Consider the following 115,343-nt stretch of genomic DNA (forward strand, 5'->3'; position numbering starts at 1 on the left):
TCTCTAGATCCAGAATTAACTTTAACAAAGACCGTTGCGATTACAAATGACGTAGCACCAACGGGGGCTAGTTTAGGAGATGAGCTCACGTATACGTTCAGTGTAGCGAACACGGGTAATGTAACGATCAGTAATATTACTATTGATGATGCACTTACAAGTACTACAGAGTTATCAATAACACCAAGTACCTTGTTACCAGGAGAGACAGGAACCGTAACCGTGACTTATACAATAGATCAGGATGATGTCAATGCAGGTGGTATAGAGAACAGTGCAAGTGCAACAGGAGATAGTCCAACGGGAACAGATGATGTAAATGACATTAGTGATAATGGTGATGAGACAGTGGATGGACCAGATCCGGATACAGATCCTACAAATGATCCAACTGTGATCACAATTCCAACAAACCCTGAACTAAGCATTATAAAAACCAGTAGTTTAGACACGGGCACAGATGGAGTTGCAAATGAAGGAGATATTATTACATACACTTACACAGTCACAAATACAGGTGATGTTACAGTATTTGATGTTAGTGTTAACGAGAGTGCAGCGAACTTTACTGGAACAGGTACTTTGCCTAACCCTATTTATGTAAGTGGAGGAAGTGATGAAGATGGAGAAGGTGATTTAGAAGACATGATTGTTGGTATTGGTACTATAGTATATACAGCAACATATGTACTTACGCAAGAGGATATAGATACTGGAATTGTAACCAATCAGGCTACTGTAGATGGCACAGACCCAAGCGGAAATCCAACAAGTGACGATAGTGATGACCCAATGGACACCACTAGTGATGATGATCCAACAGATACCGTAATTACCCAAGAACCTAGTATTAGTCTTATAAAGACAGTATTACCTTTAACGGATACTAATGGAGACGGAATTGCAGGGAGTATTGACGATATTATTACATACGTATTTATTGTAGAGAATACAGGAAACGTAACTTTAACCGATATACAAGTTCAAGATGCTTTACCAGGATTGATATTAACAGGTGGACCAATTGCTCAGCTGTTACCAGGTCAAATTGACAATAGCACATTCTCTGCAACATATCAAATTACGCAAGCTGATTTAGATATTGGTAGTGTGACTAATTCTGCTAATGTTAGTAGTGAAAGACTAGGAGGCAATCCAGGAGATCCGTCAGATGACATTACTGATACCAGTGATGATCCAAACGATAATAGTAATAATGATGACAATGGTGATGGTGAACCAGATGACCCAACAGTTGTTATTCTTAATTCAATATTTGATTTAGAGGTTGTTAAATCTGTTGATGAGTTGCGTCCAGTAGTTGGTGCAGAAGTAACGTTTACAATTGAAGTTGCCAATATTGGAAATGTTACAGCTACTAATGTGGTTATAGATGAACAAATTCCAAGTGGTTACGTGTTTGTTTCGGCAATCACAACAGCCGGAACGTATTCTGAGTTTGATGGCGAATGGACTATAGGACAGCTTAACCCAGACCAGGTTGAAATTCTTCAAATCACTGTTGAAGTATTAGGATTTGGTGATTATGTCAATACTGCATTTGTAGGGAATGCCGATGGTGGAATAGATGTGAATCCTGGCGATAATGAAGATTCTGCCGCAGTTGATCCAATATGTTTAACAATCTATAATGAATTCTCTCCAGATGGTGATGGTGTTAATGAGACTTTTGTCATAGACTGTCTAGAGCGATTCCCAGATAACAAACTGGAAGTTTATAATAGATGGGGAAATATTGTTTACAGCAAAAACGGATATCTAAATGATTGGAATGGTGTTTCTAATGGTAGGGCTGTTATAAATCAATCCGATGAACTCCCGGTAGGAACTTACTATTATGTTCTTGACTTGGGTGATGGTTCAGAACCTAGAGTTGGATGGTTATATATAAATAGAAGAAACTAATTAACACTGAATTATAAAACATATTAAAATGATACATATGTCATCAATAATAAAAAGATTAGTAGTTTTAGTATTTGTACTAATTAGTGCTAATAGTTTTGGACAGCAAGATCCACAGTATACTCATTATATGTACAATACTTTAAGTGTCAACCCTGCATATGCAGGTCAGAGAGAGACTTTGAGTGTTGTTGGTCTACACAGGTCACAATGGGTTGGTATTGATGGAGCTCCTCAAACCCAATCATTTAGTGTTCACTCTCCTTTGCGTAATGAACGCATAGGATTAGGTCTAAATATCGTGAGTGACGCTTTAGGACCGGTAAGAGAAACTTATCTAGATGCTAACTTTTCATATACTATTCCGCTAAATGCTAATGATTTAAAATTATCGTTTGGGATAAAAGGTGGTTTTCATAATTTACAATCAGATTGGTCATTAGGTGTTATTCGGCAAGTTGGTGACCCTACATTTGCAGATAATTTAAGTACATGGTCTCCAACTGTAGGGGCAGGTTTATATATGCACACCAGAAAATGGTATTTAGGGTTTGCTATACCTAACTTTTTAGAAACTGAACATTATGATGATGTTCAAGTTTCTGTCGGTGCAGAACGAATGCACTTTTATGCCATTGGTGGTTATGTGTTTAATCTTAGTGAAACTTTAGAATTAAAACCAGCCTTTTTAATAAAAGGCGTATCAGGTGCACCAATTATTGCAGATGTTTCAGCGAATTTTTGGTATAAAAAGAATTTGACCGCAGGTTTAGCATGGAGGTGGGATGACTCTGTTAGTGCATTGGTAGGATTTCAGGTCACTCCAGGTATGTTTATAGGCTATGGATATGATTTAACAAATACCGGACTGAATAATTATAATAGTGGAACACACGAAATAACTTTAAGATTTGAAATTAAACGATTAGGTAGAATTTTATCACCGCGTTTCTTCTAACAATAGGACTATGAGAACAATTTCGAGATATATATGTATTGCATTTGTAGGCATTTTTACCCTAACTGCATTTGCCCAAAATGGAAAAATACAAAGTGTTAAGGACGACTATAGAGACTTCGCTTACGTTAAAACGAGTGAAGTGCTTCTAGAAGTCGCCAATAAGGGATATAAGTCAGTTGATCTTTTTCAGAAGTTGGCTAATTCATATTATTTTAATAATGATATGGAAAATGCTTCTAAATGGTATGGTGAACTAATGGCTTTAGAAGAAGTCATTGATCCTGAGTACTATTTTAGATATGCCTTAGCACTTAAAGGGATAAAAAATTATGAAGAGTCTGATAAATGGATGAAAAAGTTTAATGAACTTAAACCTAGTGATCTAAGAGGTAAAGCATTTCTTTCTAAGGTAGATTATAAAGCTTCAATTGAAGATTTAAGCAGAGATGATATTGAAATCCACAATCTAGAGATTAATACCGAGCTATCAGACTTTGGAACGACAGAGTACGAAAACGGTATTGTTTTCGCTTCTGCTAGAGGAGGAGGACGAAAATATCGTTGGAACGAGCAGCCATACCTGGATTTATATGTTGTTGAAAAAACAGATAGTAGTTACACTAAATACGGTGAAGTTAAAGGTGTTGATGGCAAGGTGAACACAAAGTTCCATGAATCAAGTGCTGTTTTCTCACCAAATGGGAAGTATATGTTCTTTACTCGAAACAACTTCTTCAAAATGAAATATAAAGAAGACGATACAGGAATAAATAGATTACAGTTATACAGAGCCACTTTAAGTGAAGATGGGATTTGGGACGAAATTCACAAGATTCATTTTAACAGTCAAGACTATAGTGTTGCTCATCCAGCATTAAATGTGACAGGCACAAAGTTGTATTTTGCTTCGGATATGCCCGGTACATATGGTCAATCTGATATTTTCGTTGTCGATGTTAATGATGACGGTACTTTGGGAGAGCCAGAAAATTTAGGTGCTTCAATTAATACAGAAGGGCAAGAATCATTTCCATTTATGAATACCAATGGTGATCTGTATTACTCTTCAACAGGATTTCCCGGTTTAGGAGGCCTTGATGTATTTAAATCAGAGGCATTGGATCGTAAAATTGTTGGTGCCAACAGAAATTTCCCTATCGAAAATATTGGAGAACCTGTAAACAGTCCTGCAGATGATTTTGGATATTATGAGAATCTAGTTACAAAACGTGTGTATTTTAGCTCAAACAGAGAAGGAGGAAAAGGAAGTGATGATATTTATACATTTGAAATCACTGAATGTGAGCAGTTAATTACGGGTATTGTTTTAGATAAGGATACTAGTGAGCCAATAGCTAATGCCACGGTTATACTATTTGATGGTGAAGGAACAGAGTTGGAGCGCAAAACAGCTGGAGACGATGGTTCATTTGAGTTTGACGCTGGATGCAGAATGGAGTATTTAGTTCGAGGAGAAAAAGAAACTTATACTTCTGATGAAAAACGTTTTACAACACCAACTAAAAAACAGGACTTGCAGTTGCAGTTATTATTGGAGAAAGATGTACAAGAAATAGAGCCTTGTGACGATTTAGCCAAAGTATTGGATATTCCAATTATCTATTTTGATTTTGATAAATCCAATATTAGATACGATGCTGAAATAGAAATTCAAAAGGTACTGGCAGTTTTAACCAAGTACCCAACTATGAATATAGATATTCGTAGTCATACGGATTGTAGAGGGCCAGCTTCTTATAACGAGAAACTATCAGATCGAAGAGCACAATCAACTCGTAAGTATTTAATTGAGAAAGGAATTGCTCCCGAGCGTTTAACAGCAAAAGGATACGGAGAATCTAGATTGGTTAATGATTGCGGTTGTGAACCGTCTAATGATTCTAGCTGTTCTCAAGAGGAACACCAATTAAATAGACGTAGTGAGTTTATAATTACAAGTATTAATGGTCAATCGTGTGATGACAAAGAATAAACTCAAAATTTCATAGAATATAAAATAGCCGTTTAAATTTTAAACGGCTATTTTTTTTATGAATTCCTTTAGCTTTTTTACCACTTTAGTACTTAATTTTGCTTTATGACAGAAGAACAGGTCATCCTAGTGGATGAAAATGATAATCAGATAGGCTTGATGCCTAAAATGGAGGCACACAAAAAAGCGGTTTTGCATCGTGCGTTTTCAGTATTTGTATTTAATGAGAATAAAGAATTAATGCTTCAGCAACGTGCTATGCATAAATATCATTCTCCTGGTTTATGGACCAATACATGCTGTAGTCATCAACGTAATGGTGAAACCAATCTAGAAGCAGGTAGAAGAAGATTACAAGAAGAAATGGGATTTGTGACCAACTTGGAAGAATCAATTTCTTTTATATATAAAGCACCTTTTGACAACGGTCTTACGGAACATGAGTACGACCATATTATGATTGGCTATTACAATGATGCACCAAATATTAATAAAGATGAAGTTGCCGATTGGAAATGGATGCCACTAGAAGACGTGAAAGTAGATATTGCTCTACATCCAGAATGTTATACAGCTTGGTTCAAGATTATTTTTGAAAAATTCTATGAATTTATAAACATTAACGACGTATGAAAGTAACGGTAAACAGAAAAGCACATTTTAATGCAGCTCATCGATTATATAGAAAGGATTGGAGTTTTGAGAAGAACGATGCTATATTTGGTTTGTGCAATAACCCCAATTTTCATGGTCATAATTATGAATTGATAGCAAGTGTTACTGGCGATATTGATCCAGAAACAGGTTATGTAATTGACGTAAAGATTTTAAAGGATATTATTAAATCTGAAGTAGAGGATGCCTTTGATCATAAAAATCTAAACGTTGAAGTGCCAGAATTTCAAGATTTAAATCCAACTGCAGAAAATATTGCAGTTGTAATTTATAATAAGGTTAAAGCAAAGCTGGATTCTAAATTCCAATTGGAAATTACATTGTATGAAACACCTCGTAATTTCGTAACTTATTCTGGTGAGTAATTTTATGAAAGATACTTTACATCCATTAAAGTTTCAACCGATATTAAAAGACAAGATTTGGGGAGGTGAGAAGCTCAGTCAACAACTGAACAAAAAATCTAAGTCTAAACAATTGGGTGAAAGTTGGGAAATTAGTGCAGTCCCAAATGATATCTCTATTGTTTTGAATGGTGAATTAAAAGGATGGTCACTTCAAAAACTTTTGGATACATATACTTCAGGTTTGTTAGGAATGAAAAATTATCGACGTTTTGGTAATGAATTTCCATTACTCATAAAGTTTATAGATGCCAAAGAAGACTTAAGTATCCAATTACATCCGGATGATACTTTGGCAAAAGAGCGTCATAATTCTTTTGGTAAAACAGAAATGTGGTACGTCATGCAAGCTGATGATGACGCAAATCTCATTGTAGGTTTCAATCAGAAAATGGATGCAGAGACTTACCTTAAACATCTTGAAAACAAAACACTTTCGGAGATTTTAAATTTTGATAAAGTAGCAGAAGGCGATACATATTTTATTGAGGCAGGAAGAGTACATGCTATTGGTGCAGGTGTACTATTAGCTGAAATTCAACAGACCAGTGATATAACCTATCGTGTTTATGATTGGGACCGTGTGGATATTGATGGTAATGAGCGTGAATTACACAATGACATAGCCATTGATGCTTTTAATTTTAAAATGGAAGATGATTTTAGAGTTGTCTACGAAAAACAGAAGAATGCATCTAATGAAATAGTCAGTTGTCCATTTTTTACAACTAATTATTTAGAACTTGATTCAGACTTAAGGAAGACAAATACTCATGACTCATTTATAATTTATATGTGTATTGATGGGGCGATTGAAATATCAACAGATGCTACAACTGATAGTGTTTCAAAAGGGGAGACGATACTGATTCCTGCGTCTATTAAGGACTTTAAGTTAAAAACAACTGATGCAAAAGTTCTTGAAATCTATGTGTAAAACTTCAAATGAATTTTAACCTTTTAATGTAAGTATTTACTACATTTGTATATAAATCAGGATTAGCTATGGCGAATAAAAGAGACTTAAAAAAAGATATTAATTACGTTTTAGGAGATATTATTGAAGCAGTTTATGTTTGGGAAATGACCAATACTCAAAAACCCACTAAAGAGACCGAAGCTATTATAGATGATGCAATTTCAACGTTTGATGAATTGATTGCACGTGTAAATGATAGAAGTGTCGAAGATGCAAAAGCACATTTTAAATCTATAAATAGCGATTTAGAAAGTAAAGGTAGAGCTTTAATAGAGCGCATCAATAAATTGAAATAGTTTTCAATATCTAAGCATATAGAAAGACCAATCATAAAAATGATTGGTCTTTTTGTTTATCATATCGATAGCTTACACTTTATTATTCATCAGATTTTCTATTGTCAATTAGCGATTTAAGCTTCTTGCCATAAAAAGAGTCTTTAATATCTTTAGTTAATCCGTTATATACTGAGTCTATATAAATTGGGTTTGCCGCTGACATTTCATACAAAGCTAAATATGGTGCAATTATGTTATCCTTATGGTTTATTGCAAATTGAATGGTATAAGAATACTTGCGTTTTAACACGCTTTCTGTTAGTCTGTTTAACGAATCTACGGCAATACTATCATTCTCTTTAAAAGCCAAAAAGTTAGCTTCAATAATATCAAGGTTTTGATCATTGAATTTAGACATTACTTTAGTGTATTCATTTAATAAGTCCTGTTGTTTAGAGCCTTTGATTTCTGCATCAAAGTTGAACCTTTTCAACGAAGTATTAATCTCTGTAACACCTTTGTCTGCAAAGAATGGTATGTAATGTTCTTCGCCATCATTTTTAAAGAGCTTTAAATAAAGCAGAACAGGCTCTTCAATATTAGTCTGTAAAGTGAATCCGGGTTGCCCAGTAATTGTCATAGAATCTAAGTTAACAATTGACGAATCTATTTCTTTCTGAAGATAAACCACCCCCTTTTTTAAACCTTTGATACTCCCGTTGAGGGTGAAATTCGCTTCTTTCTCTTTTTCACAGGAAGCAAACATTACTATCAAAATTATTAGGACCAGAAGTTTATTGAATTTTATCATATGTAATTTGAATATAGGTGCGCAAATATCTTATTTTGAAATCAAAAATACTAGCCGCCTGCCGCTAATTGCATTAAAATTGTGCAACCTATGGCGGCAATAGTTCCAACTGCGTATCCAAAAACGGCAAGTAGGACACCTACTGTTGCTAATGATGGGTGAAAAGCAGATGCCACAATTGGTGCTGAAGCTGCTCCACCAACATTGGCTTGGCTTCCAACAGCTAAGAAGAAATAAGGTGCTTTAATAAGTTTAGCAACTAGAATCAGTAATAATGCATGGATAGTCATCCAGACTACGCCAATAGCGATCAGGCCTAAATTATCAAAAATAAGTGTTAAATCCATCTTCATACCTATAGTTGCTACAAGAATATATATAAATACACTACCAAATTTACTGGCGCCAGCACCTTCGTAATTTTTGGCTTTTGTAAAAGACAATATAATAGCAATAATTGTAGCAATACTTATCATCCAAAAGAATGTCGACCCTAAAAAAGTAAACACATTCCTCATAGTTTCGGATTGAATGTTGGCAACAGTGCTATCAAAGAATGGCGCTAAAAAACCAGCGCATAAATGAGCAATACTAACAGTGCCAAATGCAATGGCAACTATAATCATCAAATCAGTTAGTGACGGATTTCGTTTTACCTTTTCTGAGAATGATGTAACTTTTTCTTTTAAATCTTCTATAGAAGAAGTATCAGCTTTTAACCACTTATTAATTCGGTTACGTTTTCCTATTCCGAGTAAAATAATTGCCATCCAAATGTTGGCGACTACAATATCAACGAAAACCATACCGCCATAAAGTTTTTGATTATATCCATAAATCTCAAGCATTGCGGTTTGATTTGCTCCTCCACCAATCCAACTTCCAGCTAATGTAGAAAGTCCTCTCCACACAGCATCAGGACCAACGCCTCCGACGGTTTCAGGAGAAACTAAAGCAATTAATAATATGGCAATGGGTCCACCTATAACAATACCAATTGTTCCTGTAAAGAACATCACAAGGGCTTTCCAACCTAAGTTGAATACTGCTTTTAAATCAATACTTAATGTCATCAATACCAGTGCAGCTGGCAATAAATAACGACTTGCCATATAATATAAGTTGGTGCTATGTTCGGTCTTAACACCAGTTTCCGAAACAGTCGTCCAATCAGGAGCAATTAAGCCCGAAGTAGTTAGAACGGCGGGTAGCATATATGCCATAAATAATCCAGGCACTATTCTATAAAACTTTGCCCAAAAGCCAGTTTTTATTGATTCTGTAACAAAAACGAATCCCAATGCGAGCATTAGGAGACCAAAAACAATAGTGTCATTAGTAAAGATTGGTGTACTGTCCATAGTTAGGATTGTTTAGTTCTTGCAAAATACAAAAATTAAAAGCTAAAAAAAGCGATCATTTCTGATCACTTTTCATCTTTAGCTGCGTCTTTTGTTTTTGGTTGCCTTTTGTGTTCCTTTAGGTATTGCATTAACATCCATTCTATCTGGCCATTGGTACTACGAAATTCATCCGCAGCCCATTTTTCAACAGCTTTCAACATGTCTTCATTGATTCGTAATGCAAAGGCTTTTTTTTTAGGCATTGTAATCGATTTTTGTTTTATAAGTGGCTAAGACTTTTTCGGCGTCTTCTTTCTTCTGGGTGCCAATCAACAACTTCTTACCATTCTTAAGTTCTAATTGAATGCCAATAGTACCAGATACGTTTATGACTTTGCCTTTAGATGTATTCCAAAGTTTACCTCCTTTTAAGCCCCAACCACCATATTCACCTATTGCATCATAAGTTCGTACATATGCATTGTTAATCTCATTCCATTGAATCTGTCTACAGGACCAGTGAAATGGGAAAAATTTATATGAAATCCCATTCTCATCGATTCTCGTGTTAAGCTTGAATAGAAATATAAACCCAGAAGCAAATACTAATAAACCTATTATAGCCACTTGTTCTATGGCTGAAAAACTATTATGATCTTCAACGTATGCGCTAATAATAATGCCAATAGCAGCTAGAACACTGGTGGCAATCACTAGAATGAGCCATATTTGGTTAAAACGTTGTTCTTCTTTAAAAATTCGCATTATCTATTTTTATCACGTTCAAAAACCACACTGGTCCATCCTTGACCAATAAAATTAACAGTCCATCCTTCTCTTGCGTATTGATTTAATAAATCTTCAAAATTTTGAAACCGATTTCTAAATCCTAATTTTGGCTGTATGACTTTATATTCTTTCATTTCCTATCTTTCGTTTTGTCTTCTTTAAATACAACTAGTGCTAAAACAACACCTATGATGATTCCAATCATTGAACCATAAACGGTTCCCGTGGCGACATGGCCAGTTACTGCTCCAATGGTTGTGCCAATACTAGAACCTGAAGCTGTTCCTATAGCAATACTGTAAATCTGATACTTGTTCATTATTAATGACTTAAAGTTCCAGTGTTTACAACAGGTGATGCATCTTTATCACCGCAGAGTACTACCATAAGATTGCTTACCATAGCTGCTTTACGTTCTTCATCTAGATTTACAACCTGTTTCTTGTTAAGTTCTTCTATTGCCATTTCTACCATACTTACAGCACCTTCTACAATTTTATGTCGTGCGGCAACAATAGCGGTGGCTTGCTGGCGCTTAAGCATCGCATTAGCAATTTCTTGTGCATAAGCCAAGTAGCCGATTCGCGCTTCTAAAACTTCAATACCAGCAATAGATAGACGCTCATCAATCTCCTTTTCAAGGGCATTACTTACCTCGTTAACACTAGAGCGAAGTGTAATGTCTTCATCGACACCTTCGTCTGCAAAATTATCGTAAGGATACATGCTTGCCAGCTTTCTTACAGCTGCATCAGTTTGTACACGTACAAAGTTTTCGTAATTATCGACGTCAAAAGCCGCCTTGTAAGTGTTTTGAACACGCCAAACTAAGATGGTACTAATCATTACTGGGTTCCCCAACTTGTCGTTTACTTTTAGACGTTCGCTATCAAAGTTACTTGCTCTAAGTGAGATTTTCTTTTTGGTATAAAAAGGGTTCACCCAGTAAAAACCATTTTTCTTTACGGTACCAACATATTTTCCAAACAATAATAATACTCGAGAACCGTTAGGCTGCACCATTATAAAACCAAATGCCATTACAAGTGACAGGAATATGGTAATGCCTGGCCATGGTGTTTTCAAGGCAATTATTGTGGCAATACTTCCAAAAAACAATACAAAAAACATAAATAACATAAAGTAGCCATTTGCTGGTACGATGATTTTTTCTTCTTTCATGATCTAAAAATTTAATTGGTTATCATTTAATATAATATCAAAATGATATCATAAAGATATAACATATGCGTATTTAAATAGCAACATTTGTTACACTTTTGTGAAAAAAAGAGGAAAATAAAGTTTGGCACGCAGTTTGTTATATACTAAGTGTAATGGTTACAGCGAGAGTTACAATCGTAACAACACTACAAAATCGCAACATTACAATTTGGTTGGTTAGTTAGTAAAAAAGCATCTCGTGGTTGAGATGCTTTTTTAATTATTGAAAACCCTTAAATGCCTTATCGCGCCAGAATGAACTTAGTAATACTATTTATTAGTTCAGTGGAAATTGGTCGAAAGGACTCATTATAAGATTTTGAATTTTCTAAACTATCGCCTTCAATCTCAAAAAGGACATGATTCATGTTTTCTATGATATGAAGCGTTGCATTTTCATTGGCGTCCTTTAATAGTTGTGCTTCATTTTCTGATACCTGAAGATCTTTGGTTCCATTGAGAATTAGAATAGGGAGGTCTAGATCTCTTACAATTTCTGTTGGATTGTACTGCATCCAATTTATCATAAAAGGTTGTACATCAGAATTGAATACTGAAGCAAGACTGGCTGGATAGTCTGTAGTGGTTTCGCCTTGTTTTAGTTTATCAACTATTTTTTGTGCTTCCTCTCCAAGTTGAGGTGCCATATTAGTGACCTGCTCAACAATAACATCTCCTATGTTTTGTCCAGCACCAGCCAAGGATATAAACCCGTCTACTTTGTCCTTAGCGGCTAGCATACCAATCAAACTCCCTTGGCTGTGACCAATGATATAAATGGTAGAGTAGGTGTCCTTTTCTTTGAAATAGTTTACTACGTCTTTTGCATCTTTTACAAAATCATCGAACATAATGTTCTCGTCTACTTTGCCTTGCCTTATTTGCTTTACAATCCGTTTATCATATCTAAATGTGGCAATATCATTATTGGTGAGACTTTCGGCTAATTTTTTTAATGAATTATTTTTTAGGAAGTTTTGATTGCCATCTCTATTGGTTGGACCAGAACCTGCAATGATAATTGCTAAATTTGGTTTTTCAATAGTATTGGGTTGAAGCAATGTACCATCTATCCATTCTGAAATTGAGATGTCTTCTTCAGTATAGGCTTTATCTTGAGAAAAACTCAAAAAAGAAAAAGAAAGAAGAAGAATCAATAGGTAGTGTTTCATTTTTTAAAATTTAATATTCTATAAAGTTACTTGTTATTACAATTAATCTTCAATTCTTAAACAAGTTTTATACCATGCTTAGTATGGAAATAAATGATTCTTTCTTGTCTATAGAATTGTATTTCATCGGTGAAATGCACTATTTGGTCTTTAAATGTTAAAATTTAATGTATTTAATCGATTAATTATGTTTTTAGGCGACATAATTGAAAGCTAATTCTATATTTGAGGTGTACTAAAATTTAGTTTTTAGTTCAATGGATTAATTAATTAATATTTGCATTATGTTATGTTGACTTAGAGACCCTAAATCTACTTACATAGTAAAAAAGCAAATTAGAGAAACCGGGTTTGAGGGAACCCGGTTTTTTGTTTTTATACATTAATCAACGTTCTGAAAGTGAGATTTATTCTAGGCTTTATATCTTTTTTTGTTTTTGCGATTTGATGTACCCAATAGTGCTGCATTTCACCTTTCATAAGTAATAAACTTCCATGTTCTAGATGGAGCTTATGCCTTTGTTCTTTAATTGTTCTGTGTTTAAAATGAAAGGGTCTCTCTTCTCCAAAACTTACTGAAGCAATTACAGGATTTTTACCCAATTCATTTTCATTATCCGCATGCCATCCATTACTGTCATTGCCATCGCGATACAAATTAATTAAAAGGGTGTTGAAGTTATGTGCTGAAAAGTCTTCAACTTTAGCTTTAATTAGTTTAAGATTTGTCGTAAAAGGCTTAGGGTACATTGTAATATTGGAATAGCCATATGGTTGATTGGATTCTCCAAATAAAGCTGTCAGTCTTGGTTGTTTGTAGGTTTTTCCAAATACAGTAATATCATCATGTTGCCAATTGGTTTCGTTCTCTATGATTTTAAAATAATCATCCGATTCTCTTTTGTTAAAGAAATTTTGGATATAGATTATTTCGGCATTTGGTAATTTAAAATGTTGTTTCTCTTTAGAAAACAAGTCCATGGCATAATTTTTCTCTAAATTAGTGCATCGATATGAATTATAAAACTCTTACATACCTCGTTTGTGTTTTGATGTTTGTCTTTGGTTTTACAGAGCGACAAATATTGCCAGATGGTTTTGTTTATGTGAAATCCATTATTCCAGATTTGGATGTTGAGTTACGTTATTTTAGTGCTAATAATTTTGTTGGAGACACAATAGATGGCTATAGGACTAATGAATTGATTCTTACAAAAGCTGCTGCCCAGAAACTAAAGTTAATACAAGAGGAATTACAGCAACAAAATTTATGTTTAAGAGTTTATGATGGTTATAGGCCACAACGCGCTGTGAATCATTTTATACGCTGGGCGAGGGATTTAAATGATACCTTAAATAAATCACAGTTTTATCCAGATGTAGCCAAGCGAAATTTGTTTAAAGAGGAATATATTGCCTCTCGCTCTGGCCATAGTAGGGGAAGTACTATAGATTTGACCATAATTTGTGGCGAAACTGGTGAACCCTTGGATATGGGAAGTCCTTATGATTTTTTTGGACAACAGTCTTGGGTGAATTATGAAGCAATAGAGGAACATCAAAAGAAGAATAGACAATTACTACAAATTGTGATGCTAAAGCATAATTTCAGGAATTATCCAAAAGAATGGTGGCACTTTACACTGCGTTGGGAACCCTTTCCAAAGACTTATTTTGATTTTGAGGTAGAATAATCAGTCAACTATCAATTCAAACTGAGCATCATCCTTTGGGAAAATTAGACTTTGAAATTTTCCATCGTTGTCTTTTATGGCTCTAATTTCTAGATTAAATTTCCAAACACCTTTGCCGAAATATGATTTACTTATCTGTAGCTCTCTTGCGGGTGCACTTTTGAATTTAAGCTGAGGTTCAGTACCGGATCTATCAAGTCCTTTTAACCAAATGGGATTTCCAGTCCAGCCTTTGGTAATTCCCCATTTATCACTTTCAGGAACTTGAGGAGCCAATTCTGGTTTATTGGCTGGCCATTCGCCAACCTGAGCAGAAACATGTAAATTGATAGGCTCTGTTAGATTAGGACTTTCCAAAACCATATCCATGGTGCCATAACTATCTTCAGGTACATTATAAGTGAGCCATACGAAATGCTCATTTTGATATACTCGGAGAGTCACATCATCGGAAATTTTTAAAGATGTGGTGTTTAAGCTTTTATATTCGTTATCGAAGCCGTCAACGATGGGAGGTTCTGATACTGAGTTTGAATTGTTCTGTTCCTCACACGATACTAACGAAGTTATTACTAGTGCTAAAAATAAGATTGGTCTCATGTTTAAATTTAATTTATAAATCCCTGATTTATATTAAAATAAACTTAAATGATTAAGATAGGTACTTTGTGTAAGTAATCATTTCTTAGTTTTAGAAAGAGTTATTATTTGATAATTTTTAAGGAAACATCGACCTCCTGTACGCCATGATATTTTTTCCCGAAAGAAATATTAATATCATATTTAATGCCGTACAGATCTAATACTCTATCGACATCGTCTTTCTTTGCTTTTGCTAACCTTAGATCATTTTTGTAATTGTTCAATGGGCCGGTTGCTAGAGGTAAAACAAATAATAAACCCACTAAGGAAATAATAAAAGGTGCCGCAGCAATCACTCTAAATTTTAATAAATACTCTGCTAAAAAATAGCCAGCTAAAATCACTGCAACTCCTATAATTAGAAATGCTATAAAATTGGTGTAGACTATCCATTTTGTTTTAAGTACACGCTCGTATTCAACATTTGTAGTTTCAATTTTTGATTCCAGTTTATCGTCAAATTTTGCATTTATACATTTGTTGACAAACTCAGGTTTTCTTTGTGTAATACCACAAATAGTTCCAGTTTTAAAATCGACTATTTGATGATTACATAATTGACAGTGTTTTCTAATATCCATTCTTATCTTAGTTCAAATAAGCCCAAGCCCAATACATCAATCCAAATTGAAGCGGAATACGTAAAATCAATATCCATTTCGGTATGCCAGCTGAAGCTTTTTTACTAGATAGCATATAGATATGAATAGTAAATAAGAATACCGCAAGCATGACAATAATAAGATATATGGATATATTCTTTAAACCTGGAAAACATAAACCCATCCCTAGAAGTATTTCTGCAATACCACTAACATAAACCCAGAACTTGTGATTGGGTAAGTATCTAGGCATAACACGCATATAGACTTTAGGAATAATAAAGTGCATGATGCCAGCAACGATGTAGATAGCAGCCATGATGTAAAGTCCAATAGGTTCATTCATCCTTGTAGGTATTGTAAGTTATACCGATACCATAATTAAAAAGATCTCGTTTTAAGAGACTGGATTCAATACCGCTGCCCTTATCGAACTTTACCCAATTATTACCATTAATAAATACGCGTTTTATAAAAGTATTTTTAGTTTCTATTTCATTGGTAAAGGGTAACAACGGCCTAAAATTGGTTGGGATTTTTACAGTTGCCTTACCTCTTGTTTTAATTTCCTTATACTTTTTGTTTGGCAATAATTTTCCCGCTTTGTCAGTATAGCCCATTACTTGAAGCGATACAAAAAAACCGTCTTTTGGAATATAAATATTGTAATCTTCGACATTCAATGTATAAGCATCTCCATCTTTTTCTGTAGCTCTAAATACGGTAGTTTCGTAGGATAGTACTTTACCGGGAACCCCCTTATTATTGGAATAAAATTTTACCTTAAATAAAGTAGAGAACTTCTTTTTGTCACTATTGGATTTTTTGCGTTTGGACCAATCTTTAGATTCTAGTGCAATAGGGAAGCTAATAGAGGTTAACTTTTGATCTTTACTAGTTCGCTTGGGAAAGTAGACTGCTATTTCAGATTCTATGGTTGGTAACCAGCAATTGTAATAGTCATCATCTAAATAAGGCTTTAGGATTTCTTTCTTAAATTTTCTATTTAAGGTTGAGCCAATTAAAATTTCATCCAGTTCGGCCGCTTGTGGTTGCAAATACAGTTGCTTGGGAAGATTTTGGGTAGAAATATTCAAGTCCTTAAATCCTAATGCCGAAATAAAAAGGGAGTCAATATCTGGATATAATGCTTCGGTAAAAATGAATTGACCTGCATCATCTGCAAAAATACCATTCCCATTGCCAAATGATATGGTAGCATAACTTACGGGATATTTTGTAATACTATCGGTCACTGTAATTTGTGCCGAACAGAACTGGCTGGCTAATAGTATAATTAAAATGATTCTGGGCATAGTTAAACTTTAAGCTTAAATATACACTATTTATACCATAAAAAAACGCCTCATATAATGAGGCGTTTTGTTTTTTGATTGATTAGTTTAAAGCTTTATTCTTCTAGTGTTTTTTTAGTTTGTAAGAATCCTACATAGAGACCAACTCCAGCCATAAAGAATATGGCAGCCGCCATAGCACCTTCTTCTAGTTCAGTATATGTATCTAATAACGCAGCTATAAATGTTCCTAGTCCAATACCCATTAACAGGAAAGCCAAATTAATAACTACAACTTTCCAAGAAGAGCCTGAGCGCTTTCCGATATTAAATATACTAGCATCTGCACCTTTTTCTATTAAAGCTAAGCGTTCTTTATTTCTTGTGGAATAGTATAGATATACGATTCCGAAGATGACTGCAAAAAAACTAAGTGGTATTAAAATTTCCTCGTCCATAATGTTTGTTTTTTAATTGATTAATTTTATTTGTTTCATAACCTATGACGATAGGTTTTTGATTAAGGTTACAATTTTTTCAAAAAAAAATTATTTACCCGTTTGTGTAACCTTATTATATATAATGTCGTCTTAACAGCAACAATGACCACCAACGAAGAAAATATATTAATAGATGCTATTAATAATGGCGATACTAGAGCTTATGGGCAGCTAGTAGACCGTTATAAGGATTTGGTATATACTTTGGCATTGCGAATGTTAAAGCATAGAGAAGAAGCAGAAGAGGTGGCTCAGGACACTTTTATAAAAGTTTTTAAGTCGTTGGATAAGTTTAAAGGGGATTCTAAATTTTCAACTTGGATATACAGAGTGGCTTACAACACATGTTTAGACAACATTAAAAAGAATAAAAAACATTTGAATAACGTTGCTATTGATGAATTTACTTTTAATAAATTAGAAACTATTGATAATGCTTTGGACAATATTATTAAAGAAGAAAAAAGCGTTTTAATAAAGAAGTGTATTAATAAGCTACCAGAAGATAGTAGTGCATTACTAACTTTATTTTATTTTGAAGAGCTATCTTTAGATGAAATATCCAAGATTATCAATGTTGAAGTTAATACGGTAAAAGTTAAGCTCTTTAGGGCACGAAAAAAATTAGCTGTTATTTTAGAACAGTATTTGCAACCACAAAATAAACTCGATTATGGAAAAGGATGATAGAAGAATAGAGGATTTAGTCAATAAGCTAATGAAAGCTGATAGCTTAGAGAAAGCGCCAATAGACTTTACTGATACTGTAATGTCAAAAATTGAAGCTTTGTCAGAATCTAAAGCAATAGTTTATAAACCTTTAATATCTAAATATGTTTGGTGGTTGATAGCTTCAGGTTTTGTGGCATTGGTTGGTTATATTCTTTTTAAACAGCCTAACAATACAATAAGTTTATCTGAGCGTTATAATTTACCGGAAGTTTCTTTAAATCCGCTAGAAGGTCTCTCATTTGATTTTTCAAGCACTTTAATGTATGCGACAGTATTGTTTGCTATAATGGTAAGTATTCAGATTCCGCTTTTAAAGCAATATTTTAATAACCGGTTGTCGTTTTAATTTGGGAAGTACCAAAATGGAATTCTATCATGATAGTTATTAACTGTATCTTTCTCCCTATTAATGCGCTTTCTTAACACCTTGAGCAGATGTTTCCCTTCAGATAAATCTTTAAGATTTATATAGGTCTCAAATCCTTTCTGGCCTTTTAAGCTTTCCCCAAAGATAAAGTCGCTTTCGTAATCTGTAGAGTCAATTCGTATTGTAAAAACCTCATTAAGTGTTCTTATATATTCTTGGCGTAAACTATCTCGCTTAGACCAAGATATGTTTGATGTAACAACGATATCGGAGTCAAGACCTCTAATATCTTTTTCTGGTTTTAGGCCTTTGTTAAACGTAAAAATATAATCATCAAAATCTTCATAAATCACCATGAATATTTTGAGATGTTTATCCGTAATAACTTTTGAGTTAATAGCAACTTCTTCAATAAAGTCTTCTTCGTCTAAGACGTCTTCATAATTATTTCGATCTGCCATATAACTGTTAGAAGAAGAGCTACTGTTAAAATAGTTGGACGTCTTATAATTAAAGCTTGTTGCAACCAAAATAAGAATATAGACTGGAACCAAAGCGAAACTTACTCGTCTTCCAAACTTATTATCAAGAAAATTATAGACTAGCGGTCGGTATAAAAACGCCAAGGTGATTTTACTGTAAATCCAATAAAATGGGAAGTATATTTTACTTAACCATTTCTTTTTCTTTAGCCAACCAAGGGTAATAAAATCCATAAATGTAAGGAGCATACCAAATACAATAAAAATGATTAATGGTATACCAATGAAAGGGCCAAAGGATTTACTTATGTTATCATTATCAAGAAATAGTTTTACAACACCAACAATAGCAATAATTGTTAGTGTTAGCGCTAAAACATAGAAAATTAAAAGGAATGATATAGCAAAAATAATGCTACAATAATTTTCTAAACGCGCTATATAACGATCAAAGGAGCCAACATTTTTTTTTAAGTATTTGGTAAACTTTGCACTATATTTTAATTCGTCATAGTCTATATCGCCAGAAACATATCGTAAGCCAAGAGCACCAATCCATAAACCTCTTAGTACTACATGCAATAAAAGATTAAATATTAAGATGGCACATGACACAAAAGCTACCATAAGAATAATCCATAAGTAAATTTTCTCATCGTTTTGCGCAGCTCTAGCGGCAATATGTATGTGTGGAAACGCTGTAAATAAACCAAAAATGGCAAAACCAGAAATCAGTAGTTCCAACTGCCAACTTTCTTCTTGGAGCTTTTGCAATAGTTTCTTGAATGCAGGATTGTTGTAATCTTGACTCATAGCTAGGTTTATTTATTTACCCTAAATTTAGGCATATTCCATCAAATTCAACTTTTTTATTCAAAATTTGAAACCCTTTAGCTTTTTTTTCGTTTTTAAAACAAATAGACTGACCAAACATAAATGCAAAACCAAATAGATCGTTTAATACAAGCTTGCAGGAAAGGAAATCAAGTTGCCCAGATACAGGTTTATGATAAGTATGCTCAAGCTATGTTCACAATTGCTTGTAGGTACTTAAAAAATGAAGAAGAAGCAAAAGATATTATGCAAGAAGGATTTTTAAAAGCCTTTATAAATATTGAAAGTTATAGACCTGAGTCCACTTTTGGTGCATGGTTAAAGCGAATTATTATTAATCAGTGTTTAGATGTTTTAAAGAAGCGAAGGCTGGAGTTTAGTGATTTAGAAGTTGAAAGCTTAAATAGTATTGAAGATGATAACTGGCAATTTGAGAGTTCAATTTCTAAGCAAGAAATCTTAAATGCTATTGAGCAGCTTAATCAGAGACATAAGATAGTTGTACAGTTATACTTGATAGAAGGTTATGATCATCAAGAGATATCAGAAATACTAAATATACCTGTTAAAACCTCTAGAACACATTTAAGCAGAGGTAAAGCAAAATTAAGAGACTTATTAAAACCAAGATATAATGAAGAAAGATATTAGAGATTTATTTAAGGAGGAAGAGGAATTAAAAATACTTCCTAAGAAGCATAGAGCGGAGTTTTTAGATAAACTTCGAAAGAATTCTAAGAAAAAGTCTAATACATTTTTTAGGTTGGGTATTGTTGCGGTAGCGATCATAGCACTGACGGTTGGTTTTAATATTTTTTATAGCGAACCTGTAGAAGAAATTTCACCAATGATAGCTCAAATAGAAGCCGTAGAAGCAGAGTACTTAGCAGATATCGAAACAGAGTGGGAGAACTTTATAACTATTGCAGATGATGAAATTCTCATTTCAAGATTTAAGAGACGATTAGAGGAATTGGATAATGACTATCAAGATATTGCAGTACTTTTTAAGAACGACTCAAACAATATTGCTGTTGTTGAATCTTTAATTGAGAATCTGCAAACGAGATTACAACTATTAAAAGATATACAAGAACACATCAAAATTTTAAATCAAAATAACGAACAACATGAAAACACAATTTAAATGCTTAGTGCTGATGCTCATCATATCTGCACTAAATTATGCGCAAAGCCATCAAATTTTGAAAAAAAGCTTCGAAGTTGATAAAAACACTTCTGTAGTATTAAACTTTGAAAATATCTATGTAGCCATTGAAGAATCTACCGATGGTAAAATTCATTTTGACTATGCTATGGAATTTGAGGGTTATTCAAAAAAAGCTATTCAGGAAAAGCTCAAAGAAATTACAGCTGAGGTGTCAAATTTTGATAATGGGATTACGCTAATGGCGAAGAGTAAAAATCAGATAACATTTGCAAGATTTGAGCTAAAAACAGATCACGGACTGTATATAGAGGATGACCTTTTTAGTTTGAAAAAAGATTCCATTATCCGTAAGGCAAAAGATTCATTGTTGGCTGAGATAAGATATAATAATAGACTCGATTGGTCAAAAAGCCCTTTAAAGTACATAAACGGGAGATTTAAAAAAATGGACAAAGATGGAAATCTGTCAAATATCAGAAAAGGCAACGTAGATATTTTAAGAAGTAAATTTCTAATAAAAGTACCACCTTTTGTAAAACTGAATATAAATGCCGTAAATGCAGGTTTATATTTTAGAAATGATATGCAGAATGAATTGTCCGCATCAATAAAAAAAGGAACTTTAAAAACTAAGGGATTGTTAAATGCCTATAATGTTTTACGAGTTGATAATGCCAATTTTGAAGCCGAATCTATTTCTGGTGGCACTTATAACTTTAAAAATGTAAAGAATGGGAAAATAGGTAGTACACAAGAAGTAAATATTGATTCTGAATTTTCAAAAATTGAAATTGGTGAAATAAACAAAAGCACAACGATTACGGACTTTAATAGTGAATACTGGTTTTACAATTGGGCCCACTTTTTTGACCGATTTAATTTGTATTCAGAGTATACTAAAATTCATTTTTTCTATCCAGACAGGAATCATAGTCTTAAAGTTGTTGGAAATAACACTAAAAATTTATTTGGTAATGGTGAATCTGAAATCAATATGCAACCTACAAGAAAAGGCGAAAAATATACCATGATGACAAGAGAGCCACATCCAGGTGAAACTCTATCGGGTAGAATTTTCTTTGATATCATTCATGGTATCATATACTCACACAACGATTCAATCAAAACAATAAACAAAAATTAAGTTATGAAGAATTTACAATTTCTTGCCGTTGCATTAGCTTGCTTCGGAGGATTAACGACGCAAAATAATTATAAATACACCAACGAAACTGAAGGTTTGAAAATGGAAACAGATTATTCCTCAGACGATCAAGAAATACGGATATCCTAAGCTTTGAAGGTATTGATTATATGAAACTTAATTTTGAAGGAAAAGACTTAAAAGGAAAAGCATATAAGCTAACAGTTAAAGAAATATGGGATGGTAAAATTACATCTGAATCTGTAGTTTTTGATAGTAAAAACTTAGGCATCAAAGAGTTTGAAACCTTATCAGAGCCAGAAATGAAGTTTAGATTAATTTCAAAATATACAAGTGATAATAAACTTAAGATGACATTTAAGTTCTCTCGTTTCAGTATCTCCAAAGAATATGATGCTACTGAATCTAATGAATATAGTTTACGAAATATAGCTCACGAAAGTGGATTAGAACTCAAATACGATGAAGAATTCTATTTATTTGCTTATATCTTGCCTTATGAAAGAGAAGATGGCTCAAAATCATGGTGTGAAGTAGGAACGGCTGGAGATGATGTTGAAAAATGGGGAGAAAAATTCGGTATTAAGCATTACTTACTCTTTGAGATGAAGTTTGAATAAGAAGAGAGAAATTAAATATAAAGCGCTAGTATTAGTACCAGCGCTTTTTCTTTTTCTTAGAGGCTACACTTTTGCGTCCTTTTTTATACTTACTGCCTTTCTTTTTATGCACTATTGGCTTTGCTTTTGGGTCTAAAGGATAAGGATGTTCTGTTTCAATTGGGATTTGAACATTGATATATTGCTCTATGGTTTTTACATAGCTTTTTTCGTCCGCAGAACACATGGCATAAGCTCTACCAATATTACCAGCACGACCAGTTCTACCTATTCTATGTACATAAGTTTCGGCTTGGTTGGGCATATCAAAATTAAAGACATTATCGAGTTCATTAATATCAATACCACGAGCTGCGACGTCTGTTGCAATTAATATTTTTACATAACCGTTTTTAAACTTATTTAAAGCGGTTTGTCTTTCGCTTTGCGCTTTATCACCATGAATACTATCTACTTTATAACCATTATTAGTTAAGGTTTGTTCGAGTTTGTTTACACCGAATTTTGTGCGTCTAAAAATTAGAACGTTACCTTTTATGGTATTACGCAATAAGTGCAAGCACAACTCAATTTTATTGCGCTTTGGCACATAATACAATACCTGACTTACATCTTTAGCAACAGATTTTGTTGGTGTCACATCAATACGCTCAGGATCTTTTAGAATGGTATGAGCTAATTGCTCAATTTTGTAAGGAATGGTTGCTGAAAATAATAAAGTTTGTTTGTTTTCTGGACAAAGACGTTCTATCTTTTTTATGTCATCTATAAAGCCCATGGCTAACATTAAGTCAGCTTCATCTAAAACTAAAGTTTCTATATAGTCTAAGTTGATGTAATCTTGTTTGTGCAAATCGAGTAGACGACCAGGAGTTGCTACTAAAATATCAATACCTTTGTTTAGCGCATCAATTTGCGGTTCTATAGATGTGCCACCAAAAACCACTAAAGATCTTAAGTTTGAAAATTGCGCATAGGTTTTAAAATTCTGTTGAATTTGTACTGCCAATTCTCGCGTAGGGCTAATAATGAGCGCTCTAATTTTTTTACCACGTTTTGGTGCATCTTGTTTATCAAACAACTGTTGTAAAATAGGTAAGGCAAAGGCTGCGGTTTTTCCAGTCCCTGTCTGCGCGGAAACAATAACATCTTTGTGATCTAAAATTGGAGGAATAGCTTTCTGCTGAACCAAGGTAGGTTCGGAATAACCTGAACTTTCTATGGCTTTTAATAAAGGTTTTATAAGCTTTAAGTCTTTAAATGACATCTATTCAGTTTATTTAAATGATTCTGTCAATCCACATTCTATGCGGAATCTAATTTGGTAATCTAGTTTTGTAGATTTCTGTCTAATCAGGATTGACAATAATGATGCAAAGGTAGAACAAATGTTTAATGTGCATTCAATTGCACATATTTGTTTCTAATCCCAAATCCTTACACAACTTTTGCCGTCTTGGCTTCGCCTGTTCTGGTTTATGCTTTAAAAATTTTATTGGAATGTCAGATCCGATTTCAATAGCCTCAAAACAAGCTTTATTTGTCACATAAAAACTACCGAAATATTCTTCTTGGTACGTGTATTTATAATCGATGATGTAGAACAATAATTCAATATTATCGACCCTGTTATCTATACGCTCTTCATAAGATTGATCTTCAACATGTTTTCCTATAACACTAGCTGTAGTGTAGCTTCCATATTTTTTAACAATGGCTTTTTCATAATAAAAGCTTAGGCTAGAGGGCATGGTATAACCTAAAAAGAAAGTCATAAATAAAATAACAAAACCTCCAGCAACAAGTAAGGGAATATTGTTGTTGTTTTTTATGCCTAAATAGATTAGAAAACATCCAATACCTAAAAAAGCTAATCCCATTGTGAGTAGAAAGCCGTGCTTCTTAATAGCAACAATGCCAAAGTTAATTCTGTCTGATAATGTTAGTTTCAAAATAGAATTAGAATCTTTTATGTATCCAGTCGGTTTGTTCTTGTTGGCTCAAAAATGTCCAAGCAATAAATCGACTCACTTTTTGTCCTTGCCCCATTTCAATAGTTTTAATGTCAGTAGCTTTTACTTTCTGTAAAATCTTATAGGTCGGTTTTAATGTGGCTTCTTTTGATATTAAGCTTGTAAACCAGAAGCATTGTTTGCCAAAGTTTCGACTGTCATAAATCATGTCTTTTATAAAGCGAGCTTCACCACCTTTTGTCCACAACTCATTATTCTGTCCACCAAAATTTAATAGCGCTTTGCTTGGTCGTTTTCCTTTTAAATTTTTAAGCTTTCTCAAACTTGCTTTTTGGGCCTCTTCTAGTGATGCATGAAAAGGTGGATTGCAAATGGTGAAATCTACTTTTTCTTCAGGTTTTATAATGCCTTTGAAGAAGGCATTGGATTGTTCTTGACGTCTAATTTCAACATTGGATTTTAAGTTGGAATTTCCCTGCTCTATAGCCTTTGCAGATACAATTGCAGTTTCATTGGTATCACTGCCAATAAATGACCAACCGTACTCATAATTACCAATGATAGGGTAAATGCAACTCGCACCAACACCAACATCTAGACCTTTGATATGTTTTCCCTTTGGGATTTCAGAGCCATTACCTTTTAACAAATCAGCTATATTATGAATGTAATCTGCACGACCAGGAATTGGAGGGCATAAATAATGCTTAGGAATTTCCCAGAACTCCACACCATAATGATGCTTTAGAAGGGCTTTATTTAAGGCTAATACAGCATCTGGATTAAAGAAATCTACAGAATCATCACCATATTTGTTTGGTGCGACAAAAGCCGCTAATTCTGGAGAACTCTTTTTAAGTACTTCAAAATTGTAACGTTCTCTATGTTGGCTTCTTGGATGAAGTTGTGATTTTACTTTGGGATGTTCTTTTTTCTTTTGCAAAACTCATGTATTTCTGATTGCAAATGTAGTGTAAACTTCTAGGCTTTATCTTTCTTGCCAATGATATATAGATAATCTCCAAGGTCATTTTCATACGATTTCATGATGTCATTGATTTTTCCATTATCAATGTCGTCTCTTAATTGTCGCAAACCTGTTTCAACTTCTTCAAGATTAGCTAATGCGCTAAACGATGAAATACCATGTCTTATACTTTCATTAAAGTATAATTCTGGATTTTGTTTACCGCAATACAAAAATTGATCTTGTAAATCTGGCTTGATGTTATAAATTTCTGTTGATGAGATTTTGAATCCGGCTGAAACCATAGCTTGTTCTACGACTTCCAAAGAAGGCATCTGTACCATAGAATCTTCAAGCATTTTAGGGAAGTAATGATTTAGCCAATAACCTTTCATTTGGCGAGGTGTAGAGGTGAAGATCACTATTTTTCCATTGGGTTTAAGGATATAAGCCAATTCCGAAAATGCTCTCGATAAATTGGCCCAATGATGAATGGTTAGAGTACCAATAATGCCATCAACGCTGTGCTGAGCTAAATCGGTTTTTTCTGCAGTACCAATTTGCCATTCTATATTTTGGTTTTGAGAACATGCTTTTTGTAGCATCTCTATGGAAGGGTCAATACCAATAAACGTAAACCCTTTTTTCTGAAATTCATTGGTGTAATTACCTGTGCCACATCCAATATCCAAATAATTCCCATTTTTATTTGGATTTAAATGCTTTAGCAGTTGCTCTGTTAAATAGGGGTCAGCTTTCCGCGTTTGGTTGTAATTGATTCCTATTTTGTTGTATTTGGTTGACATTATCTAGATTTTATTCGATAGCCACAATCAAGTCATCTTGTTTTACCATGCTTCCTTCATCTAAGGTAATAGATTTTATTTTACCGGCTTTATGAGCCGTTACAGTAGTTTCCATTTTCATGGCTTCAATAACAAATAAAGGATCATTCTCTTTTATGGTTTGTCCTTTTTTTACCAAAACCTTGTAAAGTGAGCCTTGAAGTGGTGCGCCAATTTGGTTGTTGTCATCGGTATTAATCTTTACGTTTTCTTGCTTTTTTATATTGAGCGATTTATCCAAAACTTCAACATATCTGTTTTCACCATTGACCTTGAAGAATACGATTCGCTTTCCTTCATCATTTGGAATACCAACAGATAACAGTTTTACAATGACCGTTTTTCCAGGCTCTAATGTGATTAAGGTTTCCTCACGTAGTTTCATACCATAGAAGAAATTCTTTGTAGGTATCAAAGCTACATTTCCGTAATTCTTATAATTCTCGTGTGCAGCATCAAATACCTTTGGATATAAGGTGTAGGACAAGAAATCTTCCATTTCTATTGCTCTGGTGAATCCTTGTTGGTATTTCTTTTTGAAGGCTTTATATTCCTTATCAAAATCGATAGGCTTTAAGTGTGCATTTGGTCTATCCGTATATGGTTTTTTATCTTTTAGTATGATTTTTTGAAGTTGCTTTGGGAAACCACCTGACGGTTGACCTAAATCTCCTTTAAAGAAATTAATAACCGATTCTGGAAATGATATGTCTTCACCTCGTTGCATGACATCTTCTGGGGTCAAATTATTGGTTACCATAAAAATGGCCATATCTCCAACAACTTTAGAACTTGGTGTCACTTTTATCAAATTACCAAACATTGTGTTGACTTTAGCATACATTTTCTTTACCTCGTCAAAACGATCACCTAAACCTAAAGCTTCAGCTTGAGGTCTAAGGTTTGAATATTGTCCACCTGGAATTTCATGATGAAACACTTCTGCAGTACCAGCTTTTAAACCAGATTCAAATGGATAGTACATTTCTCGAGTATCTTCCCAGAAGTTTGAAAACTGATTGAGTTTTTCAATATTGAAATCATGGGCACGACCATGATGTTTCATCATTTCCACAGCCGCGTTGAAGTTTGGTTGCGAAGTTAAACCTGATAATCCACCTAAAGCTACATCAACAACATCAACTCCTGCTTCTATAGCTTTTAAGTATGTGGCAGTTTGTAGTGATGAGGTGTCATGCGTATGTAGATGAATAGGTAGGTTAGTCGTATCCTTTAAAGCAGCAACCAATTCGGTTGCAGCATAAGGTTTTAGCAATCCTGCCATATCTTTTATGGCTATCATATGTGCACCTGCATTTTCTAAATCCTTAGCGAGTTGGGTGTAATATTTTAGGTTGTACTTGGTTTGAGAGGTATCCAAAATGTCACCTGTGTAGCTCAACGCTGCTTCAGCAATTCCTCCAGTCTTATTGCGTACATAATTAATACTTGGTTCCATGGCTTTTACCCAATTAAGGGAATCAAAAATTCTAAAGATATCTACTCCATTTTCCCAAGATTTTTCTACGAACTTCTCTATCAAATTATCAGGATATGCTTTATAACCGACACCATTTGATCCGCGCAATAGCATTTGTAACAAAATATTTGGTACCGCTTTTCTCAATTCTCTTAAACGCGTCCAAGGACTTTCATGCAAAAATCGCAAGCATACATCAAAAGTAGCGCCTCCCCAAACTTCCATGCTAAAAGTGTTTGGATGATTTTTAGCAAAACTTTCGGCTACTTTTAGCATATCGAACGTGCGCATACGTGTAGCTAACAATGATTGATGTGCATCTCGCATTGTGGTATCTGTATAGTGGATCTTCTTTTCGGATTTGAGCCATTGGCAGAACTTCTCCGGACCAAGTTCTGTCAACAGGTCCTTTGTGCCTTTAGGATGACTTTCCTTAGCATTAAACTTTGGTACTTTTGCTTCCCTAAATACTTTGTTATTATCAATGAATTTTGCATCAGAGTTTCCATTTACAATTACCTCTGCAAGAAAGTTTAAAGCTTTTGATGTACGGTCTTGAGGTAGCGCTATATCAAATAATTCTGGTGTGTTTTGTATGAAATTAACATTGACTTTGCCATCTCTAAATGTTTCATGCTTAATGACATTCTGTAAAAAATGAATATTGGTCTTTACACCTCTAATTCTAAATTCTCTTAATGCTCTGGACATTTTTCTAATGGCACCATCGAGTGTCCTGCCATGTGCAGATACCTTAACCAGCATGGAATCGAAAAATGGACTAACGTTATACCCTTGATAAATGCTACCAGCATCTAAGCGAATGCCCATTCCTGATGCACTACGATAAGTTGTAATTGTACCATAATCTGGAGTGAAATTGTTTTCGGGATCTTCTGTAGTTAATCGACTTTGTAAGGCAAACCCATAAGTTGCTAAACTTTCTTGATCATAAATCTTGATTTGCTTGTCTGATAATTTATAGCCACCAGCAATGAAAATTTGAGTCTTTACCAGGTCAATTCCTGTTACCATTTCAGTAACGGTGTGTTCTACCTGAATTCTAGGATTCACTTCAATAAAATAAATGTTGTCCTCTTGGTCTACTAAAAATTCAACTGTTCCAATATTATTATAGTTAACTTCTGAAGTGATATCAACTGCATATTTGTAAAGTGCATCTTTAACCTGTTGTGAAACATTGTAGGATGGTGCTACTTCTACTACCTTTTGATGGCGGCGCTGTACAGAACAATCACGCTCAAATAAATGTCGAATATTGCCATGTCGATCTGCTACAATTTGGACCTCAAGATGTTTTGGGTTTTCGACATACTTTTCAAGAAACATGGTGTCATCTCCAAAAGCATTTAAGGCTTCATTGCGCGCCGAATTAAAATTAGCTTCTAGATCTTCCATGGTTCTAATAACTCTCATTCCACGACCACCACCACCAGAAGCCGCTTTTAGCATAACGGGATATCCAATTCTGTTGGCCTCGGAAATGGCAACTTCAACAGAAGAAAGGTGTTCTTTATTACTTTCTATAATTGGAACATTACATGAAACGGCAATTTTCTTAGCAGTGATTTTGTCACCAAGTGCGTCCATGACTTCTGGATCTGGACCAATAAAAATGATATCATTCTCGGCACAACGTCTAGCAAATTCTGAGTTTTCAGATAGAAAGCCATAACCTGGATGTATGGCATCAACATTTTTTGATTTGGCCAATGATACAATTTCATCAATATCCAAATAAGGTCTTAAAGGTTCGTTATTCTCACCTATTTGATAGGATTCATCTGCTTTATAACGGTGTTGAGAGTATCGATCCTCGTAGGTATAAATTGCAACTGTTGCTATGTTAATTTCAGAACAAGCTCTTAAAACACGTATGGCAATTTCACTTCGGTTGGCGACTAAGACTTTTTTAATTTTCATGTGTTTATTTTTATTGTTTTTCCAATAGTCACATGCGTTTCGCTATTTACAATTCTTTTGAATTATAAATTTTGAACGAGCATGTTTCATAATGGATTGGTCAGCATTATTTTATGAGATATGGGTTTTCGTTGACATAGTTTCTAGTGATAAAATCCAGGGCATAACTCAATAGTTGTCCCATGCTTTTAGACTTTTTGAAATTGACATCTTTGGTTAGCTTAAACAAGGCTACTCTTAACTCATTTATTTTATCCGGTGTGGAAATGGTATCGGTTTTCATGCATTTAACGAGATCATCTAACCGTTCGCGCTCACTGGTGGCACGTTTTGCTAAAAGAGATCGTTCTTCTTTTTCGTACTGATCAATAGATTCCTGAGCCAGCACATTTAATGTCATTTCCACGAGAGCATTATTTTCTTTTAAAAACTGAGGTTTATAGACTTTTGGATTGCCCTCATAACATTGTTGATCAAAATCAATAGCGCGAATTCGATATTGCACACGATCAAAATCTTGCGTGATTACAATGACATAATTGTAAGAACGCATATCCGCCAATAACCTGACAAAACACCGTTCGTTAAACTTCACGAACTCTTTGGCTAAGGCACGTTTATCCTGTTCTGGTAGAGTGTTTAGATTATTGCATATAAATGTATCTCCAGGAATTCCGGAAATATGTTCTTCAATAAGTGTGTCTTTATGCACTAAGAAGTTGATGTGGTTTGGAGACAATAGGTGCTCTAACTCTAGGCCATAAATACGTGAAGCATCCGCTTTTTTTACGTATAAAAAAATGTAATTATCGTTAAGAATGTTTCTAACCTTTACACGAAAAGGTTTTGTATTGCCAAAGGTGCAAAAATCAATACTGTCTATATTGAGATAAGGAATAATATTATCGCTACCATCAGAATGTAAAATGGAATACATTTGTTTTAAACTATGTTCTATTTCGTCACGCTCGTACTCCGCATAGTAACAGCTAATCCACAAGGTATCATTACCATTATCGTCAAAAATTTCTATAGCGCCTTGGAAGCGTAATAAGTCGTCATAAAAGATTGGAATTTTAATATTTCTACCTTGCTCACTTAGGTAATTTGAAAGACAATCACTAATAGGATATGCAGGCTTTTTTTTAGATATCAGCTTTTCACTCATTACAACTTTCGATTTGGTTCGAGGTAGTTTTGGATAAAAATAAACAAACTAACTACAACGTTTTCGTGAAAATTACATAATTTATTAATGTGCTGCTTTCTAGGTGTTTAGATAATAGATGTATGGTAAATAATCCCTATGACTTGAAATTTAATTCAAAAAATATCGACGTGATAACTTAAGTGACTCATTTAGTGCTATTTGATGAAAAACTTCAAGCGTTTTTTTAACCGCTCTGGAATATGGTCGCTTTTAATCAGCATATTAAGATGGTTCAGGTTTTTGTCCTCTGCATAAAGAAGTTTAAATAATTCAAAAATAGATATGGTGTCTTTTTCTTTTTGCACAAGTTCTAAAATATCACCAACCTTTACCTCACCTTTTTCTATGATTCTAACATAAGTGCCAGGATAGCCATGATCTATAAATTGTTGTAACACAGCTTGAGAACCAAATTTATGTGAAAACTTAAAGCAAGGCTCTCTTGGAATTGTTATTTGTACAATGGCATTACCGAGTTTATAGGTATCACCAACGTAAAGTTGTTTTTCATCCAAATTTTCTACAGTGAGGTTTTCTCCGAGCATGCCATAAGTCCAATTTAAGTTTGGATAGAGATACTTCCAATAGGGATAATGATTGGCTGAAAATAGATAACATGCTTTAAAGGCACCTCCATGCACACGCCTATCTGAAACTTCATCACCTCGCACATTATCCTTACCTAAGTGAATAGGAACATCTGTTGGCTTTTTATAGATACCGGTTATAACTTCTTTGCCTTCCCATAAAAATGTTGTTGGTTGTCCTATATTGGTAGAAATGACTTTCAAAAGCGTATTATCATTATTGAGATAAAGGTATAAAAAAAAGCGCAAGTCTATAAACTTGCGCTTCTCAGCTATTAATCCTTAGGGATAACTTAATTAGTTTGTTAGGATGGTCAAAAGTATAACTATAGTTATACTAAAAAATTGATGTATGTTAATAAATTTAATTATTGGAAAGTTCTTTTCTTATTCTACTTAAACTTTCGGTAGTAATACCTAAATAAGATGCAATATGGTAGTTTTTGACGTTTTTTTCAATGTTTGGATAGGTCTGGATAAAGTCGACGTAACGTTCTTTTGCGGTTTGCGATAGGTAAGCTAGTATTCTTTGCTGAAATGCCGCAAAGGCGCGTTCATATTTTGTCTTAAAAAAGCTGTCAATTTTAGAAATGGAATTGCAAAGACGATCTTTATCTTTTTTTGATAATTTGTAAATAACGGAGTCTTGAATGGCTTCAACAGTCATAAGCGCCTTTTCCTGTGACGAATACGATGTAAAATCAGAAATCCACCAATCTTTAATTCCAAAATGAATGGTATAATCCTTGCCTTGGCCATCTAAATGGAACGCTCTTAAACAACCACTTAATATATAATATTGGGCACCATCAATATCACCTTGTTTGAGCAAAATATCACCTTTTTTCAAGGTGATTTTATGGAATACAGACGCAATAATTTCTATCTCATCCTTGGTGAAAATAAGATCTTTAAATAGGTCCTTGATTTTAGACTTATCCGAACGCACTTGTACATGATTAATAGCATCTGTAAGTTACGCAAAACCTTTTAAACGAGTGTCTTAAATCGATGTGGTAAATTAAAAGAAGTTTATCGGCAGAATTGTATAAGAAAAAACCACTTCGCTTTGAAGTGGTTTAAAATTTTATAAACAATAAGTCTATTCTATTTTTTTAGCCATGGTTTCTGCCCCACCTTGATATAATGTAAAGCTCTCTACTTGATCAGCTGCATTTTTATTGACCTTACTACATTTATTCGTCTTTTTGATTAAAAATATTACAAAGCTCTCCTGCAACCGTACTTACTTCTCTTCCTGCTCTAGATGTATTGGATATTACCGCCACAACAGTTTTTCGACTAGGAATAATAAACAACTGTGTAGAGGTCCCTGTTTGCGCGCCATTGTGTCCGTAGATGCCACCTTCATTGGGACGCTTTCCATAAAGGTAAAACCCAAATCCATAGCTATTGTTTACTTTTTCTAAACTATGATGTGTAGTCATAAGTTTTATAGTCGCTTCACTTACTAAAGTATTATCGAGCAATGCGTTTCCAAACTTCACGAGGTCACTAACCGTAGAGTAGAAGCCACCAGCAGGAATCCGATTACTCAGATTGTTTGCTTCAATGTTTTTAAGTCTGTCTTTACGATCTCTTGAATATAGTGATGCCGTTTGCTGTCTTTTGATTTGTGGTTTTTCAATGCCAGTATTTGTCATGTTTGCTTTATCCCAAATGTGTTTTTGCATGTAAGCTTCAAAAGACAAGCCAGAAACTTTTTCTATTAATATGCCCAGAATAACATAGCCATAGCTTGTGTAATAGAATTCAGTACCAGGTTCAAAACGAAGTTTACGATTTTTAAAAACATCGTAAGCATCAAGTAATGTCTCGTAATTCACTTTGTTTTCAATCTCTTTTAGGTTTTTATATGCACCTATTCCAGATGTATGCGATAGCAGGTGTTTGGTAGTAATTTTCGTCTTTCCTTTTTGAACGAATTCAGGTATATAAGTATCAATGGGTAGATTTATGTCAACCAGGCCCTGTTCTACCAATTGCATTACGGCGATAGCTGTCATGGATTTGGCGATTGACGCTGTTCTTACCTCTGTATTTATTGTAAATTCACTCTTTTTTTCTTTATCCGCAAAACCCGAAGCTGATGCCCATTGGATTTCTCCGTTTACGGCATAACTTGCTGATACACCTACAACTTTCTTTTCTTTGATTAAATTTTCAATTAAAGCTTTGGAGGCTTCGGCTTTAGTTTGGGCAACTGCATTTAATGTAAAGCACATTAATAGGATTGCTGTTAAGATCGATTTTTTCATGATGAATATTTTATGTTTTATGGAATTCAAAATTACTTTCAAATTTCATAAAACACGCTGTTTTTAATGCCTTTGGGACAAACTATTTAGTTTTAGGGACGATTAAATGAGTTCCATTATTGCGGATTTGTAATTTTTTGAAACAGGGATTTCCATACCAGTCAATTTTATACTTTTTGAGTCATTCCACGCTTTAAAATGGGCCGGATTAATTAAATGAGAGCGATGTACTTTTAATAAATCGGGAAGGTCATGTTGAATAGCCTTTAACGTATTTCTAAGTAGTTTTTTATGTAGCTCTCCTCTGATAAGATAACTAACTTCTACATAATTATCTGCACTAGATACACAGATAAGATCGTCTGGTAGGATTTTTAAAACATCTAATTTATTATCGCCTTTTAAGGTTATAACGTTCTTCTTTTTGATGGGTGTTTTTTTATTTAAAAACCACCTGCAAAAAATTATAATTGGCAGTATTATAAGTGCAATTGGAAGATAGACATAGAGTCCAAATGTTTGGAAGTTGTAATCTCCATTAACGAGATCAGTTTTATAATATACAAATGAAACAACGATTTGAACAAAATTGAAAGCTATTATAAAAAGTAACTCTAAAGGGATTATCCATTTTTTTAGATATTGAAATACCCAATTTTGAAGAGGAATTAGAAGCATGTAGGCAACAAAGCTAATAACACCATAAATTGGCAGAATTACAAAACGTGCATTAAAATCTAGATCGGCAGCATCAAATGGTGCAATAACAACCAAGAAAACTACTAACCACAAGCTAATTACAAGTGCTACAATGGTATGATGTTTAAAAGAGGTGTTAAGCGGTAGCCTTTGCATTAATGATTGAAGTTTAAAAATCTAATATAATTGAAATTGTCAATAAACTAAAAAAATAAAAAACCACTTAGAATTTCTAAGTGGTTTGATAGTTCAATTTATTGACCTAAAGAGTTTAATTCAAAGACTAGGGTTTATTAATTTCAAAACTGTATGAGACCACTATATCATTTTTTATTTTTAAATGTACATCATAGAGTCCTCTGCGTTTAAATCTGTGCCTAAACGAGATTAATCCGTTTTTGTTTTTTAGATCATAAATTTTAAAAGATCTATGCACGTTGCCAACAACTTGAATTAATGAAATGTCTTTATTGGAAATAGTATCTAATGATTTAAATTTAAAGTACACCTCCTGGTTTTTGGATATAATAGTGTTGAGACGCTCTGGACTAATTGGTATGACCTTATGCTTGAATGTTTCACCATAAACAATTGGTTCTGGAATAAATTTACTTTCTTTTAAACTATCATTTAAGAACCATTTTTTTTGCATGGGATAATGATTTTTGGCAAAAAGAACGGGGTCTGTTAAAAAATAACCATCATTATAATCTTTTACAAAAAGACTACTGTTAATCATATATCCACTAGACCATGTAGCATCACATAAATACCATTTGTTATTCAGTTTTACTGCATTCCAAGAGTGGTTGTAAGATTCTAAAGCTTCCACATTTGTTTTAAAAGATCTTGCATAGCCATCGATGATTTGACAATCTATATTAGCCATGTAACACATTTCTTTAATGAGGTATGCATAACCTGTACACATTGTTTTTTTATGATTGAGTAATTTTTTAAAAGCTATTTTTTTAAACTCATTATTCCATTTGATATAACCAAGACTATTATTTTTAAATTTATCACGCTTTCTACTTACTAAATTATGTTGATAAGAATCTCCACGGATATTGCGACTAACCCAAGTATAGATTGCTCTAAATTTTTCCACATCTGTAGATAGTTTATTAGTTAACTTAAATGTAAGTAAAGCTAAATTATCTAAATCTTTGCCTTCATTGAGTGCAACAACATTGTCAGCTTTGGTGAAATCAATATGATTGAAATCTGAGATTTGAGCAGTTATTGACCACGAAAAGAAGCTTAGTAAAAACAGTAATAAATATCTCACGAGTATTATAAATTTAATTTTTCTTTGATTTAAAAATTTCTTTAACAGCAACTTCACCTACAATGACGCAAGATGTCATTTCCATATCAATCTTTAATTCAATATTAGAAGCAGATTTTTTATTTTCAATTATGACTTTTTGAGATTCCATACCCAAGTAGCTAATAATTAAAACATCTCCCTTTTTAAGCTTTTTCGGAAACTCGAAATAACCATCAAAATTTGTTTGAGTTCCATAGGTAGTACCTTGTAAAATTATATTTACGCCAGGCAATGGTATTCCATCTTCTTGAGCGACTACCATTCCTTTTACAGTTATAAGCTCTTTATTTTTTAATTCCTCGACACTACAATCATCTTCTAGTTTTCTTGTTGATTTGTCTAGTTCTTGAGCTTCAGCGTTTGTTATAGAAAAGTATGATAATATTGCTAATCCAATTCCTGTAAAAAAACTTAAGTATTTATTCTTTTTGGATGTTTTGTAAGGTGTTTGTAATTGCTGGGTATTAAAACGGCCACATGTATTTTTTGGGGAATTGGTTTCAAAATGTGCAATAATATCTTCACTTTTCATTTGGGTGAAATCAATGACTTCTTTTCTGCAAGAATCACAAAAGCCACCTTTTTCGGTCGGTTGAAATTGACTATAGTTTTCTGAGCAAGGTTTTTTAATGTCTAAATTGAACTGTGTATTCATAACGTATGTTTTTAATGTTAGTTTACATCAAACCTACATATATTGAATACTAGTAAAAATAGAAACTGAGTGAACTATTCTTTTTGATGAGTAAAATAGAACTTTAGGTTAGTAATAAAAAACCACTTAGAATTTCTAAGTGGTTTTCCATATATGTGAGATACTGAAACAACACTTCGACAAGCTCAGTGTAACAGTTCAGCATGACAAAATCTATTTTATCATATCATAACTACGTTTAATGAAATTAGTAAGTTCTTCTCCTTTAAGTAAACCTTGAGATAAACGTGCTAAATCTAAACTTTGATTGATTAAACGCTCTTGCTTTTTCTTGGTTTTGGTGTTTAGAATTTCGTTGACCAAGTCGTGATTGGTATTCACTACCAAATTGTACATCTCTGGCATATTACCCATTCCAAACATTCCGCCTCCACCACCAGTCTGTTGCATCTCTTTCATTCGACGCATAAACTCCGGCTGTGTAATCATAAAAGGAGAAGCACTGCTATCCATAGCTTCTAATTGCACCATAAATTTTTCAGATGGTACAACTTCTTTTAACAATTCGTCCAACGTGGTTTTTTCCTCATCTGATAATTTAGAAATTGCAGTATCGTCTTTCTTGATGAGGTTATCGATATGATCTGCATCTACACGAGCAAAAGAAATATTCTCTTTAGTCGTTTCGAGCTTTTGCATTAAATGACTAACAATAGGAGAGTCTAATAACAAGACTTCATAATCTTTGTCCTTAGCAGCTTCAATATAACTATGTTGCTCATCCTTATTAGAGGCATAAAGAATCACCATTTTATCATCCTTATCCGTTTGCTTTGCCTTAATTGCATTAGTCAATTCTTCAAATGTGAAGTACTTACCATCTACTGTTGGGTATAAGGCAAATGCATCTGCTTTTTCGAAGAACTTCTCTTCAGACAGCATGCCGTATTCAATAACGATTTTAATATCGTCCCATTTCTTTTCAAAATCTTCACGATTACTATTAAATAAAGACTTCAACTTATCAGCGACTTTACGCGTGATGTAAGACGAAATCTTCTTTACGTTTCCATCGGCTTGTAAGTAAGAACGCGATACGTTCAATGGAATGTCTGGAGAATCAATAACGCCTCGCAACATGGTTAAGAATTCTGGTACAATACCTTCAACATTGTCAGTAACAAATACTTGATTTTGGTACAATTGAATCTTATCCTTTTGAATGTTAAGATCATTCGTCATTTTAGGGAAATATAAAATCCCTGTTAAGTTGAAAGGATAATCAACATTCAAGTGAATATTGAAAAGCGGCTCTTCAAACTGCATTGGATACAATTCTCTGTAGAATGTCTTGTAATCCTCATCTTCTAAATCTGCAGGTTGTTTTGTCCAAGCCGGATTTGGATTGTTGATGATATCATCAACTGTAATTTGTTTATGCGGCTCAGTTGTTTCTTTACCGTCTTTATCTTTTGTAGTTTTTGGTGTGAAGTCAGGATCGTTTATGTCCTTGGTTCCAAATTTAATAGGAATAGGCATAAACTTGTTATACTTCATCAATAGTTCGCGGATTCTTGACTCTTCTAAAAATTCTGTAGAATCTTCGGCAATGTGAAGAATGATTTCGGTACCTCTTTCGTTTTTATCCGCTTCTTCTAAAGTAAATTCTGGTGAGCCATCACATGTCCAATGTGCAGCAGGTTCATCTTTAAATGATTTAGTGATGATTTCAACTTTATCGGCTACCATAAAGGCAGAGTAGAAGCCCAAACCAAAATGTCCTATGATTCCAGCGTCCTTGCCAGCATCCTTATACTTATCCAAAAATTCCTCAGCACCTGAAAAAGCCACTTGGTTAATATATTTTTCTACTTCATCTGCTGTCATACCGAGACCTTGATCAATGATATGAAGCTTCTTACCATCCTTATCGATTTTTACTTCGATTTTTGGATTGCCATAGTCTACCTTGGCTTCACCGATACTGGTTAAGTGCTTTAGCTTTAATGTTGCATCAGTAGCGTTACTGATAAGCTCACGTAAAAAGATTTCGTGATCCGAGTATAAGAACTTTTTAATTAACGGAAAGATATTCTCTACCGATACATTAATACTTCCTTTTGTCATTTTATGTCGTTTTTGTCATTCCTGCTCAAGCAGGAATCTAATTAATTAAGTTGTTTTTACTTGAAAGATTAGTATTCAAATAAAATACCAAGACCATATTTGTGACAAGATGACATAAAAAAGACAGTCCGAAAACTTATTTCTTGATGTCATTCTGAACTTGGTTCAGAATCTCAATCATCGCATCGTAATTATAGATGAGACACTGAAACAAGTTCAGTGTGACAAAGCTAAGTTTTCAGACCGCCTTTTGACTAAGGTAAGAGACAAACTAATTTTTTATAGTCTCTTCCTTTTCGATTTTTTGTTCTTCTTTCTTTTTGTTTTTCACATGCTTATCTAACCATTGGTCTTGTTCCCAAAGCATGTGCATGATAGATTCTTTGGCTCTATAGCCGTGACTTTCTTTTGGCAACATCACCAATCTTACAGGAGCACCCAGTCCTTTTAAGGCATTAAAATAGCGCTCACTTTGTAATGGATAGGTACCTGAGTTATTATCAGCCACACCATGAATTAATAACAAAGGTGTTTTCATCTTGTCAGCATGCATAAATGGTGACATGGTGTAATAGGTTTCTGGAGAATCCCAGTAACTACGTTCCTCACTTTGGAAACCAAAAGGTGTCAAGGTTCTATTGTAGGCACCACTCCTTGCAATTCCAGCAGCAAAAAGATTAGAATGTGATAATAAATTTGCTGTCATAAATGCACCATAACTATGACCTCCAACGGCAACTTTATCTCTGTCTATATAGCCTAAATTATCAACGGCATCAATGGCAGCTTTTGCATTGCCTACCAATTGTGATCTAAAGGTGTCATTTGGTTCTTCTTCACCTTCACCAACAATAGGGAATGCCGCATCATCTAAAACGACATAGCCTTTAGTGACCCAGTAGATAGGTGAACCCCAATAAGGATATACAAATTCGTTAGGATTTGCAGTACTTTGTGATGCACTTGCTTTGTCCTTATATTCACGAGGGTAAGCCCAAAGAATCATCGGATACTTTTCACCTTCTTTATAATCTAGAGGTAAGTAAAGCGTGCCTTCTAAGTCTAGACCGTCATCACGTTTGTAACTAACAACACGCTTGTCAACCTCCTCAAGACTTTTAAAAGGATTTTCAAAAGAAGTAATTGGTGTTAGCGCATCTTTCTTAATATTTCTTATATAGTAATTCGGATATTCCTTTTGAGACTCAATACGCACAAGAATTTCGCCTTTTTTCATATCAATAGCATAGTTAAGACTTTCGAGCTTATCTGTGTATTCAGATTGGTAGAGTCGTTTTGTCTTTCCGGATTTAATATTGTATTCATCAATAAAAGGGAACTGACCTTCTTTAGAATAACCGTCTCCCATGAGGTAGAGTTTGTCGCCATTCATATTCAGGGTATAGCGACCAAATTCATTTTTAGAACTTACGAAATTACCAGGGTCGCTGTAGACGTCTTGATAGTTTCTGTCTGAAATGATCTTTGATTTTCCATTAGACGGATTAAACAAATACGTTTTTAGATTTCTAGTGTTCCACCAATAATCATAGGCAATAGCATTATTGTCATTTCCCCATTGAATTCCAGAAAAACGCTGCTTTGTTCTTAAAATTTCTTTCGCTTTGCCACTGAATGGCGCGTTGAGTTCGTAGACAACATCTCTGTAGTCCACTTCGACGGCAGGATCACCTTTATCCAAAGCTTCAGCCCAAACTAGAGTAGCTGGTCTGTCACCTCGCCATTGCATATTACGTTTGCCCATTCGTGTGGACATAAATCCTTTTGGTCTTACTTCATCTAGCGGAACTTCGTTTACGGTTTTAACCTTGTTTCCACCAGCATCATACATAATGCTTTCGCTTGGGAATCTTGTAAATGTAACGATATAAGAAAAAGGTCTTTTAATTTTGGTTACCATCACAAACTTGCCATCAGGTGAAAAACTAATACCACGATACATAGCTGCTGGTAAGAAATCCTGAACATTACCGTCTATAGACACTTTTTTGAGTTCAGAACGTGCCAATTGTTCAAAGTTGAATTCATCATTAGGCGTCTTTAATAAATCTTGATAGGTTCTGTTCTGCGCTTTGGCACCATCACTTACGGACACTGTAGGTCCTGTAGGTACTGCAACGGCTGTATCAATTAGATTCTTTCGGTCGTTAGGTAGCATCTTTACCAAAAGATGCTGGTTGTCCTTAAACCAATTGATGGTACTCCTCATATTGGCATTGACATTGGCATCTGTAAGCCTTTTTACTGAAGCATTAGCAATATTTAGCACCCAAACTTCTACACCTTTGGCTGTAGTATTTAGACAGGCAATCATGGTTTCGTCCGGAGACCAACTAAAACCAGAAAGTCTAGCATTTTCTGGCAAACCTGAAACCTGTTTTGCTTCCTTGTCTTTAATCTTTTTAACCTTGATGTTGGTATAATAATTAGTTCTGCTTCCAATATTAGTTACAGGATTAATTCGCAAACCAGCTAATCTTAATTCAGTTTCAGATAATTCTTGTATCGATTTGTACTGGTTGCGATACAGTAATACCATATGTTCTCCTTTGCTGTCAATTTGAACGGCTGGAGCTAATTCAACGTCGGCAAGTTCTAGAATTTCGTCCGATGGTTTCTGATAGGTTAGACTTTGTTGTGCATAGCTACTTACAAAAAATAAAAATGCGCAGAGTTTGATTAATGATTTCATATTTTTCTGATAATTGATTAGTGGCTTGAAGATACTTAAAAAAGAGATGGTAAAATGTGATAGTGTTGTTAAAATTATAAGAACTAGAATAAGCGTGGTTATTTGTTATGCACGCATAACGAAATGGTATTGAATTCATTTCAAATGGGTTAAATTTGTTGTTATAACTTTATTACAAAACGCATGTACAATTCGAGAATAACTGGCTTAGGAAAATATGTTCCAGAGAATGTAGTGACCAATAATGATTTAAAGGAGTGGATGGACACGAGTGATGAGTGGATACAAGAGCGCACAGGTATAAAAGAACGTCGTTGGATAGATCCAAAAACTAGTGATGATAATACATCGTTGATGGGAGCCAAGGCTGCTAAAATTGCAATAGAACGTGCAGGTCTAACTAAAGATGATATTGATTTTATTGTATTTGCCACCTTAAGTCCGGATATGTATTTTCCAGGAGGAGGCGTGCGCGTACAAGAGATTTTAGAAATGGATACCATTGGTGCGCTTGATGTGCGCAATCAATGTTCTGGATTTATATATGGCTTATCTGTTGCGGACCAGTTCATAAAAACAGGAATGTATAAGAATGTTCTAGTTATTGGCAGTGAAAATCATTCTGGTGGTTTAGAGCGTTCTACTCGAGGGCGAGGCGTTACGGTTATTTTTGGTGATGGTGCAGGCGCAGCCGTACTGAGTAGGGAAGAGGATAACTCTAAAGGTATTTTATCGACGCATTTACATTCTGAAGGCAAGCATGCCAAGGAATTAGCATTAGAAGGACCGAGCACAGGGCGTTGGGTAGATGCCATTATGGAAGAAAACGATCCAGATGATGTCTCTTACTATCCTTATATGAACGGTCAGTTTGTGTTTAAACATGCCGTGGTGCGTTTTAGTGAAGCCATTATTGAAGGTTTAACGCAAAATAAGCTTCAAAAAGAGGATATAGATATGTTGATTCCGCACCAAGCGAACTTAAGAATCTCCCAATTTATCCAGAAGAAATTTGGTCTGTCTAATGACCAAGTGTATAATAACATTATGCGTTACGGAAATACCACTGCAGCATCCATACCCATTGCCTTAACTGAGGCTTGGGAAGAGGGGAAAATAAAAGAAGGGGATAATGTGGTCTTAGCCGCTTTTGGTAGTGGTTTTACTTGGGGAAGTGCTATTATAAAGTGGTAGATTAACTTTTCTCAATTTGGTGCTACTTATCGATTATAAACGCTTTTAGTAGTTGCGTACAAAGTTTCGGATATTATACGTCAGGTATTTTATATATCACTATTAGGTATTTTGTATATCTCTAAATTTAAATATAGTTATTTTGATATACAAAATACATTATGATGCTTTTTGAATAATGGTATTTAAGATAAGGGTTTCGGGATATTTACTATCTTCGAAAAAGATCTAAAAACTTAGATATATTTACGAGTTGTAGCACATTTGAGAAAATCCAATGAAACATAAATTGAATGAATATTGTCCTTGTTGCGGATACGACACATTTGACCCTAAAGACAGATTGAATTATTGCATTTGTCCAATTTGTTTTTGGGAAGATGACCCTATTGGATTTGAAGATGAAAATTTTGTAGGAGGTGCAAATAGAGTTTCATTAATACAAGCACGGCAAAATTATATCAAGTTTGGAGCTTGTGAAGAATCGATGATTTCTAATACACGAAAAGTAAATAATAGTGATACTCTAAATCCCGAATGGAATAATTTATGAAACCTGAACTGAAATATATTGAATTAAAAACTGGATTTGGAGACAATGGTCCTGCTTGGATTGGAATGGCTGAATTTTCAAAATCTGGCAGAACTGTATATTTCAATGGAAAAGCTTTTAAAAATTCAAATGCTCGTGGAATATCTGGAAACTATTATGACATAGAAAACGGAGACGAATATTGGATTTCTGGAATTAAGAAAAACGGAACAGACAGACATTGGGCTGGTAGCGGAAAAATAATGATTGACAGAAATGTTGTTGACCTTTATTTAAGTCTTGTCGACTTCAATGTTTTGGACAAAAACCGATTTGAATTAGTTAAGATTAAACCAACGGACAAACAAAAGTTTGCGGAATTGGAAAATGAAAAAATAAATTAAAACGTGCTACAACAATGGCTATAATTCAGCGTGGCTGAAGAACTAATATGAACACTAAAACAACAAATACGGCGGATTTCAACTGCGGAATAATTCTGCCGAATCATTCCACGCCGAAATCATAGCCGAGACCGTTAGTGGCAATGCTTCGCACGAGAAAACCGTTTCGCTTATAGCGAAACTTCTTTTTGCTCTATTGCCACTAACGGCCAGACAGCACGACGGCTATTCGCTGGCAATAGCATATGGCCATTTCCTTTTACAATAATGAAAAGTAATCCCCACTAGGCACTGCCACTAACATCGGGTAAAGCGAATAACGTCTAAAGGCTTCTATTGCTTATATTTGTTACACAAACATCGCAACTCGCCTTACCCGTCTGGCCGTTGTACACAATATGAAAAAAATACTTTTACTTCATTTAAAAATTGTCGGAATATTAAGTGTTTTGAATTTTTCAAGTTGTGTTATGACAACCGAACCCGAAACTTTTTTAATTCCATCAGATTTTAGAGGGCGAGTAAATATAATTTATGACCAAAAATGCGGAGAGGAAGCTGAATTTGAAAATGATAGGAGAATTTACCGAATTCCAAACGACGGAATATTATTAACCAAATTTGAAAAGCCTGCTGGACTTATTGACCATAAATATTTCCTCGTAGATAGTAGCGGAACTCGTACGGAGTTGACAAAAATGGATGTTAGGGATTATAACGAAGATTATACAATTACGAAAAACCCGAATGAACCACCAAGAGACTCTCTCGGAATTTTTAAATGGGGAAGTTTAGGAAACGCAACCGGAATGAATGACAACGGTAGTTATTCTTTTCAAGAATTTTTAGTAACCGACTACAACGAATTAGGAAATAATAGCGGAAGGAAATACATGAATTTCACACAATTGATTTCTGAAAAACGGACTGATTGTGAATAAAAAATACTGTGTATAACAATGCGTATAGTTCATTGCTTCTGAATCGCTAACCGGGAGATCCCGATACAATTTGTATCTTTCCTTCATTAGAAAGATTTGCGATCTCAGCTTCGCACTTTTGCCCACTCGGAATTTTCGCCGTGCACGGCTCATCCAACCGCAAAAGCGCTTCGCTGCTAGTCGCAACAAACCATACACAAACACGTTAGGCACAATTAGAAAAATGATCAGATTAATAATATTAACTTTTTTGATTTTAACAAGTTGTATTTCAAACGGACAAAACAACTTTGAGGGAATTATAAAGTTCTCAACCGAAATCACCACAACTGAATTAGCACCAGACGGATTTCAAAAGCAATTGAATGATAAATATGGTGACAGTTTGTTAATGTATTACTCGAAAAATGGGAACTTTCGCAGGGTACATCTAAATAGTGCTGATTTTGGAACAGACTCTCAATTTTATATGAACAATAATGGGAAACTCATCTTCACGCATAAAAACAGCACCCAAGTTGATACTTTAGATGTAACACAAAATTCAATAAGGTTACTACGAAAAAATAAAGTTGAAAGTCAAAATATAATAGATTTAGAATGTGATTGTTATGAGTATAAAGCTACAAGCGATGATATCCAAAACATAACTTTGAACTATTGTTTTAGTCCTAAAACTGCGAAACTAAATCCCGAATTTTATTCAAAACATAACGACTTTTTTCTGAATGATTATTACAGCCTTGCCCAAAGACCATATCTCAAATTTTCAATCAAAACGGAGTTTTTTAAAATAACCTATTTGGCGACTGAATTGACTGAAAGAGAAATCGATAAAAACGTATTTGAAGTAAAATAACGGTGCCTAACAATGGCTATAATTCATTGTGGTATTATACCACACCAAAATAAAAGTATAAATCAAACGGCTGGATTTCGGCGGAATAATCCTGCGGATGATTCCACAACGAAATCATAGCCGAGACCTTTGTGTGTAATTTGAGCAATGAGACAAACAATAACCAAATCTGACAAAAATTTAAAAATTCTGAACAAGCTAATTGCGAATGGATTTTATACAGGTTATATAGGACCCGAAAAGTTTGAATTAATGCCAAAGCGTTTTCCGAATAATCATAGGTTAATCGGAATTATAAATGAGAATGGAAATTATGACGTGAAATTTGATTTTAAGTCACCAATGAATATTGCTGGAAAAATATTAATTGGACTTGGAATTTTGACCATAATAGTTTCTCTAATAAATGGAATTTGGATTTTACCGATAGCGTTGACTATTTTAGGACTGATAGTTTTTGCGGATTTTAAACTAAAGAAGAGAAAAGAAATAAATCGTTTGACTGATAAAATCTTGGAATTTCATAAATCGGAATATGAATAAAAAACTACTCACAACAATGTGTAATCTCGAATACGGCGGATTCTACTTCGTCCGAATCCACTCGGAATTGCTAACGCATGTGCCAAACCGAAAATTAACGCATATTACTCCGTAACTGACGGTTATACGTGACCGTTATCTTCAATTAGATGAATAAAAAATGGGAAACATATAATCCTCAATGGATTGTTGATATTGCAAAGGAGCAAATTCCTGATAAACCAGAAATTATTGCAGCTCTATCAAAGTGCATCAAAGCTAAAATAGAAAGTAGAGCTTACATATATTTTGTAAATGGAGATAATCCAAATGAACCTAATTCTGAATGGCAATTTGAGGAAAATATAATGCTTGAGGATAAGAAAAATGGAACAATAGTTCTTGATGTACTTAAAGAAAATAAAATCGGTGGAGTAGAATTTTTAAAATACTTGAAATGAGTAAGTATTTCAAAAGAAAATGGGATGAAACTAGAGGTGACGAGTTTGACTCTTGGGGAACATCAACTTGGTACTTTGAAGTAGACCCTGACGGATATCCTATAAGACAAATTGAATTGTATGAAAATGGGAACAGATTAAAATATCATTCCGAAAAAACTTTTGATGATTATGGAGGTCTTGGTGACCAAGTTATAGATATGGATGAATTTCTAAGCTTTGAAATAGAAAAATCGGAATTTGATAATGAATGGAATAAGTCAAATCCTAAAAAGGAACATCAAGAGATTTTGGATTTAATTTCTGATTATTTATCAAATCATTACGATCAAAGGTTCGGACAAGCAATATTCAATCTAAGGATTAATGAATTTGTGAACAAAACTGACCCCGCAAAAGAGGATTACAAAATAAGAGACATTCACGGTGACACTGACAACAAAATTCTTGAAAGAATAAAAAGTCAACTTGAATGGTTTGAAAAACAGAAAAAAAGAAGATAACAAAATGTATATTGCATTGCTACTCTTCGAGATAGCAACGACAACATACATGGGACGTTGTAGTGCATTTGACCAAACAATGAAAATAATCGAAAAAAATAGAGATTTTAATCAACCATTAATATGGAATGGTGATTTGAATGATGACTGTACAGCTAAATGGTCAGGTCTAATGTTACGTGCAGAATGGATGGATGAAGATTATTGGTGGTGGTGCGTTTATGATATGCTTGACAACGAAAATCAAATTGACAGTTCTAATGAATATGACGAACGAATTATTGGTGGAAAGAACGCAAGAGAGAAAGCTGAAGAAATTGCCCGAAATTACCTAAAAGATGAGTTGGTAGCTGAACTGAAAAAATCTGGAGAAAACGCTGATATTGATAAATTGATTGTAGATTTAAAGCTTATTGGAATCTCGCCAATGCATTCTATTCTGACTTTAGTAAAAGATTTCGGATTAGAGCATCAGGAAGCGAAAAACAAGGTCTTTGATTCCCCAATTTGGAAAGGATTAAGAGAACAATCAGAAATGTTGACTCAAGCCTTTATGGATGTCGCAGCAGAAGAAGCTGACGAAGTTGAGTATTACGAAGATGGACACGTAAGTTCTGTCACTATTGACTTAACAAAAGATGACGTTAAAAAGGAAAAACCAACTTTTTGGAAAAGAATAAAATCGAAATTTAAATAATAAAAACGCACTACAACAACGACTATAAGTAATTGCTTGTTCTCGTCCACTTCTGAAAATCCTCTCGGATTTTCTACTTAGTTTGTATTTGCTAATTTAGTTGCTCAAACATGCAGCTAAACATACACAAAACCGTTGTACAACATTTAAATTAAATGGAATTCGAAATAAAAAGAATAATCACTATCGAATTTTCTGATGATAAATTAAAAGTTGATTTGAATAATCTTGGGGAATATATTTCCAAAAGACTTTCGGAAAGAGATTATGGATCTTCTGTGGTTAAATATTTCTGGGGTTTTGAGCTATTTAAATTCGATGGTGGATTTGCTCAATTTTTTAGAAATGAAATTGAGAGCTGGAAACATTCAGTTAAATGGTTTGTAACGAATTCGAATCTTGACTGGAATGAAGTTCATAAAATGAATGAATTGCAGACTCTTAAATTAATTAAAAACGAGATTTTATCATCAATTAAGCGGATTGAAAAAATGAAAAGGAAGCCCAAAGATTTTGATTATAAAAATCTAATTCTGGACCTGGAAAAAATTCTAACAGAATATATTGAAAATAACATTGTACAACAACATGCATAATTCATTGCTAGTTCTAGCCTAGCTTTCGACAAGCGCAGGCCACCGCTTACGAAAATCCTCAGGGACTTTAAATCTGTGATTTATTTGCTAAATTAGGTGCTTAAACACACAACGAAATCATACACAAACCGTTAGCAATAATTTGGTGCAACCTTTTAGAGGTTTATGCATCTTATTAGTAAAGGATTATTATAATGAGAAAAATAATAGGTTTATCGATTTTGTTTTTTGGACTTTTCTCTTGTGGTTCAGATGAAACAAACGAAATTCTCAATGCAGAATTAATTGGAGAATGGAAATTAACGGAAGCCTATATAAGTGCTGGAGGTCCGCAATACTGGGTTGATGTGGAAAATGGTGAGGAATTCATGTTTTTTGAAAATGGATTGTTCAACTCCAACAGATTCTCGGAGTGTACTACCGGAACTTTTTCAACAGAACAAAACGAACTGTTGCTGAGATATAATTGCAATGGCTTTGAATCCGGATCGGAAAATGAGGACGGCTATATTACTTACGACTTGAATTTTGAATTTGACTATTTTATTATAACACCATCAAGTGGTCCTATTTGTATTGAAGGATGTAGTTATAAATATCGAAAGAAATAAGAACTGTTGCCTACAGCCCGTATAATTAATTGCTAACTCTAGCTTAGTTTCAAATACTTTATCTGCGATTTAATTGTTAAATTAGTTGCTTAACCGAGCAACTAAACATGCACAAACACGTTAGCCGATCAATTTAAATTCAAATAGAAATGAAAGTTACAGCCGAAAAAAATGAAAAGGTTGCCAATATGATATTTGCAACCATCTATCCGCTTTACCTGAATAGATTGGAGAAAAATGGTAGAACAAAAGAAGAACTCAACCAGGTAATTAAATGGTTTACAGGTTTTGATGAAGCCACCTTAAACGCGCTAATTGATGAAAAAGTGACCTTTGGAACATTTTTTCAAAAAGCAAAGATTCATCCTAATGCTCACCTCATTAGAGGAGTCGTTTGTGGTTATCGAATTGAAGAAATAGAGGATGAATTTGAATTGTATAAACAATGTAGACAAATGGAAAAGCTCATTGACGAATTGGCAAAAGGTCGTAAAATGGAGAAGATTTTAAGAAAAGATGGGTAATAAAACTAGTACAAATAAGATGTTTCAATTGTAGCAGTATAATCGAACCATTTCAGTTAAACAAATGCTTAAACAAAACGTAATGAAGCTTTTCAGTATTATAATTGTCGTTGTTGGATTATCCATGTGCTCCGTGTCAGCCCAAGAGGGTTGTTTAAATCAAACGAATCTTAAAGCATTAGATGCCTCATGGGAAAAGGCGCAATTAGAATTAGACCTTGATTTTATAGAGTCCCTACTGGCAGAAGATTTTGTTTGGGTCCATAACCATGCCAATACAATTGATGATAAAACAGCTGTTTTAGAAAGAATCAAAAGATACATAAACAGTAATAATAAAAGTACTAAATCGCGAACGTCTAGAGATGTAAAAGTTATTATTTCAGGAACGACGGCTATTGTTAGAGGATTTACAATAATAGATAGAGGTCCGAGGCCAATTACATATCATTTTATGAGAACCTATATCGAAGACAATGGAAAGTGTTGCCTCATAGCTAATCATACCATGGCAGTTCCAGAAAAAGAAAAAGACTAAATGCAAAGTCGTAATGTACAGAACCAATTGTTCATTGCAATTTCTAGATCATTTAAAAAATAAATTTGTGTTTATAGCTTAGGCTGTTCTCATAACATGACTGAAGTAAAAACCAAAAAAGCCCAAACAAAACGAATTGCCCAGGCTTTTTCAGCTATTAACCAACTTAACTAACACTATTATAAAAATTAATTTATAATAACCATTACTTAAAACTTATCTCACTATAATAGACGTAATAGTTTCGATTTTATTTCAAGCATTTCTAAGTTTAACGTGTATTTAACAAAAACCCGAAACGAGCGTTTCGGGTTTTCTTATTTAATAGCTAAACATTAACACTAACCATCAACTATTTATGTAAACTATTAAATATTACTCTATATCATAAAGACTCGTAATTGTAACTATTGTGACAGTTTAAAGTCATAAAGTTTTTATAAAAATCCACCTCCAGATTTTTCATCATTATCTCTGCGCTTACGAGATTTTGCTCGGTATTTGCCTCCTCCAAAACGGTAAGATAGTCCAGCAAAGATGGTTTTGAATTCTGGCATGAATTCTACTTCTTGTCTAAACGGTCTTTCGCTTAAAATATTAATTTCCTGTGTGTCAAAAACGTTATTGAAGTTTAAGCTGAAGGTTGCTCTATTATCTTCTAAGAAATTGTAACGCATGCCTAAGTTAACAAAGTACATAGGCTCCATCTCAAAGTTAAGGCCTGTGTCTTTTCCTCTATACATGGCAAATGCAGAGAATGATAATTTTTTGCTCGCTTTAAAATTGTTGAAGATTCTAAAATTGTAAATCAAGTTGTCAACTTCAACATTGTTTAGTTCGATGTCGCTTTCTGTAGGATTGATAATAGTCGGATCTAAGCTTTCTGCAAAACCACGTTGTGTCCGTCCATACATATCAAAACTGGCATTAAAACTCCACCATTTTGTAGGTCGGTAACTTCCTGAAACTTCAAATCCATATGCTGAGGTATTATCAAAATTGTCAATTCTTAGAATTACTCGCCCAGAGCCAAGTGTAGAACGATCTACAAAAACACCTTGATTGATTTCATCTTCAATCAATCTGTAAAACACACCAGCAGTAATGCTCCCTTTTTCTAAATTTCGCGTATAATTAACTTCTGCAGAATTTGTAAACTGTGGTTCTAACTCTGAGTTACCAAACTGCGAAATCAAAGGCGTATTAAACTCCGGAATTGGATTTACCTGTCCAACACCTGGTCTATCAATACGTCTACTGAAGCTAAACTGGTAAGAGTTCTTTTCTGAAGCTTCATAGGTGATAAATGCAGATGGATATACTTGTGTGTAATCGTTTTCAAAAGGAAATTCTGTAACAGCATTAGTGGTTAAATCTGTATCTAGAGCCAAGGCATCTACATTCACCGTTTCTGCTCTAAGCCCAAATTGATAAGACCATTTATCCTTTTTCATGCTGTAACTCGCATAAACCGAGTAAATATTTCTTTCATAGTTAAAATTGGTTGCAGTAGGAATATAGTTCCCAGATTCGTTTAATACACGACCATCAGAATTATAGTTTATTGTGTTTTCAAATAAACGCGCCTGAGCACCTAACTCTAATTTAGAGGTTTCAGATAAAGGATTAACGTAGTCAAGATTAATCTCTGTTCTTTTTCTGTCGATATCCGTAAATTCATCAAAATCTGGTCGGCTTCCAACACCGCTGAAATCATTATTCGTAAAAATATCATTATCAAAAATATTGTGGTCGGCTTCAATTTCTATGTTATGCCCCTCTTTATCAAATTCTAATTTATAGTTGACGTTATATTGTTGACTGTTGTTTTCATTATTATTATCAAATAACTGTAATTGGTTGCTACCTGGTGAATTTCCAAAAATCAATTCCGTTTCACCTAAGGCACCACCATCAAAAATGTTCTGATTGGTAAATACAGAAAATGTGTTTTTATCATTAATATAAAAGTCCACACCCAACTTAAATAAGTGTGAGTTTCGAATGTCTGTTATATCGAATAACTGCGTTAAGTCCGATTCGGTTTGCACGAGTTCACCAATATTGGCATTACGTGCTATATTATTTCCATAGCTTCCATAAAAGTTGAGTTTGCCATTTCTATAATTCATATCCAAAGAACTATTGAATTTAGGTTCAATTTGATAACCAAGTCCAAAATTAAGGTTACCATTAAAACCGATATTCACGTTTTTATGGAGTATAATATTAATGATACCACTCATACCATCAGGATTGTACTTTGCTGAAGGGTTTGTAATTAATTCGATTTGCTTAATTGAAGTCGAAGGAATTTGTCTCAGCAATTGAGCGGCAGGAATGTTTGAAAGCTTTCCATCCACCATGACCTGAACATTTTGGTTACCTCTTAAGGCAATATCACCCGTTTGTTGGTCTACATTTACAGATGGAATATTATTCATAATGTCAGAGGCTGTAGGACCAGAGGTTGTTAAATCTTTACCTACATTTATGACTTTTCGATCTATTTTTTGTTGAATAGTTGAGGTTTCAGCCACTACGGTGACTTCATCCAAACTTTCTGAATCTTCCTCGAGTAAAAGGTCGCCCAGATTAACGTCATAGTTACCTTTTCCAATAGTTTCTTGTTTTGAAATCGTCTTATAACCAATATATGTAATCTCTACTTTAATTGAGCCTTCGGGAATCTTTTTGACTTCAAAAGTACCATCACTATTGGTAATGCCACCAGTTATGATTTTGTCTGCAGCATCCTTTACAATAACATTAACATAAGGTAAAGGCTCGTTGAGCTGAGCATCTAAGACACGTCCTGAAACGGATCCGTTTTTAATTTCTGAATTTGAATTGGGTTGTGCGCTTAAAATGATTGATGAGATCATGATAAGCATTGCAAAGAAATGCTTCATTTTTGATTGATTTTTTGATTGATTTGATAGTTTCTTAACCTGTAGACGACTACTTTTACATTATGTTACCCTATTTAACATTAGTTAACATCATTTTAACATATGAGCAAAAAAACATTGGTGCTTGGTGCATCGCTTAAGGCAGAGCGTTATTCTAATATTGCAATAAACAGACTCCGTAAATATAACCATGGGGTAAAGGCCTTTGGATTAAAACCTGGAGAAGTAAACGATGTAGAAATCGATACCGAGTTGATGCCTTATGAAGATATTGATACCGTAACCTTATATTTAAATCCTAAGCGACAAGAACCATATTACGATTATATCATTGGATTACATCCAAAACGAGTGATATTTAATCCGGGTACAGAAAATCCTGAATTCTATAATCTACTCAAACAGCATAATATTGAATTTGAAGTCGCTTGTACTTTAGTTTTATTAGGAACTGGTCAGTATTAATACCATCTTCGATTTTTTAGGCGTCCTAGTTGTTTTATGATGCTTGTGAAAATCCTTCACTACTTGCAGTACTAGACTTGGTTGATATCAATAACAAGCCTATAAAGGTAATAAAGCCGTTAAGAATTAAAATCTCCCAATGAAATTGATATGTCCCAATTACAGATTCAGGTAAAAGGGTAATGGCATAACTAATAGCAATAGAAAGTAAGGCAATAATCCATGCGTATTTGTCTTTAATGTTACGTTTGGTTAAAATTCCGAAAGTAAATAGACCTAGTAGTGGTCCATAAGTAAAGGTGGCAAACTTAAATAAATTGCTAACTACATTTCCATCTAGGTAGTTGAAGATTATTACAACAATTACAAGCACCACAGAAACACCGACATGTACCTTTTTTCGTAGTGGTTTTTGTTCTTCTTTAGGTCGTTTTTCAATATTTAAAAAATCTACAGAAAAGGACGTTGTTAAGGATGTTAGCGCGCTATCTGCGCTAGAATATGCTGCCGCAATTAAGCCAATAATAAAAATAACGGCTAGTGGTTTTCCAAGCCCTTGGTTCATTGCGATCTCTGGAAATAATAAATCTGTACGTACACGACCATCAACCTTCGGAATTTCAACTCCAAATTGTTCAGCATAAATAAAAAGCAAAGCGCCTAATGATAAAAATGCAAAGTTTACGATGACTAAAAGCACAGACATACTTATCATATTTTTTTGTGCGTCCTTATCGGTTTTACAGGTTAGGTTCTTTTGCATCATATCTTGGTCGAGACCGGTCATGGCAATTGTAATGAAAATTCCTCCAAGAAAATATTTCCAGAAATATTGTTTAGAGTTAATGTCATCAAAAAAGAAAATTTGACCTTTTTCAGCAAAAGCATCGGAATTTAAAAACTCAACATAGGACCAGTCCAATTTTTGATTTATCAGATAAATGGCTAATCCAACTGCGGTTAGCATAGCCAAGGTCTGTAATGTGTCGGTCCAAATAATGGTTTTTATTCCACCTTTAAAAGTATATATCCATATCAATAAAATAGAAATAACTACGGTGGCCCAAAACGGTATTCCCATTTGTTCAAAAACAATGTATTGCATAGCCAGCGCTACCAAAAACAGCCTAAATGATGCACCAGTAACTCGTGATAATAAAAAGAAAAAAGCACCAGTTTTGTAACTCACAATGCCAAAGCGCTGTTCTAAATATTGATAAATCGAAGTAATATTAAGTTTGTAGTAAAGTGGTAATAATACAAAAGCGATAACAAAATACCCGACAAAAAAACCAAGTACGCCTTGCATATAGGCAAATTCTTCACCACCAATCAATCCAGGCACGGAAATAAATGTTACACCAGAAAGTGAAGCGCCAATCATACCAAAGGCAACCAAGTACCAAGGTGCAGATTTATTGGCCTTAAAAAAAGCGGCATTGGTGTCTTCTTTACCTGTGAAATATGAGATGAGTACTAGGACTCCAAAGTAACCTGCAATTAAAATTAATATAGATGTAGGACTCATATTGGCACATTTTAAAAGAATTAGTTTCGAAAAATAGTACATTTGAAAAAAAAGAGCTATTTAAATTACATTTTTATGAAAAAGAATATCCTACTATTCATCTTTTCCATGTTTACGTTTTGTGCATTAGCCCAAGATCATAAACGACTGATTGCTGAGGGCACTTACACTGTTGAATATATTGTAGAGATCGCTGAGCGGCATTTCGATTCTGTTGGTCGAGGACGCGGAACAGGTTATAAACCTTTTAAGCGTTGGCAATATTTTGCAGAGCGTGCCATGGATGAGACTGGAAAATTAAAAACACCAGAATTTTACTATAATGAATTGGAAAATTATAGTGCGAGAATAAATGATGAGGGTTTAGTAGCCAGAACTACGGTGGGCACCTGGGAAGAAATGGGACCAACGTATTGGAATGCCTCTTCTGGTTGGAATCCAGGAGTGGGTCGTATAACTGCTTTAGCTGTAGATGACAATGACCTTAATCATATCATTGTAGGGAGTCATACAGGTGGTGTGTGGAAGAGTATTAATGGAGGTGCTTCTTGGTCGGTTATGACTGATAATCTGGCAAATATTGATGTCTATGCTTTAGCTATAGACCCAGTAAATAATTCGACTTATTATTGGGGCTCAAGAGGTGGTTCTATATTTAAGTCAATAGATAGCGGAGCAACTTGGACATTGCATAGTACGTTACCGAGCGGAAGAATAAATAGAATTCTAATTGATCCAACAAATACTTCAAAAATGTATGCCAGTTCAGAAGGTCAAGGACTATATAAGTCTTTAGATGGTGGAGCCACATGGAATTCAATATATATTATCCCAACAGGTAATGGTTATGATTTTGAATTTAAGCCAGGTGATATGAATGTTGTATATGCTTCAGGAGAAGACTTCTATGTGTCGACAGATGCAGGCAATACCTTTACGAGAATAGATGGTACGGGGGAAAATGAATTTGGTTCTGGTCCAAAGATGATAGGTGTGTCTCCTGATGATCCTAATGTGGTTTATGTATTAGAAGCGTCTAGTGGAGTTTTTGGTGCACTTTATGTTTCAACGGACAGTGGCAATACTTTTACAAAAAGAACTCACACGCAAAATTTCTTTGGATATGCTACTAACGGGAATGATGCTTTAGGTCAGGCGCCACGAGATATGGACATTACTGTGAATCCTAATGATGTTAATGATGTGCATATAGCAGGTATTAATACGTGGCGGTCTATTAATGGAGGTTTAAGTTTTAATATTACATCGCAATGGGTACCTGGAGATGCTGCTAACCTTGGTATAGGCTATTGCCATGCCGATGTAGATATCATGCATTTCGCAGGTTCAGGAGCCAATATTAAACTTTTTGTGGGTACAGATGGTGGTATCTTCAAGGCGGATGATCCAACAGTGGTGAATTCTAGTTATTATACGGACCTAACTCCTGGTCTAGGTATTAGACAATTTTATAGGATTGGCATCAGTCAAACCGATCCTGTTGTTGTTACTGGCGGTTCACAAGATAATGGAACCTCTACCTTAAGGGAAGATGGCAATTGGACTGATTGGCTCGGCGCTGATGGCATGGAGGGTTTTGTGGATAAAAATGATCCCTCGGTAATGTATGGAACAACTCAATTTGGATCTTTATATAGAACGCAATACAGTCTTTTTGGAAGTAACTTATCTAACTTGGTACAACCAGATGGAAAGGGAGGTCAAAATAGTTGGAATTGGGTAGTGCCTTTTGAACAAGATCCAATCGTTCAAAACACAATTTATGTAGCTTTTGATCAAGTTTACAAATCGACTGATTCAGGAAATTCTTGGACATCTATATCTCAAAATTTTGCAGCGGATATAGACCACTTTAAAGTAGCGCCTTCGAACAATCAAACAATGTATTTGGCCATCAATGATGCTTTTTGGTTTACTAAAAATGGCGGTGCTTCATGGACATTATCATCTTTAAATTCAAATGGTAGTTGGATCAATGAAATAGCAATTCACCCATCAGACGCAAATAAAGTAGCTGTTGCTGTTAATGGCAGTCAAAAGGTTTATCTAAGCACGGATGGTGGTGTCTCTTGGAATTCGATACGATGGGATTTGCCTAATTTCTCTGCCCAAGCTTTGGCATGGCATGATAATGGAGAGGATGGATTGTATGTTGGTATGAACTATGGTGTATATTATACCGATAATGATTTAGGTAATACTTGGGTGCCTTTTAACAACGGTTTGCCAAATGTAAGAATTAATGAATTGGAAATAAATACGGCAGACAATAGGATATATGCAGCTACTTTTGGTAGAGGCTTATGGAGATCTGAAGTATACAATGAAAATTTGAGTGTTAACAATTTTGAATTTAATGATTTCTCAATGTATCCAAACCCTGCAGCAAATGAAGTCAATCTAAAATGGAATACTATTGAAGATGTTAGCGTACGAATGTACGACGCACAGGGTAAAATTATCTTTTATGGAAAGAATATCAATTTATTTAATGGCTATAGAGTAGATGTATCTTCATTCGATACTGGCATTTATTTTGTAAAACTAAACAGCAGTAAAGGTGAAATCACTAAAAAACTCATTTTAAAATAAATATTGACAAATCTATTGGATAGCCCAATTGTAAATGATTTACAGTTGGGCTTCTTTATGTTCAAAATTCAGTAACTTCGCAGCTATGGAATTTTCATCGAAGCTTCTGGAAAACGCAGTAAACGAAATGGCGCAATTACCAGGTATAGGTAAGCGTACTGCTTTGAGATTGGTACTGCATTTATTGCGACAGCCAGAGCATCAAACGTTTCAATTATCTGAAGCATTATCTAAAGTTAGAGCAGAAATCAACTTTTGTAAATCTTGTCATAATATTAGCGACAAGGTGTTATGCGAAATTTGTTCAAACACCAATCGTAATGAAGAATTAATTTGTGTGGTTGAGGATATAAGAGATGTCATGGCCATTGAAAATACCAGTTCTTTTAGAGGCTTATACCATGTATTAGGTGGCAAAATATCTCCTATGGACGGTATTGGCCCGCAAGATTTGAATATTAACTCTTTGGTCGAAAAAGTTAAAACGGGAAAAGTCAAGGAACTTATTTTTGCCATGAGTCCAACCATGGAGGGCGATACCACCAACTTTTACATCTTTAGGCAAATACAAGACCATAATGTGGCTATGTCGACTATAGCAAGAGGTGTTGCTGCCGGAAACGAATTGGAATATACCGACGAGATTACATTGGGTCGCAGTATTATTGATCGTGTACCTTTTGAAGCTTCATTAAAATCTTAAGCTTATTTTGAAGCTATCCATAGTCATACTGAATTACAATGTGCGTTACTTTTTAGAGCTTTGCTTAAAAAGTGTTGAAGCTGCTATTAAAGACATTGATGCTGAAATCATAGTTGTGGATAATAACTCGCCAGATGATAGTTGTACTATGGTAAAGCACCTGTTCCCAAATGTCGTTTTAGTTAAGAATAAAGTGAACTCTGGCTTTTCAAAAGGAAATAACATGGGAGTTGCTAAGGCCAAAGGCGAGTACTTATGCATTCTCAATCCAGATACTGTAGTTGCAGAAGATACATTCAGAAGAGTTTTGAGCTTTGCAGAGTCCAAATTAGATTTAGGTGCTGTTGGCTGCCAGCTTATTGATGGTCGTGGTAAGTTTCTCCCAGAAAGTAAACGGGAAATACCAACAGCAAGAATTGCTTTTCAGAAGTTAAAGGGTAAAACGGATAATTATTACAATAATACCTTGGGTATTGATGATATAGGAAAGACAGATATTTTAGTTGGAGCTTTCATGCTTTTAAAAAAGACAGTTTATGATCAAGTTCATGGTTTCGATGAGGATTACTTTATGTACGGAGAGGATGTGGATTTATCCTATAAAATCCTAAAAGCAGGCTATTCCAACTATTATTATGGAGAGACTACAATCATTCACTATAAAGGTGAAAGTACCATAAAAGATAAGGTATATGCCAAGCGCTTTTATGGTGCTATGGAAATTTTTTACAGAAAGCATTTTAAAAAAAATGTTCTAACCTCGCTATTTGTAAAGTTAGGCGTAAAATTAGCTGCTTTAAGAGGGGGGAATACTGTAAATGAAGAACTTAATTTTAATGAAACAATAGTAGTATCAGATAGTATACCAAATTCACTAGAGGCGCACTTAAAACCACCAATCACTTTAGTTTCAGATTTAAAAGATATAACCCAGAACGTACAGGTTATCTTGGATTTAAATTACCTTAGTTATAGGTCAATAATAGATTTTATGAAGCATAATAACGCTTCCACGCAGAATTCATATCGAATATTGCTAAAAAATAGTAATTTTATCCTTGGAAGCGACAGCAGCGTCAATAGAGGAGAGATACTTCTTTATTGAATATTTACTTGAATAAAAATCAATAAATCAAGCTAATTTTTATTAATTTTGCACTGAATTAGCGAATTAAGACCTTCAAATTATAGATATGGCAAAGTTTGAACTTAAGTTACCTAAAATGGGTGAAAGTGTTGCAGAAGCAACTATAACATCGTGGCTTAAAGATGTGGGAGACACTATCGAGGCTGACGAAGCCGTTTTAGAAATTGCGACAGATAAGGTAGATAGTGAAGTGCCAAGTGAGGTAGATGGTGTCTTGGTAGAGAAGCTATTTGAGGTTGATGATATTGTACAAGTGGGTCAAACCATTGCTGTCATAGAAATAGAGGGCGAAGAAGCCAGTACAGAAGCTCCTGCACCTAAGGAAGAACCAGTCGTTGCCCAAGAAGCACCTAAGCAAGTCGCTGAAGTCGCTCAAACAGTGGTTGCTGCGAAAGAAAGTGTCGCGCCGATTGTGTCATCTGGAGAACGTTTTTATTCACCTCTAGTGAGGAATATTGCTAAGCAAGAGGGTGTTTCACAATCAGAACTCGATAGCATTCCTGGTACAGGGAAAGATGGTCGCGTGACCAAAAACGATATTAAAAGCTATTTGCAATCCCGTAGTTCTGCTCCAGCAGAAAGTGCTCCAAAAGCTGAACCTGTGCAAGTAGAAAAGCCTGTTGCACCAACTTTAGAAACTGAATCTAGTTCAAATGCACAGCAAGTAGAAGCAAAGGTAGAGAAACCAAAGACTCAAGAAAGACCGAGTCCTGAGCCAATTATGGCTTCAGGTGATGATGAGATCATTGAAATGACCAGAATGGGTAAGCTTATTGCCAAGCATATGGTTGATTCCGTTCAAACCTCTGCACATGTACAATCCTTTATAGAAGCAGATGTTACCAATATTTGGGATTGGAGAAATAAGCATAAAGAAAGCTTTAAAAATAGAGAGGGAGAAAACCTGACATTTACGCCAATATTCTTGGAAGCTGTTGTAAAAGCTTTGAGGGAATTTCCTATGATGAATATTTCCGTGCAAGGTGATAGCATTGTAAAAAAGAAACATATCAATTTAGGCATGGCGGCTGCCTTACCCGATGGTAATCTTATTGTCCCGGTCATAAAGGATGCAGACCAGCTTAACTTATTTGGACTAGCTAAAAAGGTGAATGATCTAGCGAATAGAGCACGTTTGGGACAACTAAAACCAGACGAAATACAAGATGGGACCTATACTGTAACCAATGTGGGAACTTTTGGAAGTATTATGGGAACTCCTATTATCAATCAACCACAAGTAGGTATACTAGCTCTTGGCGCTATCAGAAAAGTGCCTGCTGTTATAGAATCACCTCAAGGGGACTTTATTGGTATACGCTATAAGATGTTCTTATCACATTCTTATGACCATCGCGTAGTTAACGGTGCTTTAGGTGGGCAATTTGTAAAAGCTGTAAAGGATTATTTGGAAGCTTGGGACTTAAATCGAGAGATTTAGTTTAAATAAGTCTCGTAATATTATAAAGCACAATCCTACTGATTGTGCTTTTTTAGTCTTTAGCGAATCCGTCCCACCGTCTCATGTATTCAATAAATATAGCACTTAATCCCTCTGATTTTAAATGTTCAACAGATACTGGATTAGGGATTGGGGCAAAATCAATGTCATCAATTACTCGTTTGGGAAAATCATGATGTAAGATGCCTGAACGTCCAATAGTTACGAAATCAACACCAGCATCAAGAACATTTTTTACATCTTGTCCAGTTCTGATATTGCCAGCGACCGTTAATTTAACTTCCTTAAAGTCAAGTCGAAGTACATGCTCTAAGAGACTCATGTTACTGTTGGGATATTCTTCGTGTGTTTTAAAGCAATCCCAAAGCGAGAAGTCTAAAAAGTCTATGCATCCATCATCTATGAGTTTTTGACTTATTTCTTTAATCTCTGACAGTTTCATTCCAAAGCGTTCAGGCGATAGTCGAATTCCTAAAAGGAAATCTTTGCCACAGGTTTCTCTAATACCTTTGATAATTTCAAAAATTATTCTAGATCTGTTTTCAAGAGAACCACCATATGCGTCATTTCGTTGGTTGATTTTGGAACTTAAGAACTGGGTAAGAATATAGCCGTGCGCACCATGAACTTCAACACCATCGTAACCACATTTTTGTGCTCTTACAGCAGCAAAAATGAAGTCATCTCGTAGTTGGTGAACCTCTTCTAAAGATAAAGCTCTGGCATTATGTTTTTCACTTTTTGATGGGCAAACAGCCTTTTCTTTTATCACTTCAAATGGTGAACGCATACCAGCGTGGTGTAATTGAATAACGGCAAGACTTCCATAAGACTTAATTGCAGAAACTAGTTTGTTGTGACCATCTATTAAGTTGTCAGAACATATACCTAGCTGTCCGGGAAAACCTTTTCCAATAGCTTGAACATGAGAAGCGCAAGTCATTACCAATCCAAATCCACCTTTGGCTCGCATTGTTAACCAATTAAACTCTTCATCTGAGAGTTGGCCATTCTCATGACTTTGTTGATTGGTTAATGGTGCTAACATAAATCTATTGGGCATATGTGCGCCGCAACTAAATTTTAGTGGGGAATTGATTGGTCTATGCATTTTATCTAATTAGAAGTAATAAGTGTTGTGCAAATTAATATCAATTAAATGCTAAATGAAATGTTAGACAAGAAATTATTGTCTTTCTAACTTCATATAAAAAAATGGAAACCATTTTTCCCCATCAAAAGAATATTCTCCTTTTTCTTCCCATACGCCTTCTGTTGTGAAGTCTTCCCTAAAGCGTATGGTGCCTCCACGCTCATCCTTAAATGACCACTCTAATTGTTTTTCTCCAATTAATCTTAATTCATTCTCCATTTTATCTCCAGTTGATGAAAATGAGAGCATGGTTATGGCATCGAGGTCTTCGTTAAATGAAATAATGCCAAAGGCATCATGGATTACTTTTTTAGTTTCAGGGTTTATAGAGTCTTTCGCATGACCCAGTCCATCAATAACAAGAATTCTATCAGCATTCTTGGATTTGATAATTTCTGATTGGGAGAATTCTTTTTTCTCCCTATTAATAAAAATCCATCCATTACCTTTCCAGGAACCTTTCATGAAATTAAGTTGGGCAACTGATTTTAATGTGTCTCTAAATGTTTCATTATTTTGGGAATGCCCCAAAAACGTTAACGTTATTAGCAAAGAGAGTAAAATATTTTTCATAATTAAAATTTTAACCAATTTAATTCAATAGTGGATATCAATATTGTAAAATTGCGTCAACATATCAGATTTTGATTTCCATGGATCTCAGGTAGCTTTCAAAGTCGGTGTGCGTTCTATTCATTCTCTTTTTGAAATCATTAATAAAATGAGATTGATCAAAATAGTTATGCTTAAGGATTGTGTCCAATTTGTTTTCAGAAGTTTTTAAGAAATCTTCCCAAATTTTTCGCTGCCTAATATTACTCTGGTATTGCCTCATGGTTAGACCAACAACTTGTTTGAATTTTTTTTGAATTACTCGTATTGAATACGGAAGTTCTTCAGTAATCATGGCAACAGATTTCCCTTTTGAAAGCTCTAGACAAATATATTTTATCAAGCTGTTTTGAAGAATTTCGATTTGATTGAACAATTCAAACAATCTCGTTTCAATCACTTTTAGAGTATCTGAGTTTTTTAAATTAGTGTATACTAAATCATTGAAATGATTTTCAATTTCAGTTGGAGCGGCACAAGTTGTGTTTAATAATTGCATTTTCTTTAGGGTTGGCATTTCAAAGTATATCCATGGGTGTAATCTTATACCCAGGAATATCGATCCCTTAAAAACAGCTTGTTGAAACTTTTGGGAGTGAGGCCCAAGAATTCTTACACCTTTGTACTGAGGTTTGTTGATTAGTACAATGGATATACTGCTATCAGGAATAGTTTCGTGGAGAATTGGTTCTTGCCACTCTTCATTAACTTCTATTTCAAACATCCAAAAATTAAGAATGAAATTCTGTAAGTTTAGGGAAGGGATATACTCAAAATATTTCATCTATTAATTATTGCTGATATGCTTAAATATAAGTTTTTGTTTTCTAAACTTATAAAAGTAGATTAATCTAAATCTACCTACCTTTGCACAAATCAATAACGCATGCAACTCAACCTTAATAAGCCTATCTGTTTTTTTGATCTTGAAACTACTGGCATCAATATATCCAAAGACAGAATTGTAGAAATTTCAATCCTTAAAGTTCATCCCAATGGAAAGGAGGATACTTATACCAAAAAAGTAAACCCAACAATTCCTATTCCACCAGAAGTGACAAAAGTTCATGGCATCTCAGATGCTGATGTAGCAGATGCCCCAACGTTTAAGGAAATTTCTAAAGAAGTACATAATTTAATAAAGGATTCTGATTTGGGAGGCTTTAATTCTAACCGTTTTGATATTCCATTACTGGCAGAAGAAATGTTGCGCTCCGAGATTGATTTTGATATGAAAAATACACAATCAATTGATGTCCAGACTATCTTTCATAAAATGGAACAACGTACCTTAAGTGCAGCGTACAAATTCTATTGCGACAAAAACTTAGACGATGCGCATAGTGCAGAAGCAGATACTAAGGCTACTTATGAAGTTTTAAAAGCGCAACTAGAACGATATGAAGACTTGGAAAACGACACCAAGTTTTTAGCCGAATTTAGTTCTCGTAAAAAATTTGCTGACTTTGCTGGTTTTCTAATTTTCAACAAAGAAGGTGAAGAGTGTTTCTCTTTTGGTAAGCATAAAGGCAAACGTGTAGTTGATATCATGGAACAAGAACCAGGTTATTTTGGTTGGTTGCTTAATGCAGACTTTCCTTTGTACACTAAAAAAGTGTTAACTGCGATAAAGTTACGCCAGTTTAATAATAAATTGGACTAAAATTCCTCCAAAGCAGGAATCTCATTATTCGCAAGATGAAATTCATTTTTTTATTAATTCCTTTTTTCGTCCTTTCGCAAGAGCATAAAGCAAGTGGGCTTGTTTTAGATAAAGACACTAAAGCACCAGTTCCTTATGTCAATATTTCAATTTTAAAATCACAAATGGGGACTTCGAGTGATGAAGATGGTAGTTATTCATTAATCATAAAAAGAGAAGATTTAGAGAAAAAAGTCAAGTTATCATCATTAGGCTATAAGGATACAACATTTGTCGTTTCAGATTTCTTAAAATTCGATAAAATCGAATTAAGTTCGCTTTCAGAGGAACTTGAGGAAGTAATGATTAAAGAAAATTTTAAAGAGAAATTTTTAGTAATTAACAACGTAAAGAAAAAGTATATTGTTGGCGGAATAGGCGGATTGAATTACGCTCCTTACATTTTCGCTTTACATTTCCCGTTTAAGAAAGATTATTCAGAAATCGATGTCATAGATAAGGCTAAAGTCCATTTAAATAAAGTTCATTTTTTGGGAGGAAATCGATCGATGCCATCAAAATTTAGATTCAGGTTGTTTTCTGTTGGTAAGGATAGTTTGCCAGGCGCTGATTTAATTAAAGAAGATATCATAATAACTACTGTAAAAAATCAACGTGAGGTTGAAATTGATTTGTCAGAATATAATCTAACATTTTCAGAAGAAGGTGTTTATGTAGCTATCGAATGGCTCTATATTCCTTTTAATGCTTATGAATATACCTATACTAAAAGAAAAAGTAATAAAAAATATACTGAAATAAGATACGCACCAAGGATATCTTGGCTTAAGCAAAAAGACAAAAAATACCGTTTGGCTCTTTTTACATCAGGACAATGGCTAAATTTTAAAATGCCTTATATCAAAGAAGATGAGTATATAATCCCAGCTATATCCTTAACTTTGTCAAATTAAAAAACGATTGTCATTCCGCACTTGATGAGAAATCCATTTTAGAATTAGAAGTTTAATTAATAAGATTCCTGCCTAGGCAGGTAATGCATATGAAACTCATTTGTATAGGACGTAACTACACCGAACATATTAAGGAATTGGAAAATGAAAGGCCTACAGATCCTGTAGTATTTTTAAAACCAGATACCTCGATCCTATTAAAAAAACAACCATTCTTTATTCCAGACTTTTCAGACGATATCCATCATGAGGTAGAAGTTTTAGTAAAAATCAAAAAAGTAGGGAAGTATATCGATAAAAAGTTTGCTCATAAATACTATGATGACATCGGTTTGGGAATAGACTTTACGGCTCGTGATCTCCAGGCCCAATTAAAAGCAAAAAGATTACCATGGGAAAAGGCAAAGGCCTTTGATGGCGCAGCGGTCATTGGGAAATGGTTACCTAAATCAAAGTTTCAGGATATAAACAATATAAATTTTCATCTAGAAAAGAATAACGAGATAGTTCAGTCAGGAAATACAACCTTAATGTTGTGGAAAGTTGATGAAATTATAGAATATGTGTCAAAATATTTTACTTTAAAAATTGGAGATATTATCTTTACAGGAACTCCAGCCGGAGTTGGCAAGGTTGTTGCAAATGACCAACTAAAAGGATATCTTGAAAACGAGGAAATGTTTTCAATTAAAATTAAATAAATGGCAGAATATTATAAATTAGATCTTGTAAGAGAAATGGCTGACAATGACGAAGATTTCGTAATGGCTTTGGCAGCAGCATTTATCGAAGAAGTTCCGGAGGACGCAGAGCGTTTAAGAACAGCTGTTCCCGCAGGCGATTTTAAAGAGACGTATCAAGCAGCCCATAAGATGAAACCGACTATCGAATTGTTTGCATTGGATGTTTATGATGAATTAATTGAAGTACAAGATTGGGGAAAATTCGAACAATCTGATAAAAGCGTAGAAGTCCAACTTCAAAAAGTATTGACTGCCGTAGAGAACGCTACTAGTGAGATTCGTTCAGATTTTGGTTTATAATTTTATTCAATTGCTAGTACTTCTTTAGACATATGCATGGTTACAAGCATATGAGGCATGTCTACAGTCTCAGCAATTTTTAAATCACCAGCTAAGGAGCACAAGGCATAGGCTTCTTCTTCACCTAAATTGTGCTCATCCATTAAGTAACTTATCATATAAAGCGTAGCTTTTTTTGCAGCACTATCTAGAGAGGTTCCAAAACCTGTCGTAGCATAATAATCCTTAGTTTCATACTGAGGTTCTTTTATTGACTTATTTTTTATGAGTTCAATTTCGTAAACCACTCTTAGAGGAACCTCGATAGCGGTTCCACAAACTTCACCTAGTCCTTGAACAGCGTGACCATCTCCTATAGAGAACAAACCACCTTCAACAAATACTGGGAAATAAATAGAGGTTCCTTTAGACATATGTGGATCGTCCATATTCCCTCCATTGGCTCTTGGTGGAATGGTAGATAGAAGCTCTGAAGTTGCTGGTGCAACTCCCATGACACCAGGGAAAGGATTCAATTTTAATGTTATGGAGTCATTGAATTTAACTTGTGTTTTATCATCCTTTAAATCATAGATTCTTAAGTATTCTCCCCTAATGGAGTCCGCAACAAAACTAAATCCTGGGTAGATCCCATTCCAGCCCCAATCTCCAACCTCAATTTCATGGAGCGTTACTTTTAAGACATCACCAGGTTGCGCACCTTCCACAAAAACAGGTCCTGTTAAGGGATGTATAGGTTCAAAATCAAGACTGCTTAAATCTTTGACAGTAGAATTTAAATCAAACTGTTCATCACTTGCATCTTCTGTAAACGCTTCAATAATTGCTCCAGATTTAACCGTGAGTATAGGCGGAATAGAGCTACTGAATTTATTATGTGTCTGATCTTTAGTCAGCGTAAATTCTGGCTTTATAGTTCTGGACTTTGCGTCGTCCTCAACGGTCAAAATATCCTTTTTTTCTTCACATTGATACAATAAACCACAGCAAATGGAATAACAGAAGAGTGTTTTTAAAATGTTTTTATGAGTCATGATTGGTCAAAATTTTCAATAAAGTTTCTTTAAAATTAATAAATTAACTTTTCAATAGCCTTAACTTTGTTCTAATCATTTTATAAATCGACTTTTGACAGCAGAAATTATAACGATTGGCGATGAAATTCTTATAGGCCAAATCGTAGACACCAACTCAGCATTTTTAGGAAAAGTACTCAATAAGATAGGTGTATCCATCTATCAAATCACCTCTGTGCAGGATGATAAAGCGCACATTCTTAAATCTCTACAAGAGGCTGAAGACAATGCAGATATTATTATTATAACTGGCGGTTTAGGACCAACCAAGGACGACATTACCAAGCATACCATTTGTGAATACTTCAACGATACCCTGGTTGAAGACAAAGCGGTTTTAGCTCATGTTGAACATTTATTTTCAAAATACATTAGCACGCCTATTTCAGATTTAAACCGTCAACAATCCCTCGTGCCAAGTAAGGCTAAGGTTTTGATGAATCAATATGGTACTGCTCCGGGTATGTGGTTAGAGAAAAGCGGAAAAGTATTTGTATCACTTCCAGGTGTTCCTTATGAGATGAAAGCGTTGATTACGAATAAGGTAATTCCTTTATTGAGGGAAAAATATCACTTCCCATTCATTAGGCATAAAACGCTTTTAACTTACGGTTTGGGAGAAAGTGCTATTGCCAATAGGATTGAGGATTGGCAAGATGCATTACCAGACTTTATTAAATTGGCGTATTTACCAAATTTAGGTAAGGTGCGGTTGCGTTTGTCGGGTAAGTCTGTGGATAAGACTTTATTGGAATCAGAGATTGACAAACAAATAGCACTACTCCTTCCACAAATCGAAGATATATTTGTAGGTTTTGAAGACGATGGATCTATTGAGGCCATATTAGGAAAACAATTAGGCTCACTAGGAAAAACAATAGCTATTGCAGAAAGTTGTACTGGAGGGCAAATAGCAAAAGCGATTACAACCAATGCTGGTGCTTCAAAGTATTTTAAAGGTAGCGTCGTGAGTTATGCTACGAAATCGAAGATTAATATTTTAGGAGTTTCTGAGGATGCTATTGATTCACATTCGGTTGTAAGTAAAGAAGTCGCTGAGTCTATGGCCATAAATGTTAGAAAATTGTTTAATTCGGATTATGGGTTAAGTACTACAGGGAATGCTGGGCCATCAAAGGGTGATTCGGATGCTGAGGTGGGAACCGTATGGATTGCTATTGCTACTGAGAACGAAGTGTATTCAGAAGTTTTTAATTTTGGTAATCATCGTGATAAAGTCATTATGAAAGCCACAAATAAAGCTTTTGAAATGCTTCAGAAAGAAATTTTGAAAAAGTAGGATTTAAGTTTTGCCAAACTTTAATTATTTCTTAAATTTGCACCCTGTTTTAAAATATCCATCTTTGGGATGAAGTACAAACAGAAAAATTAATAGACCTAAAGAAAGAATACAATGTCAAGAGTTTGTGAACTTACTGGGAAAAAAGCAATGGTTGGAAACAATGTTTCACACGCCATGAATAAAACTAAACGCAAGTTTAATGCTAACTTGGTTAAAAAACGTTTTTTCATTCCTGAAGAAGATAAGTGGGTAACATTAAAAGTTTCTACATCTGCATTAAAGACTATCAATAAAATTGGTATTAGTGCAATGTTAAAGGAAGCTAGAGCAAAAGGATTTTACAAATAATAGCTTAGGCTAAAGTCAATTTACAATGGCAAAAAAAGGAAATAGAATACAAGTTATCTTAGAGTGCACAGAGCACAAAGCTTCTGGACAACCAGGAACTTCAAGATATATTACTACAAAGAACAAGAAGAATACGCCAGATAGAATGGAGATTAAAAAGTTTAATCCAATCCTTAAGCGTATGACAGTACATAAAGAGATAAAATAATAAATCATGGCAAAGAAATCAGTAGCGTCTTTACAGACAGGATCAAAGCGTTTGACAAAAGCTATTAAAATGGTGAAATCACCAAAAACTGGAGCCTACATGTTTGTAGAGTCAGTTATGGCGCCAGAATTTGTCAATGACTTTTTAAACAAAAAATAAGCTACATTTATATGTAGATTTATGAAACTGCTTTCATTTGAAAGCAGTTTTTTTATGGCTATATTTGGATGCTAACATGACAACTTAGCAGCTAACCAATTGGGCAAGGTTCTTGTACTTAGCCAACCAAATAAGTAATATGAGTTTTTTTAAAAAAATATTCTCTTCTGAAAAGAAAGAGACCTTAGATAAAGGTTTAGAGAAATCTAAATCTTCATTTTTCAATAAATTAAATAAAGCTGTTGCAGGAAAGTCTAAGGTAGATGACGACGTTTTAGATAATCTTGAAGAAGTTTTAGTGACTAGCGATGTTGGCGTTAATACAACACTTAAAGTTATAGAACGCATTGAAGAGCGTGTTGCTAAAGATAAATACCTTGGTACTTCTGAACTCAATCAAATTCTTAGGGAAGAAATAGCAGGCTTATTATCGGAAACAAATTCTGGGGAAGATACCGATTATACAATTCCAGAGTTGCCAGCTCAAGATAATGGTAAAAAAACGCCTTATGTCCTAATGGTCGTTGGTGTTAATGGAGTTGGAAAAACTACAACTATTGGTAAGCTGGCTTATCAGTTTAAAAAGAAAGGTCTCAACGTTGTTTTAGGCGCTGCAGACACCTTTAGGGCAGCTGCAATAGATCAACTGCAAGTTTGGGCAGATCGTGTAGATGTACCAATGATAAAACAAGAAATGGGCTCTGATCCGGCTTCTGTCGCTTTTGATGCCTTGCAATCTGGTGTTAATCAAGACGCTGATGTTATTATTATAGATACTGCTGGTCGCTTACATAATAAGGTGAACTTAATGAACGAGTTGTCCAAAGTAAAACGTGTCATGCAAAAGGTCGTCGGTGACGCACCACATGATGTATTGTTAGTGCTTGATGGTTCTACTGGACAGAATGCCTTTGAACAAGCCAAACAGTTCACGGCAGCGACTGAAGTAACATCTTTAGCGGTAACCAAATTAGACGGAACAGCAAAAGGTGGCGTCGTCATAGGTATTTCCGATCAATTTCAAATTCCAGTAAAATATATTGGTGTAGGTGAGGGTATTGAAGATTTACAAGTTTTTAATAAGTATGAGTTTGTGGATTCTTTTTTTAAATAATCACAGAGAAACAGCTTTGTAATAATTCTTAGACCCCACAGATTTTGAAACCTCTGATGTCTTCTTTTTGTAACTGGTTTCGTATTTTTATAGAAAATACTAACCATGCGATATATTATCTTTCTATTTACTTTCCTTTTTGTTTTTTCATGCAAAAACACTACAACTTCAGATTCTAAGACGTCCAAAGAAACATCCGAAACTGATATTGACAACGCAGAAGCTGATAATGATTCTGACTTAAGTGCCATCTCAACAAAGGATTTTAGGGAGTTCAAGGTATTGGATTCGAAAAATTTAACCAATTCAGAGATTTGGTCTGAAATTAACCCACAACTCGAAGACTTCACAGAAGCAGAGTATGAGCGCTTAAAGCCTTTGATTTTGGAACAGGATATTCCAGCACTTCAAAAGTATATCGCAGATGGAACATTCAATTATCAAGAGTTAACGAAGTTCTATTTGTATCGCATTAGGAAGTTTGATCGTGAAAATCCACTATCCTTAAACTCAGTTATTGCCATCAACCCAGATGTAATAAAGGAAGCTCAGAAGCTTGATACTGACGATAATTCAAATGCGATCCATCCAATTTTTGGCATGCCAATTTTACTTAAAGATAATATCAATGCTTCAGGAATGGTAACAACTGCTGGTGCGGTAGCTTTAAAAGATAATATGGTAGATGATGCTTTTATCGTAAAGCAGTTAAAATCTAAAGGTGCTTTGATTTTGGGTAAAGCCAACCTGAGTGAATGGGCGTATTTCTTTTGCGGTGATTGCCCAAGTGGCTATTCCGCAGTTGGTGGTCAGACTTTAAACCCTTATGGACGACGTATTATTGACACAGGTGGCTCTAGTTCTGGAAGTGGTGTAGCAGCTTCGGCTAATTTTGCTGCAGCAACTATCGGAAGTGAAACCGCAGGTTCTATTTTATCGCCCGCAAGTCAGAATTCGGTGGTTGGACTAAAACCCACTATAGGTTTAGTGAGTCGCAGTGGTATTGTTCCAATTTCTTCGACCTTGGATACCGCAGGACCAATAACAAGAACGGTGATGGATAACGCCATTGTTATGGACGCTATTTTTGGTGAAGACCAATCCGATGAAAAATCGTTTATGATTATGTGGGAATCTGGCTTTTATACGAAAGACTTAAAGAGTACTAGCCTTAAAGGCAAACGTTTTGGAGCGCCAAAACGCTTTTTGGAAGACACATTGTATGCTAATGCGCTGAGTGTTTTAAAGCAACAAGGTGCTGAAATTGTAGAAATTGAAGAGGAAAAATTAGAATTACCTAATTTTATTAGACTGTTGAATTTAGATATGAAAAAAGATTTACCGGCGTATATGGACAACTATGCAAATAAGGATATTTCATTAAGAACAGTCTCAGACGTTATAGATTTTAACTTAAAAGACTCACTTAAAGTCATGCCTTATGGACAAAAGTTATTTCAAGGTATTGCAGACGATACTGGAGATGCCAATTATCTAGAGCGTGTAAAGGACACCTTAAGCACAAATGGAAAGCAGTATTTTGATGTACCAATGAAAGCTCATAATTTAGATGGCTTTTTATCTATTAACAATAGACACGCTGCGTTTGCTGCAGTCGCAGAATATCCAGCTCTAACGGTCCCTATGGGTTATACAGGAGAGGGTGTCCCAAAAGGTCTGACCTTTATTGGAAGACGACTCCAAGAAAAGCAATTGTTAGAATGGGCCTATGTTTACGAACAAGCCTCAAAGGCCAGAGTAGCTCCAAAAGATTATAATTAGTCGATTAAGGCATTAATACGCAACCACAATTGGTCATCAAAATCAGATAATGCAAAATTGTCATCATCTGCGGCATTACCCATGCGTATAACAACCAATTTTTTACTAGGTATTATATAGATTTTCTGATCATTTCGACCTAATGCACAATACATATCAATAGGAGCATTAGGAACTAAAGAACCGTTAAATTGAATCTGTGTTTGAGGTAGTCTATAACTCGACTTTCCGTTTAACCACCACATGTAGCCATATGATTCATTTAAATTTTGCGATGTATTAGTAGCGTCGTTTAAATAATCAGAAGGTAATAATTGTTCACTTTCCCATTTTCCATCGGCATAAATTAATAGCCCGAATCTAGCCATACTCCGTGTGGTACTCCAGTAAACATTAAAATCATTATTCTGAATCCACGAACCTGTCATTCCGATTCTATTTTTTAATTTAACATTAAAATAATTGGACCACGATTGATTACTTGCTGCAGAAACAACATCCTGAAGTTTTGCATAAACGTTATGATATGCCCAACGGTCACCAGCGTCCGCAATATATTGAAGGTTAGATGGTGAAATATTATCACCTAAACTGTCATCTAAACCAGAATTCATAGATAGTAAATTCTTGCAGGTGATTAAATCTTCTTTTTCTAGTGGAGCACTAGTCCAACCTGTACCTATATGATCTGATACTTTGTCATTTATATTTAGCAACCTTTCTTCTTGGGCAATTCCTGTAACAGCAGTAGTTAATGTTTTACCAGCACTTGCCCAATACCAAGGCGACGTATTGGTGTGTCCATCAAAATATTCCTCTACGACAATTTTCCCCTCGTGTAAAATGATAAAACTTTTGCTATTTTTTAGCTCTAAAAAATCTAATAATGATTGTAATTGGTCTTGATTCCAGTTTAATTCCGTAACTGTTTTAGTTTCCCATATATCAGAATTTATCGGTGGGAAATACAGGGATTCTTCAGGATTAGGCTCAATCGCATCATCGTTAGATGAACATGAAAAAGTAATAAGAGAGCTCAAGATTAAGTAGGTTAATCGTATGGTTTTCATGATAAAAGTTTTATTTAAGACCCTTAAATATAATAAAGGTTTAATTTACGTTGTATCTTTGCAAACTTATTTATAAAACATGAGAACTAAGACACTTAAAAAGAATCGCATTAATGTTGTCACACTTGGTTGCAGTAAAAATATTTACGACAGCGAAGTATTGATGGGGCAGTTAAAAGCTAGTGGTAAGGATGTGGTTCATGAGCAAGAAGGCAATGTAGTGGTTATTAATACCTGTGGATTTATAAATAATGCGAAAGAAGAAAGTGTGAATACGATTCTTGAGTATATGCAAAAAAAGGAAGATGGTGAGGTGGATAAAGTTTTTGTAACAGGATGTTTAAGTGAACGCTATAAACCGGATTTACAAAAAGAAATTCCAAATGTCGATCAATATTTTGGGACTACAGAACTGCCAAGCCTTTTAAAAGCACTTGGTGCGGATTATAAGCACGAATTAATAGGCGAGCGTTTAACAACGACTCCAAAGAATTACGCCTATTTAAAAATAGCAGAAGGTTGTGACAGACCATGTAGTTTCTGTGCTATTCCTTTAATGCGAGGAAAGCATAAGAGCACACCAATTGAAGAGATTGTTATAGAAGCAGAGAAGTTAGCTGCTAATGGTGTTAAGGAACTGATCCTAATTGCTCAGGATTTAACCTATTATGGACTAGATCTTTACAAAAAACGTAACCTTGCTGAATTACTAGAACATCTAGTAAAGGTTGATGGTATTGAATGGATTCGATTACATTATGCTTTTCCGACAGGATTTCCAATGGAGGTCTTAGATGTTATGAATCGAGAACCAAAGATTTGTAATTATTTAGATATTCCTTTACAGCATATTTCTGATTCTATTTTGAAGAGTATGCGTCGTGGAACAACTAAAGAGAAGACTACAAAATTACTTAAAGCGTTTAGAGCTAAGGTTCCAGAAATGACTATTAGAACCACATTGATTGTTGGTTATCCTGGTGAGACCGAAGAAGATTTCGAAACCCTTAGGGATTGGGTAAAGGAAATGCGTTTTGAGCGCTTAGGTTGCTTTACCTATTCGCATGAAGAAAATACGCATGCTTACAATCTTGAAGATGATGTGCCCGAGGATGTTAAAATCCAACGTGCTAATGAGATTATGGAAATCCAATCTCAAATTTCATGGGAGTTGAACCATGCAAAAATAGGGCAGGAGTTTAAAGTAGTCATTGATCGCAAAGAGGGTAATTATTTTGTGGGTCGTACAGAATATGATTCTCCAGATGTCGATAACGAAGTGTTGATCGATGCTACTAAGACTTATTTGAAAACAGGCGAGTTTGCTACGATAAAAGTTATTGAAGCTGAAGACTTTGACTTATATGGTGAGGTCATTAGCTAAAATCAAATTAAGTCTTATTTAATTAAAGATCTTTCAACTTACCATCTCGAATACGAATATGGATTGAAACTCTACGAATATTGATTCTGGTTTATCAGTTTGTAGATTTTTATACTTTATTTCTCATCTTTATATCTTTTAGCGGCAATTAATTATGTAATTGTTGTTTATAAATAGTATGATTATGCGAATGAACTTTTTAAAATCACTTTTACTTCTTTCTATTTTAATTTTTAGCTCAGTAGTTATTGCTCAGAATAAGGTTATTGATAGTCTTAAGTTTGAGTTGCAAATTCATACTGAAAAAGATACTATTCGTATGCAGATTCTTAATGATTTAGCGTACTATAACTATTTAAATCATACGGAAGAAGCATTAGATTATGCCGAGAGGGCTGCTAGTTTAGCAGATGAAATAAATTCGATCAAGGGCAAGGGGCAAAGTCATTATATGAAAGGCATTTCTTATGTGCAACTTGATAACTATAATGCCGCCATAGACAACTTTAATGCCGCGATTGAAATTTTCATCTCTTTAGATTATTTGAAAGGTTTGGCAGGATGTAATAATGCTTTGGGCGTACTTTATCATTACCAAGGTGATTTACCAAAAGCCATTGGATATTTCCAAAAAGCAATGACTCTTGAAAAGAGATTGAAAATAAAGGAAAACATTCCTAATTACCTCCACAATATCGCAAGTTTATATGCGGATTTAGGGAACTATGAAGATGCCTTTATCAATTTTGAAAAAGCACTGTCTATTTTTAGAGAAAATAATAATCGATCAGGTATGCTTAATTGCTGGAATGCTATGGCCCTAGCTTATGTGGATCAAGGTAATTATCCTGTTGCTTTGACATATCACAATAAGTCTTTAGAAGCCGCAGAAAAAACAAAAGATTCTTCTAGTATTTTTATATCCTTTCATAATATCGGTAACCTTTATAAACAAAAGGGCAACTATGATAAGGCATTAGATTTGTACAATAGGGCATTGAGCATGAAACAGTCTCAAGAGAGTTTAAGGAATGTAATGGCTATTAAAAATAGTATGGGAGGGCTTTACCTTGAAAAAAAAGACTATAATAAGGCTACCATACTTATTAAAGAATCTCTAGCACTTAGTAGAGAAATCAATGATCAAGGTCTTGAGGCTATTTGTCTAATTAACCTAGGCCACATTTATGTTGAAAATAAAAACTACCCTAAAGCCTTAAATTATTACAAAGAAGCTAATGAGATTACCATTATTAGTCAAAAAAGACATGATCTGATTCATTCACATTTGGGCTTAGCAGATGTTTATTTACAAACAAATAATCAAGAGTTGGCTTTAAGTAATGCAAATATAGCGGTTGAACTTGCAAATAAACATCAATATTTAGTGCATGAAAAAAATGCTTATGATTTACTTTCGAAAATCTATAAAAAAACTAGTAATTATGAAAAAGCCCTTCAAAGTCATGAACACTTTAAAAGACTAGATGACAGTATTTTCAACAAAGAAAACATAGAAAAAATTACCCAATTAGAGTATGAGTATAAGTACAAGCAAGCCTTAGACTCAGCGAAAATTAAAGAATTAAAACTTACCAAAACGGTACAGACTACGTCGCAAGATCTTGAGAAATCGCAACGAAATTATTTATTAGCGGTTATTGGTGTGCTTTTGCTTTCAATTCTGCTGGGTGCTATAGTTTTTTATCAAAAACTTAAAAACGCTAAATCAAAAACACAGAACGCCATTATGGAGCAAAAGCTATTACGCTCACAAATGACACCGCATTTTATCTTTAATTCGCTGTCCGTATTACAAGGTATGATCTTAAACAAGGAAGAAAAGAAGTCGGTGCATTACCTTTCCAAATTTTCCAAATTATTGCGCATTACTTTAGAAAACTCGAGAGATAAAACAGTATTATTATCGCAGGAACTAACTGCAGTTCAAGATTACTTAGCCCTTCAGAATTTAGAGAATGATGCTTATAAATGTACTATACTTGTAGAGGATTCAATAGATATTCCATCTTTTGAAATTCCTCCAATGCTTATTCAGCCGTTTGTGGAAAATGCTATTGAGCATGCATTTGTAAATCAAATAGACGATCGAAAAATTGACATTCGTTTAATGTATATAGATAAGAAGTTGATTTGTACAATTGCAGATAATGGAATAGGAATTAACTCTAAAAGAGCAACTAATAATAAAAGTAAAAATTCTCTAGCAACGACAATTACTTCAGAACGCTTAAAGGTACTATCCAAAGATTATAATATGGAAGGATCGGTAACTATCGAAGATAGAGCAAAACATGATAAAAAAGGAACATTGGTGACTTTGGTTATTCCTCATAAAATAAATGCTGTATAATGAAGACATTACTGGTTGAAGACAAATCCTATATTAGAAAAGGCCTACTTAATTTATTAAGTTCAATAGCAAGCGATATCGAAGTCATTGGAGAATGTGCCTCCGTTAAAGAAGCTATAGTAGTCACAAACGCCTGCAAACCAGATTTAATTTTTCTGGACATTAATCTTACTGATGGCAATGCTTTTGATTTTTTAGAACAAACAGAAAACTTAGATTTTAAAATTATTTTTATTACGGCTTATGAAGAGTACGCACTTAAAGCATTAAAAATAGGAGCAGTAGATTATATTCTAAAACCAGTAGATATAAAGGACCTAGAGCTTGCTTTAGAAAAGGTTAAAAATTTGCCTATTGCCAAACAAAAACAACAAATACAAACTGCAAAATCCGTTTGGAACGATGACGAATCCAAGTTAATTTTATCGCTCCATGATACTTTTCAGGTCATAGATTTAAATGAACTGATGTACTGCGAATCAGACAAAGGTTATACGTCTTTTTATTGCGGTGATGGTAAAAAACACGTCGTTTCAAAAACCTTAAAAACTTTTGAAGATCAACTCAGTACGGCTAATTTTACACGGCCACATCAATCGTTTATGGTGAACTTATCATTTATAGATAAATACGACAAGTCCGGAATTATTCATTTAAAAAACGGCAAAAAAATACCGGTCTCTTCAAGAAAAAAAGAGCAATTTGTAAAAGCTTTTTTAACTATAAACACAGATTAAATACAAAAATATCAGCTGAAACTCATTTTTGTTACAGATATTTCTTAAAACATCACGATTATTTATTTGTACCTACAAGAAATAGATTCTCTATTTTTTTATCTACTCTACTCATATACATTTATCCTATTAAGAGATAAATACTATGAAAAATTCATCTTCAAACTTAACCAGAGTAGGATTACTATTTGTATTGCTAGTGTTTTTTAAACTAGTGTCTTGTAGCAGTGGAACGCACAGTCAGCCGGCAACCTCAGAAGGCTTCAAAGCTATAGAAAACGAGCTAAAAAAAAAGTTTGGTGACAACGCCTATTATACGGACTTAACCATTACCTATAATAAATCAATTGGTAATATTATTGGAGTAACCGTTACAGAAGATCCCGAATCTTTAAAAATGGGGCAATGGAATTTAACCCAAGATACCTGGACCCAAAATTCAGATATCACCATAGAAGTGCCTAAAGGCACCAAAGCAACCGATTATATGTTTCAGTTAGGCGAAACCATTAGTTTATCTCAATTAGGTGGATTAGTTGAACAATCAGTTCAAAAACTTAAGGACGATAAAGATCTTAAAAATCCAACCTTGAGCATTGCGTCTTTGAATTTTCCGGATAATGGAGATATTTCTAGAGCCGAATATATTATCAATCTCAAGCCAGATAATGGAGGCACCACATTCCGTTTTTACTATACACTAAATGGGGATCTTATTAAAATGGATTATTAAAATCAATTATAACAAATTTACTTTAACCTTAAAATCAAACAAAATGAAAAACTTTACATGTTTTCGCGAACACTTTAATAACAGATGTTACGTGGTTAAAAAACAACTACTTATTTTATTTACCTTATTAATGGCTTCAATAGGCTATTCGCAAACGTTTACAGAAAATTTTATAACATATCAGGTTATCTCTAGTGCAAATAATACGGTAAGAACACAAGATTATAATCAAGCCGGTGGTACAGTTGTTAACATTCCTGCTTCTGTTACAGATACAGCTTCAGGCAATACATATACAGTTACAGAAATAGGTATCGATTCTTTTTTCAATAAACAATTAACCAGTGTAACAATTCCGAATAGTGTTCAATTTATAATTAATTTTGCCTTTGGTACTAATCAACTAACAACGATAACAATACCAGATAGTGTAGTAAGTATTGGTGGTAATGCTTTTGTAAACAATCAATTAAATAGCATAACACTTTCTAATGGTCTTACTGCTATTGGGCTCGCCGCTTTTGCAACAAATCAATTGACAAACGTTACAATTCCTGATAGTGTTAATTCTATAGCTGCTCAAGCCTTTAATAATAATCCATTAAATAGTGTTATTTCTTTAGCTACAGTACCACCTGTAATAACTAGTGGATCGGGTGATAGCTTTGGAAATCACAGTGTGATTGATTTAACTGTACCTGCAGGAACAATAGGTGATTATGCAGCTTCAACTTGGACAGGTTTTAACTCCGTTACTGAAGCAAGTGCATTAGCAGTTGGAGATACTTTTATCATAGATTATATAACTTATGAAATTATATCTCTGGTACCTGATATGGTTGAAGTTATAGATTATGATATTATAAATGGTGGTACTTCGGTTGTTATTCCGGCCACAGTTATGCATAATTCAAATACATATGATGTTACTGAGATAGGGGACAATGCTTTTAACAATAAAGGTATCGACAGTGTGAGTATTCCTGGCAGCATTACAAATATTGGGATTTCTGCGTTTGAATTAAATAACTTAACAGACGTTATTGTTCCTGACAGTGTTACAGTTCTAGGAACTACTGCTTTCGCAACTAATTCTATAGTAAATCTTAATATTGGCGAGAATGTTTCAATTATAGGTATTGGTGCTTTTGTAGATAATAGTTTAGCAAATGTAACTCTTCCGAGTAGTGTAACGGAAATTGGTTTACTAGGTTTTGGAAACAACCCGTTAACAAGTGTTACATCCTTGGCAGCTACACCACCTACAATAACAACAGGAACTAACGATACGTTTGCTTTTGACCGCAGTGGGATTGACTTGTACATAGCGCCAGGCGCAACAGCTGTATACGCTGCTTCACAATGGATAGGATTTAACTCAGTGACCGAAGAATTGATAGTCGGAGATACTTATACTACAGATTTCATAACTTATCAAATAACGTCGACAGCAAATAATACTGCTATGGTTACCGATTACGATGAGGTTAATGGCGGGATCGTATTGGACATTCCATCTACTATCAACAATGGTCTTATTACCTACAGTGTAACTTCAATCGGCAATACTTCTTTAATTAATAAAGGGTTAACAGGTGTGATATTTCCTGATAGTCTTATTAGTATCGGCCAACAATCACTTAGCAATAATAATTTAATCAGTATTGATATTCCAGATGGTGTTATTACTATTGCTCAAGGTGCATTTACTGGTAATCAATTAACAAATATTGTTTTTCCAAATAGTATCACAGATGTTGGTGATAGCGCATTTCAAAGTAATAATATTGTAAGCGTTGTATTTTCTAGTAATATGACTAGTATTGGAAATAATGTATTTACTACAAATAATTTAAGCACCCTCACAATTCCAGATAATATTACAAGTGTTGGTATTGGAGCATTCCAAGGAAATCAATTAACGTCTGTTGACTTTGGTAACACTTTAGAAATTATAGATATAGGCGCATTTGCCGATAATCAACTAACATCGATTGTCTTACCAAGTACAGTTACAACAATAGAAAATGTAGCCTTTAGAAATAATCAATTAACAACACTTACTTTTCCAGATAGTGTGACAACTATAGGCCTTCTTGCATTTGAAAATAACCCAATGACAGATGTCTATTCAGAAAGTACAACACCTCCAACAATTAGTACTGGTGGTACTACCGACTCTTTTGCTAATGATCGTTCTAATATTCATTTACATATACCTCCTGGTACTATGGATGTTTACGTTACAAATCCAGGAGCTTTATGGACTGGTTTTAATCCGGTCACTGAAGATGCATCTTTGAGTACTTCTGATTTTGAACTTGTAAATGATATAAAAGTAATTACAACATCAAGTGAAATAAAAGTTATCACATCTAATACTGTAAGATTAGAAAATTATACCATTTATAGTATTTCTGGCGCCAAAATAAAAGAAGGTACCGAAAGTACTATTGGCATAGACGCAATATCCAATGGTATTTATATTATAGAGCTCAACTTTGATAAAGGAACTCTTGTTAAAAAGGTTGTGCTTTATTAGTCACTATCATTAAAAATATAAAGAAACTAAAAAAAAAAAGCTCCAAGTTTTGAATACTTGGAGCTTTTTTTAGCAACTTAAATATTCAGACCCAAATAGGGTCGAATCTTATAGTTCGATTACTTTTCTAAATTCAAGATTATTTATTCCATCCGTATTTATTGTAAAGCCTTTGATATTACTTGATGCATCCCGAAAGAACTCTAATGCGTTAAAGAATAGGGACCTACTCGTGAATATGTCTTTTTTAACAGGCCTAAATGTGATGTCAGTGTGATTCAAATTACTAGCAATTAACTTACCATCTTCAATACGAAAAGAAAATAGTAATGCATATGTTTCATTGTAGTAAACCCCAGTGTAAGCTTGTAAATCTTTCTCCGAGGGACGCACTGGTTCGTAGCGTTCCATGATGTCAGGTTGACTTTCATTATAAATGAAGAAAAGTGTCATGCCATTACCATCTTCTTTAAAATCGAAAAGTCGTGTATCTTCAATTTCGGCATACTGCTGGAAGGTACTATCAGATAATGGAACTAAAGTTTGATATCTGTCTCTAGGACTAAACAACCATTTAGACCTTAATGTATCGTTCTTTATAAATATTTCAGAAGCATATCCTTTCTTGTACCAATAATGGCCTTCAAATGACTTTAGCTTTTTAGCACTTAATTTCTTTATGTTTTTAGTACTAAAGTCTATGTTAGCAGGTAAAGTATAAGTATCCTCAACGTATGGGTTTAATAGCCACTGCGCTGTCATGCCATTATACTGATTATTATTTCCTAATACAAAAGCAACTATATCTTGATTGAGGTATCTAAAAACATTAGTGCCATAGGCACCTTGAAATCCATAATTCCAAAATATAGGTAGACCCCGTTCGGGATGTGTAAACTCACGCCCAATTGCCATATCTCCCCAATAGTAATTGAACTTTTCTCCACTATCTAATCTAACAGGTGTATCTAATTGCTGTATTAATTGACCAATAATCCCATTTGGCTTGAAATAATTTAAATACCAAGCGGCGAGATCTTCTGCCGAGCAATAGGCATTAATGGCTCCAACAACATTGCTAAGAACTTCGAGTGTTTTGTAATCCTTACCTTCTTCTTTTTGATAAGGCTGAGCTAAGTTAGTGAGTATGGCATTACTGTCATCTCGTATTAGAGAATTTTTCATTCCAAGTGGTTCGAAAATGTGAGATTTAACAAAGTCTGAAAAAGGTTCGCCAGAACTTTTAGATACTATCTCAGCCATTAATACAGATTCCGTAACAGATTCATGAAATGAAAATTGAGTACCTGGTTTAAATGAAAGTGCTTTTTGAGAAGCAATTAATTTTATTGCCTTTGCTTGTGTATCAATAGTCATATATCCATCAATCATATAACTCATTCTATTGATGTCATGAAGTCCGCTTGAATGATTAAGCAAATGTTTTATGGTTATGACATGCTTGTATTTAGGCAGTTCGGGTATATACTTGCGTATGTCTTCATTCATAGAGATTTTTCCTTGGGCTTCTAAAAGCAGGATGGCCAAAGATGTAAACTGCTTAGATAATTCTCCGAGTTGAAACTTGGTTTGTGGCGTAATTAGCGCGCTAGTTTGCGTATTGGCAGAGCCAAATCCTTTAAGATAGATAACTTCACCATTTTTAATTAATCCAGCTGCTACACCTGGTTGATTATGATTAAATGATGCAGTAAATATACTATCTAATTGTTTTTCTATTGACTGATTTTGAGCAAAGGCAATAGACGACAATAGTATATACAGTACGTATAAATTTTTCATAAAGCACTACTTTTGTTTGACGCTATTCCAGATGTCTAAATGCATTTTCCATTTACTGTCTACCTTTTTCCAGACAATGACATATTTTCCTTTCCAAGAAGACATACGTCCATCTTTATGTTTGGTTTTGCCTTCATAGTAGCCATAGTCATAAGCTGTGTCTTCTACTATGGTAATTTCAGTTTGAGTGATTTTGTGATACGATGTACTAATCCCTTCTGGTAACGTCCAATAGTTTATAATGTCCTCACCTTCTAAAATCTGTGTGTTATTAGGAAAGATTTTAGCGTCTTTTGTATATGATGACGCTATTTTTTCATAATCTGAAGCCATAACATATTCAGAAAAACTCTTAGTATTTTTTAATATTGTTTGAATATCTTTTTGGTTACCATTTAAAGTCTGTGCCTGTGAATAGTTGAAGCCTAGTAGTGCTATTAAAACGAATATTAATGTTCTCATTGTTTAAATAGTTTTTTGATTAACGATGTCTTTGATTTCATCTGCCATATCCATTACATTAAAAAACTTTTGGTTCTTTAAGATGATGATATATAATTGTTCTTCAGGATAATATCTAATTACCGACTCATAATTTCCCTGTTCGCCGTGATGATGGTGCACCTCTAATTGATCATCGTCCCATTCTAAAACGCCCAAAGGCGATTGAGAGCCTTCTCGTTCTGAAAGGAGTTTTACAGATTTTTTAGATAGCAGTTGATAGCTATGCAGGTGATAGAGATATTGGTAAAGGTCCTGTGCAGAAAATAGCATCAAAAACTTAAGGCCATCCATTCTAAAAGCATCAAGGTTGTTATCTTGGTCAAAAGGGTGAGCTGGTAACACTTCATTTTTCCAAGGCACAGCTTTTCCAAAATAACTATTGGTCATCTTTGCAGGTTTGAATATATTCTGAGTCACATAATCTTCAAAAGATTGACCAGAAACCTTTTCTACAATATGGATCAGCAAGATGGGATTGTAGTTTGAATAGAGATAGTCTGTACCAGGTTTAAAAGAAAGCGCTTTTACTTTCTTTAAATCATTCAGCAACAATTCATGAGTAACCGTAATTTTGTTTTCTCCATAGCGTTCCCATGCAACCCTTGGTAGACCACTAGTGTACTTAAATAATTGTTGTATAGTTATTGATGATGCCCAGGATGGTAAATCTTCCAGATACATACTTATCTTGTCTTCAAGCTTCAACTTTCCGCGTTCGTAGAGTTGCATTGTAGCCATTCCAGGAAATTCTTTAGAAATAGAGCCAATAGCAAAACGATGAGACGCTGTTAAAGGTTCTTTTGTTTCGGGATGAGCAACCCCAAAAGAGTTTTCATATAAAACCTCATCGTTTTTTACAACGAGTATATTACCATTGAGTTCTCCATTAAAATACTGCTCTTCTACATACTCATGGATACTGTTGTATTGACAGCTTATATTTAAAAATGCTGCACAAAACATTGCCATAAAAATGATTAACATTTTATGTTTCATTATAATTATTATTCAGGATAGTTTTTAAAAGTGAATGATTTATGGATAATTTTCCATTTATCTTTAATTTTCAAAAGCATTAAATAATCTGTGTAGATGCGTTTTCTTGCAGGCATTAGTATTTCAATTTTTGCTACGGCAGCATTACCTTCATAATCGATGGAAAGTACTTTACCAATACGATTACTTTTTTGACCTTGCTTTACATTATCAACATATTTTTTGCCAGACCATACTTGTAATGAATCTTCTCTTATAAAATACAGATTGAAGTCCTCATCAAAGGCTTCTCGTAAACGATCTGGTTCACCATTTGCAGTGCCTTCGATATAATCGTAAAGTACTTTGTTAATAGCTTCAATTTCTGATTGTGAATAAGAAAATAATACGCTTAGGAATAGTAAAATTAATGTGATTTTTTTTTTCATTTTGATTGATTTTGAGTGTTTAAATTATGTTTTTTAAGTCCTTATTTGGTTTTTACTAAGCTTTCATTTGCAAGACTTTGCTTTTGAAACCATATGTCTGCGACTCCAGCAGTAGACAGTTTAAATCCTTTAATTGAACCGTTTGTATTTCTTTGAAACTCCAAAGATGAAAAGTGTCTTTGATCTCCCGTAAATACATTTGTTATCCTTGGACTTAATTGCACAGATCCTATTCTAGGATGTTTAAGTATGAGATTGCCTTTGTCAATAGAAAATGAATAAGACGTATTTAAAGCTGTAGCATAATAGTTTCCAGTAAATGAACTTAAATCCCTACTCCAGTTGGCATTGGTATTATATGAAATCAACTGAAAAGTATCATCTCCAACATTTACGGACATAGTTTTGGGAATTGCCTTAGAATCAAAGCTTACGATTACTTCTGCTCCAGTGACCATTTTAAAGGTGTTATTCGTCAATGGTACTAAAGCACTTTCATTTTGAGGGCCTCTAGAGTATCGTAGTGTGTCATTGACGATCTGAATTTTTCTGGAATTATGGTTGTCTATGTCCCAATAGTCGCCTTCAAAAGCTGTAAGTTCTTTTTTTGATAACTTTTTAGAAGCAATTTTTGTAATCCGTTCAGATCTTGTATCTAAAAAATCTTCAATATATAAGGCACTAGCTCCTGTACCTGCATAACCGTTATAAGCGCCATCATTCCCCATAATTATGATCGCAAGATCATAATCTGGATAACGAATTAATTTACTAGCGTAGCCACTGGCAACTTCGACATGATAGAGTTTTTTTGCTCCTCTAAAATTCCAAAAGCGATGCCCACCTGTATACAAAGCCGTATTGGTTTGGTCTACTTCTTTATTATTGACTATAGACAAACTATCAAACTTTTCGACCATTTGTTTAGTACCAATTTTTGGATCACTAAGTTCTTTTGCCCATAAGCACATATCTCCTACGGTAGTATATAGATCTGATGTGATGGTTTGTGATGGGCTCAGCATAGAACTCACAAAATTATCATTATGTGCAAAATAGCCTTGAGCCTTGTTAGGGATTACTGTTCCATTGGTGTCAAATACAGAATTCACCATTCCTAGTGGTTCAAAAATTTCTTTAGACACAAAATCTCTATATGCTATTTTAGAAATTATGGTAATAAGATCTTCTAAAATCATGAATCCAGCATCTGAATGACTTTGAATGCTTACACTTTTTGGTAAGGTGTTTGCTTGATTTAAAATCATCGCATACGCCTGTTCTTTTGTAAATACATCATCTGATCTCCATCCGGCGAGCGCTTTCGAGACTTCGATGTTATTTAAACCACTTGTATGATGTATTAGCTGCTGGATGCTTATGGCATGAGGCATAGATGCTAGTGCAGGCACATATTTACGGATATCGTCATCAAGAGAAACTTGACCTCGTTGTTCTAAAAGTAAAAGTGCATAAACCGTAAACTCTTTAGCTATATCTCCTATATGAAATCTGGTTTGAGGATTTATGGGTACTTGGTGTTCCAAATTGGCCAGACCGTAACCTTTATTATGTACTATTTTGCCATTATTTAGAATACCTACAGCGATTCCTGGTTTATCGGGAGTATCCCATTGCGAAAAAACGGCATCGATCTGTGCTTCTGTAATTTGTCTTTTTTGAATCCCTTGCGAAAAAGAGATCGACATTATAAAAGATAAAAGTACTACAAGTGAATTTTTCATGTATTTATAATTGGTTTAAAGTCTCTATGATTTTTTTAGCTACCGAAGCGGCTGCTGTTGGGTCTTGTCCTGTAATTAGTCTTCCATCTACTCTGAAGTAATTGTCCCATCCGTCTTTAGAATAACTGAAGTTGCCGCCACGTTCTTTAATGGTCTCTTCAATTGAGAAAGGAAACGTTTTGTAATAGTGAGCCTCTTTATTTTCGAATATATCTGGAAATCCATTAACCTGTTTGTCTTGATACAAGTACTTACCGTCTTTGGTTTTTAAGTTTATGATACCAGCCGTACCATGACAAACAGCCGATACAATGCCTTTATTATTATATATAGACATTGTAATGTCTTGAATGTTTTCATTTTCAGGAACTCCGAACATAGCGGCACCACCTCCTACATAATACACGGCTTTGTAGTTTGAAGCATCCACAGCTTCAGGTTTTAAGGTGTTTTTAAGTTTACTCATAAAGTCAAAATCGTATAAATACGTCTTTTGAATACTATCTGAGGTAGATAAATAGCCTATTGGTATAGCTCCACCTTTAGGACTCACAAAGTCTACTTCATAATGCTCTTTGGATAATACGTCATAAGCAAAAACAATTTCTCCGAAGTGGTTGGCGGCGTTCATATCTGTATCACCATAGAAGTGTTGATTCGAAACAACAAAGAGGATTTTGCTATTGATTTTAGCTCCTTCTTTCTCTGAATTGGAACAACTATTAAGTAAAATGATTGATAGGAAAAGAGATAAAATACGCATTACTGATTATTATTTTCAGCAATATGAATATTTTGTAAGAAAAAGCAATTTTGAGTTATAAATTAGAAGTTCGGATTTATAAAATAGAACGCTCTAACTCTGATTTCTAAATTGACTTGGAGTGGTACCAGCTAACTTTTTAAAGGTTGTAAAAAATGTAGACTTAGAATTAAAACCACACTCATAACCTATAGCTTCAAGCGTTAAATTACTATTATTTTGAAGCATATTTTTTGCAGCCTCAATGCGGTATTCATTAATAAAAGAAGCAAAATTTAAGCCTAAATTATCATTCAATAATTGAGAAAATTGATGTGTGGTTAACCCTATTTTTTTAGCAACATCAGACGATTTTATATTGGCATTTTTATAGAGTTGCTCATTTTGCATAATAGAGTTTAGTTTCCCTCTTAATTGAGAAGCTTTTTCAATGGCTATTTTTTTATTACCGTACTTTTTTGTGGCGTTGAATAAAATAGATTTATTCTTTTTATTGTAAAAAACAAATAATAAAAGGATATATAAAAGGAAAGAAAACGTGAGCGCACCTGAAATATAATTTACAAAACTCGTAAAGTAATAGGATACCACTAGTAATATATTACCAATTAAAATACTGAACAACCAGATGTCTATACTTGTAGTTTTTTCTTCCCTAATAAACAGGTTTTTGATTCTATATCTTATCAAATAGCATGACGCTAGAATATAAATAAACCATTGTATATATATCGTCTTAATAATATATGGTCGCCATAACGAAATATGCTCTTTAAAAGGATATAGAAATCCAACAATTAAGGCAAGAGGAACTAAGGCCGCTAAGTGATACTTCCAACTATTAAATGCTTTGTCTGAAGGATTGGTAATTGACTTAACATAAAAATATAAGAATGGACCAACAAAAAAACAAGCTGTTAGACCAAACTGTAGATAATGAAAAGACAATTCGGGATTAAAATGAAAGAATACCGATTTTCCTATTCTGATGCTCAACATAGCAAGAAAAATTCCTAGAAATATATTTGAAATATGTTTTGGCTTAGCAAAAAGGAGAAAGTAAAGACTCAGTACAAGTCCGTTAAATGCACCTAAGGCACTAAAAAAGAATAGGAGTTCTCTACTTACTTCCAAGAAAGACTGTTTTTTAATTGATTGTTGTTCAAATTTAAAAAATAGTTTTTCAAATAAATGATAAAGATATCTTAACTTATAAAATCATCAATAAGAAAGTGTATTCTCAAAAAGCAGGCTTTCGCCTGCTTCTAATTAAGTCACTAAATAATCTAATAACATGAATTAGCACCGTTGCTTTAGGGTAGTGCTAAGTCCTTGATATAAAAATACAGCATTAATATTTAGAGATTTATGTTTTTGTGTCAAAAACTTATGCATCAAAAGAAAAGACAACTTTAGAATCTAAAAGCGATTAATTCGCTTTTTCATAAGCTTCTTTCATCCAAGTTATCAATTCATCATCTATATCATCTATTGAAGTGATTTGAACGCGATGGGAGCACATGGTACCAAATGGACCAGAATTTTCAAGTCTTTCCGTGATTGGTTTATGAGGTAATTTTAATCCCAAATCAATACGTGTTTTTGTAGCAGGTTTTATAAGAACGAACTGACGCTTTCTAATAACACTTACACTAGTCTTTTTAGGTGTGATCGTAACATCGCTTCCAAAATCTTTTACAATTGGCAGTAGCTTTTTATAAATAGGGAATAAACTTTCCTTGCCTTTATATTGATTAGTGACTAGATCCTCATCAGAATTGTTGTCTTCTTTGGACAATGTCACAATAGTATTGGCAAAGCCATGAGTGACTCCATGTTCGTTTTTTAGAAAGTTGACACTCTCAGAATGTTTGGCAAAGGCTTTTGCTTTTAGGATGTGCTTCCATTCCTCTAAAGACTTACCAGTTTTTTCTGGCATATTATTGATCATGGTTTGTAATGCGTCATTCATGGTTTAATATTTTACTGAGGGTTTACCTGATTCTAAATATGAAATTAAATTGAGATAGGACTGTTCATTCCCTTCAATAAAAAATTTCATTAAAGACATATACTTTTTATTGTTTTTGTAACCAATACCATAGGAGGTGACTTTGGTTTTTGAAGGTTCAATTTCTTCAAAAAGAATCATGTTATATAAGTCTTTTTCATCGGCTTTCATAAACTTAGGAAAATTTTTGGTTAGTTCAGCCTGAAGCGTTAGCATCGTCTTAGGAATGTAATTTATGATATGTAGATATATAGTAGAGTCATCACCAATTTCACCATCGTTATTGTAATTGGTTTTAATAAGACCATTGAGTTTAAAATCAATCTCTGCTTTCGCCGTTGCCCAACTTTCCCAACCTTCTTTCGTGGTGCAAGCATTCCAAACAGAATCTAAAGCAACATTTACAACAAAAGTTTGTTTTAAAACCATGTTATTGGCTTGGGAAGAATCAATTACTGAAGTAACTCGTTTTTCTTTGTGGCCTTCTGTGTTTTGGGCAATAAGAATAAGAGGAAAACACAATACTATAAGCTGAAAGATTCGTTTTTTCATAATTCTAGTGATAATAGATTTACAAATTAAGAAACTTAAAGTAAACTACGATAGTAAAAAATTAACCTTTTCGATCTATTGGGAAGAAATTGATTTCATCATCTTTATGAAAATCGGATTTAATAAATTCTTGAGGATTGAATCCTGAAAATTCTTTAAATTCTTTAATGAAATGGGATTGATCTGAATAGCCAAATTCATAAGCTAATTGCGACCAAACTAAATTTTGTTTATTCTGAATTTGTTGAAGAATTTTATTAAATCTAAATATTCTATGGAAGACCTTTGGGGTTAAGCCAAAGTAGGTTTTGAATTGGTTGATAAGATGTTTCTGGGTTTTAGAATATGTTGCTACAATCGTGTTGTGATCTGATATAGGTTTTGTTTGTAGTTGTGAAAGGATGTCTACAAGCTCAAGTTTTGGAGTTTTGTTTTTGGCCAACCTATCAATTAACCAGCTTTCAATGATTTCAAACTTATGAGAAGCTTCATTTTTATTCAATACTTCAGTTCTTATATCCAATATTTCCTTTCCGAAAATAGCTTCACCATTAACAACTTTATTATTTAATTGATAAATTGGTAGATGTAAAAAAGGGTATGAGCCATTAGTTTTAAACTGAACGACTAGCATTTCAGAATTTTGTGGTGCGGAAATAGAGAGAAAATCTTTATGCATTCCAGAAATCCATACATTTTTATAATTGCCATTGGGTTTTAATGTGTTTTTATTAAATGTATGTCGTGTAATGCCATCTAATTCAAAAATAATAAATACATGGCCAGTTGGCACAACACGTTCTATAGAATGATCTGGTTGAAACCCCTTGTAGTGAAATATAGATTCAATATAATTTACTAAAGGCTCTCGAAGTATGTGAGTATTAAAATCAATAACTATTTTGTTTTAAGTGTGTTAACATAGGCAAAGCTTTGTTCAAAATAGCGGGCCATAAGTTTTTTATCCTCCCAAAGAGATTCAGGTACTAAAACATAATCTTTCATTTTGGCGCCATAGGAATAATAATGACCAGTATTATGTTTTTCCATGAACGTGGCTGCCTCATCTTTTGGTAGACGAATACCAATTTCGGCATTCTTAATTAATAAGGTAAACATATAGCCATTAGATGAGGTATAAATCATCTTTTTGCCCTTTCGCTCAAAGCCATTACAAGATTCTACTATTTCGTCGTAGATCTCTAATGCATCGTCCCAATTCATGATAATCTAGATATGTTGATCAATTAATATGGCATTGCCATCTGGATCTAATACTACAAAGCTCGCTGGACCTGAGTCTGGTGCATCAATTTCACTAGCAAAAGCGACATCTTTTGACTTTAGATGTTTTTGAATGTCACGAACATCATCATAGTGCTCTAAGGTATTAGCATCTTGATCCCAACCGGGATTAAAGGTCAGGATATTATTTTCAAACATACCTTGAAATAAACCCACTAGCGTAGATTCATTTTTCATGATGAGGTAGTTTTTATCCAAGTCTCCAGCAAAAACGGAAAATCCTAAATGCTCATAAAATGTTTTTGACGCTTTAATGTCTTTTACTGCAAGGCTTATTGAAAATGCACCTAGTTTCATAATGTTTTGATTCTTAGTTAGATTTTAAAGGTAATGAAAACTATGCTTATATAGCATCTTGCCCAAAAGTCAATACATTGGAGTCTGGATCGAGTAAGGAAAATTCTTTTTGTCCCCAAGGTTTAATTTCTAATTTTCCATTGGCATGAATCTCTACTGTCCTATCTAATAGATCTTGGTAAAATCTGCTAATATTGTCTGTTCTAATATATACTTGACCATAGTTTTCTTTTGGATTAAGATCTTTAAATTCAAAAAAATGAATTTGAATATTATCTTTTTCAATCATTAAATAACCATCATAATCTCTATTCCCAAACTGTTTAAAGCCTAATTGATTTATATAGTAGTCCTTAGTCGTTTCTTTATTGCGCATTGGTAATTTAGGATGGATATCTGCAAGCATAGAAAAGGTTTTTATGTTTTTAATTCAATAATACAGGTTTGCTAAATCCTAAATTCTCTAACTTTTCTAATTGCGTGGCAGCATCGCCTACAATTAAGTAAATCATTTGGTTGGGTTTAACGTATTCTTCGATTAATACTTTGATATCTTCAATAGTCATATTCTTAACAATAGCCTCACGCTGTTTAGCATAGTCATCCGCCAAACCATAATTACTGATATTGCTTAGCATATTTAGTTTTGCTCCCAGGGTTTCAAAAGCTCTTGCCGTACTTTTTATAGTAAAGCCTTTGGTCACATTTAAATCTTCTTTACTATAGTTCTTACCATAATCTTCTAAGATCTGTTTTATCAAACTAGTGGCCTCATATGTGGCATTAGTTCGTATACCACTAGAAATGGTAAATTCTCCCTGGTATTCGGATCCAGAGAATCCAGAACGAATACCATAAGTATAACCTTTGCCTTCGCGCAGTTGTTGTGTTAATTGTGATGCAAAGCTTCCGCCACCAAGTCTATAATTCATTACCGTAGCAGGATAGTAATCTTTATGTGTTGCCTTTAAAGCTGGATATCCAAAGCGGATAACAGATTGTTTTGCACCTGGCACATCGTAAAAATAAACTGTTGATTCTTCGGGATATAATGGAATTGGAAGTTCTGGTATGTCCACATCTTTCGTTTTCCATTGCGTATTTATTTTTTCCAGTGCTTTAACCACTTCATTCTCTGATATTGCACCTACTACGTGCATATTGGTTAGTTCAGGAGAAAGATTGTTTTTGTAATAGTCTTGCAGATCTATAATCGAAATACTATTAACAGAATCTTCCGTACCTCTATTGTCATAGGCTAAAATGTTGTTTTCTCCATAAAGTAGTTTTGCAAACTCATTAGTAGCAATGCTATTGGGATTAGCCTTACTGCGCTGAATACCACTTATAGTGCTTTGCTTAATCAAATCAAACTCCTTTTCGTCCCAACGTGGTTCTAGTAAAATTTCTGTTACTAAATCCATGGTCTTATTAAAATGTTTGGAAAGCGTTGTACCCGCTATGGTGATATTGTCGGTTGAGGCATAAGCAAATATATTGGCTCCCAAACTATTGATAGCATTCTCCAGTTCTTCTGCTGTTTTCCGCTCGGTACCTTTAGTCATAAGACTAGCTAAAAGATTGGAGACACCGACTTTATTGTTATTTTCCAGTAACTGCCCACCGGCAATTTGCATTTCAAATTGCACCAAAGGCACTTCATCGTTATCTATGCCAAATGCCTTAATACCAGAATTCAGTTCTTTTTTCCAAACGTTAGGAATATTAAGTTCTGGACTATCGCCATAAGGTGGCTCAATACTTCTGTCGAAACTACTTGGTGTTTTTTCGTAAGTCGCAGCAATACTTGGGTCGAAGCTTTCTTCGGCACCTTCAATAATTTTTTCTTCTACCACACTGGCCAGTTGCGAGTTATCTAAAACTAGATGCTTTTGTCCTTTTGGAATAAAACTTGTGGCGATATAATGTTTGTCTTTTATGTAAGCGTTGTATACTCGCATGACATCATCAGATGTCACGGCTAGGATATTTTTTACATCTTCATTAATAAATCCTGGATCTCCAGCAAAAATCTCATACTGCGCTAGTTGAAAACCTTTGCCTAAAACACTAGAAAGTCCTTGGTAGAAATTGGTTTCCTGCCCAGCTTTTATTCTATTTAAATCATTTTTAGAAATACCGTTTAATTCAAAATCCTTAAGTCCATTTTGTATCGCAGAAGCTACAGAATTCAAATCTTTCTGATTAAATGCAGTAACACTCAACATTAGCTGTCCTGCAATTTCTGATGAGTTTTGACGCATTCTTACGTTGCTCGTTAGTTGTTCATCTTCCACTAAAATTTTATAAAGTGGTGCTTTTTTGCCTTGCGTCAAATATTGTGCTAAAACACGAAGCGCGTAGGAGTCTGGGTGATATTGATATACTGACGACCAAGTCATTGTTAATCTTGGAGCCCGTGCAAAATTGTCTTCATAAAATAAACGTTTCGATGATTTTAACGACACAGGTTGCTTCTCCATTTCGGGAATGGCTTTGCCTCTAGGTATTTCATCAAAATACTTTTTAACCCAAGATTTGGTTTGTGCCACATCAATATCTCCAGCGATGGTCAAGGTCACATTATTTGGAACATACCAACGTCTAAAAAACTCTTTAACATCATCTAAAGTGGCATTTTGTAAATCTTCTAAGGAACCAATGACTTCCCAACTATATGGATGTCCTTCAGGATATAAATTTTTATTGATCACATAGGAGTTATGCCCATAAGGTTGGTTATCGACACGCTGGCGTTTCTCATTTTTAACAACTTGCTTTTCTTTGGCCAATACAGGTTCGGTAACCGTATTGATAAAGTAACCGAGCTTATCGGCTTCTGCCCAAATCATTTTTTCCAAAGCGTCTTTTGGTACAGTTTGAAAGTAGTTGGTTCGATCTCTATTTGTAGAACCGTTGGCGCCAGAACCGCCAATTCGAGCACTCATTTGGTCCAAGCCACCTTTACCTAAATTTTCGGATTCTAGAAACAACAAATGTTCAAATAAATGAGCAAAACCTGTTCGACCTTCTTTTTCCCTTGCAGAACCAACATGGGCCGTTAGAGCAACCGCTGCAACAGGATCGGATTTATCGACATGCAGAATAACTTGTAAACCATTATCTAAAGTGAATTTTTCAAAATCGACTTTAAATTCTGTTGATGTTTCGTTGGTGTCGTTTTGTTTGCATGCTGATAGCAATAGTAGAACAAAGAGGCTTAGTAATAGTTTTTTTATTTGTTTCATGATTGATGATTTTCAATTTTTTAGGGTCTTGACTACGCTCGACCTCACAGAAGGAATTCTCTAAAGCTCATAGGCATTATTATTAACAAAGAAAATAGAGTTTACCAAGAATAGTTTTCCATTTTCCCAGAAGCTTCTAAAAAGCGGATTATCGGCCATAAAAATAAAGCTACCACTTCCCATGCGCTCTTCTCCAAACACTAACGTTTTGTCTAAGTTGTTTAGTGCGTCTTTACCAGCAAATCCAGAATACACTTTAGTGTCATTAAAATGTGCTACATTATAACCACTATCTAAAAGACTATAGGCAGAACTTCCTAATTTCAAAGAAAAATAACTATCATCATACCCAAATGCCATAGGATGTGTGCGGTCTACACTGGTTTTAAAAATAGCACCAGTGATAAGTTGATTGGTATACTCACGTTCGCGATCTGCGTAGGCCGTAAGGTTATCAGGATCATCCTCAGCTTCTGAAGTTTTGTATTTAAGACTAAAGCCATCTTTGCCAGCAAAACTACGAAGTGCACCATCTATCGCAATAACTTTTCCGCCAGCACGTACCCAATCTTTAAGTTTTTTCATATGGTCATCATTCAGTACGCTGCCATAATAGCCACTTGGCATTATCAAAACATTATACTTGTTTAGATTGATACTACTAAAGTCATCGGTGTCTATAGAGGTTAATGGGTAGCGCAATTGCTGTTCAAAGAAATGCCAAATAGCACCATAGCTTAATGAGGATGTCCCTTCCCCAGAAAGCACTGCCACTTTTTGTCTATTAATGAGTTTAACGTCAGGCGAACCAATATCTGGAAAGGTTTGAGAAAAACCAGAGTTAATTTGCGTTAGTGCTTGCGAATGCTTTTGGGCAATTTTATTCAACGTGTTCAAAAAATCTACAACGTGTCTATTATCTCCTTTGGTAATGATCAATGAGCCGCGTTCAAAATTAGAACCATTAGAGCTAAATGGCTTTTCCGTGAACCGCACTTTAAAATTGTGCTCTAATAACTCAGCTAAAAACTGTGCGTCATCCATCGAACTCCATTTGCTTACATAGCCATAGGCATCGTTTAAGACTTGAAGCGCTTTTCGTTCTGATAGTTTGCTGCTATTGACTTGGGATGTGCTTGCAATAGCATCTAGTCCATAAGCATAAGGTATAGACCACGCTGTGATATCGTATGTTAATGAATCAGATAATTTGGCATTTGGCTCAAACATGACTTTTACCATTTTACCTTTGGGTTGATTGGTATGTACTACAAGAGCATTACTATTAATAGTCATATTTCCCTGTCCTCCAGTAGCATAATTGTAACCAGATACCTTTGTTCCATTGGTGTTTTCAAATTGAATTTCGTGCTTATTGAGTAGTTTTTTTAAACTGTTGAGTTTGTCTTCATTCCCTTTTAAAACATAGCTCTTATATTTTAAGTTGGAGTTGTCAAAGAATTTTGCAAACTCGTTATTCAGTTGTGTCGCATTTTTGGATGCAATTTCAACTGTAGATAATCCTGTGGTGGTGTGATGTGTTAGTCGCTCAACCAAAGTCAATACATGACCTTCATCATTTAAAATCCCAAGACCAGCCATACCGTGTCCACCTTGCTCATAAGTCATTCCAATGGCTCCCATATAAGTAGGATAGGTGTCTCCATAACTAGGATAAAATAAATCGAAGCGTTCCCTTGTAAAGAACAGCCAACCTTCAGCATCAAAATATTTTGCATGATTCTTACCAATTTGGGTCTGAAAATCCCGTTGCCAGTCGCTTATAATTTCATGAAAAGGTTCTGCGGCAGGTGCAAAATAGTAAGGTTCATTAGGACCCTGCTCATGGAAATCTACATGGATATGTGGCATCCATTTGTTGTAAACTTGTAAACGAGCATTGGTTTCAGTTTGTGTGGCCCAAAGCCAATCTCTATTTAAATCAAACAGGTAGTGGTTTGCTCTTCCTCCTGGCCAAGGTTCATTATGTTCACTTGCTTGTTTGTCAATGTCATAGGGTTGGCTAGCCGTTTCGTTATACCAATTCACATAGCGATCCCTACCATCTGGATTGATGCACGGGTCTATAATAACTACAGTATTTTCCAATAAGTCTTTACGTTCAGTTAAAAGTTTATATAATGTGAGCATTGCCGCTTCAGAACTCGATGCTTCGTTGCCGTGAACGTTATAGCTTAACCAAACAATCGCAATGTCAGTTGAAGTTGGTGAACCTGAGAGAATTCCTGTATTCTTCAAATTGTTTTCCCTAATGGTTTCAAGATTCGCCATATTAGCTTCGCTTGAGACGTATGCCAAGTATAGAGGTCTTCTTTCATTGGTGCTGCCGTATTGTTCTAATTTTACTTGTTGAGGTGCAGCAGCTGCAATCGTTTTAAAGTAATCAACCACCTGATGATGACGACTAAACTGTGTGCCAATGTTATAGCCTAAAAATTCGCTAGGTGTTTGAATGTTTTGGCTTAAAATGATTGATGAGGTGCTAAATGTAACTAAAATAAATAGGATGAATCGACGCATGAGTTGTTGTTGGTTTTGGTATAAAACTAGTAAATATAAACAGTGATTTTTAGAATATGATACTAGATATTTGAATTAACTAAAAATTAGCAAATAGAATTTACACTTACCGTATATTTATGCTTTGATAATACTGTTATATGCCAACTGACTGTCTATCCTTTAGAGATACCAACTATTTCTCTGATTTTATTTGTGATTATCTCGATGAAAAATCGGAATTAAAAGACCTTTACAATCGTTTTCCAACCATTGAAAATTTTAAAGCTCAGATAGAGGAAAAGTCTAAGTCATTTGGAAGTGAAGCAAGAAATCTCATCTCGCAAGTGTTGGAGAATCAATATTCTGGTATTGACATTTCAGAACTCACACAAGAGAACATTCGAAGTTTGTCTTCAGAAAGGACATTTACAATTACTACTGGTCATCAACTGAATTTATTCACAGGACCATTGTATTTTTTGTATAAAATTATTTCAACCATTAATCTTACCAAACAGCTCAAAGAGATATATCCAAAGTATAATTTTGTGCCTGTGTATTGGATGGCGTCCGAAGATCATGATTTTGAGGAGATTAATTACTTCAACTTTAAAGGTAAAAAGATTCAGTGGAATTCTAATCAAACAGGAGCTGTTGGACATTTTACTACTGATGGATTAGAGGACGTTTTCAAAGTTGTTGCTTCGGAATTCGGACCAGGCAAAAATGCAGAACAATTAAAGTTATGGTTTCAAGAAGCGTATTTAGACCACAACAATCTAGCAGATGCTACGCGTTATTTAGCAAATGCATTATTTGGTAAGCAAGGTTTGGTGATTTTAGATGCTGACGATAAGGATTTAAAACGTTTGTTTATTCCACAGATGAAAAAAGAGTTAGTAGAACAAACGGCTTTTAAAACGGTATCTGAAACTAACAAAACACTTGAAAATTTAGACTTAAAAATTCAAGTAAATCCAAGGGAAATTAATCTGTTTTATATGTATGATGGCTCGCGAGAGCGTATCGTTGAAGATGGTGGAATATATTCTGTTTTGGAAACTGATATTAGTTGGAGCAAGAGTGAGTTACTAAAACACCTCGATGAGGTGCCTGAACGATTTTCGCCCAATGTCATCATGCGACCGTTGTATCAAGAGGTCATTTTACCAAACCTCTGTTACATTGGGGGAGGAGGAGAAATGATTTACTGGTTACAGTTGAAATCTAATTTTGAAGCCCATAAAGTAACTTTTCCAATATTACTATTGAGAAATTCGGCATTGATAAAATCAAAAAAACAAGCAGATAAACTTAGTAAATTAAATATTTCTGATAAGGATTTATTCTTAGACAGAAATACATTTATAAATAAGAAAGTCAGAAAAATATCGAATATAGACATTGACTTTTCTGAACAAATAAAGCACTTGGGAGAGCAGTTTGAAGATTTACATCAACTTGCTCAACAAACAGATAAATCATTTTTAGGGGCTGTAAAAGCACAAGAAGTGAAACAATTAAAAGGTCTAAAACATCTTGAAAAGCGTTTGCTAAAAGCACAGAAACGAAAGTTAGCTGATGAAATAGAGCGTTGCACAGAATTACAAGAGCAATTATTTCCTAGTAAAAGTCTACAAGAAAGAAATACCAATTTCTCTCAGTTGTATTTGGAGTATGGTGAGAATTTGATCGTGGAATTAATCACTCACTTGAATCCACTTAGTGGCGAATTTGCCATTATAACTGTTTAAAGTGTTAATATCAGTTCTTGTAAAGAGTCTTCAGCGGACAAGTTAAGTTTTTTTCGTAGACGGTAACGTGCTTTCTTAACACCCTCAATTGAAATATTAAGAATATTGGCAATTTCCTTGCTCGACAAATTCATTTTTAAAAGGGACATTAAACGTAGATCATTATTACTTACACTTGGATAGTTACTCATCACTTTGCCATTAAAATCCTTATGGACATCTTCAAAATAATTTCTAAACTGTTCCCAATTGTTGTCATTATTAATATCTAAATTAATGGTATTGATGACTTTTTGGTAACTGCGAGAATTGATGTTTTCTGACTTAAGTTCTTTAAGTTGTGATTTTAGGTCTAACAGAACTTCATTTTTATGTGCTAAATGCAATGCGTGTGTCGTGAGTTCTTTTTCTTTAAATCCTAGTTGGTTGTCCAGTTTTTCGCGCTCAGCCTTATTGCGTTTCATTTTTTGTCTGATACTATAAAATAATAGACTGCCAATACCGATAAGGGAAAGGATTCCTATTCCTAATAATAATTGCCTTATATCCGCTAGTTTTTCCTGTTCTTTTAGTAATTCAATTTCAGATTTTTGAAGTGCAATTTCTTTCTCTTTTCTATTGGTTTCAAAAATGACTTTTTGTTCTTGGGCAAGGCTTGTTCTTAAATAATTGTTCAATGAATCCTTGGCATCACTACTTTCTTTTAGTAAATCATAAGCGGCATTCGCTTTCCCCATTTTTTTAAGCACTTTAGACTTATATAATTTAGACCAACTTAAATTTCTAAAGGATTTGTTTTTTTTGGCATCCATTAAACAATAATCAAAATTTTTAAGTGCTTCATTAAGTTTATTGGTTTCTAAATTAAGCTCACCACGAAATAAATTATAATTATATAAGAGATTGCTTGACTTTATAGATGCATCACTATTTTCAACTTCGTCTAGATACTGATCTGCTCGTGCAAAGTTTTTTCGCTTGATCTCAAGATTTGCAAGTTGGTTAAGACTCATAAGTATATTAACTCTCAAATTTATAGTTTTAGAAAGCTCCAAAGATTTGGTAAGATTAGACGATGCCTCTTCCAGTTGATTTAGTTCAATTTGAGACATTGCTTTGATTTTTAGCAATTGTGCCTTCAAATTATTTGACCCTATGTCTTCCGAAATCTTAATGCCTAAATCAAATTGTTCGATGGCTTTTGGATGCTCAAAAATTTCCTGATAAAGACCACCTATTTTATAATAGCTTTGCGGTAAGTATAAAGAATCATAAAACTTCTCTCTGAGCTCAATGGTCTCTTTCATGCGCTTAATTGCAATATTTCTATAGCCTCTATTTAAAGCTATAGCACTTCTGTGTTCTAACATGGCAGCAACCAAGGAAGTGTCTTTGTATTTTATAGCAATAGGTTCTATCTCATCAACTAGTTGTTCTAATCTGTCATTATCGCCTGTTACTAGTTTTACCACTATGGCCAGATTGGATTTTATGGTGGCACCAAAAAGGGTATCACCTAGTTTCATGAATTCATTTCCTGATTTTTCTAAGTATACCATAGAAGAATCATAAGCACTTTGCGTATAAAAATAAGTAGCCTTTGTAGAATATAAGTTTGCGTACCCTCTTGGATAAGACTTTATTTTGTAAAGAGCTTCTGCATCATCAATATAGCTTTTAGCCTTGGTAGGATCTTTATAAATTATTGTTTCTGCCAGTGTTAATTGTGCAGTCGCTTTTATACTATCATTTTTCGTCGTATCGATAATTTGTTGTAGACTATCCACTCTTTTTTCTAATTGTGCCTGTGCAAAATGAATGGATACTAAAAAGGAAAGTAATACGGTAATTGATTTTTTGTCCACTCTATGAAGGGAATTCGTAAATAAATTGATTAAAGGGACATTAATTGACGCTTTTAAGAGGTTCATAGTTTCTAGTTGTTAGGTTATTTAAGATAGTGTCATTAGTTTTTGAACTTTAAAACGCTGTAAATCAATAATTTAATTTATTTTAAAACAACGTTGTCTACCTATTATAAATATCATTAAAAAATTAAAATATCTATATTTTAAGGGGTGGACAAAGGGTGGACAGCCCTGTTTTTATGAAAATTGAGGCCTTATTTTGTCTAACTTGCTCAAAACAAAACTGGCCTTATAGTGAAAAATTATGTCATCCTAACATGCATATTACTGATTGGAACTTCATGTTTAAGTCAACAACTTTACGTTGAACTAGGGACAACAGTCTCTGCTTTTGATTATGAAAATTCTGAAGGTAATACTTTGAATAATTTAAGCTCTAAATCAAAGTCATATTATGGAATGGGTTATAGACAGAGTTTAAACTATAATAGAACACTCTTTTTATCACTTGGATTAACCTATAATAACTATGGAGCACTTGGTAGTGAAGATGTCGTAGATAATTTGTTTGAATGGGATTTAAGTTATTTAGGAGTAAAAGCTGGCTTAAGTCTCCAATTATTTAAATTGAGAGATCTTACTTTTTTTGCAAATACCTCATTAGCTACAGAATTTTTGATTAGAGGAACTCAGACGATCAATAATGATGTGTTCAATCTTGTAGGTGAAGAGGAATTTAATAATTCTGCCTGGTTTATAAGAGGAGGATTGGAGATGCATTATCCAATTTCAAGTACTACAGCCATATTTGTTGGATATGCTTATGGACGATCGGTATTACTTAATAGTGCAGAGAATGCCGAAAAGTTAAATCTAGACGCCCATCAGTTTGGAATAGGTTTCATCATAAATCTGCCAAGGTGTAAATGTGATTTTTATTAATCAAAAATACAGTAGACAAAAGGTGGACATTACAATAATCCTTAGGGTTTATAAGGATTTAATTATAAATTAGATTGGCTATTAATTATGAAGATTATGAATACATACAATAAGAAAGCATTTCTATTAATTACTTTATTACTGTTTTGCTTTATCCAAGAGTTCCAAGCGCAAAGCGACTCTGGTTATCGCATTAAACAATCTAACCTAGGGAACAGCGGGTCATCACATATGGTTGAAACTTCTAGCGGAAAGTATTATATCAGTCAAAGTATTGGGCAAGCCAGTGTTATTGGTACACATTATAACAATGGTTATTATATAAGACAAGGTTACCAACAACCTCCAAGTAAAATGAAAGCCGTTAAGGATTTGGATATTGAATTGCGAGCCAAAGTATATCCAAATCCTTTTAGTCAAACACTATTTATCAACTTTAGTGATACAGTGATCAATGATATTTCGGTGCGAATTTTTGATATAGAGGCAAGAATTATTCATACACAAGAATTTTTACCAGCTCAAAAATTGGAGCTGCGATTACAAGATATTTCGAGCGGGACTTACTTTTTAAAAGTAGCTTCTGGTAGAAAACAATTCAATACAAAATTAATCAAGATTTAAAATATAATTTTATAAAATCACCCATTATGAAAAAGCTACTTACCCTAACGTTTTTTATATGTACGATGTTTCAAGCTATGGCGCAAACAGATGGTATTACTTATCAAGCCGTAATTATTGATCCAGAAGCTCTTGAATTACCAGGAGTTGATGTTTCAGATAATTTTCTTCCTAATACTACAATAGCTATAAGATTTACCATTTATGACAATGGAAACCAATTGGAATTTCAGGAGGTACAGATTACAGATACTGACGATTTTGGCCGCATTAATCTTTTGATTGGAGATGCTGAGCATGATTATTTTAAGGGCATTAGTTGGGACGGAACGCCAAAGGATCTGAAAGTGGAAATTGATTTCGATGCAGGTAATAATTTTGAAACTATGAGTAGAGAGCGACTTACATTTTTACCATTTGCTTTTCATAGAAATATTACAGCAACAGGAACATTAACCGTAGATGATAAAAGTTTTTTAAACGGAGAATTAGAAGTGCAAGGCCCAACCAATTTGTTTAGCGCAATGACAGTACACGATAATAACTCGACATTACTTACAGGTGATTTGAGTGTAGATGGTATTACTAATTTAAATAATGCACTTAATGTCAATGGTACTCAGAGCGCTACAGACTTAGAGGGCTCTTTAAATGTAGACGGTAATACTATACTTAATAGTAACTTAGATGTATTAGTTGGACATACAACCTTAAATTCTCTAACAGTTAATGGTCAAGCTTCATTTGGTGATCTAACGGCTAATTATTTAGTTGTAAACGATTCTACAAGATTACAAGGGAAAACAGTTATCGATGGCATGGGAAATCAGATTCGATTAACTTCTAATAAGCCAAATACTGGAACTGAAATGGCCAACCATCCTGTACTTATAGATGGCGGTAATAATGGATTAGCCATTAAGGTAAATGGCAATCGTAATAACAGTACTAATTTCATAACCTTTTATGACGACAACAGAGCAAATCCTTGGGGAAGAATAGAAGGTGAAACTCCAGATGAGTTTACCAACAATGCTGATTATAATTTTGATCAACTTGGATTGGCATATGATATAGCGGATGGTGTTCTTGATGGTATTTTTGGTGGATTTGGATTATATCAGGCAACTACTGGAACGGCAATGGCTTTCACATCCGCAACTGGATGCGTAGGACTTGGTTCTTGTATTACATTACCCATCCCTTCAATGATTGGTAAGTATACTACCGAAACAGTTGTTGCTGCTATACAGTTAGTAACTGCAGCTGGCTCCTTAACATTATCAATAGTTAATAAGGCCACATATGACAATAATAAAATGGAACTACAAGGTGTGACCTATGCCTCAGGATCTGGTGATTATGCAGAATATCTGCTTAGAGAGGATGAGGGAGAAAAGATGGTTTATGGTGATATAGTAGGAGTTAAAGGTGGGAAAATTTCTAAAAATCTTACTGGAGCAGAACGCGTTATGGTGGTTTCTTACAAACCAATTGTTCTTGGAAATATGCCTGCTCCTAATAGGGAAGATGAATATGAAAAAGTTGCTTTTATGGGACAAGTGCCAGTCAATGTTTTTGGAAAGGTACATATTGGTGATTATATAATACCTGGAGGCAAAAATAATGGTATTGGTGTTGCCGTGTCTCCTGAAAATATAAAGTCCAGTGATATAAAAAATATTGTAGGTATCGCGTGGGAGGAAAGCAACGAGGGATTAAGTTTGAAGCGAATAAATGTTGCTGTGGGAATTAATGCAAACGATAATATGCATATTGTTCAAGGACTTGAGAATAGGTTAAAAGAGCAACAAAAAGAAATAGATGATTTAAAGGATACAGTCAATACTATACTTAAAGCACTTTCAGAGGGCGAAAACATCGAAGGGATTCAAATCGCACAAAGCGAAAATGAAGCTTCTCATGAAGATCATAACGATAGAAAATATGAGATACTAGAAGCTGATGACACGGATATAGTTTATTTTGAAATAACTAAAAAAGATATTGAAAAAGTATTAGTAAATATTGATGATGTTATGAGAGATGCTGGACTGTATGAGGGCAATAAGGAGGTGCTGAAAAAGTTGAAAACAGATACTGATTTTAAGGATGATTTCGTAGATCAAATTTACAATAAAGTCAAAAAGCAAATACATTATCATAAAGAGTTAGATAAGGGTTCTAGAAATTAATTGTAAGTGATAACTAAATCATCATGAAAATTAAATATATAATTTCTGGATTTTTATTGCTACTTGTAGGTTCTTTGGTTAATGGACAAACGACGGCTATTCCTGATGCTAATTTTGAGTATTATTTAGAGACTCATGATGCTATTGGGAATGAAGTTCCGTTAGGCGATGATGCTAGTATGGGTGATGGTAATCCTAATAATCAATTAGTACCAACTGATCGAATTAGTGAGATAACTATTTTGGATGTCGGTAATTTGGGCATTTCCAATTTAACAGGTATAGAAGATTTTTCAGCTTTAGAGAACTTACTATGTGCTAATAATCAACTAGTGTCTCTTGATATTTCAAGCAATACCTCTCTACTATCTTTAGTCTGTAGCTCCAATTTTCTTACAGATTTAGATGTAGTAAGTAATTTAAGTTTGGAATCTTTAGACTGTTCAGATAATCAATTACAAAATTTAAATGTAAGCAATAACAATGCGCTTAGAAGTTTAACAGCTTCTAATAACCAGATACAAAATATTGATATTTCTAATAATTTAGAACTGACATTGTTAAGTCTTTCCAGTAACAGAATATTGGGTGAGTTGGTCGTTAGTAACAATACAAATTTAGAGAGCCTGTTCTGTTCTTCTAATCAGATTTCAATTTTAGATCTCACAGCCAATACACTTATAAAAAACCTTGATGTATCAGATAATGTGCTTACAACTTTAGATTTAACTACTATTAACACAGTGGTTTGTCCAGATCCTCAAACAGATCCTGTAACGGTATGTCAAGATTTCTCCGCAATTAATGTGTCAAGAAATCTGTTGTCATCTTTAGTCGTTGCTAATAGCTATAATAATTTGATTACCACCTTTGATGCCACTGATAACCCAGATCTATTTTGTATTCAGATTGATACTGGGTTTAGTCCATCTGGTTGGATTAAAGACGACTGGGCGTATTACAGCGACACCATTTGTGCAGATATTTACACCTATGTTCCAGATGATAATTTCGAACAAGCCTTGATAGATGCCGGTTATGATGATGTTATAGATAATTTAGTCTTAACAGATAACATTGATGACGTGACAACCCTTAATGTTACAAATGCATCAATTTCTAGTTTAATTGGAATAGAGGATTTTGAGGTTTTGGAGATTTTAGATTGTAGTGCCAATAGTATAGATAGTATAGACATCTCGGCTAATGCAAGTTTATTGGAACTAGATGCTTCAAATAATAACTTATCTGATCTCGATGTAAGTTCAAATACAGGGTTAACATTGCTCAACTTTGCCTTTAATGCGGTTGCGTCTATAGACTTAAGTAATAATTTGGGACTCGCACTATTAAACTGTGCCAATAATGGTCTTACGACTTTAGACATTAGTGGGAATATCGCATTAAGTAATTTGGATTGTTCAAACAACCAAATAGAAAACTTAGATATGACATCCAATGTCAACCTATTGAGTTTATTATGCAATGACAACAATCTATTTGCTCTTAATGTTAATAATGGAAATAATACAGCTTTAATTGACTTAAATGCTATAAATAATACAAGTTTGTTCTGTATAAATGTGGATGATGTAGCTTTTGCAAATGCTGCTGCTGGTTGGCAAAAGGATGCTACTGCGAACTATAGCTTGGGTTGTGGCACTTATTTGCCGGACGATAACTTCGAACAGTTCTTAATTGACCAAGGCATAGATTCTGACGGTGTTCTAAATAATTATGTGCCTACTGCTGATATATTTGATATTGATATATTGGATATCTCTAATCTTTCTATAGCAGATTTAACAGGAATTGAAGATTTTCAGGCTCTAGAAAATTTGGATGTATCTAATAATGCACTCATAAGCTTATATCTAGAAGACAATGTGTTATTGCAAGTTTTAGATTGCTCTATGAATAGTATAGAGAGTTTAGACTTAACGTCTAATAATGCATTAACATCATTATTTTGTAGCAATAATAATTTAAGAACACTAAACATTGAGAACGGAAATAACAATAATCTTGTATCCTTTGATGCAACGAGTAATACCACACTTTTTTGCATAAATGTTGATGATGCTATTGTAGGGAATATTCCTATGGTTTGGCAGAAAGATGATTTTGCAGCTTATGATGGCGACTGTATTAACAACCGATTTACTACAATACCAGACCCTCTTTTTGAACAGGCTTTAATCGATTTGGAATATGATGATATTATTGATGGTCAGGTGCTTACATCTAACATTGAGCATATACAGATTTTGGACGTTAATGACGAAGGTATTTCTGACTTAACTGGAATTAAAGATTTTAAAGCGCTCATAGAATTAGATTGTAGCGGGAATTTTTTAGACGAATTGGATGTTAGTGATATGATATTTTTAGAACGCTTAAACTGTAGTTCTAACTATCTACTCACAAATAATATTGCCAATGCTAATGGTGTGTTTAATACAAGTGGAACTGTAAGTTTAATTGAATTGTACTGTGCTAGCAATAACCTTAGTGATCTCGACACATCACAAAACATAAATCTGGAAGTGTTAGATTGTACAGATAACAATATAGCTACACTGAATATAGACAGTAATGTACTTTTAAGAAGTCTAAATTGTTCTAACAATGCTTTGTCAGATTTGAACATTAGTAATAGCCCTAATCTTGAAAATGTCAATTGTGATAATAATCAATTGAATAATTTAACAACTATAACAGCTGTTAATACTACCTTATCTCAATTAAGTTGTTCAAATAATGAGCTAACAGATTTACTGGTTAATAATTACCAAGGGTTAGTGAGTTTAAATTGCAGTTCCAATGCATTAAATGAGATTGTTTTATCTAGTGTTACGGCATTGGAATATCTGAATTTAACCACAAATCAGCTCATTGATATTGATTTAAGCAATAATACTAATTTGGAGGAACTATTAATAGCACAAAACGATTTATCACAGTTGGTTTTGAGTTCAAATACGCTTTTAGAGCAATTGAGTTGTGGTTTTAATGAAATAACACAGTTAAGCTTAGGTTCAAATATACTGCTTAAGGTTTTGTCCAGTTCTAGCAATCAGCTTACCGCTTTGGATTTAACCAACAATATCAATCTCATTGAAATAAATGTGAGTTCAAATATGTTGTCGAGTTTCATCTTGTCCAATAATTTAGGAAGTTTAAAAAGACTTGATATAAGCAACAATCAAATTGAAACAGGTTTGGATTTGAGTACTATGGCGATTTCGGCTTGCGTTTTTCAACAAAATCAGACAGAATTTTGTCCCGAAACTATTTCTATAAATATCTTTAATAATGCGCTTGATTTCGTTAATATTCAAAATGGTATAAATTCAGATATTAATAGTTTTAATGCATCTGGCAACCCTAACTTAGAGTGTATACAAGTAGACGATTCAGACAATATTCCTGTCAATTGGATAAAAGATGAAACTACTGAATATAATGAAGACTGTAATTTTGGAGAAACATATGTGCCCGATGATAATTTTGAACAAGCACTTATCAATTTAGGCTATGACGTAGGCCCCTTAAACGATTACGTACCAACAGCAAATATCGAAGCTCTTGTAAGTTTAGATGTTAGTGGTAATGCTATTACAGATTTTACTGGTATAGAAGATTTTATTGCTTTAGAGGCTTTAAATTGTTCTAACAATAACCTATCGGAGCTCAATTTAAGTAGTAATATAAACCTAAATGATCTCAACTGCTCTGAGAATCAATTATCTCAATTAGATTTGAGCTCTAATACGGCATTGGTGGTTATTGATTGTTCTAGTAATATGTTGGTGGGTATAGATTTGATTGAAAATACAACGCTGACAGAACTTAATATTGCTAATAATAATTTTGTATTATTTATCCCTAGTGATGTACCTATGCTTCAGGTTTTGGATTGTGACAATAATACTATTGGTGAGCTCGATTTTCAACAAAATTTAAACTTAATTGAATTAAGTTGTCAATCTAATGCGCTAGATACCTTAAATCTCCAAAATGGAGAAAATGGTATTTTAACTAGCCTAAATGCTACTGGTAATCCTAATTTAAATTGTATCCAAACGGATACAGGAACTGTTCCAGTGGGAGCTACATGGACAGTTGATTCTTCTGCACAATTTGCAATAGAGTGTTTCTTCGGTCAGACTTACGTGCCTGATGATAATTTTGAACAAGCACTTATTGATTTGGGTTATGACTCAGGTCCTTTGAATGATTATGTATTAACAGGAAATATAGAAAACCTAGCCTTTTTAAATGTAAGTGGTTATGAAATATCAGATGTAACAGGAATTGAGGATTTTATCAGCCTTTTAAGTTTAGATATTGGTGAAAATTTGATTCAGACCATCGATTTAAGTCGTAATACGCTTTTGTTTAGTCTGGATATTTCTTATAATTTAATAGAGATCATTGATATTTCAGTGTTACCAAATCTTACGACATTAGATGTCTCAAATAATAGCATTACCGAATTAAACATAAATAATAACCAGAGTTTAATTAACTTAAATGTATCTGATAATTTGATTTCGAACATTGATGTATCTGGACTTTTTGGCTTGGAGGATTTTAGTTGTGCCTTTAACCAAATTACGAGTTTAGATTTTACTCAAAATCCAAACTTAAATATATTATTCTGCCAGTCTAATTTGCTTGTTGGAGATCAATTAAACCTACAGAATGGCAATAATGATAACTTGCAAATATTTAATGCAGCCAATAACCCTGGATTAGGTTGTATTTTGGTTGATGATCCAGTAGCTATTGTTAATAATGTTGATGGAACCTATGATAATTGGGTTAAGGACAATTCGGCGAGTTATCAAATCATTTGTGAAGATGCAGATAATGACGGTGTCCCTAATGATGAAGATCTCTGCCCAGGAACAACCTTTGGTGCACCTGTAGATTTATTTGGATGCGCCATTATAGATTTACCTAACAACAATTTTATGATAACGGTAACTGGTGAAACCTGTTTAAATAGTAATAATGGTAAAATTACTATAGTGGCCCAAGAACTTTATAATTATACCGTCTCTCTTTTTAGTGAGGATATTATTGAACCCACTGGTGAAGATTTTTATCAGGAATATAATTTTACTAATGATGTAGACATTTTTAATCTCTTAGCAGCCACTTACAACATGTGTATTACTATTGAAGAATGGCCAGACTATGAAATTTGCTATACCATTGTTATCACACAACCAGATCCTCTAGAGGTTTTTGCGAGTAGAACAGCTGCAGGAAATGAGGTCTCCGTAGATCTTTCGGGAAGCAGTAGTTATCATATTCAATTTAATGACCAAACGTTTACTACTCGTAATTCTTCGCTCACACTTCAATTAGAGCAAGGTATTAATACTTTAAAAGTAAGTACAGATTTAGATTGTCAAGGTTCATACGAGGAAAAGATGCTATTTGGTGATGATTTTGTGGTGTATCCAAACCCTTTTAATAATGAAGTTAAAGTCTTCAATGGGTTAAAAGATGAAGAGGTCTATATTAATATTTATTCCGCAATTGGGCAGTTGGTTTTAAGTAAAACTTTTGAAAATCAAGGTTTGGATATGACAATGGATACTAGTAGTTTAACTTCTGGAATGTATATCATGTCAATTCAAACAGAAACCAAGACGTCTTCACATAAAATTTTGAAACAATGAAAAAGCTAGTTTACATATGTCTTTCTATGGTTTTAGTCTTTGGATGTAGGGATACTACTGATGATGGACCTATTGGCAATCCAAATGGTGCCCAAGACCCACCCGAAGGTGTCTTATTGGTTTTTCCATACCAGGATACCTTGTGTAACGAAGGTGAAAACCCAACACCTACTCAAAGTACTGTATTTTTTGAGTGGGTACCTAATGATAATGCAGAAAGCTATACATTGACAATAGAAAATTTAAATTCAGGGAATATTACAGAATACCAAACCTCAGAATTTATATTTCCTGTTACTATAGATCGCGCTGTCCCATTTAGATGGTTTGTAACATACGATCTTCAGGGCGAGACCAAAGAAAGTGCTGTATGGAATTTTTATAATGCAGGCCCTGGCGTTCAGACTTATCCACCTTTTCCTGCCGAAATCATCTCGCCAAATATGGCACAAAATCTTCCGAATACAAATGCTATTGTACTGCAATGGGAGGGCAATGATGTCGATAATGACATAGTCAGTTATGATATTTATTTTGGTACTGATAATGCACCAAGCTTAAATACTAGTGATAGTACCGCTGAGCAATTAACGGTTTCAGTTACTCCTGGTACTATTTATTATTGGGAAGTAGTTACCAAAGATGCCGAAGGGAATTCTTCCGAATCTGGAGTGTATCAGTTCAGGATTTCAGAATAGTCCAATCCAAAGTAAAAAACGTTTTATGGTGATTATAATGTAGGTACTAGCACCATGACATCTTTATTATTGTTTCTGGACGTATATATTTGGTAACCCCAAAATGTGCAACGAAATGAAACAACAGCTACTTGTATTTTCAATATTATTCTTCATTACATTTGGTTTCTCACAATCTAGAATACTCATATTTCATAAAACAAATGGGTTTAGACATACTGGTGCTATTAACAACGGTATTGCAATGTTCGAAGAGATGGGTAATGAGAACAATGAATGGCTTACTGATAACTCTCAAGATTCATCAGTATTTACAACGGCGAATTTAGCGCAATATGACGTCGTCGTATTTTTAAACACGTCTGGGAGTGATGAATCGCCATCGCAAGATGGAGACTTATTATCTTCTTCAGAGAAAGCGGCATTCGAAAATTTTATCGCTAATGGTAAAGGGTTCATAGGTATTCATGCAGCTACGGATACTTATAGAGATGGTGTTTGGCCTTTTTATAATGAATTGGTTGGTGGTATAGTACAAACCAGCCCTAATCATACAAGTAATAATTTTAATGCAGATCTTGAGGTAAAAACGAGTCACCCAACGATAGACTTTTTAGGCATGGTTGGAAGCACTTGGAATAAGGACGAGGAATACTATTATTGGGAAACGAATGGCGGACAGCTTAGTATTGATAATACGGTTTTATTAGAGGTTGAATCTACGGGCAACAGCTCTTATGATGCAGCAAGACCGATAACTTGGTACAAAGAATCTATAACGTATGATGATGATAACAATGTAGCAACACCAGAAATTACCTTATCCGGATTTCGTTCGTTTTATACCGCATTGGGTCATAATGGTAGTGATTATAGTACCGATTCTAATTTTAGAACACTACTGAAGAACGCCACACTCTGGGCTTTAGGAAATGTACTTAGTGTTGAAGAAAATCAGACAAACGATTTTAAAATAGCACCGAACCCAACTAGAGATATAGCAAAAATTCATTTGGGTAGTATTTCAGAAGATATTTCTTTGATGGTGTATGATATTCTAGGTAAGCAAAAATTAGTTAAGGTTATAAAACCTAGTGAGCTTGAAAATGGAATCTCAGAAATAGACTTAACCAATTTTAGTAAAGGGGTTTACTTATTTCAAATAAACACAAAACATGGTCATCACAGTTATAAAGTGATAAAGTACTAGTCAAAAAAAGCAAACCGAAAGGTTTGCTTTTTTTATGACTAAACTAAAAATCAATGCTTTATGAACCTAAGGGTTTTATAGTTCTCAAGTTTTAAGAAATAAATGCCTTTTTCTAATTGAGCGATAGAAATTTTAGAATCTGTTAAAAGTTGACCAGCGTCTACTCGTTTTCCTAAAATATTATAGATTGCGTAATTATCTTGAGTATTTAAGTTTTTAACTCTGATATAATCTGTTGTTGGGTTGGGGTATAGGCTTATATTGGGTAGTACATCATCACCAATACTTAAAGTTGAGCAATCTAAACCACCATCTGTAATAGTCCAACCATAGGTATTAATTAAAGAATCTCTTGCCGCTTCTCCATTACAATAGTTAATACCAGAGGCTCCAAGAGGTACATTAGCTTGCAAACTTGGTAACGTTGCCCATGCTTGAAGAGTTTGATCATAATTTTCAACGGATAGGTTTGAATTATTAAGCATGTTATCCATATCAATGACATTACCCACATTCCAAGTATCTAATGGTTGATTAAAAGAAGTGGCGTTTCTAAACATAAATTCCATTTGAGTAACATTGCTCGTATCCCAAGTGCCTATGGGTTGATTAAATGATGATGCTATCGCAAACATAGTACGCATATTGGTAACATTACTCGTATTCCAGGTATCTAGAGGCTGATTAAATGATGATGCTAACGTAAACATACTAACCATTAATGTTACATTACTCGTATCCCAAGCATCTAGTGGTTGATTAAATGATGTGGCATCTCGGAAAAGTTGATTCATATTAGTAACATTGCTCACATCCCATGAGTTTAAGGGTTGATTGAAAGAGGAAGCTTCAAAGAACAAACTACTCATGTCAATAACATTACTCACATCCCAAGTATCTAGTGGTTGATTAAAAGAAGTTGCACGCGCAAAGACCTCTCTCATAGAAATTATATTGCTTACGTCCCAATGATTAATCGATTGATTAAAAGAGGATGCTTCAAAAAACATATTACCCATACTGGTTGCATTCGACAGATTTGGTGCATCGGTAGCTGATATTTGTAAATTAGAGCAACGTGCAAATGCAAACTGCATTGATGTCCATGGGTTATCTCCCCACTGCTTTATGTCTATAATCTTATCACTCTCCTCTTCAGGAATACCCAAAAAATAAATTCTAGGAAATAACCCTGTGATTGTGACGTCATAGCTGCCTTGAGTACTATAAGTATGGCTGGCATTTCCTGTATGATTTGTTGTAGTGGTGCCATCTCCCCAATCTATATCGTAATTATAAGTTTCTGTATCAACGGTTGGTATAGTGATACTTTCATTTGCAGTAGTGGTTTGCCATGTGCTTATAAAATAGGAACTTGAGCAATCTAAACCATCATCAGTAATGGTCCAGTTATAAGTATTTATTAAAATATCTCTTGCTGCTTCTCCATTGCAATAGTTAGTGCTATTAGCATCAAAAATTACATTATTTTGTAAACTTGGCAAAGCTGCCCAACCTTGCAATGTAGCATCATAATTTTGTATGGATAAGTTTGTGTTATTAAACATATTAGTCATGTTAGTGACGTTTCCCACATCCCAATTATCAAGGGGTTGATTAAACATTGTTGCGTATTGAAACATACTATTCATATTAGTAATACTACTCATATCCCATGTATTGAGTGGTAGATTAAATGAAGATGTGTTTTGAAACATACGAAACACACTACTAACATTACTCGTATCCCAAGTGTCAAGGGGTTGATTAAAAGCTATTGCATTTCGGAACATATTACCCATAGAAACAACATTACTTGTATCCCAAGTATCTATAGGTTGATTAAATGATGATGCGTCAAAAAACATACTATGCATGCTAGTAACGTTACTCACATCCCAATTATCTAATGGCTGATTAAAGCTTGTAGCTCCTCTAAAAGTCTCAAACATACTACCTACATTACTAACATCCCAATGATTAATAGGTTGGTTAAACGAGGTGGCATTAGTAAACATACCACTCATAGTTGTTACATTAGATAAATTTGGTGCATCTGTGGCTGATATTTGTAAATTAGAACAATCAGAAAATGCAGCTTGCATTGATGTCCAAGGATTATCGCCCCATTGTTTAATGTCTATAATTTTATCACACTCTTCTTGTGGCATGCCTAAAAAACTAATCCTGGGAAATAGCTCTGTTATTTTTACATCATACGTCCCTGGAATGCTATACGTATGGCTGGCATTTCCTGTATGTTCAACGGTAGTATTGCCATCTCCCCATTCTACACTATAATCATAGGTTTCGTTGACATCTGTAGGGATTGTTATACTCTCATTTGCAGTCGTGGTTTGCCATGTGGTTGTAAACGTAGCGTTTCCTGTTACAGACACGTCATCTATAAGCCAATTATCTTGGTATTCGTCTGTATGTACAAAAGCTATATAGATTTGCTGTCCGTCGTAACCACCTAATTCTATAATGTTTTCTTGATAATCGAGACTAAGATCGTTATAAGTTACAACAGTAACAAAATCGTTATGGTTTGTTTGAGTGTTTGTAGATACTCTAATGTCATATTGAGATAACCAACTTGGACCTTCCGTTTCCTTCTCAAAAAACGAAAGCGTTGCATTATCGATATTAGTTAGATTTAATAAAGGAGTTACTAACCAATCTTCAGCAATACCAATTCCAGGATCAGAATAACGACTAAAAGCAGCACTACTGCCAGTATTAGCGTCTGCTGTGGTTTCCCAATCGTTGTTTGGTCCAATATCGTTAATACCTCTAAATGTTACCCAACCTGCTGGTGGAAAGCTGCCACTTTCAAAATCTTCAGTAAGAATTTGTGCATTTATAGAGGTTGTGACTAAAATGAGTAAAATTGTTAATTTTTGTAAAGTATATAATGGTTTCATAATGTGTTTTGTGGATTAAATTAATAGTGTTGTAAGTGTCTTTACAAAGAAAAGTGTAAGCTATAATTGAGTAAGACACCACAGAAAGAGCTTGTAAATTAATGAGAACCTATGCCAAATGAGGTAAATAAAGAAAAGCCAATCCAACTGCTGTCAGAAGGCTTGCCTGTTTTGACTATTACTCAATTAATTAATTACCCAAGGGCCATTAAATGTTCTCACAGGCGTTGATAAATATTCCATAATTTCATCACCCGCTTCATTAACTAAATACCATCTGCCACTAGAACCACCGAACTCTATAAAAGAAGCCGCGC

General features: G+C 34.2%; 109 protein-coding genes (1 of these 109 running past the window's edge). 55 read left to right on the forward strand and 54 right to left on the reverse strand.

Annotated elements, in window-relative coordinates:
* The 7 genes from H7F21_RS12645 to H7F21_RS12675 form a co-directional block, all read left to right on the forward strand.
* Nucleotides 1-1,926, forward strand: a 1,926-nt coding sequence (locus tag H7F21_RS12645; protein ID WP_185789670.1) for a DUF7507 domain-containing protein, incomplete at its 5' end; no start/stop codon positions are given.
* 28 nt (nt 1,927-1,954) lie between these two features.
* The gene (locus tag H7F21_RS12650; RefSeq protein ID WP_185789671.1) at nt 1,955-2,884 is read left to right on the forward strand and encodes a PorP/SprF family type IX secretion system membrane protein; all 930 of its coding nucleotides are present in this window, start codon (nt 1,955-1,957) and stop codon (nt 2,882-2,884) included.
* 10 nt (nt 2,885-2,894) lie between these two features.
* On the forward strand, nt 2,895-4,880 hold the full coding sequence (locus H7F21_RS12655) for an OmpA family protein (RefSeq protein WP_185789672.1): 1,986 nt from the start codon (nt 2,895-2,897) through the stop codon (nt 4,878-4,880).
* Between the two features lie 105 nt (nt 4,881-4,985).
* The gene (gene idi / locus H7F21_RS12660) at nt 4,986-5,513 is read left to right on the forward strand and encodes an isopentenyl-diphosphate Delta-isomerase (RefSeq protein WP_185789673.1); all 528 of its coding nucleotides are present in this window, start codon (nt 4,986-4,988) and stop codon (nt 5,511-5,513) included.
* Nucleotides 5,510-5,920 carry a 6-pyruvoyl trahydropterin synthase family protein gene (locus H7F21_RS12665; protein WP_185789674.1) on the forward strand — a complete coding sequence of 137 codons (411 nt, stop codon included), beginning with the start codon at nt 5,510-5,512 and terminating at the stop codon, nt 5,918-5,920. Before idi ends, H7F21_RS12665 begins: the two co-directional genes overlap by 4 nt.
* Nucleotides 5,921-5,924: 4 nt before the next feature.
* Nucleotides 5,925-6,896 (forward strand): type I phosphomannose isomerase catalytic subunit, encoded by a 972-nt coding sequence (locus H7F21_RS12670; protein ID WP_185789675.1) that lies wholly within the window; start codon nt 5,925-5,927, stop codon nt 6,894-6,896.
* 68 nt (nt 6,897-6,964) lie between these two features.
* Nucleotides 6,965-7,234: a hypothetical protein gene (locus H7F21_RS12675; RefSeq protein WP_185789676.1), complete on the forward strand. Its 270-nt coding sequence runs from the start codon at nt 6,965-6,967 to the stop codon at nt 7,232-7,234.
* 82 nt (nt 7,235-7,316) lie between these two features.
* Here H7F21_RS12675 and H7F21_RS12680 read toward each other — a convergent pair whose 3' ends face one another.
* The 9 genes from H7F21_RS12680 to H7F21_RS12720 all read right to left on the reverse strand — a co-directional run bounded on the left by H7F21_RS12680 (nt 7,317) and on the right by H7F21_RS12720 (nt 13,536).
* Nucleotides 7,317-7,982, reverse strand: coding sequence for a DUF4369 domain-containing protein (locus H7F21_RS12680; RefSeq protein WP_185789677.1), 666 nt, complete (start codon nt 7,980-7,982; stop codon nt 7,317-7,319).
* 95 nt (nt 7,983-8,077) lie between these two features.
* Nucleotides 8,078-9,388 (reverse strand): DUF819 family protein, encoded by a 1,311-nt coding sequence (locus H7F21_RS12685; protein ID WP_185789678.1) that lies wholly within the window; start codon nt 9,386-9,388, stop codon nt 8,078-8,080.
* Nucleotides 9,389-9,453: 65 nt separating this feature from the next.
* Nucleotides 9,454-9,633 (reverse strand): type II toxin-antitoxin system antitoxin, encoded by a 180-nt coding sequence (locus H7F21_RS12690; protein WP_185789679.1) that lies wholly within the window; start codon nt 9,631-9,633, stop codon nt 9,454-9,456.
* The gene (locus tag H7F21_RS12695; protein ID WP_185789680.1) at nt 9,626-10,135 is read right to left on the reverse strand and encodes a hypothetical protein; all 510 of its coding nucleotides are present in this window, start codon (nt 10,133-10,135) and stop codon (nt 9,626-9,628) included. Before H7F21_RS12695 ends, H7F21_RS12690 begins: the two co-directional genes overlap by 8 nt.
* On the reverse strand, nt 10,135-10,293 hold the full coding sequence (locus H7F21_RS12700) for a DUF4177 domain-containing protein (protein WP_185789681.1): 159 nt from the start codon (nt 10,291-10,293) through the stop codon (nt 10,135-10,137). The genes H7F21_RS12695 and H7F21_RS12700 overlap by 1 nt, the downstream gene beginning before the upstream one ends.
* Nucleotides 10,290-10,478: a hypothetical protein gene (locus H7F21_RS12705; RefSeq protein ID WP_185789682.1), complete on the reverse strand. Its 189-nt coding sequence runs from the start codon at nt 10,476-10,478 to the stop codon at nt 10,290-10,292. Before H7F21_RS12705 ends, H7F21_RS12700 begins: the two co-directional genes overlap by 4 nt.
* A 2-nt stretch (nt 10,479-10,480) precedes the next feature.
* Nucleotides 10,481-11,341: an SPFH domain-containing protein gene (locus H7F21_RS12710; RefSeq protein WP_185789683.1), complete on the reverse strand. Its 861-nt coding sequence runs from the start codon at nt 11,339-11,341 to the stop codon at nt 10,481-10,483.
* 284 nt (nt 11,342-11,625) lie between these two features.
* Complete coding sequence (locus H7F21_RS12715; RefSeq protein WP_185789684.1) at nt 11,626-12,555, reverse strand: alpha/beta hydrolase family protein; 930 nt, start codon at nt 12,553-12,555, stop codon at nt 11,626-11,628.
* Between the two features lie 375 nt (nt 12,556-12,930).
* Complete coding sequence (locus tag H7F21_RS12720) at nt 12,931-13,536, reverse strand: alpha-ketoglutarate-dependent dioxygenase AlkB family protein (RefSeq protein WP_185789685.1); 606 nt, start codon at nt 13,534-13,536, stop codon at nt 12,931-12,933.
* Between the two features lie 32 nt (nt 13,537-13,568).
* Here H7F21_RS12720 and H7F21_RS12725 point away from each other — a divergent pair, with 32 nt between their 5' ends.
* Nucleotides 13,569-14,249 (forward strand): M15 family metallopeptidase, encoded by a 681-nt coding sequence (locus H7F21_RS12725; protein WP_185789686.1) that lies wholly within the window; start codon nt 13,569-13,571, stop codon nt 14,247-14,249.
* On the opposite strand, the gene H7F21_RS12730 is transcribed toward H7F21_RS12725, so the two are convergent.
* The 5 genes from H7F21_RS12730 to H7F21_RS12750 all read right to left on the reverse strand — a co-directional run bounded on the left by H7F21_RS12730 (nt 14,250) and on the right by H7F21_RS12750 (nt 17,246).
* Nucleotides 14,250-14,849 (reverse strand): hypothetical protein, encoded by a 600-nt coding sequence (locus H7F21_RS12730; RefSeq protein ID WP_185789687.1) that lies wholly within the window; start codon nt 14,847-14,849, stop codon nt 14,250-14,252.
* A gap of 104 nt (nt 14,850-14,953) precedes the next feature.
* Complete coding sequence (locus H7F21_RS12735; RefSeq protein WP_185789688.1) at nt 14,954-15,472, reverse strand: hypothetical protein; 519 nt, start codon at nt 15,470-15,472, stop codon at nt 14,954-14,956.
* A 7-nt stretch (nt 15,473-15,479) separates the two neighbouring features.
* Nucleotides 15,480-15,839, reverse strand: coding sequence for a DoxX family protein (locus tag H7F21_RS12740; protein WP_185789689.1), 360 nt, complete (start codon nt 15,837-15,839; stop codon nt 15,480-15,482).
* Complete coding sequence (locus tag H7F21_RS12745; RefSeq protein ID WP_185789690.1) at nt 15,832-16,809, reverse strand: peptidase associated/transthyretin-like domain-containing protein; 978 nt, start codon at nt 16,807-16,809, stop codon at nt 15,832-15,834. Before H7F21_RS12745 ends, H7F21_RS12740 begins: the two co-directional genes overlap by 8 nt.
* Before the next feature lie 95 nt (nt 16,810-16,904).
* On the reverse strand, nt 16,905-17,246 hold the full coding sequence (locus H7F21_RS12750) for a DUF6249 domain-containing protein (RefSeq protein WP_185789691.1): 342 nt from the start codon (nt 17,244-17,246) through the stop codon (nt 16,905-16,907).
* Between the two features lie 144 nt (nt 17,247-17,390).
* Here H7F21_RS12750 and H7F21_RS12755 point away from each other — a divergent pair, with 144 nt between their 5' ends.
* The gene (locus tag H7F21_RS12755) at nt 17,391-17,975 is read left to right on the forward strand and encodes an RNA polymerase sigma factor (RefSeq protein ID WP_185789692.1); all 585 of its coding nucleotides are present in this window, start codon (nt 17,391-17,393) and stop codon (nt 17,973-17,975) included.
* The gene (locus H7F21_RS12760; protein ID WP_185789693.1) at nt 17,962-18,366 is read left to right on the forward strand and encodes a hypothetical protein; all 405 of its coding nucleotides are present in this window, start codon (nt 17,962-17,964) and stop codon (nt 18,364-18,366) included. The genes H7F21_RS12755 and H7F21_RS12760 overlap by 14 nt, the downstream gene beginning before the upstream one ends.
* Here the strand turns inward: H7F21_RS12760 and H7F21_RS12765 are convergent.
* Nucleotides 18,363-19,682, reverse strand: a complete 1,320-nt coding sequence (locus H7F21_RS12765) for a hypothetical protein (protein WP_185789694.1) — start codon at nt 19,680-19,682, stop codon at nt 18,363-18,365. The genes H7F21_RS12760 and H7F21_RS12765 overlap by 4 nt on opposite strands.
* A gap of 123 nt (nt 19,683-19,805) precedes the next feature.
* Between H7F21_RS12765 and H7F21_RS12770 the strand changes: the two genes are divergently transcribed.
* From H7F21_RS12770 to H7F21_RS12790, 5 genes are read left to right on the forward strand one after another with little or no spacing between them, the layout of a single operon-like run.
* The gene (locus H7F21_RS12770; protein ID WP_185789695.1) at nt 19,806-20,354 is read left to right on the forward strand and encodes an RNA polymerase sigma factor; all 549 of its coding nucleotides are present in this window, start codon (nt 19,806-19,808) and stop codon (nt 20,352-20,354) included.
* Nucleotides 20,338-20,850: a hypothetical protein gene (locus H7F21_RS12775; protein WP_185789696.1), complete on the forward strand. Its 513-nt coding sequence runs from the start codon at nt 20,338-20,340 to the stop codon at nt 20,848-20,850. The genes H7F21_RS12770 and H7F21_RS12775 overlap by 17 nt, the downstream gene beginning before the upstream one ends.
* Nucleotides 20,834-22,018, forward strand: coding sequence for a hypothetical protein (locus H7F21_RS12780; protein ID WP_185789697.1), 1,185 nt, complete (start codon nt 20,834-20,836; stop codon nt 22,016-22,018). The genes H7F21_RS12775 and H7F21_RS12780 overlap by 17 nt, the downstream gene beginning before the upstream one ends.
* 3 nt (nt 22,019-22,021) lie before the next feature.
* Nucleotides 22,022-22,168 (forward strand): hypothetical protein, encoded by a 147-nt coding sequence (locus H7F21_RS12785; protein WP_185789698.1) that lies wholly within the window; start codon nt 22,022-22,024, stop codon nt 22,166-22,168.
* Between the two features lie 20 nt (nt 22,169-22,188).
* A complete protein-coding gene (locus H7F21_RS12790) occupies nt 22,189-22,659 on the forward strand; it encodes a hypothetical protein (protein WP_185789699.1) in 471 nt (156 codons plus the stop codon).
* Nucleotides 22,660-22,690: 31 nt separating this feature from the next.
* On the opposite strand, the gene H7F21_RS12795 is transcribed toward H7F21_RS12790, so the two are convergent.
* The 14 genes from H7F21_RS12795 to H7F21_RS12860 all read right to left on the reverse strand — a co-directional run bounded on the left by H7F21_RS12795 (nt 22,691) and on the right by H7F21_RS12860 (nt 41,471).
* A complete protein-coding gene (locus tag H7F21_RS12795) occupies nt 22,691-23,926 on the reverse strand; it encodes a DEAD/DEAH box helicase (RefSeq protein ID WP_185789700.1) in 1,236 nt (411 codons plus the stop codon).
* Nucleotides 23,927-24,062: 136 nt separating this feature from the next.
* Nucleotides 24,063-24,611 (reverse strand): hypothetical protein, encoded by a 549-nt coding sequence (locus H7F21_RS12800; protein WP_185789701.1) that lies wholly within the window; start codon nt 24,609-24,611, stop codon nt 24,063-24,065.
* Nucleotides 24,612-24,618: 7 nt separating this feature from the next.
* Nucleotides 24,619-25,575, reverse strand: coding sequence for a 23S rRNA (adenine(1618)-N(6))-methyltransferase RlmF (gene rlmF / locus H7F21_RS12805; RefSeq protein ID WP_185789702.1), 957 nt, complete (start codon nt 25,573-25,575; stop codon nt 24,619-24,621).
* Between the two features lie 38 nt (nt 25,576-25,613).
* A complete protein-coding gene (locus tag H7F21_RS12810; protein ID WP_185789703.1) occupies nt 25,614-26,405 on the reverse strand; it encodes a class I SAM-dependent methyltransferase in 792 nt (263 codons plus the stop codon).
* Between the two features lie 10 nt (nt 26,406-26,415).
* Nucleotides 26,416-29,868, reverse strand: a complete 3,453-nt coding sequence (locus tag H7F21_RS12815; RefSeq protein WP_185789704.1) for a pyruvate carboxylase — start codon at nt 29,866-29,868, stop codon at nt 26,416-26,418.
* A gap of 106 nt (nt 29,869-29,974) precedes the next feature.
* A complete protein-coding gene (locus H7F21_RS12820) occupies nt 29,975-31,036 on the reverse strand; it encodes a hypothetical protein (protein WP_185789705.1) in 1,062 nt (353 codons plus the stop codon).
* A gap of 197 nt (nt 31,037-31,233) precedes the next feature.
* A complete protein-coding gene (locus H7F21_RS12825; protein WP_246431482.1) occupies nt 31,234-31,914 on the reverse strand; it encodes an MOSC domain-containing protein in 681 nt (226 codons plus the stop codon).
* Between the two features lie 115 nt (nt 31,915-32,029).
* Complete coding sequence (locus H7F21_RS12830; RefSeq protein ID WP_343067655.1) at nt 32,030-32,614, reverse strand: Crp/Fnr family transcriptional regulator; 585 nt, start codon at nt 32,612-32,614, stop codon at nt 32,030-32,032.
* 247 nt (nt 32,615-32,861) lie between these two features.
* Nucleotides 32,862-33,944 (reverse strand): serine hydrolase domain-containing protein, encoded by a 1,083-nt coding sequence (locus tag H7F21_RS12835; RefSeq protein ID WP_185789706.1) that lies wholly within the window; start codon nt 33,942-33,944, stop codon nt 32,862-32,864.
* A gap of 102 nt (nt 33,945-34,046) precedes the next feature.
* Nucleotides 34,047-34,799, reverse strand: coding sequence for a LytTR family DNA-binding domain-containing protein (locus H7F21_RS12840; RefSeq protein ID WP_185789707.1), 753 nt, complete (start codon nt 34,797-34,799; stop codon nt 34,047-34,049).
* Nucleotides 34,800-34,926: 127 nt separating this feature from the next.
* Nucleotides 34,927-35,934: a transglutaminase domain-containing protein gene (locus H7F21_RS12845; protein ID WP_185789708.1), complete on the reverse strand. Its 1,008-nt coding sequence runs from the start codon at nt 35,932-35,934 to the stop codon at nt 34,927-34,929.
* A 13-nt stretch (nt 35,935-35,947) separates the two neighbouring features.
* Nucleotides 35,948-36,631 (reverse strand): carboxypeptidase-like regulatory domain-containing protein, encoded by a 684-nt coding sequence (locus H7F21_RS12850; protein WP_185789709.1) that lies wholly within the window; start codon nt 36,629-36,631, stop codon nt 35,948-35,950.
* A gap of 213 nt (nt 36,632-36,844) precedes the next feature.
* On the reverse strand, nt 36,845-38,758 hold the full coding sequence (gene htpG / locus H7F21_RS12855) for a molecular chaperone HtpG (RefSeq protein ID WP_185789710.1): 1,914 nt from the start codon (nt 38,756-38,758) through the stop codon (nt 36,845-36,847).
* Between the two features lie 271 nt (nt 38,759-39,029).
* A complete protein-coding gene (locus H7F21_RS12860; RefSeq protein WP_185789711.1) occupies nt 39,030-41,471 on the reverse strand; it encodes an alpha/beta hydrolase family protein in 2,442 nt (813 codons plus the stop codon).
* Nucleotides 41,472-41,654: 183 nt separating this feature from the next.
* Between H7F21_RS12860 and H7F21_RS12865 the strand changes: the two genes are divergently transcribed.
* The 13 genes from H7F21_RS12865 to H7F21_RS12925 all read left to right on the forward strand — a co-directional run bounded on the left by H7F21_RS12865 (nt 41,655) and on the right by H7F21_RS12925 (nt 49,853).
* On the forward strand, nt 41,655-42,665 hold the full coding sequence (locus H7F21_RS12865) for a 3-oxoacyl-ACP synthase III family protein (protein WP_185789712.1): 1,011 nt from the start codon (nt 41,655-41,657) through the stop codon (nt 42,663-42,665).
* A 277-nt stretch (nt 42,666-42,942) separates the two neighbouring features.
* Entirely contained in the window at nt 42,943-43,218 is a 276-nt protein-coding gene (locus H7F21_RS12870) for a CPCC family cysteine-rich protein (RefSeq protein WP_094968176.1), read from the forward strand.
* Nucleotides 43,215-43,601 (forward strand): hypothetical protein, encoded by a 387-nt coding sequence (locus H7F21_RS12875; protein WP_185789713.1) that lies wholly within the window; start codon nt 43,215-43,217, stop codon nt 43,599-43,601. Before H7F21_RS12870 ends, H7F21_RS12875 begins: the two co-directional genes overlap by 4 nt.
* 470 nt (nt 43,602-44,071) lie before the next feature.
* On the forward strand, nt 44,072-44,542 hold the full coding sequence (locus H7F21_RS12880; protein WP_185789714.1) for a DUF6843 domain-containing protein: 471 nt from the start codon (nt 44,072-44,074) through the stop codon (nt 44,540-44,542).
* Between the two features lie 250 nt (nt 44,543-44,792).
* Nucleotides 44,793-45,401, forward strand: coding sequence for a hypothetical protein (locus H7F21_RS12885; RefSeq protein WP_185789715.1), 609 nt, complete (start codon nt 44,793-44,795; stop codon nt 45,399-45,401).
* Between the two features lie 147 nt (nt 45,402-45,548).
* Nucleotides 45,549-45,944: a hypothetical protein gene (locus H7F21_RS12890; protein ID WP_185789716.1), complete on the forward strand. Its 396-nt coding sequence runs from the start codon at nt 45,549-45,551 to the stop codon at nt 45,942-45,944.
* A 149-nt stretch (nt 45,945-46,093) separates the two neighbouring features.
* Nucleotides 46,094-46,384, forward strand: a complete 291-nt coding sequence (locus H7F21_RS12895; RefSeq protein ID WP_185789717.1) for a hypothetical protein — start codon at nt 46,094-46,096, stop codon at nt 46,382-46,384.
* Nucleotides 46,381-46,887: a hypothetical protein gene (locus H7F21_RS17425; protein ID WP_246431484.1), complete on the forward strand. Its 507-nt coding sequence runs from the start codon at nt 46,381-46,383 to the stop codon at nt 46,885-46,887. Before H7F21_RS12895 ends, H7F21_RS17425 begins: the two co-directional genes overlap by 4 nt.
* A complete protein-coding gene (locus H7F21_RS12905; RefSeq protein WP_185789718.1) occupies nt 46,862-47,584 on the forward strand; it encodes a hypothetical protein in 723 nt (240 codons plus the stop codon). Before H7F21_RS17425 ends, H7F21_RS12905 begins: the two co-directional genes overlap by 26 nt.
* A gap of 155 nt (nt 47,585-47,739) precedes the next feature.
* Complete coding sequence (locus tag H7F21_RS12910) at nt 47,740-48,180, forward strand: hypothetical protein (protein ID WP_185789719.1); 441 nt, start codon at nt 47,740-47,742, stop codon at nt 48,178-48,180.
* A 194-nt stretch (nt 48,181-48,374) separates the two neighbouring features.
* A complete protein-coding gene (locus H7F21_RS12915) occupies nt 48,375-48,791 on the forward strand; it encodes a hypothetical protein (RefSeq protein WP_185789720.1) in 417 nt (138 codons plus the stop codon).
* A gap of 149 nt (nt 48,792-48,940) precedes the next feature.
* Nucleotides 48,941-49,315, forward strand: a complete 375-nt coding sequence (locus H7F21_RS12920) for a DUF2200 domain-containing protein (RefSeq protein WP_185789721.1) — start codon at nt 48,941-48,943, stop codon at nt 49,313-49,315.
* 82 nt (nt 49,316-49,397) lie between these two features.
* Nucleotides 49,398-49,853: a nuclear transport factor 2 family protein gene (locus H7F21_RS12925; protein WP_185789722.1), complete on the forward strand. Its 456-nt coding sequence runs from the start codon at nt 49,398-49,400 to the stop codon at nt 49,851-49,853.
* Nucleotides 49,854-50,290: 437 nt separating this feature from the next.
* On the opposite strand, the gene H7F21_RS12930 is transcribed toward H7F21_RS12925, so the two are convergent.
* The gene (locus H7F21_RS12930) at nt 50,291-52,765 is read right to left on the reverse strand and encodes a TonB-dependent receptor (protein ID WP_185789723.1); all 2,475 of its coding nucleotides are present in this window, start codon (nt 52,763-52,765) and stop codon (nt 50,291-50,293) included.
* Nucleotides 52,766-52,867: 102 nt separating this feature from the next.
* Between H7F21_RS12930 and H7F21_RS12935 the strand changes: the two genes are divergently transcribed.
* A complete protein-coding gene (locus H7F21_RS12935) occupies nt 52,868-53,230 on the forward strand; it encodes a CoA-binding protein (protein WP_185789724.1) in 363 nt (120 codons plus the stop codon).
* Between the two features lie 34 nt (nt 53,231-53,264).
* Here H7F21_RS12935 and H7F21_RS12940 read toward each other — a convergent pair whose 3' ends face one another.
* Nucleotides 53,265-54,758 (reverse strand): sodium:solute symporter, encoded by a 1,494-nt coding sequence (locus tag H7F21_RS12940; RefSeq protein WP_185789725.1) that lies wholly within the window; start codon nt 54,756-54,758, stop codon nt 53,265-53,267.
* A gap of 75 nt (nt 54,759-54,833) precedes the next feature.
* On the opposite strand from H7F21_RS12940, the gene H7F21_RS12945 reads away from it, so the two are divergent.
* The 4 genes from H7F21_RS12945 to H7F21_RS12960 all read left to right on the forward strand — a co-directional run bounded on the left by H7F21_RS12945 (nt 54,834) and on the right by H7F21_RS12960 (nt 60,662).
* Nucleotides 54,834-57,371 (forward strand): T9SS type A sorting domain-containing protein, encoded by a 2,538-nt coding sequence (locus H7F21_RS12945; RefSeq protein WP_185789726.1) that lies wholly within the window; start codon nt 54,834-54,836, stop codon nt 57,369-57,371.
* Nucleotides 57,372-57,456: 85 nt separating this feature from the next.
* Nucleotides 57,457-58,074 (forward strand): recombination mediator RecR, encoded by a 618-nt coding sequence (gene recR / locus H7F21_RS12950; RefSeq protein WP_185789727.1) that lies wholly within the window; start codon nt 57,457-57,459, stop codon nt 58,072-58,074.
* 7 nt (nt 58,075-58,081) lie between these two features.
* Nucleotides 58,082-59,179, forward strand: coding sequence for a glycosyltransferase family 2 protein (locus H7F21_RS12955; RefSeq protein WP_185789728.1), 1,098 nt, complete (start codon nt 58,082-58,084; stop codon nt 59,177-59,179).
* Nucleotides 59,180-59,267: 88 nt separating this feature from the next.
* Nucleotides 59,268-60,662, forward strand: a complete 1,395-nt coding sequence (locus H7F21_RS12960; RefSeq protein ID WP_185789729.1) for a dihydrolipoamide acetyltransferase family protein — start codon at nt 59,268-59,270, stop codon at nt 60,660-60,662.
* 52 nt (nt 60,663-60,714) lie between these two features.
* Here H7F21_RS12960 and H7F21_RS12965 read toward each other — a convergent pair whose 3' ends face one another.
* The 3 genes from H7F21_RS12965 to H7F21_RS12975 form a co-directional block, all read right to left on the reverse strand.
* Nucleotides 60,715-61,794 (reverse strand): NADH:flavin oxidoreductase, encoded by a 1,080-nt coding sequence (locus H7F21_RS12965; protein ID WP_185789730.1) that lies wholly within the window; start codon nt 61,792-61,794, stop codon nt 60,715-60,717.
* Nucleotides 61,795-61,869: 75 nt separating this feature from the next.
* Complete coding sequence (locus H7F21_RS12970) at nt 61,870-62,409, reverse strand: hypothetical protein (protein WP_185789731.1); 540 nt, start codon at nt 62,407-62,409, stop codon at nt 61,870-61,872.
* A gap of 64 nt (nt 62,410-62,473) precedes the next feature.
* A complete protein-coding gene (locus H7F21_RS12975; protein ID WP_185789732.1) occupies nt 62,474-63,232 on the reverse strand; it encodes a DUF6597 domain-containing transcriptional factor in 759 nt (252 codons plus the stop codon).
* A gap of 102 nt (nt 63,233-63,334) precedes the next feature.
* On the opposite strand from H7F21_RS12975, the gene H7F21_RS12980 reads away from it, so the two are divergent.
* From H7F21_RS12980 to H7F21_RS12995, 4 genes are all read left to right on the forward strand, one after another.
* Complete coding sequence (locus H7F21_RS12980; protein WP_185789733.1) at nt 63,335-64,111, forward strand: 3'-5' exonuclease; 777 nt, start codon at nt 63,335-63,337, stop codon at nt 64,109-64,111.
* A 35-nt stretch (nt 64,112-64,146) separates the two neighbouring features.
* Nucleotides 64,147-65,064 (forward strand): carboxypeptidase-like regulatory domain-containing protein, encoded by a 918-nt coding sequence (locus H7F21_RS12985; protein ID WP_185789734.1) that lies wholly within the window; start codon nt 64,147-64,149, stop codon nt 65,062-65,064.
* A gap of 89 nt (nt 65,065-65,153) precedes the next feature.
* On the forward strand, nt 65,154-65,765 hold the full coding sequence (locus H7F21_RS12990; RefSeq protein WP_185789735.1) for a fumarylacetoacetate hydrolase family protein: 612 nt from the start codon (nt 65,154-65,156) through the stop codon (nt 65,763-65,765).
* Nucleotides 65,766-66,107: an Hpt domain-containing protein gene (locus tag H7F21_RS12995; protein WP_185789736.1), complete on the forward strand. Its 342-nt coding sequence runs from the start codon at nt 65,766-65,768 to the stop codon at nt 66,105-66,107.
* A 2-nt stretch (nt 66,108-66,109) separates the two neighbouring features.
* Here H7F21_RS12995 and H7F21_RS13000 read toward each other — a convergent pair whose 3' ends face one another.
* Complete coding sequence (locus H7F21_RS13000) at nt 66,110-67,141, reverse strand: acetamidase/formamidase family protein (RefSeq protein WP_185789737.1); 1,032 nt, start codon at nt 67,139-67,141, stop codon at nt 66,110-66,112.
* A gap of 94 nt (nt 67,142-67,235) precedes the next feature.
* On the opposite strand from H7F21_RS13000, the gene H7F21_RS13005 reads away from it, so the two are divergent.
* The 6 genes from H7F21_RS13005 to H7F21_RS13030 all read left to right on the forward strand — a co-directional run bounded on the left by H7F21_RS13005 (nt 67,236) and on the right by H7F21_RS13030 (nt 72,097).
* On the forward strand, nt 67,236-68,483 hold the full coding sequence (locus tag H7F21_RS13005) for a competence/damage-inducible protein A (RefSeq protein WP_185789738.1): 1,248 nt from the start codon (nt 67,236-67,238) through the stop codon (nt 68,481-68,483).
* A gap of 114 nt (nt 68,484-68,597) precedes the next feature.
* Nucleotides 68,598-68,834, forward strand: coding sequence for a 50S ribosomal protein L28 (gene rpmB, locus H7F21_RS13010; RefSeq protein WP_008271039.1), 237 nt, complete (start codon nt 68,598-68,600; stop codon nt 68,832-68,834).
* 25 nt (nt 68,835-68,859) lie between these two features.
* Nucleotides 68,860-69,042, forward strand: coding sequence for a 50S ribosomal protein L33 (rpmG, locus tag H7F21_RS13015; protein ID WP_008271040.1), 183 nt, complete (start codon nt 68,860-68,862; stop codon nt 69,040-69,042).
* A gap of 6 nt (nt 69,043-69,048) precedes the next feature.
* Nucleotides 69,049-69,201, forward strand: coding sequence for a DUF4295 domain-containing protein (locus H7F21_RS13020; RefSeq protein ID WP_008271041.1), 153 nt, complete (start codon nt 69,049-69,051; stop codon nt 69,199-69,201).
* Between the two features lie 139 nt (nt 69,202-69,340).
* Nucleotides 69,341-70,315 (forward strand): signal recognition particle-docking protein FtsY, encoded by a 975-nt coding sequence (gene ftsY, locus H7F21_RS13025; protein ID WP_185789739.1) that lies wholly within the window; start codon nt 69,341-69,343, stop codon nt 70,313-70,315.
* Between the two features lie 105 nt (nt 70,316-70,420).
* Nucleotides 70,421-72,097 (forward strand): amidase family protein, encoded by a 1,677-nt coding sequence (locus tag H7F21_RS13030; RefSeq protein ID WP_185789740.1) that lies wholly within the window; start codon nt 70,421-70,423, stop codon nt 72,095-72,097.
* Here the strand turns inward: H7F21_RS13030 and H7F21_RS13035 are convergent.
* Nucleotides 72,094-73,167 carry a serine hydrolase domain-containing protein gene (locus H7F21_RS13035; protein WP_185789741.1) on the reverse strand — a complete coding sequence of 358 codons (1,074 nt, stop codon included), beginning with the start codon at nt 73,165-73,167 and terminating at the stop codon, nt 72,094-72,096. The two genes, H7F21_RS13030 and H7F21_RS13035, sit on opposite strands and share 4 nt — an antisense overlap.
* A 79-nt stretch (nt 73,168-73,246) precedes the next feature.
* On the opposite strand from H7F21_RS13035, the gene rimO reads away from it, so the two are divergent.
* From rimO to H7F21_RS13060, 5 genes are all read left to right on the forward strand, one after another.
* Nucleotides 73,247-74,551, forward strand: coding sequence for a 30S ribosomal protein S12 methylthiotransferase RimO (rimO, locus tag H7F21_RS13040; RefSeq protein ID WP_185789742.1), 1,305 nt, complete (start codon nt 73,247-73,249; stop codon nt 74,549-74,551).
* A gap of 184 nt (nt 74,552-74,735) precedes the next feature.
* Nucleotides 74,736-76,925, forward strand: a complete 2,190-nt coding sequence (locus tag H7F21_RS13045) for a tetratricopeptide repeat-containing sensor histidine kinase (RefSeq protein WP_185789743.1) — start codon at nt 74,736-74,738, stop codon at nt 76,923-76,925.
* Nucleotides 76,925-77,662: a LytR/AlgR family response regulator transcription factor gene (locus H7F21_RS13050; RefSeq protein WP_185789744.1), complete on the forward strand. Its 738-nt coding sequence runs from the start codon at nt 76,925-76,927 to the stop codon at nt 77,660-77,662. The genes H7F21_RS13045 and H7F21_RS13050 overlap by 1 nt, the downstream gene beginning before the upstream one ends.
* 145 nt (nt 77,663-77,807) lie before the next feature.
* Complete coding sequence (locus tag H7F21_RS13055) at nt 77,808-78,395, forward strand: hypothetical protein (RefSeq protein WP_185789745.1); 588 nt, start codon at nt 77,808-77,810, stop codon at nt 78,393-78,395.
* Between the two features lie 43 nt (nt 78,396-78,438).
* Nucleotides 78,439-80,937: a leucine-rich repeat domain-containing protein gene (locus tag H7F21_RS13060; RefSeq protein ID WP_185789746.1), complete on the forward strand. Its 2,499-nt coding sequence runs from the start codon at nt 78,439-78,441 to the stop codon at nt 80,935-80,937.
* A 108-nt stretch (nt 80,938-81,045) separates the two neighbouring features.
* Here H7F21_RS13060 and H7F21_RS13065 read toward each other — a convergent pair whose 3' ends face one another.
* The 15 genes from H7F21_RS13065 to H7F21_RS13135 form a co-directional block, all read right to left on the reverse strand.
* Nucleotides 81,046-82,740: a serine hydrolase domain-containing protein gene (locus H7F21_RS13065; RefSeq protein ID WP_185789747.1), complete on the reverse strand. Its 1,695-nt coding sequence runs from the start codon at nt 82,738-82,740 to the stop codon at nt 81,046-81,048.
* Between the two features lie 6 nt (nt 82,741-82,746).
* Complete coding sequence (locus tag H7F21_RS13070) at nt 82,747-83,202, reverse strand: YybH family protein (RefSeq protein WP_185789748.1); 456 nt, start codon at nt 83,200-83,202, stop codon at nt 82,747-82,749.
* Nucleotides 83,203-83,205: 3 nt separating this feature from the next.
* Nucleotides 83,206-84,240: a serine hydrolase domain-containing protein gene (locus H7F21_RS13075; protein WP_185789749.1), complete on the reverse strand. Its 1,035-nt coding sequence runs from the start codon at nt 84,238-84,240 to the stop codon at nt 83,206-83,208.
* 8 nt (nt 84,241-84,248) lie between these two features.
* Nucleotides 84,249-84,668, reverse strand: a complete 420-nt coding sequence (locus H7F21_RS13080) for a nuclear transport factor 2 family protein (protein WP_185789750.1) — start codon at nt 84,666-84,668, stop codon at nt 84,249-84,251.
* A gap of 41 nt (nt 84,669-84,709) precedes the next feature.
* Complete coding sequence (locus tag H7F21_RS13085; protein ID WP_185789751.1) at nt 84,710-86,413, reverse strand: serine hydrolase domain-containing protein; 1,704 nt, start codon at nt 86,411-86,413, stop codon at nt 84,710-84,712.
* 4 nt (nt 86,414-86,417) lie between these two features.
* The gene (locus H7F21_RS13090) at nt 86,418-87,176 is read right to left on the reverse strand and encodes a type 1 glutamine amidotransferase domain-containing protein (protein WP_185789752.1); all 759 of its coding nucleotides are present in this window, start codon (nt 87,174-87,176) and stop codon (nt 86,418-86,420) included.
* A gap of 93 nt (nt 87,177-87,269) precedes the next feature.
* Nucleotides 87,270-88,310 carry a helix-turn-helix domain-containing protein gene (locus H7F21_RS13095; protein WP_185789753.1) on the reverse strand — a complete coding sequence of 347 codons (1,041 nt, stop codon included), beginning with the start codon at nt 88,308-88,310 and terminating at the stop codon, nt 87,270-87,272.
* Between the two features lie 295 nt (nt 88,311-88,605).
* Nucleotides 88,606-89,148, reverse strand: a complete 543-nt coding sequence (locus tag H7F21_RS13100; RefSeq protein ID WP_185789754.1) for a DUF4287 domain-containing protein — start codon at nt 89,146-89,148, stop codon at nt 88,606-88,608.
* A gap of 3 nt (nt 89,149-89,151) precedes the next feature.
* Nucleotides 89,152-89,739, reverse strand: coding sequence for an SRPBCC domain-containing protein (locus H7F21_RS13105; RefSeq protein WP_185789755.1), 588 nt, complete (start codon nt 89,737-89,739; stop codon nt 89,152-89,154).
* Between the two features lie 61 nt (nt 89,740-89,800).
* Nucleotides 89,801-90,640 carry a helix-turn-helix domain-containing protein gene (locus H7F21_RS13110; protein WP_343067656.1) on the reverse strand — a complete coding sequence of 280 codons (840 nt, stop codon included), beginning with the start codon at nt 90,638-90,640 and terminating at the stop codon, nt 89,801-89,803.
* The gene (locus H7F21_RS13115) at nt 90,637-90,963 is read right to left on the reverse strand and encodes a hypothetical protein (RefSeq protein ID WP_185789756.1); all 327 of its coding nucleotides are present in this window, start codon (nt 90,961-90,963) and stop codon (nt 90,637-90,639) included. Before H7F21_RS13115 ends, H7F21_RS13110 begins: the two co-directional genes overlap by 4 nt.
* Nucleotides 90,964-90,969: 6 nt before the next feature.
* A complete protein-coding gene (locus tag H7F21_RS13120) occupies nt 90,970-91,341 on the reverse strand; it encodes a VOC family protein (RefSeq protein WP_185789757.1) in 372 nt (123 codons plus the stop codon).
* A gap of 46 nt (nt 91,342-91,387) precedes the next feature.
* The gene (locus tag H7F21_RS13125; RefSeq protein WP_185789758.1) at nt 91,388-91,747 is read right to left on the reverse strand and encodes a bleomycin resistance protein; all 360 of its coding nucleotides are present in this window, start codon (nt 91,745-91,747) and stop codon (nt 91,388-91,390) included.
* Nucleotides 91,748-91,766: 19 nt separating this feature from the next.
* Nucleotides 91,767-94,589, reverse strand: a complete 2,823-nt coding sequence (locus tag H7F21_RS13130; RefSeq protein WP_185789759.1) for a M16 family metallopeptidase — start codon at nt 94,587-94,589, stop codon at nt 91,767-91,769.
* Nucleotides 94,590-94,649: 60 nt separating this feature from the next.
* Entirely contained in the window at nt 94,650-97,130 is a 2,481-nt protein-coding gene (locus H7F21_RS13135) for a M14 family metallopeptidase (RefSeq protein WP_185789760.1), read from the reverse strand.
* Between the two features lie 140 nt (nt 97,131-97,270).
* On the opposite strand from H7F21_RS13135, the gene bshC reads away from it, so the two are divergent.
* Nucleotides 97,271-98,866 carry a bacillithiol biosynthesis cysteine-adding enzyme BshC gene (bshC, locus tag H7F21_RS13140; RefSeq protein WP_185789761.1) on the forward strand — a complete coding sequence of 532 codons (1,596 nt, stop codon included), beginning with the start codon at nt 97,271-97,273 and terminating at the stop codon, nt 98,864-98,866.
* Here bshC and H7F21_RS13145 read toward each other — a convergent pair.
* Nucleotides 98,863-100,797, reverse strand: coding sequence for a helix-turn-helix domain-containing protein (locus H7F21_RS13145; RefSeq protein ID WP_185789762.1), 1,935 nt, complete (start codon nt 100,795-100,797; stop codon nt 98,863-98,865). The genes bshC and H7F21_RS13145 overlap by 4 nt on opposite strands.
* A 231-nt stretch (nt 100,798-101,028) precedes the next feature.
* On the opposite strand from H7F21_RS13145, the gene H7F21_RS13150 reads away from it, so the two are divergent.
* The 6 genes from H7F21_RS13150 to H7F21_RS13175 all read left to right on the forward strand — a co-directional run bounded on the left by H7F21_RS13150 (nt 101,029) and on the right by H7F21_RS13175 (nt 112,099).
* Nucleotides 101,029-101,676 carry an outer membrane beta-barrel protein gene (locus H7F21_RS13150; RefSeq protein WP_185789763.1) on the forward strand — a complete coding sequence of 216 codons (648 nt, stop codon included), beginning with the start codon at nt 101,029-101,031 and terminating at the stop codon, nt 101,674-101,676.
* 96 nt (nt 101,677-101,772) lie between these two features.
* Nucleotides 101,773-102,300: a T9SS type A sorting domain-containing protein gene (locus H7F21_RS13155; protein WP_185789764.1), complete on the forward strand. Its 528-nt coding sequence runs from the start codon at nt 101,773-101,775 to the stop codon at nt 102,298-102,300.
* A 26-nt stretch (nt 102,301-102,326) separates the two neighbouring features.
* The gene (locus H7F21_RS13160; protein WP_185789765.1) at nt 102,327-104,495 is read left to right on the forward strand and encodes a hypothetical protein; all 2,169 of its coding nucleotides are present in this window, start codon (nt 102,327-102,329) and stop codon (nt 104,493-104,495) included.
* Nucleotides 104,496-104,518: 23 nt separating this feature from the next.
* Nucleotides 104,519-110,191, forward strand: coding sequence for a T9SS type A sorting domain-containing protein (locus H7F21_RS13165; protein WP_185789766.1), 5,673 nt, complete (start codon nt 104,519-104,521; stop codon nt 110,189-110,191).
* Nucleotides 110,188-110,889 carry a hypothetical protein gene (locus H7F21_RS13170; RefSeq protein ID WP_185789767.1) on the forward strand — a complete coding sequence of 234 codons (702 nt, stop codon included), beginning with the start codon at nt 110,188-110,190 and terminating at the stop codon, nt 110,887-110,889. The genes H7F21_RS13165 and H7F21_RS13170 overlap by 4 nt, the downstream gene beginning before the upstream one ends.
* Before the next feature lie 115 nt (nt 110,890-111,004).
* Nucleotides 111,005-112,099, forward strand: a complete 1,095-nt coding sequence (locus H7F21_RS13175) for a ThuA domain-containing protein (protein WP_185789768.1) — start codon at nt 111,005-111,007, stop codon at nt 112,097-112,099.
* Between the two features lie 50 nt (nt 112,100-112,149).
* Here the strand turns inward: H7F21_RS13175 and H7F21_RS13180 are convergent, their stop codons facing one another.
* Together H7F21_RS13180 and H7F21_RS13185 are read right to left on the reverse strand one after the other, a co-directional pair.
* Complete coding sequence (locus H7F21_RS13180) at nt 112,150-115,026, reverse strand: BspA family leucine-rich repeat surface protein (RefSeq protein WP_185789769.1); 2,877 nt, start codon at nt 115,024-115,026, stop codon at nt 112,150-112,152.
* A gap of 186 nt (nt 115,027-115,212) precedes the next feature.
* A protein-coding gene (locus H7F21_RS13185; protein ID WP_185789770.1) for a thiol-activated cytolysin family protein crosses the window boundary here: on the reverse strand, nt 115,213-115,343 show its final stretch. It continues 1,804 nt past the right edge of the window; the window shows 131 of its 1,935 coding nt (coding positions 1,805-1,935); the start codon falls outside the window, past its right edge; its stop codon occupies nt 115,213-115,215.

The sequence above is a fragment of the Winogradskyella flava genome, assembly GCF_014243395.1.
Taxonomy (GTDB): Bacteria; Bacteroidota; Bacteroidia; order Flavobacteriales; family Flavobacteriaceae; genus Winogradskyella; species Winogradskyella flava.

Coding starts and splice junctions, on each gene's coding strand:
- H7F21_RS12650 (WP_185789671.1), top strand. CDS start 1,955: ATGATACATATGTCATCAATAATAAAAAGATTAGTAGTTTTAGTATTT.
- H7F21_RS12655 (WP_185789672.1), top strand. CDS start 2,895: ATGAGAACAATTTCGAGATATATATGTATTGCATTTGTAGGCATTTTT.
- idi (WP_185789673.1), top strand. CDS start 4,986: ATGACAGAAGAACAGGTCATCCTAGTGGATGAAAATGATAATCAGATA.
- H7F21_RS12665 (WP_185789674.1), top strand. CDS start 5,510: ATGAAAGTAACGGTAAACAGAAAAGCACATTTTAATGCAGCTCATCGA.
- H7F21_RS12670 (WP_185789675.1), top strand. CDS start 5,925: ATGAAAGATACTTTACATCCATTAAAGTTTCAACCGATATTAAAAGAC.
- H7F21_RS12675 (WP_185789676.1), top strand. CDS start 6,965: ATGGCGAATAAAAGAGACTTAAAAAAAGATATTAATTACGTTTTAGGA.
- H7F21_RS12680 (WP_185789677.1), bottom strand. CDS start 7,982: ATGTTTGCTTCCTGTGAAAAAGAGAAAGAAGCGAATTTCACCCTCAAC.
- H7F21_RS12685 (WP_185789678.1), bottom strand. CDS start 9,388: ATGGACAGTACACCAATCTTTACTAATGACACTATTGTTTTTGGTCTC.
- H7F21_RS12690 (WP_185789679.1), bottom strand. CDS start 9,633: ATGCCTAAAAAAAAAGCCTTTGCATTACGAATCAATGAAGACATGTTG.
- H7F21_RS12695 (WP_185789680.1), bottom strand. CDS start 10,135: ATGCGAATTTTTAAAGAAGAACAACGTTTTAACCAAATATGGCTCATT.
- H7F21_RS12700 (WP_185789681.1), bottom strand. CDS start 10,293: ATGAAAGAATATAAAGTCATACAGCCAAAATTAGGATTTAGAAATCGG.
- H7F21_RS12705 (WP_185789682.1), bottom strand. CDS start 10,478: ATGAACAAGTATCAGATTTACAGTATTGCTATAGGAACAGCTTCAGGT.
- H7F21_RS12710 (WP_185789683.1), bottom strand. CDS start 11,341: ATGAAAGAAGAAAAAATCATCGTACCAGCAAATGGCTACTTTATGTTA.
- H7F21_RS12715 (WP_185789684.1), bottom strand. CDS start 12,555: ATGAAACACTACCTATTGATTCTTCTTCTTTCTTTTTCTTTTTTGAGT.
- H7F21_RS12720 (WP_185789685.1), bottom strand. CDS start 13,536: ATGGACTTGTTTTCTAAAGAGAAACAACATTTTAAATTACCAAATGCC.
- H7F21_RS12725 (WP_185789686.1), top strand. CDS start 13,569: ATGAATTATAAAACTCTTACATACCTCGTTTGTGTTTTGATGTTTGTC.
- H7F21_RS12730 (WP_185789687.1), bottom strand. CDS start 14,849: ATGAGACCAATCTTATTTTTAGCACTAGTAATAACTTCGTTAGTATCG.
- H7F21_RS12735 (WP_185789688.1), bottom strand. CDS start 15,472: ATGGATATTAGAAAACACTGTCAATTATGTAATCATCAAATAGTCGAT.
- H7F21_RS12740 (WP_185789689.1), bottom strand. CDS start 15,839: ATGAATGAACCTATTGGACTTTACATCATGGCTGCTATCTACATCGTT.
- H7F21_RS12745 (WP_185789690.1), bottom strand. CDS start 16,809: ATGCCCAGAATCATTTTAATTATACTATTAGCCAGCCAGTTCTGTTCG.
- H7F21_RS12750 (WP_185789691.1), bottom strand. CDS start 17,246: ATGGACGAGGAAATTTTAATACCACTTAGTTTTTTTGCAGTCATCTTC.
- H7F21_RS12755 (WP_185789692.1), top strand. CDS start 17,391: ATGACCACCAACGAAGAAAATATATTAATAGATGCTATTAATAATGGC.
- H7F21_RS12760 (WP_185789693.1), top strand. CDS start 17,962: ATGGAAAAGGATGATAGAAGAATAGAGGATTTAGTCAATAAGCTAATG.
- H7F21_RS12765 (WP_185789694.1), bottom strand. CDS start 19,682: ATGAGTCAAGATTACAACAATCCTGCATTCAAGAAACTATTGCAAAAG.
- H7F21_RS12770 (WP_185789695.1), top strand. CDS start 19,806: ATGCAAAACCAAATAGATCGTTTAATACAAGCTTGCAGGAAAGGAAAT.
- H7F21_RS12775 (WP_185789696.1), top strand. CDS start 20,338: ATGAAGAAAGATATTAGAGATTTATTTAAGGAGGAAGAGGAATTAAAA.
- H7F21_RS12780 (WP_185789697.1), top strand. CDS start 20,834: ATGAAAACACAATTTAAATGCTTAGTGCTGATGCTCATCATATCTGCA.
- H7F21_RS12785 (WP_185789698.1), top strand. CDS start 22,022: ATGAAGAATTTACAATTTCTTGCCGTTGCATTAGCTTGCTTCGGAGGA.
- H7F21_RS12790 (WP_185789699.1), top strand. CDS start 22,189: ATGAAACTTAATTTTGAAGGAAAAGACTTAAAAGGAAAAGCATATAAG.
- H7F21_RS12795 (WP_185789700.1), bottom strand. CDS start 23,926: ATGTCATTTAAAGACTTAAAGCTTATAAAACCTTTATTAAAAGCCATA.
- H7F21_RS12810 (WP_185789703.1), bottom strand. CDS start 26,405: ATGTCAACCAAATACAACAAAATAGGAATCAATTACAACCAAACGCGG.
- H7F21_RS12815 (WP_185789704.1), bottom strand. CDS start 29,868: ATGAAAATTAAAAAAGTCTTAGTCGCCAACCGAAGTGAAATTGCCATA.
- H7F21_RS12820 (WP_185789705.1), bottom strand. CDS start 31,036: ATGAGTGAAAAGCTGATATCTAAAAAAAAGCCTGCATATCCTATTAGT.
- H7F21_RS12835 (WP_185789706.1), bottom strand. CDS start 33,944: ATGAAAAAATCGATCTTAACAGCAATCCTATTAATGTGCTTTACATTA.
- H7F21_RS12840 (WP_185789707.1), bottom strand. CDS start 34,799: ATGCAAAGGCTACCGCTTAACACCTCTTTTAAACATCATACCATTGTA.
- H7F21_RS12850 (WP_185789709.1), bottom strand. CDS start 36,631: ATGAATACACAGTTCAATTTAGACATTAAAAAACCTTGCTCAGAAAAC.
- htpG (WP_185789710.1), bottom strand. CDS start 38,758: ATGACAAAAGGAAGTATTAATGTATCGGTAGAGAATATCTTTCCGTTA.
- H7F21_RS12860 (WP_185789711.1), bottom strand. CDS start 41,471: ATGAAATCATTAATCAAACTCTGCGCATTTTTATTTTTTGTAAGTAGC.
- H7F21_RS12865 (WP_185789712.1), top strand. CDS start 41,655: ATGTACAATTCGAGAATAACTGGCTTAGGAAAATATGTTCCAGAGAAT.
- H7F21_RS12870 (WP_094968176.1), top strand. CDS start 42,943: ATGAAACATAAATTGAATGAATATTGTCCTTGTTGCGGATACGACACA.
- H7F21_RS12875 (WP_185789713.1), top strand. CDS start 43,215: ATGAAACCTGAACTGAAATATATTGAATTAAAAACTGGATTTGGAGAC.
- H7F21_RS12880 (WP_185789714.1), top strand. CDS start 44,072: ATGACAACCGAACCCGAAACTTTTTTAATTCCATCAGATTTTAGAGGG.
- H7F21_RS12890 (WP_185789716.1), top strand. CDS start 45,549: ATGAGACAAACAATAACCAAATCTGACAAAAATTTAAAAATTCTGAAC.
- H7F21_RS12895 (WP_185789717.1), top strand. CDS start 46,094: ATGAATAAAAAATGGGAAACATATAATCCTCAATGGATTGTTGATATT.
- H7F21_RS17425 (WP_246431484.1), top strand. CDS start 46,381: ATGAGTAAGTATTTCAAAAGAAAATGGGATGAAACTAGAGGTGACGAG.
- H7F21_RS12910 (WP_185789719.1), top strand. CDS start 47,740: ATGGAATTCGAAATAAAAAGAATAATCACTATCGAATTTTCTGATGAT.
- H7F21_RS12915 (WP_185789720.1), top strand. CDS start 48,375: ATGAGAAAAATAATAGGTTTATCGATTTTGTTTTTTGGACTTTTCTCT.
- H7F21_RS12920 (WP_185789721.1), top strand. CDS start 48,941: ATGAAAGTTACAGCCGAAAAAAATGAAAAGGTTGCCAATATGATATTT.
- H7F21_RS12925 (WP_185789722.1), top strand. CDS start 49,398: ATGAAGCTTTTCAGTATTATAATTGTCGTTGTTGGATTATCCATGTGC.
- H7F21_RS12930 (WP_185789723.1), bottom strand. CDS start 52,765: ATGAAGCATTTCTTTGCAATGCTTATCATGATCTCATCAATCATTTTA.
- H7F21_RS12935 (WP_185789724.1), top strand. CDS start 52,868: ATGAGCAAAAAAACATTGGTGCTTGGTGCATCGCTTAAGGCAGAGCGT.
- H7F21_RS12940 (WP_185789725.1), bottom strand. CDS start 54,758: ATGAGTCCTACATCTATATTAATTTTAATTGCAGGTTACTTTGGAGTC.
- H7F21_RS12945 (WP_185789726.1), top strand. CDS start 54,834: ATGAAAAAGAATATCCTACTATTCATCTTTTCCATGTTTACGTTTTGT.
- recR (WP_185789727.1), top strand. CDS start 57,457: ATGGAATTTTCATCGAAGCTTCTGGAAAACGCAGTAAACGAAATGGCG.
- H7F21_RS12960 (WP_185789729.1), top strand. CDS start 59,268: ATGGCAAAGTTTGAACTTAAGTTACCTAAAATGGGTGAAAGTGTTGCA.
- H7F21_RS12965 (WP_185789730.1), bottom strand. CDS start 61,794: ATGCATAGACCAATCAATTCCCCACTAAAATTTAGTTGCGGCGCACAT.
- H7F21_RS12970 (WP_185789731.1), bottom strand. CDS start 62,409: ATGAAAAATATTTTACTCTCTTTGCTAATAACGTTAACGTTTTTGGGG.
- H7F21_RS12975 (WP_185789732.1), bottom strand. CDS start 63,232: ATGAAATATTTTGAGTATATCCCTTCCCTAAACTTACAGAATTTCATT.
- H7F21_RS12980 (WP_185789733.1), top strand. CDS start 63,335: ATGCAACTCAACCTTAATAAGCCTATCTGTTTTTTTGATCTTGAAACT.
- H7F21_RS12985 (WP_185789734.1), top strand. CDS start 64,147: ATGAAATTCATTTTTTTATTAATTCCTTTTTTCGTCCTTTCGCAAGAG.
- H7F21_RS12990 (WP_185789735.1), top strand. CDS start 65,154: ATGAAACTCATTTGTATAGGACGTAACTACACCGAACATATTAAGGAA.
- H7F21_RS12995 (WP_185789736.1), top strand. CDS start 65,766: ATGGCAGAATATTATAAATTAGATCTTGTAAGAGAAATGGCTGACAAT.
- H7F21_RS13000 (WP_185789737.1), bottom strand. CDS start 67,141: ATGACTCATAAAAACATTTTAAAAACACTCTTCTGTTATTCCATTTGC.
- rpmB (WP_008271039.1), top strand. CDS start 68,598: ATGTCAAGAGTTTGTGAACTTACTGGGAAAAAAGCAATGGTTGGAAAC.
- rpmG (WP_008271040.1), top strand. CDS start 68,860: ATGGCAAAAAAAGGAAATAGAATACAAGTTATCTTAGAGTGCACAGAG.
- H7F21_RS13020 (WP_008271041.1), top strand. CDS start 69,049: ATGGCAAAGAAATCAGTAGCGTCTTTACAGACAGGATCAAAGCGTTTG.
- ftsY (WP_185789739.1), top strand. CDS start 69,341: ATGAGTTTTTTTAAAAAAATATTCTCTTCTGAAAAGAAAGAGACCTTA.
- H7F21_RS13030 (WP_185789740.1), top strand. CDS start 70,421: ATGCGATATATTATCTTTCTATTTACTTTCCTTTTTGTTTTTTCATGC.
- H7F21_RS13035 (WP_185789741.1), bottom strand. CDS start 73,167: ATGAAAACCATACGATTAACCTACTTAATCTTGAGCTCTCTTATTACT.
- rimO (WP_185789742.1), top strand. CDS start 73,247: ATGAGAACTAAGACACTTAAAAAGAATCGCATTAATGTTGTCACACTT.
- H7F21_RS13045 (WP_185789743.1), top strand. CDS start 74,736: ATGCGAATGAACTTTTTAAAATCACTTTTACTTCTTTCTATTTTAATT.
- H7F21_RS13050 (WP_185789744.1), top strand. CDS start 76,925: ATGAAGACATTACTGGTTGAAGACAAATCCTATATTAGAAAAGGCCTA.
- H7F21_RS13055 (WP_185789745.1), top strand. CDS start 77,808: ATGAAAAATTCATCTTCAAACTTAACCAGAGTAGGATTACTATTTGTA.
- H7F21_RS13060 (WP_185789746.1), top strand. CDS start 78,439: ATGAAAAACTTTACATGTTTTCGCGAACACTTTAATAACAGATGTTAC.
- H7F21_RS13065 (WP_185789747.1), bottom strand. CDS start 82,740: ATGAAAAATTTATACGTACTGTATATACTATTGTCGTCTATTGCCTTT.
- H7F21_RS13070 (WP_185789748.1), bottom strand. CDS start 83,202: ATGAGAACATTAATATTCGTTTTAATAGCACTACTAGGCTTCAACTAT.
- H7F21_RS13075 (WP_185789749.1), bottom strand. CDS start 84,240: ATGAAACATAAAATGTTAATCATTTTTATGGCAATGTTTTGTGCAGCA.
- H7F21_RS13080 (WP_185789750.1), bottom strand. CDS start 84,668: ATGAAAAAAAAAATCACATTAATTTTACTATTCCTAAGCGTATTATTT.
- H7F21_RS13085 (WP_185789751.1), bottom strand. CDS start 86,413: ATGAAAAATTCACTTGTAGTACTTTTATCTTTTATAATGTCGATCTCT.
- H7F21_RS13090 (WP_185789752.1), bottom strand. CDS start 87,176: ATGCGTATTTTATCTCTTTTCCTATCAATCATTTTACTTAATAGTTGT.
- H7F21_RS13100 (WP_185789754.1), bottom strand. CDS start 89,148: ATGAATGACGCATTACAAACCATGATCAATAATATGCCAGAAAAAACT.
- H7F21_RS13105 (WP_185789755.1), bottom strand. CDS start 89,739: ATGAAAAAACGAATCTTTCAGCTTATAGTATTGTGTTTTCCTCTTATT.
- H7F21_RS13115 (WP_185789756.1), bottom strand. CDS start 90,963: ATGAATTGGGACGATGCATTAGAGATCTACGACGAAATAGTAGAATCT.
- H7F21_RS13120 (WP_185789757.1), bottom strand. CDS start 91,341: ATGAAACTAGGTGCATTTTCAATAAGCCTTGCAGTAAAAGACATTAAA.
- H7F21_RS13125 (WP_185789758.1), bottom strand. CDS start 91,747: ATGCTTGCAGATATCCATCCTAAATTACCAATGCGCAATAAAGAAACG.
- H7F21_RS13130 (WP_185789759.1), bottom strand. CDS start 94,589: ATGAAACAAATAAAAAAACTATTACTAAGCCTCTTTGTTCTACTATTG.
- H7F21_RS13135 (WP_185789760.1), bottom strand. CDS start 97,130: ATGCGTCGATTCATCCTATTTATTTTAGTTACATTTAGCACCTCATCA.
- bshC (WP_185789761.1), top strand. CDS start 97,271: ATGCCAACTGACTGTCTATCCTTTAGAGATACCAACTATTTCTCTGAT.
- H7F21_RS13145 (WP_185789762.1), bottom strand. CDS start 100,797: ATGAACCTCTTAAAAGCGTCAATTAATGTCCCTTTAATCAATTTATTT.
- H7F21_RS13155 (WP_185789764.1), top strand. CDS start 101,773: ATGAATACATACAATAAGAAAGCATTTCTATTAATTACTTTATTACTG.
- H7F21_RS13160 (WP_185789765.1), top strand. CDS start 102,327: ATGAAAAAGCTACTTACCCTAACGTTTTTTATATGTACGATGTTTCAA.
- H7F21_RS13165 (WP_185789766.1), top strand. CDS start 104,519: ATGAAAATTAAATATATAATTTCTGGATTTTTATTGCTACTTGTAGGT.
- H7F21_RS13170 (WP_185789767.1), top strand. CDS start 110,188: ATGAAAAAGCTAGTTTACATATGTCTTTCTATGGTTTTAGTCTTTGGA.
- H7F21_RS13175 (WP_185789768.1), top strand. CDS start 111,005: ATGAAACAACAGCTACTTGTATTTTCAATATTATTCTTCATTACATTT.
- H7F21_RS13180 (WP_185789769.1), bottom strand. CDS start 115,026: ATGAAACCATTATATACTTTACAAAAATTAACAATTTTACTCATTTTA.